The organism is Chryseobacterium sp. JK1, assembly GCF_050632815.1.
Classification (GTDB): Bacteria; Bacteroidota; Bacteroidia; order Flavobacteriales; family Weeksellaceae; genus Chryseobacterium.
The window spans coordinates 230686-346028 of sequence record NZ_JBODRU010000002.1 but is presented as its reverse complement, the minus strand read 5'-3'; the positions used below and the strand labels follow the sequence as shown (position 1 = coordinate 346028).

The window sequence follows — 115343 nt, the reverse complement described above, 5'->3', positions numbered from 1 at the left end:
TCGCAATCAGGTGATTGGGTAAATCTGATGTTAAAACTTCGCGCAACCTGACGGTCATTTCTTCGCTCCCATTTTGAAAACCGATACCTGCAGTATTCAGAACCAGTCGAAACTCCCCATCTCCAAATCTGCTTATATTCTTTTTATGAATTGTAATGTCATCAATAGTTTCCGCCAGCGAATCTACTTTATAGAATGGAAAATTCTTTCTCAACTTTCGAGTGCTGAAAAAAAAACGGTAGTAATGGTATCTTTTTTTTAAACTATTCATTAAAATTCAAAAAATTAAGGAAAACAAAAGACCTATTGGCCTGTTGTATACGTTATACGTAGATAAAAGTACAATATTTTTCTAATTAACTCAAGATGAAACAATGATCTCAGCCAGATTCTTAATAATTGCTTCATTAAAAAAATTAAAACCCACAAAAAGTCCTTCCTAAAGATTTGTAACAAAATAAAATTATAAAAGACTGATTGCTAAATGATCAGAATCTTTTTAAGTGAGGATATGAATAAGGACTTTTGCTATACCTTTTCTCGTCATTATATCAAATTCTGTTTTAACAATATCAATCTAAACAAAATACTGCTATGAAAAGAACGTATCTGCTATACCTTATATTCTGTCTGATTTCAATCTTCTCGAATGCACAGACCATTACTTTCGTTTCTGAAAAGACAAGTAAGCCACTACCAAAAGTTTCAGTGTTTGGCAAAGACGGAAATATACTTGCCTTCTCTGATATTGAGGGAAAAATTGAAAAAAAAGCACTATCACCTTCTCAGGAGAAATTCCAGATTGTGTACAATAATTTTCCTGTAGCCAGTCTTTCTTACTCGGATATAAATAAAGAGGTCGTTACCATCAATGATCAGTTCAAGGAAATAGAAACAGTAGTTATTAAAAACACAAAACCGGCAAAATATATTCATGTAAAAGGAAACTTTAATGCTTATGTCACCATGAATAACAGACTGAACAGCTATACCGATGGAGTAATCACCTATGTTTTTGACAATAAAACAAAAAAACTGAAGAGTACCAATATTGAGCAGTACAGGATTTTTTATCTCGCAGATGCGCAAAATGAGAAGAAAAAAGTATCATCATGGGACACCAGCAGCTCGCTAAAGCTTCCTGCCCTTAAGTATGTGGGCATCCCTGAGGAATATAAAACAAAAAGAAATATCATAAAGGAATTAAAAGGAGACCAGAAAGACCAGATTGAGGTAACAGACGCTGTTCTTCAGCAAAAAGAGCTTTCCTTATTTGGTTTCAGGCTTTTCGATATCAAAACAATTCTTAATATGTCTTTTGAAAAAAACTCAGAAAAAAGTCTGAAAAATTTTCTGGAATATAATGAAGTCATGTACGTAAAGCTTAAACATAAAAGTGAACCTGAGTACAATCAGATTATTTCATACAACAACTTTTATCCCACAGAACTTAGTTTCAACAACGATAAAGGAAATGAAAAAGTAAAATTTGACAGAGATTACAGTAATTACCAAAGTCAATTCTGGAAAGACCCTTCATTTCCCAATATGCAGACTATATTCAGCAGCTTTTTCAAGGATGATCTGAAAGAAAAACAAAACAAAAAATAAAATCTACTATTAATAAAGGTTTTACTAAATTTGCAACAAACCCAATAAAAATGAAAAAGTTTTCTTTTCTACTTGTTTTCAGTCTGTTGCTTTTTACAGCATGTAAGAAAGATCATGTAGATGCTACGAATACTAAAACGCTGCAGTCAAGTATCAATGATATGACTTCCAGCTTACCTACCATTAAACAAATTAAGTTTAATGAAGCTCTTTACATCCTTAAGACATTTGGGGTAGAAGCCGACGGTGATGTAAATGAGCTAAAAGCTTTGGGACAGCTGATCAACGGAAAAAAAGTTCCTGAAATCATGACTCTGGCTGATGAAGTGGCACAAAAGAACGGAATAGAATGGGCAAGTACTGCCCCACCTTCACTCGGAGAAATGAATATCTTTGGTGATGATAAGGCTAAAGAAAGTGATCCAAATGATGTAAAAGCAGGATCCCTAAGCATTGTAGCTACGCCAACCGGTGATGACGGAACGGGAGCGCCAACAGCCATCCAAATTGTTCCAAGACTTGTAGATACAGCAGGAAAGCCCGTAGCATTCACAGGTGCCGGTCTTGAAGCTACTCTAGAAGTTTTCAGCAATGGAGTTCGTCTTGCTACAGCAAAAAACCTAATGCAGGATAATAACTTTAAAGGATTCAACCTAAAGTTCTCATCTATTCCTGCCGCGAAAGTAGTTGATAACAAAATTGACATAACAGTTTCTGTAAAAACAACAGCAAAGACATTCAAAATGTCAAAAATTGGACTTGATGTTAATGCGGCCGCTCTGAAAGTTCCTGCAGTTCCTAAAACAGATACAATTGCAGTAGATCAGCAACCAAGTGCTGTTATTGATCCAAACAATCCTACAGCAACACCTACAACTACAGAACCTGGTACAGCTGCACCAACAACTCCAGCAGCTCCTAAACAACCTGTTGCAGATCCCAAGAATACAGTTAACAAGTTTTTGAACAGTGTAAGCTCTCAGAATCTAAAAGCAGCATACGAAGTATCCAACAACCCAAGCTGGGGAAGCTATGAATCTTTCTCCAATCCAACATCTGGGTTTGGATCTGTGAAGAATGTAAGCGTAAAAAATATTACCACCAATGCTACCAATCCTAACGGAGCAAGTGTAAATGCCACTTACGATGTCACTGATAAAACAGGAAAAACAACTTCTTTAAAAGTAACATTCGGGCTTAAAAATGTAAACGGAGACTGGAAAATTTCCAGCTATAAAATAAATCCATAAATGGCTTCAACAGAACTGATCAAAAGACTAGAAGAAACGATTGAAAATATTCCTGATTTTCCCATTCCCGGAATACAGTTTAAGGATATTTCGCCCATCTTTTTAAATCCAAAACTTTACGAAGATGTCATTGCAGATCTTGTCGCTTTCAGTAAAGGCAAAGTAGATGCAGTATGCGGAATAGAAAGCCGGGGTTATCTTTTCGGAATCGCTATTGCTGTAGCTTTGGAAGTTCCCTTTATCCTAATCAGAAAAGCAGGAAAACTTCCTCCACCAGTAGTTTCAGAAAGCTATGATCTTGAATACGGAAGCGCCATTATCGAAACCAGAGAAGGACAAATAAGACCGGGACAAAGAATTCTGATTCACGACGATCTTTTAGCAACAGGGGGAACTACAGAAGCAGCAGCAAAACTGGTGGAAAAACAAGGGGCAACAGTTTCTCAATTCAGTTTTCTGATCGGTTTAAAAGGATTGAACGGAGATGAAAAACTAAAAAAATACAACGCAGAAGTTTATCATATCCTGGAATATTAAAAAAATCAATACGATACACTTCGGCTCTGTTCAGTAAGACAATATCTGCAAAAATGCAGTTTTAAAAATGTCATATTGAACAGAGCCGAAGCTTTTTTACATCAAACAACAACAAATTCTCAACATTTACATAATAATACCGATAAAGTATTTTGTAAATCATTCAGAAACAATTAAATTTGCATTTCAATTTTTAAAAACTTATGGCAAAATTGGGAAAGAGTGCTCAGAACGAGCAAGAAGGTAAAGAAACGGTTGAGTTCTTTAAAGACCTTGACAGAGAGGCTTTAAACACTGAAAGATTCATTGAAAAATATTCAAAACCTCTAGGTCTTGTATTTGGTGTTTTACTTTTAGGAGTTTTAGGATTCTTTGCTTACAAGCAGTTTGTAATTGCACCTCAAAATACGGAAGCTGTGAAAAGTTTCCTTGCTGCTCAGAAAAACCTTGCTGAAGGTAAAGATAAAGAAGCATTAGGCGGAAAATCTGCAGCTAATCCTGGTTTCATTGGTACAGCCAACGAATATTCTTCTACTGAAGTGGGTAAACTTTCTGCTTACAATGCAGGTTTATTGAAGTTCAAAGAAGGAAAGTTTCAGGAAGCTTACGATTTATTAGATAAATTCTCCTCTAAAAACAAGACTTTAATGGCAATGAAATATGGTGCTATGGCTGATGCAAAGTCAGGACTTAACAAGAATGACGAAGCTTTATCTTTACTAGACCAGGCTTCTACAGCATCAGATGATCCTTATACAGCTTACTATTTCACAAGAAAAGCAGGTCTTGTTGCTTTAGGATTAAACAAAAAAGCAGAAGCTAAAAAGTACTTCTCTTCAATTGACGAGAAATATCAGGATTATGACAACGGAATGTCTGATTCTTACATTGAAATGACTAAATATTATTAAAAAATGGCAACAGTTAATCTTTCCGATTACAAGCCACTTCATATAACGAATGCCGAAGATTTTTCTATCGGCATTGTTTTTTCTGAGTGGAATGATTTTGTAACGTACAATCTTCGTGATGCAGCTTTGGAAATTCTTGAAAAAGAAGGAGTAAAGCCTGAAAACATTAAACTTTTTCCTGTTCCGGGAGCTTTTGAATTGAACTATGCTAGTATGCAGCTTTGCAAAGAGAGAAAATATGATGCAGTGATTGCTATCGGGTGCGTAATCCGTGGAGAAACACCACACTTCGACTATGTTTGTTCTGCTGTAGCACAGGGAATCAAAGACTGTAATATTATGACCGATACGCCAACGATCTTCTGTGTGTTAACAGATGATACGAAAGAGCAGTCTGTCGCAAGAAGCGGTGGAGACCTTGGAAACAAAGGGGTTGAAGCAGCTGTTACAGCTTTAAGAATGATTGATTTTAAAAAGAATTTATCTGATAAGAAAGGAAACATCGGATTCGGTCACTCCTAAACTTTTATCAATTTTAATCATACAAAAAGGTTGTCTCACTTCTGGGGCAGCCTTTTTTCTGATCAATGCCCAGATAATGTCATTACCCACATAAAGAAAACCAAAATTCAGAACTATGAACTTCTGATCACTCTTAAAGATTCATAAAATTTCATTATAACGCCTGATGTTTTTACTTTTTCCCACTAAAAGTTGTATACAACAACTATCTTTGTGAAAACCAATATAGACAGTAAATACATGTTTTTAAGAAAAATAAAACCGTTCCTATATTTAGGAGTTTTCTATCTTATTATATCATTGATAATAAGAACAGTATTCTTTTTTCATCCTATTACTACCGCTAGTTTTGGATTTTTCGAAGTGATAAAAGTCTTGCTGGTAGGCCTTGTGAATGATATTTTTGTTTTCATCCTGGCCAGTTCCATCCTTGCTCTTTATTTTCTGTTTCTTTCCAATTCAAAATATAAGAAACCCTACGGATATATCATTTTCGGAGCCCTAGTGCTGTTTTTTCTATATATCTGGTTGATTCCCAATAATATTTTCAAGCAGTACGGAGGTTCTGTTACAGAAGTTGCCTTAGTTTTTGTAGGAATGAAAACACTATTCTTCGGGTTGATGCTTTTTCTTCCTACCCAGAGAATCAAAATTCGAAACAGTCTCTATTTCATCACATTACTCATCTATGTTCTGGTTATTATTTTCAATGGAGTAAGTGAATATTTCTTTTATAATGAATTCGGAGTACGATATAATTTCATTGCCGTAGATTACCTGATCTATACCAATGAAGTAATCGGGAATATTATGGAAAGCTACCCGGTTATTCCTTTATTCTCCGGCATCATGATTGTAACGCTTACCATTACATGGTTTATTTATAAAAAAACAAAAGATGAGTTGCTGGAGTTACCGGACTTCAAACAAAAAATGGTATTACTCGCATCGTTTATTATTCTTTGTACAATCAGTACATTCACATTGCCCTCTTTAATGGAAATCAAGTCGGATAATGTTTTTGCGGACGAAATTGAAGCCAACGGACTTCCCAAGTTTTACTGGGCTTTCACTCACAATGAGCTTGATTATTTTCAATTTTACTCACAGCTTGACCAAAAGCAGGCAGAAAAGAACTTCCTAAGCCAGTATCCGCAACATACTTTATCAAGAAATATTGTAGCAGAACAGCCGGAGGTAAAGAAAAATGTTGTGCTGATTTCTATTGAAAGTCTTTCTGCAGATTTCATGGAACATTATGGAAATACCCAGAAAATAACACCATTCCTTGATAGCCTGGCAGACAAATCTCTTATGTTGACCAATCTTTATGCAACAGGAAACAGAACCGTAAGAGGTCTTGAAGCATTAACACTTTGTATTCCACCTACCGCAGGAGAAAGTATTATCAAAAGAAATGACAATAAAAATAAATTCACAACCGGAAGTGTTTTCAAATCCAAAGGATATGATGTGAAATTCTTATACGGTGGATATAGCTACTTCGACAATATGCAGGACTTCTTTGCAGGAAATGGCTATGGAATTGTAGACAGAAATAACTTTAAACCTGAAGAAATCACATTTGCCAATGTTTGGGGGGTTGCCGATGAAGATATGGCCAGAAAAGCCATTCAGGTGATGAATACAGAAGCAAAATCCGGAAAACCTTTCTTCAATCATTGGATGACGGTTTCCAACCACAGACCATTCACTTATCCTGATGGAAGAATAGATATCCCGGGAACCGCAAAATCGCGTGAAGGAGGGGTAAAATACACGGACTATTCTCTTAAGCTGTTCTTTGATATGGCTAAGAAGCAGGACTGGTATAAAAATACCGTTTTTGTGATCATTGCAGACCATTGCGCATCGAGTGCCGGAAAAACGGAACTTCCAATGGACAAATACAGAATCCCTGCCCTAATATTTTCTGAAGGATTTATTCAGCCGCAGAAGTTTGATGGGCTGATGTCACAAATTGATGTGATGCCTACCCTATTCGGACTATTGAATTTCAGTTATCAGTCAAAATTCTTAGGTCAGGATGTTCTTAAAAATGAATTCCAACCTAAGGCATATATTGCAACTTATCAGGATTTAGGTTTTGTAAAAGATAACCGCCTTACGATCATTTCTCCGGTAAAGAAGGTAAAACAATATTCTTTAGAACTGGAAAAAAGCACTTTAAGTCCAGAATTTAAGCTTTATTACAATGAAAAATTGCTGAAAAATACAGATCAAAAATTGGTAGACGATGCTATTTCAGCATATCAGTCAACCTCTTATTGGTTAAAAACAAAGCAACTTAACAGAAAATAGCATTTTCAGTCAATAAGCAAAAAGATAATACAAGTTTATACTTTCAAATATGAGGTATAAACTTTACTTACCAGGAGGATTATTTATGATCCTCCTTTTTTATTTATGTCTCAAATCACAAAAGCTTGCCATTATTATTAATACTCAAGTTTTCACTCCTTTCAGGAAAAGCATCATTACCTGAAACATATCAAAGGCAAAACAAACTTCTTCCTGTGATAACATTTTAACCGTTATAAACTTAAATTTTATAAATTTACGACACAAAAATATATTAGTATGAAATGGACAGACGACAGAGGCGGTAACGTTGATGATCGCCGTGGCTCCGGAGGCGGAGGTGGCGGTATGATCGTAGGCGGCGGACTCGGTACTTTAATTATAGCAGCAATCGTTTTCTTTTTGGGAGGAGATCCTTCAGGAATTCTGAACTCAGGCAGTATGCAATCTTCCGGAAACTCTGGTGAAAGAAGAGAACTTACCGCTAACGAAAAACAGATCGGAGAAATGATTGAAATGCTGGATGCCTGGAATTCTCAAACCTGGAATCAGGTGTTCGAAGAAAATAAGATGACTTACACAGATCCTAAAATTGTTCTTTTTGAAAATAATACAAACTCTGCATGCGGTCCCGCACAATCTGCAATGGGTCCATTTTATTGCCCTGCAGATCAAAAGGTTTACATGGATATGAGTTTCTTCAACGAATTACAGCAAAGATTCGGAGCTAAAGTTACAGAATTTACTGTAGCTTATGTCTTGGCTCATGAAGTTGGCCACCATGTACAGACGCTTTTAGGAACCACGCAAAAAGTAGATGCTTTACGAAGAAGTGGAAAATATTCTGAAGCAGAGATGAACCGTGTATCGGTTGCCACAGAACTTCAGGCAGATTTTTATGCAGGAGTTTGGGCTAAAAGAACGGATGAAAGTAAACACATTCTTGAACCGGGAGATATTCAGTCTGCGATAGATGCTGCACAGGCAGTAGGAGACGATAATATCCAGAAAAGGGCACAGGGATATGTTAATCAGGAAAGCTTTACCCATGGTTCATCAGCACAGCGTAAAGAATGGTTTATGAAAGGATACAATACCGGAGATATCAGACAAGGTGATACTTTCAATGAGCTTTTAAGATAATTCAACGGTAAAACCTAAACATAGGTAATATGACATAAAAAAACGGCTGTCTCAAATGAGACAGCCGTTTTTAATTTATTGCAATTCAATAGGATTAGAATTTTTCTTTGCTTCTTCTTTTACCCTTTCTTCCATTCTTTTTCTCATATCAGCAGGATCTTGGTTTCCACCGCCAGGGCCTCTTCCGCCACCACCTATTCTCATTGGAGCACTAATACCGCCCCCTTGAGTCATGAACGACATTGGATCAGCCTTAAACTTCTGCTGCTGTTTCAAATAATCGGTTCTTTTTACTTTTAAAGTATTTCCGAACTGATTCAAAGTAGGAAGTTCCGCAATCTTATAGTTTTTCATCAGATCAAAAGAATAGTCTCCTTTATCATCTTCCACTTTTACAATAAGCCCGGGAAGACCTCCAAATTTATATGGCCCATCCTGATAAGGAAGATCTGTAGTGAACCAAGCCGTCCATTTTCTTCCGGCAAAGTCCGTTTCTGCTTTCTGAACTTTATACTCTCCTATTTTTCTTGTTTCCGAAGAAATTTTCCAGTTGATGGGTCTATCTTCTTCATAAGAGTAAATGTCTCTTCCTATTCTGTCTTTAAAGTACGTTTTTTGATTGGTTTTATCTTTTTCTACAGAATAGTTGATGTTGGTTCTTAAACTCTCCATCTGATCTCTGTTGAAACTTCCTCTTCCGCCACCTCCTTGAAAAGCCTTCTGCATAATAGAGTCTCTCTTGATTCTGTTTTCGGAATAAAACAAAGATTTCTCAGAAGAAATATCCAGATAAGCATTTTCAGTCTTGATATCTGTTTTATTTTCGGCATCCGGTTTCATGGTAACCTGATACACAAACCGGTTTGTTTGTGCAGCAACGTTTTGTATAAAAATCGCAAGAGCGATAATTCCTAATTTTTTCATTTATATGGTCTTTATTTAATTCAACTCAATAGGATTCTGAACCCCTGTACTCTTAAAAGAAGCATTATCCATACCAGAACCGGAAGGTTGCATAGGAATACTATTGCCTTCACCGCCCATTCCTCTGTGCATTCCACCGCCTGAACGGCCACCCCCTCTCATTCCGCCACCGCCGTTCATACCTCCTTGATGTCTTCCTCCTCCAAAATTCATAGCTTCTCCTCCATTATTTCCTGCTATAGACTTTCGATTTTTACCAAATTCAAGTTCTAAAGCCGCTTTATCGCCATGAAAATTAATTCTTGTGCTTAATTTCGCATCCGAACTTATAGGTTCTTCAAAAGCGTTCTTAACTATGATTTTCTTTACAAGATCAAACTTATAATCCCCTTTGTCATCTTCCAGCTTAACAATCAGACCCGGCAAACCGGAAAATTTATAAGGCCCATCCGAAACGGGAATATCCTTTGTAAACCAAGCTGTCCATTCTCTTCCTCCAAAATTGGCAACTGCCTTTTGAGCAGTATAACCGTTCTGCTTTTCGATATTGTTTGAAATCTCCCAGTGCAGAGGTCTATCTTCCTGATAATAAATCTGCTTACCGGCTGCCCGGTCATGGTAATACACTTTCTGCTCCGGAATATTTTTGGTGATAAAGTACTCAAAAAAAGTAGGTTCCATATGTTTTCGCCCTTCTGATTTTGAGAATTCTTTTTCCTCTTTTTTTTGAGTTTCTTTCGCTTCAGGTTTGAAGGACGTGAAAAGAGAATCCCTTATCAATTTATTTTCACTGATGAATAAAGAACGGTCTTTGTTTATATCCAAAAAAGTCCGCTCGCTTTTCATACTTACCAGATTGATTGAATCCGGATTAACCATAGTTTCATAAATATATCTTGTAGTCTGTCCATAAGACGTTATTATGATAAACAATGCAAAAAAGCCAAGTAATTTTTGTGTCATTGCCAATTTTCTTTATAGATAAAAAAGATGATTTAAAGTTAAATCAAACTTAAAGATTCTCAGTGAGATCGGCAAAAAACAGTATAATTTTAATATTTGTTATATTTTTTAAATAATCTATTAAGATCAGAATCATTAAAATAGATATCTTCGATTTGAGATTGCGGAAATTAGTTTGTACTTTTGCATCATTAAATCATTCTAAATAAATACAATGATAAAAGTATCAGACTATGCAAAGGAAAAGGCCATTCAGTTGATGACTGAAGATGGTTTTAACCCTGCTGAAGATTATATAAGAGTGGGGGTGAAAAGCGGCGGATGCTCTGGTTTAGAGTACGTTTTAAAGTTTGACAACCAAAAAACAGACACAGATCAGATTTTTGAAGATAATAATATCAAAATTATTATCGACAAAAAATCCATCCTTTATTTAGCAGGAACAACTCTTGAGTATTCGGGAGGATTGAACGGAAAAGGGTTTGTTTTTAACAACCCGAATGCATCCAGAACTTGTGGATGCGGGGAATCATTTAGTCTTTAGAGAAAAGACATTAGATCCTAGATTTCAGACCTCAGAGCTACTCTGAATTCTGAAATCTACCATCTGAAATCTAAAAAATAATAATGAGTAAATATACAGAAGACGATTTAAGAGTCGATCTAGAAAATAAAAAATATGAATTCGGTTGGGAAACGAAGATTGATTATGAAGATTTTCCGATCGGTTTAAATGAGGATATCATCCGTGCTATCTCTGCTAAAAAAGAAGAGCCGGAATGGATGACTGAATGGCGTTTGGAATCTTTCAAAATCTGGCAGAAAATGGTGGAACCTGATTGGGCGAACATCAAATATGAAAAGCCGGATTTTCAGGCAATCCGTTACTACGCAGCTCCAAAAGTAAAACCGGAATTGGCAAGCCTTGATGAGGTGGACCCGGAATTATTGAAAACTTTCGCAAAGCTAGGGATTAACATCGAAGAGCAAAAAAGGCTTTCTGGAGTCGCTGTAGATATCGTAATGGACTCAATTTCTGTGAAAACTACTTTCCAGGATACGTTGGCAGAAAAAGGAATTATTTTCTGTTCAATTTCTGAGGCTATTAAAAACCACCCTGATTTAGTAAGAAAATATCTCGGAAAAGTAGTTCCAAGAGGAGATAATTTCTATGCAGCACTGAACTCCGCAGTATTTTCTGACGGAAGTTTCTGCTATATTCCTAAAGGAGTAAAATGTCCTATGGAACTTTCCACTTATTTCCGTATCAACCAGGCAGGAACAGGACAGTTTGAAAGAACTCTTCTTGTAGCTGATGAAGGAAGTTATGTTTCTTATCTTGAAGGTTGTACAGCTCCATCAAGAGACGAGAACCAGCTTCACGCAGCGGTTGTGGAACTTATTGCATTAGACAATGCAGAAATTAAATATTCTACGGTTCAGAACTGGTATCCTGGTAATGAAGAAGGTAAAGGAGGGGTATTCAACTTTGTAACGAAAAGAGGTCTTTGTGAAAGAAATGCAAAAATCTCCTGGACACAGGTTGAAACAGGTTCTGCAGTAACATGGAAATATCCGTCTTGTATTCTTAAAGGAGACAATTCTGTTGGAGAGTTCTACTCTATCGCAGTTACCAATAACCACCAGTATGCAGATACCGGAACAAAAATGATCCACATTGGAAAAAATACCAAATCAACGATCATTTCAAAAGGTATTTCTGCAGGAAAGTCTCAAAACTCATACAGAGGATTGGTAAAAGTAATGCCTTCTGCAAAAGGAGCGAGAAACTTCTCTCAGTGTGATTCTTTATTGATGGGTAATGAATGTGGAGCGCACACGTTCCCATATATTGAAATCAAAGATCCTACCGCACAGCTGGAGCACGAAGCAACCACTTCAAAAATTGGAGAAGATCAGATTTTCTATTGTAACCAAAGAGGTATTGATACAGAAAGAGCAATTGCCCTGATTGTAAACGGATTCAGTAAAGAGGTTCTGAATAAACTTCCAATGGAGTTTGCTATTGAAGCTCAAAAGCTACTGGAAATTTCGTTAGAAGGTTCAGTTGGATAATCCCAAAGATCTTTCAGATAAAAGCAAACTGATATAATGGCAAGGTTATCAGTGTTTTTATAAGATCAAAAACCCGTTATAAACGAAAATATAAGGATAATCTTAAGCAAAGATTACTACAAACATAACATATAAAAAAGCTTCTGCCGTCTATTGAGAATCTATTCCAAATATGACAATGTGCTTATACAGAAAGGGAAGCTTATACAATTATAAAAAGAAAAAGTTAGCAAGAATGTTACAAATTAAAGACCTTCACGCCAAAATTGAAGATGGCGCAGAAATATTAAAAGGTATTAATCTTGAAATAAAGCCAGGCGAAGTTCACGCTATCATGGGGCCAAACGGAGCTGGTAAATCTACCCTTTCTTCTGTAATCGCCGGAAAAGAAGATTACGAAGTAACTGGTGGGGAGATCCTTTTCCAGGGAGAAGATATCATTGAAGATGCTCCTGAAGACAGAGCGCACAAAGGAATCTTTCTTTCTTTCCAATATCCAGTGGAAATTCCGGGAGTTTCTGTAACGAACTTCATCAAAGCTGCTTTAAACGAAACAAGAAAAGCAAACGGATTAGAAGAAATGCCGGCAAAAGAAATGCTTGCGTTAATCCGTGAGAAGTCTGAGAAATTAGGAATTAAAAAAGATTTCCTTTCAAGATCATTGAACGAGGGATTCTCAGGAGGTGAGAAAAAAAGAAACGAGATCTTCCAGATGATGATGCTTAATCCTAAATTAGCTATCCTTGACGAAACGGATTCAGGACTAGATATTGATGCCTTAAGAATTGTTGCAGATGGGGTAAATCATTTTAAAAATGAAGGAAATGCAGTACTTCTGATCACTCACTATCAGAGATTGCTGAACTACATCCAGCCTGACTTTGTTCATGTTTTAGCGAATGGAAAAATCATCAAAACAGGTGATAAGTCTTTAGCATTAGAACTTGAAGAAAAAGGATACGACTGGTTGCTTAACTAAGAAGAAAATCGATTATTTCAGAGATTAAAAACTTCTGCTGCTCTTTCGTTGCAGAACCAAGAATCTCTCATATTAAAAATTGGATTCCCTGTTCCTCGGAATGACAATATTTTACTTCAAATAAAAAGAAAAAATGGTGCAAACCACAGATATACCAGTAATGGCATTAAAAGAACAAATTATAGAGAACCATAATGAATTTTTGGAGAGTCTTCGTCACAGATTTCTGGATGAGGACAGAAAAGCAGCTCTTCAAAAGTTTGCAGGTTTTGGTTTTCCGACTAAAAAAGACGAAGAATATAAATATACCAATCTAAAGGAGATCACGGAAAAAAGCTACAACTTCTTCCCGAAAGAGAACCATAACATCACTAAAGAACAGTTTGATGAACTGCATTTAGGAGAAGAAAATTTCGATTGGATTGTTTTTGTAAACGGTAAGCTTCACAAAGAGTTGTCAAAGGTTTCTATTGAAAATGTAGAGTTCCTTTCCTTCAACTATGCGTTGAATGATGATAAACATAAAGAAGTTTTTGAAAAATATTTCAACAGCATTGCTTCTCAGAACCAAGCGTTTACCCATCTTAACCTTGCATACTGCAAATATGGCTTCTTCCTGAAAGTTCCTAAAAATGTAGTGATTGAAAAACCAATCCACGTTTTCTATATTTCTCAGAACCAAGAGGAAAATACTTTTTACAATACAAGAAATCTTTTGATCGTAGAAGAAGGAGCCAAAGTAGAAATCATTGAAAGTCACCACAATTTTGACAGTACTTATGTATTGACCAATTCTGTGACTGAGATCTTTACTTATCCTAATGCAAAAGCAGATTGGCACAAACTTCAGAATGATAACAATACATCCTATCTTATCGACAATACTTTCGCCAAACAAGAGAAAGACAGCTTAACAACTGTTAATACATTCTCTTTCGGAGGTAAATTGATAAGAAATAACCTTGATTTTATTCATAATGGATCCAACATCAATTCATTCATGAACGGAATCACTATTATTGGGAAAGACCAGCTTGTAGATCACCATACAGCAGTTCATCACAACTTCCCGAACTGTGAAAGTTATCAGAATTACAAAGGAATCTTCGATGGTAATGCCCACGGAGTTTTTAATGGGAAGGTTTTTGTTGATAAAATTGCTCAAAAAACGAATGCTTATCAGCAAAACAACAATGTATTGTTAAGCGAAGGAGCAAGCATTGACACAAAGCCTCAGTTGGAAATTTTTGCAGATGATGTGAAATGTTCCCACGGATGTACAGTAGGTCAGCTAAATGAAGACGCCTTATTTTACCTGAGAGCAAGAGGAATCTCTAAAAAAGAAGCTCAGGCATTACTTTTATACGCTTTTGCCAATGATGCAATGCAGAATATTGACATTGAGCCTTTAAAAGAAAAAATTTCAAAGCTATTGGCTGAGAAACTAGAAGTAGATATAGAATTTTAAAATTTATATATATTGATACATAAAAGCACTTCGTTGAGAAGTGCTTTTTCTATTTTATATAACAGTAAGCGGTATTATTTCTTCAACCAGCTTTGATTGTCTTTATTATCAGATCGTTTTTTACCATTATCAATATTATAGGCAAAACCAACTCCTAAAGTCTGCTTCAGCTGAGTTTTCCATATCTGATTATGGTCATACAGAAGATCCAGTGTGATATTGGAAGAAATATATTTATTGATTTTCATATTTAAGATCGCTCCGTAAGCCAATACAAGCCTGTCCGGATGATCAAGATAATTTGAGAATACAGACGCCGTATTGGTTAGGTTAATATTCTCCATAATTTTGATCTTATACATTGCTGTTCCCAAAAAACCGAACTGGAATAGAGAAGAATCTCCATCATTCTTAAGACCGTACGTTCCTGCAGTCTGCAGGTCCTTATCTAAGACAAAGGTCCATCTTGCATTCGCAGGACGTAAAGTAACCGTTAAATTATCATTAGGACGGTAGGTTACCCCCGCTCCCAGGTTTAAATATCCCGGAGCAAAGAAATTGGAGAGTTTTTTGGCCTCAGGATTATTTCCATCTTCATAGCCGGGAGCAAATTGTGTCTGAAGACCGGCCCCTGCAGAAAAGTACCAGTTTTTCACAAATTCTCTTCCATAATTGGTGGAAAGATTGATGACATCCTGAGTTTTTCTTACTCCTGTTCCCTGAGTATTATTTTGGCCGTAGCCCAGAATAATAATATTTTCCCAAAGATCTTTACCTTTTTCGTAAGTAAGGTTGTAATTAACACCTGCAAGCCATCCTACGTTGTTGGCTCCCCCACCTACCCAATTCGAAAAGGCAGCCTGATTAAGCATTAAGGTATTTTGGCCCTGAATAGACCATGCTTTTACGGTGTCTGTTTTGGCTTCCTGAGCAGCAGCCAATGTTCCGATGGAAACGGAAGCGATTAATAAAAGTTTTTTCATATGTAAGGATTTGTTACAAATGTATAAATAATAATCTACGACATGATAAAACTCACCAAAAATTGAATTGATATCGCGATAAAAAACACTTATAACAAAATGGAAATAAAATACTTAACTCCTGAAAATTCATATACAAACTTAAAACAACTTAAAAAACAAGCTTTAAAAACAAAAAAAACACTTCAAAAATGAAGTGCCTTTTACTTAAATCCAAAATTTTGAATTATTTCTTTATCCACCATTGACTGTCTTTACGATCAGAACGTTTTACCCCATTTTTAACGGTATAAGCGAAGCCAATTCCCAATGTCTGCTTGAGCTGCGTTTTCTCAATCTGATTGTGATCATACAGCAGATCCAGGGTAATATTTGATGATATATATTTATTTACTTTAAGGTTTAAGATGGCACCATAAGCCAGTACCAGCCTATCCGGACGATCCAGATAATTGGAAAAGACAGATGCCGTATTTGTCAGGAAGATATCCTCCATAATTTTTAGCTTATAGGCCGCAGTTCCCAGGAAACCGAACTGAAGTAAAGAAGAATCTCCATCACTTTTCAAACCATAATTACCCGCCATTTGAAGTTCTTTATCCAGTACAAAGGTCCATCTGGCGTTGGTAGGACGTAACGTTACCGTAAGATCATCATTCGGTCTGTACGTGATACCCATCCCGACGTTCAGATACCCCGGAGCCATAAAACCTGAGATTTTCTTTGCTTCAGGATTGTTACCATCTTCATATCCCGGTGCAAATTGAGACTGCAAACCTGCTCCAACAGAAAGATACCAGCTTTTCAAAAACTTTCTTCCGTAATTGGTTGACACGTTGATGACATCCTGAGTTTTTCTTATTCCCAAACCCTTCGTATCATTTTGCCCATATCCTAGAACAATTATATTTTCCCAAAGATCCTTATCTTTTTCATAGGTGAGATTATAATTAATACCCGCTAGCCAGCCAACATTGTTAGCTCCACCACCAACCCAGTTTGAAAAGGCTGCCTGATTGATCATTAGGGTGTTTTTTCCCTGTATAGACCAATATTTGATCGTATCCACTACTGCGGAATCTTTTTTTAATTCTTCTTGTGCACTTGCATAAATCCCCGTAAAAAAGGAAAGAATCAATAAAAACTTCTTCATTACTCTAAATAATTTTCAATGCAAAAATATTAATATAATTTTTTTTTCAGGTAAATTCATCCCTAAAGAATTAATTTTCCTTCATTTTCATTGCTTAACAATATATACTACCTAATAAATTCAATGCCAAAATAAAGAAGACAAATGTTAAAATTGATACGTTTTGTCTTGAAATCAGACCGGTAAGTAAAATTCATCGACAAATTTTCCGAAATTTATCATTGGCTTTTGATTTGACGTACTCTCTTCATGTTTAAAAATGTAATTTCCAAAAGAGCGATTATATACCCGTTGCTGATGCTTTCTGCAATGTGGTTCGGGTATTTTTTACAAACACAGGGCTTTTTTGCAAGTTGCTTTGGAGCCATCATTCCCTTACTTCCTGAAGGGCTTTTAGGGATTATTACCTCTCCTCTCCTTCATGGAAATCTAGATCATATTATAGGCAATTCTATTCCGATTGCGGCATTGATGTTTCTGCTTTATCAGTTCTACCCTATAGTAGCCAATAAGGTGTTTATTATCGGCTGGCTGGCTACAGGGCTTTTGGTATGGCTTCTCCCTCCTATTGATATTCTTACCGGTGATTATATGTATACATGTACAATTGGTGCCAGTGGCGTAGTATATGTTCTTGCTTTTTTCCTTTTCTTTAGCGGTGTATTCAAGTGGAATACCAAGCTTCTTACCATTTCTATGATGGTGGTTCTTTATTATGGAAGTTTAGTTTGGGGAATGCTTCCTGAAGAATTGTTTTATAATATGCAGGAGCCCAGTAAAATTTCATGGCAGGCCCATCTTTCAGGCGCTGTAGTGGGAAGCATTATTGCCTTTGCCTTTAAAAATGTTGGAGAAAAAAAGAAAAAATACATATGGGAATTTCCTAATTATTATAGCGAAAAAGACGATAAACTTTGGCAGCAATATAAAGAAAATCATCCGGAAGACTTTCTGGAGCTGCCTTACAAAAAAAGAGATGATATCTGGGATCATTTGGATGAATTAAGAAAGAAATAAAAGCTTAATTTCACTATATTTGAAAAAAACACACATGATCTCCGAAGAATATTTATATGCAATTGCTCTCCGAGAATGCAATAAGATTGGCGATATTAATTTCAATAAACTTGTCCGTACTTTCGGAAGCGCTCAGAAAGCATGGAAAAATGCCAAAAAAGAGTATAAAAAAATCGATGGAATAGGACAAAAAACTGTTTTTGACATTGGTAATCTAACTCATTTGAAATTCGCAGAAGAAGAATTAAAATTTTGCGAAAAGAATAATATTCAAATAAAACTCAGACATCTTCAGGAAACCCCTGTACTTCTTAGTAAATGCCCTGATGCTCCTGCTATCCTTTACCAAAAAGGAGACCCGCATGAATCATTACAAAAAATAAGTATTGTAGGAACCCGGAATATGACTTCCTATGGCCAACAGTTCATCGAAGATTTTTTTAAAGCTTCCCGATCATCTCAATATGCCTCTGTAAGTGGTCTTGCACTTGGTGTTGACAAAGAGGTTCATGAACAGTCTATTCGCAGCCAGAAGCCAACCATAGTAGTTCTAGCACATGGTTTTCAGTATTTGTATCCGGCAAAAAACAGAAAGCTTTCCGAAAAAATTCTTCAGGAAGGCGGAGCGTTGATTACAGAGTTCAGTTCTTCCCGAAAACCTGACCGTGAAAATTTCATTCAAAGAAATCGAATTGTAGCCGGAATGTCATCTTCAACAATTGTAGTAGAAACTGGATTTGGTGGAGGCTCTGTAAGTACGGCAGCCTTTGCAAATGATTACAACCGGGATATTTTTGCTCTTCCCGGAAAAATTACGGATCATCAGAGCCAGGGTTGTAATCAATTGATTTTCCATAATAAAGCAGCGGCCATTTCTACGGTAAAAGATCTCATAGATATGCTTGGATTTCATAAACCTCCGGAAAAAATAGAAGAGCTTTTTCCTTATAGCGAAATGACTCTACAATTATCTGATAATCAAAAAGTAATATACCAAGCTATAAAAGAAAATCCACAGATTTCTTTGGACAATCTTACCCATGAAATAAAGATTTCTTCACACAAAATATTACCGATAATTCTAGAATTGGAACTTTTGGGGAAAGTAAAATCATTTTCCGGGAGACAATTTATTGTAATCTGACAATTAACGATTTCTTAATATTGCATTATTTCACACATAACATTTAATTTTTAATAAAATTTGGTCGTAAATTATCAATTTAACAATATTACAGGACATTATTATTAAATTTTCAACAATGTTGAAATAGAGTATTGTGAATCTTGAAAAAAAAATTAAATTTGTTGACAATAATATTCAACCTTAATATATGGAACAATATAATATTGACCAGAAAATCCAAGAGTTTATTGCAAAAATTGAAGCAAAAAATCCTAACGAACCGGAATTTTTACAGGCTGTAAAAGAAGTTGCCGTAACTGTAATTCCATTCATTGCTACTAAAAAAGAATATACCGGAATGAAGCTGCTTGAAAGAATGGCTGAAGCTGAAAGAATTATTATTTTCAGAGTTCCATGGGTTGACGATAAAGGAGAAATTCAGGTTAACAGAGGTTTCAGAATCCAAATGAACTCTGCTATTGGACCATACAAAGGAGGAATTCGTTTTCACCCTACTGTAAATTTATCTGTACTTAAGTTCTTAGCTTTCGAGCAGGTATTCAAAAACTCTCTTACAACTCTTCCAATGGGAGGTGGTAAAGGAGGTTCAGATTTTGATCCACAAGGAAAATCTGATATGGAAGTAATGCGTTTCTGCCAGGCTTTCATGACAGAATTATGCAAACACATCGGTCCTGAAACAGACGTACCTGCAGGAGATATCGGTGTTGGAGCTAGAGAAATCGGATATTTATTCGGACAGTACAAGAAAATCAGAAACGAGTTTACCGGAGTTCTTACAGGAAAAGGACTTGCTTATGGAGGTTCATTAATCCGTCCTGAAGCTACAGGATACGGTGTTGTATACTTCGCAGAGCAGATGCTTAAAACTATCGGACAGGATTTCCAGGGAAAAACAGTAACAGTATCAGGTTTCGGAAACGTAGCTTGGGGAGTTATCAAAAAAGCAACTGAGCTTGGTGCTAAAGTTGTAACAATCTCTGGTCCGGACGGATACATCTACGATAAAGAGGGTATCAGCGGAGATAAGATCGATTATTTATTAGAACTTAGATCTTCAGGAAACAACAGAGCTGAAGATTATGCTAAAAAATATCCTTCTGCTGAATTCCACGCTGGAAAACGTCCTTGGAATGTGAAGTGTGATGTAGCATTCCCTTCTGCAACTCAAAACGAATTAGATTTAGAAGATGCAAGAATCTTAGTTGAAAACGGATGTGTATGTGTAACTGAAGCTGCAAATATGCCTTCTACACTAGACGCTATCAACTATTTCTTAGACAATAAAGTATTATTCTCTCCTGGTAAAGCTTCCAATGCTGGAGGTGTTGCTACTTCAGGATTAGAGATGACACAAAACTCTATCCGTCTTAACTGGACTTCTGAAGAAGTTGATGCAAGATTGAAGGAAATCATGATCGGTATCCATAAAGCTTGTAGAGACTACGGAAAAGACGAAGATGGCTATGTAAACTACGTAAAAGGTGCAAATATTGCCGGCTTCGTAAAAGTAGCAGAAGCAATGTTAGCTCAAGGAGTTGTGTAACATAAAAAATAAAGGTTGGGATAAACTCCCGACCTTTTTTGATATAGCCTGTTCCCGGGATAATGGGAAAAAAGTAAAAAGTGAAAGGAGAAAGTGCTGCAATTTGCAGCACTTTTTTTATTTTTATAAGGATGAAAAATACGTTTAAAAATATAGATGAATATATCCTTTTGTTTCCTCAGGAGGTACAGAAAAAATTGACTGCGCTGAGACAGTTTATTCATTCATTAAGTCCGGATTTTGAGGAATATATAGGGTATCAGATGCCCGCTTTTCGGTATAAAGGAAAACCATTGATTTACTTTGCGGGATATAAAAACCATATTGGGTTTTATCCTGGCGCAGAAGGCATTAAGAATTTTGAAAATGACTTTAAGGAAAAAGAGTACAAGTTCTCTAAAGGCGCTGTACAATTTCCAATACTTGATAATCTTCCTCTAGAATTGGCGGGTAGAATAATCCGGTTCAGGATGAATGAAATAGAACTGAAAAAATCCTGAAATCCGAGATTTCAGGATTACAACTAGGGTTTCTAAAGTACGATCACTTTTTCTTTTTAGATTTTCTTTCTTCTTTTGTAACATCAGCAGGCTGAGTTGTTTCCATTACTGGCTTCTTTTCTGCAGCCGTATCCGCAGGCATTGTTGTCGTATTTCTCTGCGGGCTGTTAGGATCCGAAGTAGTATTAGGTTTTGAACTCGGTTTTTCTGTTTGAGTTGTTGATGGTGTATTGTTAGGATTCTCAGTAGGTTTCTTTTGCTCTGTTTGTGCTGATACTGCAATTACCCCAACTAATGTAAATGCTGCTGTTAAAAATAACTTTTTCATAATGTAATATTTTAAATGATTGTTTAATTTAAACGAAGCATCATTTATAAAATTATACGTAACCAGCTTATTTAACGTACTTTATAATTATTTAAGAGGAATTTGCAGAAAATTGACTAGGGTAAGTTAAGAGATAAAAAATGGAGTGTGATGACAAAAATATCTTACTATTTTTATGCAATAAGAGAGCTTCTCTGGTCTAGAAAACTTTAAGATGAGCTTCTAGTCAGTCACTCTTGTCAAAGGGTAGAATACTGACAAGAGTGATAGGGAAACATTATTTTCCTGCATTTTTCATCATCCTTTCCACAAACTCAAAAGCAGCAGGACAGATTACCGTATTTTTTAGCATTAAGTTATTGATCTGATAGATCTTTTTACGGTCTGTATGAGGATATTCGCGGCAGGCTTTCGGTCTTACTTCGTATATGGAACAGGTATTATCGCTGTTAAGGAAAAAACAGGGAAGATTCTGCAGAACTTTATCATTATCTTCATCCACTCTCAGGAATTTGGCTTCAAAGTCGGCAGATTTCATGCGAAGATGCTTGGCGATACGTTCAACATCTTTTTCGGTATATAGAGGACCTGTTGTTTTACAGCAGTTGGCGCACTGCAGGCAATCTATTTCTTCAAAAACTTCATCATGAGTTTCCTGTACGATATAATCAAGATTTTTGGGCGGTTTCTTTTTCAGTCCGTCCAGAAATTTCTTATGCTCTTTCTGTTTTTGTAAAGCCTGTTTTTTATAAAAATCTAAATTCATTTACTCTTCATTTCTTACCGAAGCCGGAAGTTCTGCGTTTTGATATTCATTTATTTTATCCAGATCCAGAACAGTGGTAAGGTTATCTTTATTAGGATAATACATCGGAACAAACTTTGCTCCATAAATAATCTCTCCCGTCACATAGGAAGACCTCTGAACTACAGTGTTGGAAAAGACTTCATCAAATGCACGCACCTGAACAATCAGTTCAATATCTGTACTTTTAAAATCATCCTTCGAGAAACCGTAGAACGGGGAATTTTCATCAATTTTATGAACAACAGTCCAGTTTAAGGCTAAAGTATTGATCTTACTCATCTGGATATCAAGCCTATAAAAATTACTTTTCGCAACCCCGTTTTCAATCACTTCAATAGCTGTAGATACAATAACATCAGCATCTGTAAGGGCATTATTTTTATAAGGAGCTAACCTGAACATCAACGCTGAAGACTCCTGGAAAGGAGCAATCACTGCAATATCCGAAAATCGGAGATACGCCCGAGGTCTTGAAAATCTTCCGTAAAAAAGTCCTGTTGCAATGGCAAAGGTAAGCAATCCTAAAAAAGCTTCAAAGGTAGCCACAAGACTTGCTAAAAAACCCACCGGGGCAATTCGTCCGTATCCAACAGTAGTAAATGTCTGGGAACTAAAAAAAAAGACATCAATAAACTCATTCAGCGGATCGCTTTTATCAATTCCTGTCAAATGCTCTACGCCAATCAGATAGTAAATCATCGCAAAAAGCAGATTCACCAGAATGTAGGCAATCACCAGATAAGAAATAAAGCGGAATGAAGACAGATTCAGCATGGTATGATACCAACTCAACCTATTGAAAACATTCACCCCTCTTCTCTGAACATTCGGAAGACCATCTTTATTGATAAACCTTCCGGATGCATTGCTTCCGAAACCACTGTTTTCCGCATTTTTCTGGCGGATTATCTTTCTGAACCCTCTTGTCATATCGATATCACTTGTTTTTTAATAGTAAAAGGTCAAAAGGATGAATTGGCAAAATGGCCTTTCTGCTTTTCTACTGCAAAGATAAAATATTGTTTTCATGAATTTTATCATTTTTTTTTGATAAATCTGGAAGAAAGGATAGATATAAGTTATTTAATGTTACCAATTCTTTCAAAAATAAAACTCCCGTATTTCTACAGGAGTTTTGTTGCAATCTATTAATTGATGATAGGAAACTATTTGCTTAATGATAGCACCACCGCATCAGAAATCGTCCTGTAATTTGGAGAAAACTGTTGAACATGCGCAATGATCTCATCATAATCTTTCTGTGATCCATTTCCATTAACTTCGAAATTGAATTCGATTTTTTCAAAACCAACCGATGCTTTTGGATCAATATTTAGGAATCCTAACAGATTGAGATTCCCTTTAATCGTAAGTTTTACACTTTCAAGGATAATATTTCTCTCGGAAGCTCCAACTACAAAGCCAACCATCATGCATCCTGCCAATCCTCCAAAAAGATAATCCTGTGGCGTAGGATAAGAATTGGAGCCTAATAACTCAACCGGTTCGTCAATATTAAAAATAAAATCTTTCTGAATTTCCGTTGATCCTACACATTGATTTTCAGCTGTTATTTTTGTCTTTACTCCGCCTTGCCATTCTGCCTGTATGCGGTAACTTGAGACAGCCTCGTTCGGTTCTTTTTTAATAAGATCAACATATGACTGAAGACCTTCAAGATTAATTCCGTTAACCATTCCTAATTATTTTAATATAAAACAGTAACAGATTAATTTCTACCTGCCATTACACCCCCATCAATATTCCAAACGGCTCCAGTAACCCATGAACTGGCATCAGACAATAGGAATTCAATGGTATTTGCAACATCTTCAGGACGTCCTACCCTTCCAATGGGATGAAAGTCGTTAAAGCCCTGCAGAGTTTCTTCAATTTTATCTTTTTTGATAAATGAACCATAAATAGGAGTTACCACAACTGCTGGAGCAACTGCGTTTACCCTGATATTATTTTCTGCAAGTTCCATTGCTAAATGTTGTGTCAAACTGTGAAGCCCTGCTTTCGCCATGGAATATGCAGAAGAAGGTGTTGCTTTGATTGCTTGGTGAGCCCACATCGAACCGATATTTACAATAGAGCCTCCTCCATTGGCAGCCATTACTTTTGCTGCTGATTGTGTAATTAGGAAAAATGCTTTGTTGAAATTGTGGTAAAGGTCATAGTCCTCTTCTGTATGCTCCAGAAAAGATTTTGGACTAAAATATCCTGCCGCATTAACCAGATATTTAAGATCTGGCATCTGAGTCGCAATTTCTGCGGCAAAATTTTTGATTTCACTTCCATTTAAAAGATTGACAGGAAAGGTTTTGACACTTCCCAGCACAGAAAGCTCATTTCTTACTGAATCTAAATTTTTATCAGCACGGCCGACAATAATCACTTCAATACCTTTTTTTAATAAAAGAGCTGCTGTTGATTTTCCCATCCCGGTAGTACCACCTATGATGAGAGCTTGTTCTTGTTTCATAGAATTTTTTTTTAAACTGATCCTATGACTGACAAGATGTAAAAAAGATGCAAAAAAAATTAATATCTTTTTTCCAGCTTCTGTTTTTCCGCCTGAAGTTCTTTACAATAAGGCTTTATATCGAAGCTTATCATTTCTCCATTTTCATCGAATGCAACAGCACAACATTCCAAAAATCTTTCTTTCAGTTTCACTCTTCCTCTTTGTATTCTTGATTTTGTATTGGACAGGCTTAAATTTAATTTTTCAGCAATATCCTTTTGTTCCATATCTTCAAGATCATACAATTGTAAAGGAAGAGCATATTTTTCAGGCAAAAGTTTCAGTAAAACCCTGATGTATTCTGAAGCTTCACCTATCAGCGAAGGATTATTTTCCTCATCAATCAGATCTAAATTTATAGATTCCAGTTTTCCTGCTTTTTTAAAATGATCTATCATCGTATTCTGTGCAATTTTGTACAGCCAGGATTTAAGGTAAAGCACTTCTTTTCCTTTTGTACAATACTGATAGCTTTTAAGCAAAACTTCCTGAAGAATATCCTTTGCGGTATCCTGATCCTCAACCCGTTTGAGAATAAAAAGATAAAGGGATGCTTTATAATCTTCCCAAATTTCAAAAATATTACATTCTGATTTTGACATTAACTGTACTCATTTTTCTCATACAAAGGTATTAAAAACATCTTTTTATTGAGATAAGACCGTATTTAGGGATCTGAACATAAAAGTTATCTGGAATTAAAAACTGGGATTTATTATATTTTTCAATAGTCTCCTATTATTACAATAGACTTTTGATTAAAAAAATTTTTGATAATGAATTTTATCAATGGGATCTTTTCTTTTATTGTTTGATTTTGAAGTACATTTAAGGTATGAAAAAACTAGAGTCAAGAGAAGATATTGAACACCTTGTCAATTCTTTTTATGCAAAAGTTGTGAAGGACGATACCATTGCTGCTTTTTTTAATGATATTGCCAAAGTAGACTGGGACAAACACCTTCCAAAGATGTATTCTTTCTGGGAAACGATTCTTTTTGGGCAGATGTCTTACAAAGGAAATCCCATGGGAGTACATTTTCCCATTAATGAAATAAAAGCGATGGAACAAAAGCACTTTGACCGTTGGCTTGAATTGTGGCGAACAACTATTGAAGAAAATTTTGTCGGGGAAAATGCAGATACGGCGATCTATAAATCTGAAAATATAGCAAAATTAATGGCTTTCAAAATGGACCTCGCCAGAAAATTGTAAAAAAACTGAGTATTTCTCTTAATAAGAATTCTTTAAGGCACAATTACGGTAAAGATATAAGCCGCCAGATTCACAAGAAGAACAGTCCCATAAAGGATATTTGTTTTCCCTCTGCTCAGTGAAAGCATTACGATAAATACGGATAAAGAGAGCAGAATAATATCTTTTTTGTCTAACCCCAATACTAATGGAATATCATACAGAATACATACTGTAGATACCGCGGGGATGGTAAGTCCTATACTTGCAAGAGCAGAGCCTAATGCCAGATTTAAGCTGGACTGAATCTGATTACTACGCGCCGCTCTAATAGCAGCCACTCCTTCAGGAAGCAGAACAACTGCAGCGATAATCACCCCTACTAAAGATTTCGGAGCTCCCACGCTTTGTACCATTCCTTCAATAGTATTGGATAGTCCCTTCGCCATAAGCACTACAATAACAAGGCAAATAAGCAGGAAAGCAAAACTGATAAGTGTTTTGGTAAGTGATGGAATATAATGTTCTTCAGGATGTTCTTCAGGAACAATAAAATAGCTTCTATGACGTACTGTCTGTACCATCAGGAAAACTCCATAAATAACAAGACAGGCAATGGATACAAAAATAAGCTGTGCTTCATTATAAAAAGGCCCATTAACGCTGGAAGTAAAGTTAGGCAGCACCAGTGTAAGGATCAGAATAGAAACAATACTTACCAGATAAGTAGTAGCGGATGTTCTTGCAAAAAACTGTTCGTGGTATTTAACACCTCCTACCAGAATACAAATTCCCAAAATTCCATTAAGAATAAGCATTACAGCAGCAAAAACCGTGTCTCTGGCCAGCGTGATCGCCTGATCTCCGCCGGCAACCATGAGCGAGATGATCAACGCGACTTCAATAATGGTGATACAGAGCGCCAGGATAATAGTTCCAAAAGGCTCCCCTACTTTATGAGCTACAACTTCTGCGTGGTGTACTGCTGATAAAACACTTCCTATAAGCAAAACCCCGGCAAGAATATCATAAAAAACACCCGTTCCCATCAATCCGGAAAAGTAATACCCTACCGCAAGGAGAGGAAAAATATACGTATAATGTAAAAATTCTTTAGGTCTCATAAAGTGACTACAAAATACAAAAAATCTATAACTTTTTCAATATTAAAAGAAAATATTAATATTATTTTAATGAGGCCAGAGGTTAAAATCCTGAAAATCTGTCAACATATGAAATAATAACCCAATTCCTATAATTCTGATATTGCCTTTGAAAAACAACATCAAAAAATACACCGCAATTGCATAATAAGAATGCAAAAAATGAAATCCGATACTTCCTCTTGAAGGATCAAAAATAGGGGTCGCAAAAAGATGGTCCAAATCTACCAGCATTGTTGCCAGCAAAATAAGGTATACCTTTTTCCAGTTTTGGGGATAAAAGACCAGCGCAATAAATACGGGAAAAACAAAATGCAAAAAATAGTGGGTAACTGTTTTAAGCAACATAACATCTGACAGAGCCATTAATACTGTTTATTTTTAATAATTAAAGAAATTACCACCTCAAAATTAAAGGAAACTCACCTTTTTTGGCTTTCACTTTCACAGAATATTCCATGCCTTTGTTTCGATAAAGGATATACTCTATATCTGAAATGACTCTTTTTTCTTTTTCATCTAAATTTTTCCGAGAAGCCAGCAGAAGAGCACTGTTTCTGATGAGAATATAATTTTCATTCAACCGCGGTGATAACGGAATTAAATTTGTGGCGGAACGAATGACAACTCCCTTTCCGATCCTGTTGATCATATTAGGCTGAAAAGGAATAAGCGTGAATTGATTCTGAGCATTGATCCATTTTCTGTTTTGAAAATATTCCCATACTCTTTCGGGATCTTTACTTTCTATACCAATAACATAACTCGGTTGTATAAGCTTTTGGATTGTCTTTTTCTCAACTTCATTAAAATTATCGTCATAGCTGTAACTGATGATCGTATCGTTTACATGTTCCAGATCTACCATTCCTACAATGTGATTGATCTGTGCGGAGTCTGAAATACTTTTATTAAAAAAGTGAGCACATTTTTTCACACTTTCAGCATCCAGTTCCATTTCAAGAAAATGATTTCTATGTTGAATCGGGAAATTTGTCCCGTTTAAGATCTGAGAATCTGAATCATTTTTAATCTCAATTTCATCGTCTTTTAAATCAATACTAAAATTTTGAAACCTCTGACCTGAAATAAAGGAAATGCTTCCCACGCTTCCCTTGATAAAATATTCTGCATCCCATGTTTTATTATCAGAAGAGTCCAAAAGCTGTTTTTTTATGGTGGCAAAAGCTTTATCCGAAGTCCCTATAATACAGCGATCTCCTTCAACAACAATAAAAAGCTGATCTTTCCGGAAATGGTTATTGCCTTTATTGACAAATTTTTGAGACTTTAAAAAGATTAAAAATTCCAACGGATCTTTCAGTTCCATTACAGAATACCATTCTGAATAACCTGAACTTTTGAGATGGAAAACCTGCAAAAAATCCGGAATTCTGATTCCGGAATCTTGTAGAGACATTGATTTTTTATTCTGAGTGCTGTCTCCCGACCAATTTGAGGGATGTGTTAGCATACTGTAGATATACTGTCCTGTTAATTTCTTTACATCAAGCAAAATCACTACATCGGCATTTTCAGGGATGTATTTAAGGGTTTTATCCTTATGAAAAAAAACAAGATAGAGCGCTGCCGCCGTGAGCAGCAGCAAAATAAACGGGACAATAATCTTCTTTTTCTTCATTTATAAAATCTGGGCTTTTTTCTCAGATTCTTTGTTTTTAAAAATCTGATCAAACAGTTCAAAGAAATACATCAAACTGTTTTCGGAAGAGCCTTTGATGTTGTAATTCATTTCGGTCTGAATACTTTCTCCTTTCACTTCTGTTTTATAATACATTTCGCCTATATTTTTTCTCAGAAAGTCCAGTGTTTTTCTTTCAGACGGGCTTTTAAATTCTTTATCCAAACCAATAAGCAGCTTTTGCAGATCCAATCTTCCCGACAGAGGATATTTTGAAGAATCTTTGGCCCACTTTCTGGAAACTTCAGACTGACTTGTAGGAAGAATGTTTTCCGTAGAGCTCATCAGATATACTACTCCATCTTTTACAGTAAAAAACAACTGATCCAGGTATCCTCCCGATTTTTCATCTTTGAATGTGTAGAAATTTCCTTTTTTAGAGAACTTCTTTGCCAATTTTTTATTGGTGGTCAGCAATTCGAAGATCCTTTTCCAGTAGCCTTCGTTTTCTGTTGCAAAAGCAAAAGTAAAGTTCGGAACAGCGATATCTTTGGTTTTCTTTACTTCTTTCTCATTGAAGTCGGCATCGTATTCATAATCTGTGTATTCAACTGTTTTAGATTTCAACTCGTTCAATACAAAAATTCCGTTTCCTGGGGCAATTTTGGCAATGGCTTCTTCATCCAGAACAATCTTCATGGTTTCCATGATCAGTTCCATTTCTTTTTTGTATTCTGTTTCACCAGAGTCCTGAAGAAGGCTGTACATCAGATCGAAACATTTACCTCCGTTTACATTCACAGCATAATATCCAACACTTTTATCATTAATGAGATCCAGAAGTTTTCTGTTTTTCTTGCCCTTGTAAATCGCGGATACATTTTTCTGGATTTCCGGATTTTTATGCTGATAATTATTGACTAACCTTACTTTATCTTTATCGAAATACAGGTTGTATGCCGTACTGGAGTTATACATATTCTGAAATACCTGCCCGAAGTCATACAGCTTCATTGTTTTACCATAGATCCCTTCTTTAACGATCCTTCCGTAATCTGTGTATACAAAAACGTCAGAATGATCATCCCGGAAGGCCAGCATATCTTTAGGAGCTTCAATAGTCAGATTTGAGCTGAAATATTGATCAAAATGATTCTCAGCCTGTTTTTTGACAATTTTATAGTTCTCTCTGCGAATAGAATCCTGTTCTTTTTGGAAGGCTTTATCGGTTTCGGTTTCGTCATAAGCCGGTTGCTCTTCTTCTTGCTCCGGGCTTTCCGGATATTCTTTTTCTTTTGGATATTGATGGTGCTTTTGAAGATATTTGATATCCTTTTGGATTCTTGCTATTTCAAGATTATTATCTTTTATACTTTCTTTTAGGTATTTGATATCGTCTTTTAGATTTCTTATTTCATCTTTATAATCAAAAGGTTTCTCCGGTTCTTCAATATAGGCACTATCGGCAGCATCTACAGCAACACTATCAACAGCCACTGCTACAGCACTATCAGCCACTGCTTCATCTTTCCAAATATCTTTATAAGGCTTCGTGTAACTTACGAAACTAAGGACAGCGCGACTTCCATTCCAGGCTACAAAAATATCATCGTCTATATCTACGTAAGAATAGTTGCTTTTTTTGGAAATCTCTAGTCCTTTTTTCTTTACAGAATTAACAAATTCCTGAAACTTTTCTTTATTATCAATAATAAAATGAGTATTATAGGTCTTTATAGAATCATTAAAACTCGCATAATGATATTGAGTTGCGTCGTACTTGATTCCCGTTTTAGAATAATCGGTCCAGGAAAGTTTTTCCTTCTTTTTGCTTAATTCATTCAGTAAGGGATTCAATTTATTCCAATTGATTTTATTGTTCAGCTGCTTTCCGTTAACTTCCATATAAAATACAGCATCACTCGGAATTTTCATACTGTTTTGGGCAAAAACCAATGTGAAGCTCAAAAGCAGAAAAAATATTTTTTGTGTTTTTAGTAAGATCGATTTCATGATTACAGGGTAGAAATTTATTGAAATAAAATGGTGTTTTGTATCTGTTTTTTCTGAAAGATCAAGTCCAGAATATCGGCTTCGAGCTTGAGTGCTTTTTTGTTCGGAGAAAGAAGATAGGCTGTATTGGTTTGCGACTTCACTGCGTTTTCAAACTGCATGATGGAAGTATATTTCGCATCATTAAAGACTTCTCTGTCTGCTTTACTCATCTTGTCGTAATCTGCTTTGAAGGTATTTACTTTGTTCCTTGTGAAGATCTTTTTTTCGATGTTTTGACTGTAGATTTGTGTAGGGACCATTTTTCCCAGAATGTTTTGAGCTTTCAATTTTTCCAGCCCTGCATTGATGTTTTCAATTTTTTTGAAACTACAGCTCAGTTTAATGATATAGTTATCAAAATCCATGGACGTTTTCACATTGCTGATTCCTGGAGTGCTTTTGAAAATTTTGGCAGCTTCATTAATTTTGTTCTCAATTTCAGGCTTTTTGGGAACTTTCTTCCCGTTTATGGTTTCCATTTTAGAAATTGAAGCCAGTCTTGTTTTACTTTTACTGGCATTGAGAATGATTGTATATTCACCGGTTCCGTCTGCCTTCAGATTCACTTTATCCAAAATATCGAAACAGCTTGTCAGGAAAAGTAAAGGAAAAAAAAGCAGAAATAATTTGAGAAAATTTTTCATGATTTGGGCTTAAAAACACAAAATTACTCAATTCTGGCTTTACATCCCTATAATCTTTGATTTTTTAGATATAAATGGCTGTTTTCAGCTACTTTTTACGGAAGCTGATACAGTGGTTATTTTATTTATTTTCAGATCCGTCCTTTCAGATAATCCTGACGCAGATCCTCATCCAGCTTCTCTATAGAATACCGAAGGCAGGTTCTCGGCATTTCTTTATAGTAGAGATTCAGATAGCTGATCAGCTCTCCTTCATTCTTATTTCCCATTTCCCGCAACAGCCATCCGTTGGCCTTGTGCATGAGATCATGAGGGTGCTTTAAGTTTCTGGTTACGAATTCTTTTGTAAGACCAAATGATCCTTTTTTGATGTAATGCATCGTTCCTACCACTGCAATTCTTTTATGCCACATCTCTTCCGAGTCTGAAAGCTCTCTTAAAAGGTGTTCTTTCTGATTTTCAAAAGCATATCTCCCCAATATTTTATAACAGCTTGAATCTACAATATCCCAATTATTGATATAAGGCAAATGGTTCAAATAGAACTGGACCACCTTCTCTTTTTCTTCGGGATCTTTCGCTTTTTCAAACTTAGAAACCAATATGAAAATTGCCGTTAAACGGTGCTCATGGTATTCAGAAGAAATGAGCGAGCTGAGATCCTTGAGATCTATTTTGGAATAATATTCTTTTGCTACAGAACGCTGATCTGGTACTTTTACACCCAAGAAAAGATCTCCTTCACCATATTCTCCTTTTCCAGTCTTGAAGAATCTTGGAAAGAAATCCGCTTTTTCCGGAATGGATAAAACGGCTAATGCTTCCTGTATTTCTTTAATTATATCTTTCATCGATCGCTATGCGTTTTCTTCAATAGTAATACTCTCACTTTCTTCCTCTTCTTCTTTGATCTGCTTAGGATTAGCCACCTTCGCAATGGTAAGTCCCTGTACAATAATTGAGAATACCACTACGCAATAGGTAATACTTAAAATAATTTCACTGTATTCACTTTTGGGAATGGACATCGCCAACGCTATGGAAACTCCACCACGAATTCCTCCCCAAACCAAAACTTTTACCGTTTGTGGACTGAAGCTTTTTCTTAGTGAGGAGACTTTTGAAGGTCCCCAGATCGAAATAAATCGGGCAAACAGAACAACAACAATAGCAAGCAACCCAGGAATCATAAAGTGCTTAAGATCTTTAATCATTAAAAGCTCGAATCCGATAAAAAGGAATAAAACGGCATTCAGAATTTCATCGATAAGCTCCCAGAATTTGATCAGATAATCCTGCGTTACAGATTTCATTTTGAAACTTCTGTTAAAATTCCCCATAAAAAGTCCTGCTGCAACCATCGTCAATGGTCCTGAAATATGCATCTGTCGGGCAATAAGATAACCTCCCATCACTACCGAAAGCGTTACCAATACAGAGATAATATAATCGTCTACTTCACGCATAAGCCTTGAGGTAACCCAACCCAGCAGAACTCCCAGTAAAATACCGCCACCTGCTTCTTTAATCAAAAGCAGCCCGATACTTTCAACGCCCAAATCCACTTCTTTTCCGATCGCAAGCTGTAAAACAACCGTAAAAACCACTACCGCCATACCGTCATTAAAAAGTGACTCTCCGGCTACTTTGGTTTCCAAGGATTTGGATACTTTGGCCTGTTTCAGAACACTCAGAACCGCTACAGGATCGGTAGGGGAAATTAAAGCTCCAAACACAAGACAGTAGATAAACGGAAGCTGAATGCCAACATAAGGCAGCAAATAAAACATTCCGAATCCTACTACAAAAGTGGAAATCACAACTCCCACCGTGGAAAATATCACTACAGGTCTAAACTGCTCTTTCAGATCATTAATATTAATATGAATTCCCCCTGCAAAGAGAAGAAAATTAAGCATTGCCCCCATCAGAACCTCCGTAAAATCTATGCTGCTCATCAGATTATGAAGGTGTCCGAAAGTTCTTGGAAGTACTGTTTCTCCGAACATTACAAGGAAAATAGAAACCACGATGGCAATCACCATGATTCCGATTGTACTCGGAAGTTTTAAGAATCTGTAATTAAGATAGGCAAATATGGATGCTAATACGATTAATGCTGAAAATGAATAATATAATTCCACTAAGTGTTTTTTAGAGATTAATTGGTTTAGTCTAAATAGAGTATTTTAATATAAGTCTGTTGGCCGCCTTTCTCCCAAATGTCGTACATTCCGTCTTTGGCGACTTTAGAATTTCTGGTATAATCCTGTCCGATGTTCAGAATATTCAGCAAAATATATTCATCTCCCACGGAGTTGACGAAATATGCTGTTTTCTCGGATTTTCCATCTCCTGAACTTTTGATCCCATCTGTAAGAGATCGGAACTGGTTCAGATGATGCATAAAATTGTTCCCGTCTTTTAACGCGTCATATGCTCTGAGAAGAATAAGCAGAATATCGAGGTTGGTAGGATCTTTATCATACAAGGCTTTTCCCTGTTTGATGCAGTCTGCGAAGTTTCCTCCTTTAAAAGCTTCCGCTAGGCTTTTGAAACTGTCACTCGTTGTGAGGACCTTATCATCTCTGAAGTTTCTTCCATAGTACAGATATTGTGCTTCTATACTATCTAAAGATTTTGGATAACCTTTATACTTAAAGATCAGTTTCTCGTAATTGTACGGAGAATCAGAACTTTTGAGACTTTTCTCAATCGCTTTTAGATCAACCTTCGGTTTCTGGCTGAACCCGAAAACCGAAAGCATCATGAATAAAAGGAAAAAATGATATTTCATTAATTGTTTTCTTCTTCGTCGTTATCAAAATATTCGAAAAGGAAATCGTTGTAAGGAAATCTTGAAATATGAATTTTCATGACTTCATCATAGATCATTTTCTTCATTTCAGGGAAGTTTTCCTTCGTTAACGCAGAAATGAAAACTGTTGGATATTTAGATTTTGCCATCCAGGTTTTTGTCCATTCTTCCAAAGAAACGTTTTTACGGGTTGAAGGAGTAAGATCGTCTTCCTCCTTTTTCTCATAGCTGAAATCATCAATCTTATTGAAAACCATAATCATCGGTTTCTGATGAGCATTGATTTCCATTAAAATATGGTTCACCGATTCTATATGATCTTCAAAACTCTCGTGCGAAATATCAACCACATGAATCAGAAGATCGGCCTCACGAACCTCATCCAAAGTAGATTTGAATGACTCTACCAGCTGTGTAGGTAGTTTCCTGATAAATCCTACCGTATCAGTAAGAAGGAACGGTAAATTTCCAATCACCACTTTTCTTACGGTTGTGTCAAGGGTCGCAAATAGTTTATTTTCTGCAAAAACCTCAGACTTCGAAATAGAATTCATAAGCGTAGACTTTCCTACGTTGGTATATCCTACCAACGCTGCACGCACCACTTTTCCACGGTTATTACGTTGCGTAGCCATCTGCTTGTCGATCGTTTTCAGCTTTTCCTTCAGTAAGGTAATTCTGTCACGGATAATACGACGGTCGGTTTCAATTTCCGTTTCTCCGGGACCTCTCATCCCAATTCCCCCTTTCTGACGTTCCAAGTGGGTCCACATTCTTGTCAGTCGTGGTAAAAGATATTGATATTGAGCCAATTCCACCTGTGTTCTTGCATAAGAAGTTTGCGCTCTTTGGGCAAAAATATCCAGAATAAGATTGGTTCTATCCAGAATTTTCACTTCCATCTCTCTTTCCAGATTTTTAAGCTGTGAAGGGGAAAGTTCATCATCGAAAATAACAGTTCCGATCTCGTTTTCTTTTACATATTCTTTGATCTCTATGGCTTTTCCGCTCCCGATAAAGGTTTTGGAATCCGGCTGAGTTAATTTTTGAGTAAAACGCTTTTCTACTGTTGCGCCTGCTGTGAAAGCTAAAAACTCCAGTTCATCTAAATACTCCGTCAGTTTTTCTTCATCCTGATTTTGGGTAATAACCCCCACAAGGACTGCTTTCTCATAATTATGTTCTTTCTTTTCTAACATTAAGTTCTATCTATGTTTATGATTTTTACAAGTTAATATTTTTCCGAAAAAAAACAAAATCAAATTGTATTTAATAACATTTTTTAATATAAATTTAAGTTTGGCTGTAGACTATTTGACAAAAAATCATTATTTTCATATAATTATTTTCTGATTTTCAACTATTTAAATTAAGAATTAATATCCAGAAAATCATGATGACCCATATTCGATGTATGATTATTGATGCTGATGAACTGGACAGGCTGGTTCTTCAGCATTATATCAAATCTTATGAAAGTATTGAGATTGTCGGCTCCTATGACTCGGCAGAAAAAGCAATTCCCTACCTTGATGCTCCTATCGATTTGCTTATAACGGAAACCCATCTGAAGGGTATAAGTGGTCTTGAGCTCCGAAAAAGGGCACACAAAATACCGGTCTGCATTTTTGTGAGCTCCCATCCTGAAGAAGCTGCGAAAACTTTCGAAATCAACACATTAGATTTCATCACCAAACCTTTAACTTCGGAGCGGTTTCATCATTCTATGGAGAAGCTTTTTGATTTTTTTGAAGTGAAAGAAAAGTGTAAATGCTATGATGCAATGGTAGGAGAAAACTGCATCAACATCAAAGAAGGTGGAAATATCCTGCAGATCAAAATGAAAGATATCCTGTATCTGGAAGCTTTAAAAGATTATACCCGTATTATTACTTTAGAAAAAAACTATTGTATTTTAAATTCTTTGGGAAATCTGCTACAAAAAAACTTCTTTGACTCTTTTGTAAGAATACATCGGAGTTATGCCGTTCCTCGTCATCTCATCCGGGGAAAAAACTATCATGAAATAGAATTGGCCCATCAGATAAGGCTTCCCATCGGAAGAGCTTATAAAAATAACCTGTCTTTCTTTCATTCCTAAAAGGGAATAAAATGCCGTTGGTCTATTATTTTTGTTGTTCGTCTATTATCTGCTCATCAGATTGGGATTGGAAGTAATTTAGTCTTCCCAAAGTTCCCTATAGTTGGGATCTACATCCAATAACCAATAAATTGCTATCTATGACGAAAAAATTACTTATTGTCCCCTGTTTTTCTCCTATTGGATAATAGCATTGTATATTCCATTACTTTTTTCTTACAACCATTAAGAAGATAGCTCTGCTCCTCTTCTTGATACAGCAGCGCAAAATCAATATAAACAGACAGGCATATTACAATATTATAAATTCTAGGAACACAAATACGACCATTACCAGGCAGCCGAATCCTGCACTCTGGAAGAAATAAAGAACGGCTTTTAAAACTGATAACCTCTTACAAAACTAGTAACCGCTAAAACTAATAACCACGCAAAAAAGCTGATAACCAAGCTAGATTTTTCAAACAAAAAAGAAGTCCGCAACACTGCGGACTTTTGTTGTATATAGCATTTTTCTTTACTAATCCCAATCTGCTGCCACAAACTTCATGGTATTTCCTTTGCCATCAGACAGGGTCAAAAAGTGTCCTTCTATGGAATACTTGGTCATTGTCTCAAATTTCTTTTGAAAGGCTGTTTCCAGCTTTACGTCCTCGCATGCTTTCATTGTACTTGCTCCCTGAGATATCTTCACTTTACCTCCTTTTTTAAATTTGGAAGTAAAAGTCATTCTGTTGCATCCCATGTAAGCACTTCCCTGAATTTCACCATTAACAACACTGGATGTCAGGTTGATCTCAGCTTTGTTGGCGATAAGCTGATCTTTGGAAAAGCCATCGAAAGAGACCATCATCCATTGTCTTTGAAGATGAGGATTTTTATCCGGCATTGAAGAACAGTTTAAAATAACTCCTAAAAATAAAACGGTTAAAAGTGATAATAGTATTTTCTTCATGTGAATTATCATCCCATTTTCATACCAACCCGGGACAGAATCTCGTAAAAATTAGTAAATTAGCGACACAAAAATTATTTTATAAATGAAAAGACTATTTCTACTATTCACTTTCTTGCTGGGCTTTGCTCAGATGAGGGCGGATGAGGGGATGTGGCTGCTTATGCTCATCAAGAGACTTAACGGTGTTGATATGCAAAAAGAGGGTCTACACCTTACGCCTGAGGAAATTTATTCAGTGAACAATTCAAGCTTAAAGGATGCTATCGTAAGTTTCGGTGGTTTCTGTACGGGAGAAATTGTTTCTGATAAAGGACTTATATTCACGAATCACCACTGTGGTTACGGTGCTGTTGCTGCTGCTTCAACTCCTGAAAAAGACTATTTGAAGAATGGTTTCTGGGCAATGAAACAGAAAGACGAGTTCAATGCAAAGGATCTTTATGTAAGATTTTTGGTTAGAATGGATGATGCTACACAAAGAATCAACGCCAAACTGAACAACAATATGACCGGAGCAGAGAGAAAAGCTGTCATTGATGCTGAAACAAAAGCGATTCAGACAGAAAACTCTGAAAACGGAAAATATACGGTAGTGGTAAGAGATTTCTTCAACGGAAATGAATTCTACTATTTCGTATACCAGGATTATAAAGACATCAGATTGGTAGGTGCTCCACCTTCATCATTAGGAAAATTCGGAGGAGATACTGATAACTGGGAATGGCCAAGACATACTGCTGACTTCACTGTATTCAGAGTATATGCCGATGCTGCAGGAAACCCTGCTGAATATTCTCCTAGCAACACTCCTTTGAAGCCTAAACACTTCCTTCCGGTTTCTCTTAAAGGAATTAAGCCAGGTGACTTCTCTATGATCTTAGGTTACCCAGGTAGAACAAACCGTTACCTGACTTCTTACGGAATCGAGCAAATGGTAAACAAAGATTACCCGGCTTGGGTTGAAGCTTCTAAATTAGCCATGGATGTAATGAAAAAATACATGGATAAAGATAAAGCTACTCAGCTTAACTATGCTTCTCAATATGCTTCTGTAGCGAACTACTGGAAAAACAGACAAGGAACGATTGACGCGGTAGAGAAGAACGGAACTATTGCTGACAAGCAAAAGACAGAAGATATCTTCAGAAAATGGTCTATGCTTGCTGGAAATGATTCCTATGACGGAATATTAGAAGATATTCAGGCTTACTACAAGCAGGTTTCTGACAGAAATGTTGAAAGAAATTATGCGTCTCAATTCTCAAGAAACGCTAAATATATATCTCTTGCAATACAAGTAGGATCTGTTCTTAAGGCATATGCAGCTCAGGATATGCAAGGCAGACTGGCTATGAAGGCTAAAACTGAAGCCGCTATTAAGGCAGCTTATGAAAACTTCAATCCAAATCTTGAAGGGGAAATGTTAACTGGTATGGTTAATCTTTACCAAACAAGAGTAAAAAACAAAGACATCGCTTCTGCTACTATTTTAGGATTAGATGTAAAAACGGTTTCTAACCTTGCTTACTCTTCTATTTTTGCGAACAAAACATCTGCTACCAACTTCTTGTTACATCCGGATGCATTAAAGCTAGATGCTGATCCACTTTTGAAAGCTGCTAACGGAATTGTTGCTGATCAAAAAATGAGCAACGAAAGATTTGTTAATGTAGACGATAATTTTGCTAAAAAGAACCGTATGTTCTTAGCAGGATTAATGAAAGCTATGCCTGAGAAAAAATTCTACCCGGATGCTAACTCTACCATGAGATTAACTTACGGTACTGTAGATAAATTACCTATCAGAAACGACAGAAACTACTTCGGTGTTACTGATAACTACTATACAGATATGACTGGTCTTGTTGGAAAATACAAGAAAGGTGACGAAGAATTTGATCTTCCTCAAAGAGTGATCGATCTTTATAACCTTAAAGATTTCGGACAATATGCTGATGCTGCAGGATATATGCCTGTAAACTTCCTTTCTAACAACGATATTACAGGTGGGAACTCTGGTTCTCCGGTAATTGACGGTGATGGAAACCTTATCGGTATTGCATTCGACGGAAACAGCGAAGCATTAAGCGGTGATATCGTATTCGAACCTGAATGGCAGAAAACGATCAACGTAGATGTTCGTTTTGTTCTTTGGACTATCGACAAATATGCTGGTGCAAGAAGAATCGTTGACGAATTGAAGCTTGTAAGAGATGAAAACACTCCAGCTGACACAAAAAGTAAAAATTCTGGGACTACAGTAACTCCTAAGAAAATAAAGAAAAAATAATCTTTTTTGATCTATTTTTGAAACCGTGAAATTTACTTTCACGGTTTTTTTATTTTTGAAAACTAAAACATTTTATCACATGAATCCTCCATTCATAGAATTTGTTGCCATTATACAGCAAAACGGACAGATGAATGCTGCTTTTGTAACATTCCCTTTCTCTACAGAGGAGCTGTTCAATAAAAAAGGATTGGTAAAAGTAAAAGCGATGTTCGACAATAAGATTGAATACCGCGGAAGTCTTGCCAAAATGAAATCGGACAGTCATATTTTAGGGTTAACACAGGAAGTCAGACAACAGCTTGGTAAAACCTTCGGAGATGAGGTTTCCGTTTCTTTAATAGAAGATAAAGAAGAAAGGATTGTAGAAATTGCTGAGGATATTGCGGTCGTAATTATTGAAAATCCTGAAGCTAAAGCTTTATTCGACAAAATGAGCTACACCCATAAAAAGGAATACATCCGCTGGATTGAAGAAGCTAAAAAGTCGGAGACCAGAGAAAACAGAAAGATCAAAATGATTCAGATGATTCTGGATGGGAAAAAAGGAATTTAATATTCTTCTGAACATTATCTTTACAGTCTGGACCTATAAAATAAATAAGCTAACTTTATTTTTGAATTTCACCTGTAATAGCATCCACCAAATCTTTTTTCTGAACCAAAGGCGGATTGCTTCTTTTTAAAGCGGTAACAGCAGCACAACGTATAGCATTTACAATCTGGCCGCCTGTCACAGCAAAATTTCCAGAGAGATCTGCTAAAAAATCAGCATCCTGTACATATTGCCCCAGTTGATTGAATTCCAGATATTCTTTCCAAAGCATTAATCTTTCCTGTGCGTTAGGCTTTGAAAAGACAATAGTTTTGTAATCTTTATTATAAAATGTATCGCCTTCCTGACTTTCTCCATTAATGATGAACAATAATATCCCTGGAAAATCTTTAATTTTTCCAATAAGAAATTCTGAGATTTCAGTCTCATGGTTTCTGAACAAGAGGTAAGGTTCATGAAGTACAATAATCCAGGCATTCTCTTTTGCCTTAATGAAAAAATCATTTAAATAATTCTTCATTTCAACCAGATTGTATAACGGTAATTTTGGCGCATTTATCCTATAAACATTCTGCTTCAAAATCTTGCCCAACAAAGAGCCTGTCGTCGTTTTCCCCGTACCTACAGGTCCATAGAACGTCGCTCTGTTGATCACCCGATTTAAGATATCATTTTTTATCTGTATGATATTTTCCTTGGTAACATCATTTAAGATGAGATCACCCCATAGTAAGTTGGTAAAAATCTTTTCAACAGGAAAATCATTTTCATCTGTGTGCTGTAAGTTTTTAGTCATGTTAGGATATTGAGTTTTTCAGAACAGCTGTACATTCTTGTTATCAGTTCTTTATATGGGTTTACAAAAAACAAATATAATAAGATATGCAGATACCTTAGCTGGACTTTTTATACTTTTAATTTTCCTTCCAGGTATTGGGCCCCCCCCCCATTGGTAACGGTAATAAATCCGTCATAATGATTGACTTTGATTCCCAAATCATTCATCATTTCTTTAAAATATCCAGCCTGTTCTCTATTGTCCGGAATGATGTCTCCCTGCCAGTGGAATTGAGCTACCTGTCCTGTATTATTCTGAAATTCCAATGTTCCCAAAGTATCTACACACTTTGTTGATTTTATATCGATAACAGCACTTTCATTAGGAACAAAGTCCTTAGCCAATACAATAAAATGATCCATCTATTATTTTTTGTTTTTTGAATTAATGAAAAAGGATATGATCTCTTTTTCTGACACAAATATGGCCTGTAACTGCGACAAAACTTGACGTATCATTTATTGTGCAAAAAAATATTTTAAAATTTTTGTCAGGATTTGAAAAAGCACCGACTACATTCTTAGAAACCAGTAATAATTATTAAAAATTTACTTTTATGAAAAAAACCTTTTTAAAAATCGCGGCTCCTGTAGCAGGTGTTCTTGCTGCATTGATGCTTTCATCTTGTGACAACTCAGACAATAACATGATGGAAGATCTACCTCTTCAAAGAACCATCACCTTTGAAAATGTGGTTACTCCCAAAGATTTTGTACAAAGCGGAAGTTTTCAGGGAACAGGAGCTTCTCCTCTTATTATGCCAGGACAGACGACTTCTATTACATTCAGTGCCGGGAAGACACAGGCTTTAATGTTTGCCACCATGTATGGAGCATCAAAAGACTGGTTTTTTGCCTCTCAACAACCTGGGATCAAACTTTTTGACGCAAATGGAAATGCGATCACCGGCGATGTCTCTTCAAGCGTATTATTATGGGACAACGGAACAAGAGACAATATTTCCGGAGCGGCAGAAAGCAAAACGATCGCGCAGGTTCCTAATGTAAATGCTTCTCAACTGATGAAGCTCAATCTCTCTTACAATGATGTAACTTCTCAGTTTACATTAACCATCACCAATACTTCTGGAGGAACAGCCAACGAAACTCCATTTTCACCCGGAGTATGGGCTGTTTCCAATTATAATGGATCTCAATTGCTCAACAGTGCTCCTTTCTTCACGCCCAACGCACTCTCAAATCCCGAAATTACAGATATAGCACAAATGGGAAATATTGATAAAATGAAAACAAAACTGAATGCCAATACAGGAATTATGACTGGGCTATCCCCTGTATTAGTAGTTGTTTACCAAGGGGATAAAAACCCGATCTACGAATTAGGGAAAGTAGACAACGGATTGGGATTAAAAGACATTGCTCAGTTTGGAAATGTAACGAAACTTCAAAACAGTCTGAAAGCTTTACCGAATGTAAAAAATGTTTACATTGCCGGAAGTGCGCCAGTAACGCCGGGAAATAAAGTGATGACAGGTTTCAGAGCAGATCCGGGAGATAAAATTGCTTATGCCACAATGTTTGGTTTTTCAAATGACTGGTTTTATGCTAACGAGCAAAGTATTGACGGCAATGCTACTGGAGATCTTACTTCAAAAACTTCATTATTTGATTCCGGAACAGGGATAGATCAATATCCAGGTGCGGGAAATCATCAGGCATTGTTTGGAGGAACTCCACAGTCAGAGAACACGGTGATTTCAAAGGTAGGAACATTGTATCCGGTTCCTGCGGTTCAAAACGTGATCAAGGTAACGGTAAATTAACTTATATATTACTGAATGATAACCCCTCGGACAGCAATTATCTGAGGGGTTATTTTTAATCATTAATTTCTACTCTACGGGAATTCCCAGATACTTCAAATAGGAATCCAGCAGTTTTTTGTCAAACACAGGTTCTTTAATTCCTGATCCTTCTAAAAACTGGATAACATTGGAACAATCCCAGATATATGTATTCTGATAAAGTTCTACCGTAGACAATCCTTCATGCATATTATCTTTAAAAAGACTCGTCAACGGATACAACCGGTTTTTGGTATCATCTTCCCATTGTTTTCTCCAGTCTTTATAGGAAATGCTTTTCAGGGTAAACGGATAATATTTTTTCATAAGACCAAAGAAATCTTCCAGGGTAAGATTGGTTTCCGGACTGGCAATTAAATTGAATTTTTTACCAATCGCTTTTTTATCTTTGGTGATATGGGCCATTGCTTGTGTCATATAATCTACTGTGATCAGTCCTTCTCTAAGTTCAGTTAATGCAGGATACGATTTAAACTCTACACAGTTTTTCACCAATCCCGACCACCATTGGTAAGAGGCACTCGCTCCTGTTTTGCTGTGACACATTGCGTATCCAAGGCGATAGGTAATGAGTGGTAATCCTTCTTTTGCCGCCAAATCAGCGATAGCCTCCATTACCCATTTACTTCTTACGTAGCCAATATCTTTACTTACGGACATTAGATTCTGTTCAATATCATCAGATTCAAGCATGACTTCTTTTCCTGTGAATATATGTCCCCAGCTGTATACAGAAATAGTAGATAACAAGGCAAGACATTTTATTTTTTCGGCACCGGCAAGCTTGATGATTTCCCTTAATCCTTCTACGTTGGGAGCTTTCATATAAGAATAAGGTTCAATAAAATTCACAGAACTTCCTGAATGATAAATTAAATCAGCCTGCTTTGCCAGTTGGGTGAATATTTCATCCGAAAGCCCTAGTGATGGTAGTGTAAGATCTCCTATTAAAGGTATAATTCTCGGTTTTTGTTCAGGTTTTTGAGGGATATTGTACTGTTGATAACATCTATCAATTTTTTCCATAGCCTGAAATTCATCCTGAGCTCTTACCAGACAATAAATATCTGCATGGGTAGTATCCAGAAGTTCCTGCAAAAGATGTATTCCAACAAAACCTGTAACTCCTGTTAAGAAGATAGCGGATGGGTTTTCCAGCACTTTTGGATCAAAATCTCCTTTGAAAGTAGTTCCCGGGGCGAGATATACATCCTGCTGCAATTCTACATAAGGTTCTACATCTTCTACAGGAATTGCCTTTGCCTCCGCTTTAGATCTGTTGATTAAAGCTTCTGAAAGTTTCTGTAATACAGGAAACTGATAAATATCCCGAAGATAAACTTTGGTATCCAATCTCTTCTGTAAAGCTACTGCTACCACCGCTACCAAAAGAGAATTTCCACCGATATCAAAAAAATTATCTGTTATATTAATGACCGGGCGTTCCAGTTCCGATGCCCAGATATCCGCAATTATTCTTTCTGTTTCGTTGGTTGGAGGATCGAATGAAACAAGTTCTCTTGCTTCCTGATCGGCGAGATCTCTTAAAACTTGAGTATCCGTTTTGCCATTCGCTGTGAGTGGAATTTTATCTATAAATATAATCTGAGCAGGGATCATATAGCCTGGCAGCTCTTCTTTAAGTTGATTTCTAATAGAAGTACTGTCTTTTTCTACCCCTGGTTCTGCTACAACAAAAGCAATGAGATATTTGTTGTTGCTTTCTGTATCTTTTCCTATTACAATGGCTTCTTTAATGGCTTCCTGCTGAACTATTGTACGTTCTATCTCGCCCAACTCAACCCGAAATCCTCGGATTTTCACCTGATTATCAATTCTTCCCAAAAACTCTATATTTCCATCTGCCTGCCATTTCGCCAAATCTCCGGTACGGTAGAGTTTTTCTGTTTTCCTGAAAGGGTTTTCTATGAACTTGGATTGGGTAAGTTCTTCATTATTAAGATAGCCTTTTGCCAAAAGGGTTCCTCCTATAAAAAGCTCTCCTACAGCTCCTAGCGGTAATAATTCTTTATTTCCTCCCAAAATATAGGCTTTTGCATTGGCAATAGGCTTTCCGATTGAAGATATGTACTTGCCATTGATATCTTTCACTTTTTTAAAGGTAGAATATACCGTACATTCGGTAGGTCCGTAATAATCTATTAGTTCATAATTTAATTCTGTTGTGAGTATCGGCTTGAGCTTTTCACCGGCTGTAAAAAGGTATTTAAGTTTTAAGTCATCATAATTTCTGGTACTGTTAACAACAGATGGAGCCAGAACAGTCGGAACAAAAGCATGGGTAATTTTATTTCTACGATAATAATCTACCAATGCCTCAGCTTCTGTTCTGTCTTCATTATCTGCAATAAAGACTGTAGCTCCCGAGGTAAGTGCCGACCAAGTTTCCCAAACGGATATATCAAAAGCCAATCCTGCGACTAAGGTAAGCCTTGAAGTATGATCCACATGGAAATGATGATTGTGCCAGGTAACTAAATGCTGTATTGCCTCGTGTGAAACCATTACTCCTTTCGGTTTTCCAGTTGATCCGGAAGTGTAGATCGTATATGCTAAAGCATCTTGAGGAATTTTGATATCTGGGCGCGCTTTGGAAAACCCATTTAGAATATCCGTACTGCTTAAGTTTATTATTTCAGTATTTTCTGTCTCAGACAAAAATGCTCTAAGGATAGTATTCGTAATCAAAACTTCGGCTGAGGTATCTGAAATGATATATTCTATCCTCTTGACAGGGTAACTCGGATCTATCGGAACATAGGCTGCTCCTGTTTTTATGACCGCAACAACTGCAATTACCCATTCCAAAGAACGGTCCAGCCATATGGGAACATATTTTCCTTCTTTCACCCCATGCTTCAATAAGAGATTGGCAAGCTGATTACTTTTTTCATCTAAGTCACAATAAGTAATAGTTTCATTCTGAAAAACCGCAGCAATATTATTAGGATAAAGATCTGCCTGTTTACGAAAAAGTGATTCTAATGTTTCTTCCTGGTGATAATCCCAGCCTGTTTTATTAAAGGCATTTAAAAGTTTTTCCCGATCTTCTGAAGACAGTAAAATAGGGGTACCTTGTGAATGTACCTGTAATGTTGGTGTTGTGTTTGACATTTTAATAGAATAAGTGGGTTCAAGTTTTTGTTTTCAATAGCTTTCTCATCCGTCCATCTTATTTCAAACTAAAACACGGTCATATTAACCCATCCTAAAAGATATAGAAAGTGGGTACACTTTAGCCTAAATGTGTTTGCTGAAATTGTTGTAAACTAACAGATTTTCAAGCGATCTGTTGAGAAACAGAACTATAAACAATACGTAATGAATTATTTATTACAGTCGGAAATGAATAAAGAATATCCGGAAAACGATGCTAGAGATATTGCCCATTCATTATGAAAAGGATTCTACCTTCATATACTATTATTTTTAATGATTCGGTTATCAAACTTAACATAATATTTTTAATAATGCATTACATAATTATCAATTAATCCCATTTTAGAGAATTAAAATTATGAAACAATTCATTTTTATCTAACTATTTTTCAACAAGATAATCAAAAAAAAAAAAAAAAAAACAATCAGATATTGTTTGGATGAACTCCACACGCCGAGAATAGAGTGATTTCAATGGTAAAAACACTGTATCTGGTTCCTGCTATTCAAAATGTGATCAAAGTAACGGTAAATTAGGCTAACATTTTTTAAATAAAAAAGAGCCCAGAAAGTACTGGGCTCTACTCTTACTATATTTATAATTATCATCATTACACAAAGGGAAAACGCAGTTATGCACAATCTCAATTTTCAGAAAATGAAATTTTACGTATATTTCGTTTTTATAATTATGACATGAAAAAGCTATTTTTTTATTTTTTACTTTGTCTTGTTTCTTTGGTACATGCACAAGAAGTAAGTCCTCCTTCTATTAAACCTTCAAACACCAATGCTGTTATTGTTGATGAAATTATAAAAATTACAGATTTTGAAAATTATTTTACTGAGTATTGTAAAAGGAAAATTAATCAAAAAGCAAAGGAAGGCGCATGGGAAAAAAATAAAACAAACAGAATCATTCAAAGTGTAAATTTTAAATATTATAAACCATCTATCTATAATGCTTTCGCATTTGATACTGAAGAAAATTTGAAAGAAACGCTTGAATTATTTAAAAGATTAAATGAAAACAGACAGCATTCAATGTCAAAAATATTCCCCTTTGATGCCTTATTGCAATATAATTTAGAAGGGTATGTTCAAATGGTTATTGATGGAAAATATATAGAAAAATAAATAACGCTATCTCTTATTGAGATAGCGTTATTTCTACTTTAAATATCTTAGAACATTATCATTCCTATTGGTGACAAATTCTTTTCCTTTATCATCAATCCTGTAAATCAGTACTCCTTGATTATAAGTATCCCAGATTTTAAATTTGTATACTTTTTCGTGGATGAATATACTGACAAAATATTCTTTCTTTTTTGTGGGATGATTAACCCAACTGAACTCATCATCCTTTAAACTTTCAAAAAGCATTTTGTACTTATCCTTATTCACTATTGTATTATCAATTGATATTCCTGTCACATCAGAAAAATTTTCCCGATTATAGGATTGATATTCATTGATATCTGAATATACTTTGCACGCATAAAACAAGAGTACAACGATATAAATTGATAAGGGAATATAAAATCTAATTTTTGTTTGCCTTAGTACTGCTATGAGTAAAAGGGTGAGACAAAAAAACACAAATAAAATTCCTATATAAATACTTCCCATATTTTTTATCTTATTCTCCACATTGCTTTATCCCAAGTATAGGTAGCACTTTGGGATGCACTTGGAATACCCATTTTCCCTCGGCCTATCCCGAAATAATTATATGTTGATCCGCTTCCCCAATTGGCATTGATGTTAGATTTTAATTGAGGTACCGGAATACTCACTGAGTTATTTTTTTGCCATCCTGCAAAATCTGAAAAATGTATATAATTATCATATGGATTTGTATTCTGGTAGATATTGAAGTTGAAAGATGAAGAAAATCCATCAGAATCACTTCCCAATCCCGGGCCTGCGGAAAAAAACAGTCCCTTTTCGCCACTGTCTGTCATAACAAAGCTACCGGAGAATGTTCCATATGTTTTGGGTAGATAAAGATTTTGTTCAATCGACAAAGAAAATTCAAATGCTCCCCAACGCAAATCTCCATCTCTAGGCATTAGAATTCCGGAAGTTGCGATATTGCTTCTGTCTCCCCATGTATCCTGATAACTTTCCTGCATCGCATTACTATAGTCATTGAAAGACTTTGCCTGTGCTTCCAGTGCGCTGGCATGATTGTAATCAACTCCAGAAGGAGCTTCGTCATGAGCCGTAAACTCTTGTCCATTTCTTACCCATGTTCTGTTTGAAGATAAAAGAACATATCCGTCTGTAGTAGGATATCCAAAAGAATTTGGAGCATGGTAAATAGCATTACTTCCATACAGAATACTGGTTTTATAAGGATTGGTAGCTCTACTATCCCAGAACACCTTCCCATTTAGCTCTACCCAGTCATAAGGGCTTCTTCCATCGGGGTCAATGAATCTGATAGGATTGTTAAAAGCATAATTGTATGGGCTGTTGCTTGTCATTTTTTCTGCTTGAGGATCTACAGAACCCCATTTTCCGAGTTCCGGCATATACATCCTTGCACCATAGTCATACATTCCGGTAAAAGCCTGATATTCTTTTCCATTGTAAGCATAGGCATATTCTGGTAAGATTGTTTGCTGAGTATTATGAAAAAATTTTGCATGATCTAAACCAAATGGATAAAAATTCTTTTGTTCAACAATCTCATTTCCTTTTACATTATCATGTCTAAAGGTCAGCCTAATATTATCAAGATGATCTTTGTAGTGATAAAAATAGGAATTTTTTTCGGGATTATAATATCCTTCTGAAGTATGGATAAACTTCAACACTGCATTTGTATTGGGGTTGGGACTACCTTCAGTAAGAGTTTCATATTGGAATCCATCCAAATAATCTGTAATTTTCTTATATTTTAGTATAAAAGGTATTTCTTCAATTTTTCGAACTTTATTACCATTTGACTGATACAAATATTGGGTAAGTACATATCCTCCATCCTGATCTATATAATTTAACTGATTTAAATAATTATAGGTCGCCTTGCCAATTCTTTTATCTATATTTTTAATGATATTCCCATTCATGTCATATTCATAAACATATCCCATAGCATTATATCCAGACACGTTATTAACTACATTTTGGGGTAATGTAATCTGAGAAAGTCTGTTACTTAAATTATTATCTTCATAATTGTATATTAAATCATCTATTTTTTCTGCAATCACACCAGAAGAAGGATTTGTAAATCTTTGTAAAGTTTTAATATTCCCATTTAAGTCATAAGTTAATTGTTCGTCAAAATAATGATTTTGCATCACGGAATTTTCAGGCTCAGAATATTCTCCTTTTAGCAGTCTGTTTAGCCCATCGTATTGATAATTATATCTTTTCAAAACTCCGTCATTTGAAGATTTCCAATCAACTTCTGTGATATTGCCATTATATTTACCTGGAGCAATCGTACTGAAAGCGGGATTATGATATTTAACCTTATAACCAAAAAGATTATTCCCTAAATTTCCAGGGTCATTTACTTGTGTCAGCCAACCTTGGATATTATACTTATAATCAATATTTTGAGAGCTATTACCTAACTTTTTATTTTTCAGTTGAGAAAGTTCATTATATTCATTTTGAGCTAAAATTTCTTCCTGATTGTTGTTTACTTTATGCTTATGAACAAGTAATCTATTTTGGCTGTCATACTCAAAGGTTTCTATAATAACATTTTCTGAATCTGAAGTAACTCTTTTATGTTTGGTAATTTTCTTTTTCAAAACGCCGGCAAAATCCAATTCAGATTCTACCCTGGTAAAACCTCCCAAAAAATTAACAGAGTGAGTTGCTACTACTCTTCCTTTAAGATCATAATATGTATAATTTCTGGTCCAGTTATCATCTTCAATATTTTTTACAAAAGTAGCTGTCAGAAGATTTTTTGTCTTAAACTGAGCTCCTTGTGCATCACTCAATAAAGTTTGCCCGATAACAGAAGATACAGGATCAGGCTTTACCTGCGGATAGGTATCATAATAGTTTACACTTACTATTTTTGATATGGAGGTAGGATATACCGTATTACCATATTCTACGGTCATTCCACTAAGCGAAAGACTCCCGCCTCTGGATTCAAAATCAACGGCTTGCGCATCTACATAACTTTGAATGTCTTTTCTGTTTGTTCCATCCGTTGAAATTCCCGTATAGGCAACTCTTCCAAATTTATCATATTTTGTAAAAGTCCACGCATCACTTGTGATAAAACCCGGAATTCCATTTTTTAGATTTGCATCTCTAAAAAGTATAATTTTGCCACTTTTATTATACACCATCTGTTCCCATCCTTTTCCGGGAAGTTTTTTCTCTACCAATCTGTTTCTTTCATCAAATTTATATTGGTAACATAAATTGTTAACTATCTGATCATTAATTGATGAGGCTTCGGAAGCCAAAGGAGGAATAATAAATGCTAACTGATCATAATTATTATAAACATAATAGGTATCCGCATTTGCAGAGGCACTTAAAACTTTCCTCACTAATAACGTTTTCCCTTGTGCGTTCGTAAATTCAATAATTTTGTTTCCGTCTTCATCGATAATGGTATTTTTATGAAGAAGATTTTCAGCGTATGTTCCTGTAAGAGTGATATTAGCCTGAAATGTTGAATAGTTAAAGGTTGCGGTATATCTTTTTACTTCCCCATTGATATTGGTATCATATTCATATTTTGTTGGCTTTGTGCTCCAATCATTTCCTACGCTTATTTTTTCTCTGATCCTGTCCAATGGAGAGTTTTCTAAAGTTTTTTCAGAATAGAATTTTTCACTCCCATAAATATTCGGGTCAGAGGCATTGGTTAACGGATCTGTAAAAAGACCTCCGTTTTGTGTTATTTTTTGTGGTATTGGAAGATAGTTCACTGCCTGTCTTCCAAAATCATCATATACTGCATAGTTTACAACGTCTTTTTGTGAAGGAGATCCTTTTACGTTGACCGACTGTTTTATTCTCCCTAGGCCATCATAATAATCTACGGCCTGTGTTTGCTTTGCTGTTGAACTGGTAGCAGTTACAGGTTCCAGATAGGTTCTAGTCTGCAGATAGTTCTCTGTATTTGTTTGTGCGTACAAGGGTCCTGTTGCAAATAGGATTCCAACAGGTATAATTAATTTTTTCATTTGGTATTAGTTTTTATTGTATTCAAAATAGAATGTTACAGGAGAACCAGGAGAACCACCGTTTACTGTTAATATAACATGTCCCGCAGGATATATCATTACATTTCCAGACACATTCCCGCTACTCACACTGATACTTTTAATACTTGCAGGAGTACATTTTGTTCCCAGATTACCAATCATTACGCCTTGAGACCAGCTTGGCGTACCACCACCTCCGCTTGAATTTGTTAATGGCAGACTAAGTGTTGCCTTTATAACATTGGTGGAAGTTTCCTGAAATGATGAATAGTATATATCTGCTAGATAAGACGGAGTAATAGTACATACATAAGGGGTGCAGACTCCGTTGGCATTAGCGTAGTTCTGACCATTAGCCAGTATATCATTCTCTGCTTGCTGATCAGCATCTTCCTGACTTATTAAAGAGGTGTATTTTCCTGCGACAACTTTATAAACAGCAGTTCCCGCTGTTGTACCAGGCCCGCAGTTTGTTCTGGTAAATGTTTGGCTCTTTTCTGCACTAGAGAATACAATTGGAATATAATTGTATTTAAACTCTTTAAGGATATTATTATTGATATCCACCACCTTTTCTAACCTGTTAGAACTATCATACAGATATTTTTCCCTTATACCCGATGGAGGCGTTATAGTAGAAATACCAACCGAAGGTTTATAGCTATATGTGGTTATCTGATAATCAGACAGCATTGAATTATTTCTGAGATTATTCAGCTCTGTAATAAGCGTGTTTTCATCGCCGTTATTTGAAGCTGTAATAGCAGGCAAAATACTTGGATTATCTTTTATATCATCATACTTTGCTCCTTTTATAACAGCTATTGCATAGGTATTGTTGTACCCATTAATATATGAAGTATATTGACCATTTTGATCCTGTGTTTCCGCAACGGTATTATAATAGTTAAATTTAGTTATTTTGTCACTGCTTGTTGGGAAGTTTGTTCCGTCAATACCTGTTAATGAATGGGTCTTAATGATAGGAAAAGTCACCACTTCTGAACAGCCGCCGGGCATTCCAAAGAAATCTCTATAGCATTCCAGTTTTTTAGACCATATGTTTTCATACACGTTTTTTTGTGAAGAAATGATAACTCCATTCTTTTTCTGGGTTGCTTTTGACAGAGAATTGATATCGTTATTTCCCAAAAGTGCCGTGCCTATAAAATCATTAATTTCATGAGCATATTCATAATTGGTTTCATATTCATTAATACCATCAGTATCTGTTTTTTTATTGAGAAGGTTTTTGTTATTGTAAAAAAGGTTGGTTGTCCTTTTAACCTCCTTTCCATTATACACAACCACATCAGTCTGTTTTTTCAGGGGCATATTGACTTGCCTTATGGTATAGATACCCCCTTCTCCCCTTTTTGCAAACAGAAATTTATCTTCATGTATATTAAGGTCATAATCATAAAAAGATTCGCTTACTTTTTGACCCGTATTGGTAAAGTTTCCTACGTAAAGTAATTTCCCGTTTATAAGATTGAAATTATCTCTCGAATTCAAATAAGGATAACTTCCGGTTTGTTTATTATAAAAAAAGGTATTTCCGCTATTATTACCGGATGATCCTGTTCTTGTCAGTCTGTAGCCTGTTAACAAGTCCGATGTATAAGTTGTATTTCCCAAAGGAATAGGCCCATTAGCAGGAATATCTTTAAATACATTATACTTATATACAGTGGAATCTTTTACCGTGTTATTTTTCGATTTTGTAATAGCTGTAACATATTCATAATGAACATCGGAAGCTAAAGGGTCAATTTTACGGCCATTTGATTCCGTATTGGTATTAAAATAAGCATGTCCTATTCCCTTATTTCCATACTTAAATTCTTTAAGATATTCCTGATCTCTTGTTTGTGTGACGATCTTTTGAATCCTTACACCAGCACCTACAGTACTTGCCAAAGGTCCCTGATTTAATTTTTGGTAATAATTGGGTTCATAGTAAAAACTTTGCAATGCATCATTGGTCTCTATACTTTTTAGATTTCCAATAACGGCATCATTAAAAAGAGGATCTCCAGCGGAAGCTCCCGACCCAGTAGTTAACTTTGTATATCCGTATCCGTCGTGAGAGGCACTTATTTTACTTGGCAGTTTATTTACATCTCCATAATATTTGAACCTGTAATACTTCTCATTTTTATTTTCTTTATTTCTAAACAAAACGTTATCAAGAAGCATTCTTCTATTAATTGCATCATCATAATTTGGATTAGCTCCTTCTGCCAATGAATAAAAATAATTTAATTTAATCGAATTTAACAGGCTAAAGTTACTTAGATCATTAACGGCAAGTGAAACGGGGATCGTCCATGAGATGTCTGTATTTTTCAGTTTGTTAACATCGTAAATTTCTATTGACTCAATTTCCGGAAGATTACTTACGTATCCGTTATTAAGAACATCTGCTCTTAATTTCTGCTTTTTAAATAATAATGCTGTACTGTTGGTATAAATTAAATTAAGCAGTGGCATACTATACTTAGTTAAAAATTGTCCACTCTTTGTTCTACTCCATCCCAAAACATTATAAACGGCATAATTAAAATTAATTTCTTCCCCAAACTGATTGCCAATTTTGCTGATATACCAAGCCGTAGATGCCTGTTCATTTAATAAATTTTGCTGGGTTGTCGTAAGTGGATCACAAGGAGAAAGCCTGTCTGGAGCAAATTTAAAAGGTTTGTTTTTTTCTATATTAGTATAGTTTTGATTGGATGTACCGTCTGTAGTGGTCTCATAATTATTAAAGTAAAACGTTATTCCGTCGGCATTCTTAATTGTGAATCCATTAATCTGATTTCCGACTTGAGTATAATTGATAATGTAATTGCTATAATCTCCAGATTTTATTTTTACTTTTTTATCCAAATCAAAATAGAACTCAAAAAATTCGCCATTGGGCAAACTTACTTTAAAGATATCAGGCTCAGTATCAATATCTAACATAGAATCATCGTATGGAGCAGGAAAGCCAATGGAAATCGTTCCTGAAGCATACCACCTCTGTAAAGGGAAAGTAAGTACATTATTGATAGCATTTTGTGTATTTGCTTTCAAAGCTGATAAATTATAAAACAATCCCTGATTATCTTTAACATCAACGTTATAGCACTTTTCATAGCAAATATAGTTTCCATCGCCGTCTGGTGGACAGTGTGTGAGAATAGAATAGCGACCTGTTGTTTTAACTTCATCTGCACCATCTCTTACCTCTCTTACAATCAATCCTAAACCAGCAAGATTCCAATTAAGACCTACAATACCCGCATCTGCGTTTACCAATACTCCTTTCGTATTATACGTTAATCCCAAACCTATCTTATACCCGTCAATGGATATATCCTTAATAGGAATCTGAACATTTGCAGTTCCTTCACTTAAATTTTCTGAGGTCACCTTTTGCATCAAATTTTCGCTGAAAGAACTTTGCGAAAATAAGATACATGATATGCATATTGAAAATAATAGTATTATTTTTCTCATGGTTATTTCTTAATTAGTTTTGCGTTAGCAGTTTTGTTTTCATCGGTTTTAATCACAATCAAATAAGCTCCCTGCACCAAAGCTTGGGTATTGATCTTGGTGATTTTGTTCTTTGTTTTTATATTCTGAAGCTGTCTTCCTCCCATGTCGTAGAGGATAATCTCAGTTTCTTTAAAATCAAACCCGATTTCTACATAAGCATAGTCTGAAGCAGGGTTCGGATAAATCTTAATGTCGTTTTTCTCGATCAGTTTATCTACCTGTTTGTCACCCAATTTTACAATCTTCCAGTTTTCCTTTCCCAATTCTTCAGCGCTGGTCCCGGCCAGAATAATGGAGCCGTCTCTATTTAACTTCAAGTCAGCCAGTCTTTCTTCCTTCTTTCTGGATTCGCCAGTGATGTACTTTCTCCACTTTTCATTACCACTCTCATCCAGATAAAGCATCCAGAAGGTTTCATCATCCTTTTCTATTCTTCCTTCAGCCTGAGTATAGCCGCCTAATAAAATCCCTTTGGACGATTGATCATCAGCAGAATGAATCACACTCATATTCATCAAAATATCCCTGTTTTTGAAATTGTAAGATTTCTGCCACTGCTCGTCACCTCTTTCGTTCAAAGAAATAATCCATAGATCCGTTCCTTCTTCAATTCCAACCGTTTTGTTTCCAGACCTTTCTGATCGCGATTCTCCTCCGATAATAAATCCATTAGAACTTAAAGCCAGTGTTCTCAAATGATCATCTCCTTTTCCTCCAAAGTTCTTTTCCCATTCTACTTTTCCGTCTTTATTCAGTTTGATAATCCAGTAATCCCCTTCCCCAAAGTTTTCTGTCTTTTTGACACCACCCAAACTGCTTCTTGAATAAATCCCCAATAAAGCGCCTCCATCTTTTGTAGGAATCATTTTCTCTACTTCATCTAAACCTTTTCCCCCTACAATAAGTTGGGAAATTTCTTTTCCATCTTTATCAATTCTACTGATCCAGACATCTTTGGAACCATAGCCTTTCTGGGAGTTCTGAACATTTCCGGCAACAAAAAACCCTAAGTCTGTCGTTTGAATCACTGCTTTAGCTTCTTCGTCAGAAGAGGTGCCGAGTGTTTTCTGCCATAATTCATCACCAAATTCATTGATTCTGATTAGCCAGATATCAGATCCTCCTTTGGAATCCTCTTTTTTATCCAGTCCTTTTCCGGAATAAGAAGTTCCCGCCAAAAGAAATCCTCCATCCTGAGTAGTAACCGTTGCCGACAGATAATCATGGTTAGAACCTGAAAAATATTTTTCCCAGACTTCCTGCCCCTGTTGGTTGAGCTTAATCAAATGAAAATCGTAACCGTTATTTTGTTTACTTCCTGATTGAAGTTGATCACTCTGAATAGAGCTTCCTGTAATCAAATACTGCTGATCAATCGTAGTGGCCACCTGGCTTAGAAAATCCTGCGTTGAGGATTTGATATCTTTCTGCCAGATAACCTCTTGAGCAGATATACACAGAACTGTACATAGAAAATACACTCCGGTATGGAGCTTTTTTGCACTCATATAAAGTTTTTAATGGTTATTAATTTTTACAAAAGTATTATTTTTACTTTATCTAAATAAAGATTATTAAACGTACTTAATGTGAATTTTATCATATTTATTTAATATAAACTGAAATACCAAACACTACTTTTACTGTCTTAAAAATCAATATAACAAATCATTACACGCTTTCAGCCTATAAAAAAATGGCCGTTTTTCTGAGATTATTAATTTTCCTTCTAGAGATCGTCACACAAATGATTTACTTTGAAACCTAATCAAAGTAAAAATATATTATTCCCGACTTGTTTTACTGTTATCGGTATCCTGAAGCAGAAAATGTGAATGACACCTTCAAAAAACTCAAAAAACAACCTGATAAAAAGTTTTATGATGAAATAATCTATCAGAATATTCTTTAAATTTGTGAGAAACAAAGCATACTTCATTCTAATATGGATCATACATTGAAGAGAGACTACGGATTTATACATATTCCGTGTAATGACCTGGATATTTTCATACTTTCTGACGGATATTTTGGTATTGGCTATCATCAGCCGATTTTAGCACCTGATATTCCTCAAAACCTTGTTAAAAACGAACTCAGAAATCTTTATTTATCAGAATCCAACTATGAAGCTCCTATTAATGTAATGCTGATTCAAAAAGGGGAACGTATCATTTTGGTAGATACCGGAGAGGGATTTTATGATGAAGATAATGCAGGCCAACTATTATATAGTCTTGAGGCTGCAGGATTTTCCCCCGAATCTATAACAGACATTCTGATTACCCACGCTCATAGGGACCATATAGGAGGCATACTTTCTAAGAGTGGTGATTTTGTATTCCCTAATGCACATTACTATATCTCTCGTCAGGAATTTGAATTCTGGATGACTGGCGAACCGGATTTTGGAAAAAGTAAAAACCCCGAAGGAGGAAAACCTAGCGTTCCTTTGGTCAGAAAAATCCTTTCTTCTATTGATAATCTACTGACAAAATTTGAAATGGGAGATGAACTTTTCTCATGTATTCAGACACAGGCTGCTCCGGGGCATACTCCAGGACATATTATGTATACGGTTTATAATGGAAATCTGTCGCTCACCAATGTAGTAGATATTTTTCATTCTCCTTTACTTATTGCGAAGCCGGAGTGGGGAACGCAATGGGATATCGACTTTGAAATAGGAGTTGAAACCCGTAAAAAAGTTCTGGAAACCTGTTACAAAAACAAAACACTTATCTGCTCCGCCCACCTTCCATGGCCAGGTATAGGGTACATAAATAAGGTGAATAATGAATTTCAATGGGTTCCTAAAGCCTATAATAATCCTTTTTTTATAAATCTTAAATTAGATCTATAAAAAAGAGGTATAAAATACATACAATATATTGGCTATAAAAAGAAGTCTGAATCACCCATTCCAAAATTCCCGATCCAGACTTCTGTATTGTATGGCTTCAGAAATATGATGAGAAAGAATTTTTTCAGATCCTTCAAGGTCTGCAATGGTTCTGGAAACTTTCAGAATTCTGTCATAGGCTCTTGCTGAAAGATTTAATTTCTCCATAGCCATCTTTATAAGACTGAAAGAAGTTTCATCCAGTTCACAAAAAGCTTCAATCTCTTTGGGACCTCTGGGAATTACTGCTGATAGCAAGATCCTTATATCGTTCATTCTGAATATCCCTCGCCTTTAAAACCCGTTCTCTGATCTCTTTACTTTTTTCTCCTTTTCTTTTTTCAGAAAGCTGCTCAAATTCTACTTTCTGTACTTCAATATGAATATCTATCCGGTCAAGCAGAGGTCCGGAAAGTTTGTTCATATACCGCTGCATTTCATACACAGAAGAGGTATTATTGGGGTCATCAGGGAAAAAGCCGCTCGGGCTTGGGTTCATGGAAGCTACCAACATAAAACTGGCAGGATAATTTACCGTAAATCTTGCTCTGGAAATCGTCACTTCCCTATCTTCTAAAGGTTGTCTCATCACTTCCAAAACTGTTCGTTTAAATTCAGGCATTTCATCCAGAAATAAAACGCCGTTATGAGCCAGGGAAATCTCTCCAGGTTGTGGATAGCTACCTCCCCCAACGAGCGCAACGTCTGAAATGGTATGGTGAGGAGAGCGAAAAGGACGTACGGTCATGAGAGAAGCTTCAGTTCCTATTTTTCCTGCCACAGAATGTATTTTTGTAGTTTCCAGTGCTTCTTTCAATGTTAAAGGAGGTAAAATACTGGGCACTCTTTTGGCCAACATGGTCTTTCCACTTCCGGGAGGCCCAATCAGAATGATATTATGTCCTCCTGCTGCAGCAACTTCCATGGCTCTTTTGGCGGTTTCCTGACCTTTAACTTCAGAAAAATCGAAGGGGAAATCATTGATCTTTTCCTGAAATTCCTTTCTGGTATCCAGTACTATTTTCTTAATTTCTTTTCCTTCGTTAAAAAAATCTATAACTTCCTTGATATTTTCCACACCATATACATCCAGATCATTTACAATAGCAGCCTCTCTGGCATTTTGAATGGGTAAAATGATTCCTTTAAAACCTTCTTCTCTAGCCTGAACAGCAATCGGTAAAACCCCTTTGATGGGTAGCAGGCTTCCGTCCAGAGAAAGTTCTCCCATAATAATATAGTCCTGAACTTTTTCTGCAAGAATCTGATCGGATGCAGCCAAAATACCAATCGCTATACTAAGATCGTAAGCAGAGCCTTCTTTTCTGAGATCTGCCGGAGCCATATTGATGGTGATTTTCTTTCCGGGAATTTTATACCCTACATTTTTCAAGGCAGCAGAAATTCTGTAACTGCTTTCTTTGATGGCGTTATCAGGAAGTCCAACTAAGTGGTACCCTACTCCTCCACTATCGACATTCACTTCAATAATTATCGTCTGAGCAGAAACTCCGTGAATGGCGCTTCCATAAATTTTGATCAGCATAGATGTGTTTTTGAAGTAAATATAACTAATATGCTGTTTTATAAAGATGGGGTTTTTATGGATGGAATTCTTTGAAAACAGATAAATGATAAATGACATCAATCAAATCATTGTAAAACACCAACAGCTACCTCTTGGGATAAGTTATTATTTTGACCTTTATTTCTGAGCTTTCTCTGTAGTGAGTTTTAATGCATTTGATTCTATTACGCCAACAAACAGATTCTTATATTTTTTTTTCTGTTCTGGATCTAATAGTTTGTACAAATTTTCATTACAGATAATTTTAAAAGTAAGAGTATAGGGCAAATTCGGATTAAGCTGATCATAATAATCACGGGAGCTATACCAGTAAGGCATTTTTAAATAGGGGTTAAAAAAAAGTGTATACTTAAATTCTTTGCCAGGAGCAAGAGTTATAATATTTTTTGACAAATACCAATTCATTGTGATATCTCTTACATCTTTTATCTGGTTTATTTGATTCCATTTTTTTATTTCCTTATTTCTTTGCTTTTCTATTTTAGCTATATCTTCAAATCCTTTATAATCATAAAAAGGATCATCTGCTCTTTCGGGTTCTATTAATTTTCCAGATTGGTACACAAAGCCATACACACCTAACAAATGATTTAAATCAGGCACAGATAATAGTCCATCCCCAATAAAATACTCTTGAAGATTTTCGGAAAAACCCAGTCCAAAACTCAGGCTATCCAATGGAAGACTCACTGACTGATCTGAATCATTCCAAACACTTATTTCCAATAGATGACCTTTATACTCATTTTCAGCTTCTTTCGCAAGATAATGATCAGGAATGAATTTAGACGTCCGGTCATAGTCCAGTTTCTTAACATTTAGCTTCAGTTGCGCACTTCCTACAACCGAGGTCAATAATAAAAGTATGATCAGTTTCATTGCCAAGGATTTAGAACAGTAAAGGTATTATATCTTCTTTGTAAAACAGCACTATTATCAACCTTAAAAACATTTAAAGAAAAGGAAACCACAATTTCATTACCTTTATTTTCGGAAATATAATTTTATGAAAACCTACTTTCTCCCAGACGATTTACTTACCGAGCCCATTATCTGTGAAGAAGAAATCATCATACGACTGTATCAATCCAATCATAAAACACTGAAAAACAAGATCATTTTAAACCGAAATATGATCAATTTGCTAATAAGCGGAAACAAAACGGTAGATTATCCAGAATCTTCTGTTGAAGTGAAAGCCGGAGAACTGATATTACTTTCCACAGGAAATATTCTGACTTCGGAAGTTACATCCGACCAGAACGAGTTTACCAGTATTCTGATTTATTTCAGTAATGAAACCTACAATCGCTTCCTGATTAAATATGAACATCTTTGCTCTCAGACCAAGCAGAATAAACCGTATTTGATTTATCAACAAGACGATTTTATTCAACAGTATGTCAATTCTTTACTTATATTATTAAAACATCCGGATTTGCTTACTGCAGAAATAAGACAATTGAAAATGGATGAACTTATGCTCTATCTTCTACAAAGTGATCCGGAGAAACTACAGTCATTCCGGATGGTTACCCAGGACCGGGAAAGTTTACAACTGAAAAGGGTTGTAGAACGATATATTGGAAAACCAACAACGATTGATGAACTCGCTTTTCTCTGTAATATGAGTCCTTCTACTTTTAAAAGAAGATTTGAACATTTGTACAATACATCTCCTCAGAAATGGCTGCTCAGCAAAAGGATGGAACTATCAGCAGACTTGCTTCGTTCATCAGATATCATCCCTTCCCAGGTATTTTATCGGGTGGGATATCAAAACCATTCCAGTTTTTCAGAAGCGTTCAGGAAACATTTTGGAATTACACCAAGCCAATATCATACTCAATATTTGACCGCCCAAGAATAGCCAATGACCTTCCAGCCCTAACCTCTCTTCTCGTAACCTCTCTACCTTTGTCTTGTAATTAAAAAAGAAATACTATGAATTCATTAACAGACACTAACAAAAGTATTGTACGCCGTTTCAACAAAGAAGTTATCGAACAGGGAAACATCCAAAGCTTTCAGGAACTTATGGATGATCATTTTATCAATCACTCTGCTCCATCCGGTGCAGATAGTGGTCCGAACGGAATGATCTATACCTTTAATCATATTCTTCGTCCGGCAATGCCTGACTTGCAGGTAAGTATTTATGAGCAGATTGCCGAAGGTGATCTTGTGACCACACGAAAAAATATCAGCGGCACACACACTGGCGAATTGATGGGTATTCCGGCAACCGGACAGAAAATCAGCATTGATGTAATTGATATTGTCAAAGTAAAAGACGGGAAATATATTGAGCATTGGGGAATCAATACACTTCCAGTAGTTCTGGCTCAGCTTAAAGGATGATCCATTACTAAAACCGATCGATCTTATCGAAAAAAAGCGTTTTACCGATTTTGAAATGCGGGGTAACTTTGCTAAAAAATTGAGATGCAGTCATTAATCGCATTAAAATCCACAAATTTCAGATTATTTTTCACGGGTCAGTCTATATCATTATTGGGAACCTGGATTCAAAAAACAGCCGTTGCATGGGTCGTTTACAAAATCACAGGTTCTCCTTTTGTTCTTGGTATAATTGGTTTTGTAGGTTTAATCCCCACATTGCTATTATCTCCTTATGTAGGAAGTTTCGTAGAGCATAGCCACAAATATAAGGTGATGAAAAACACCCAGTTCTTAGCGGCAATCCAGGCTTTTTTGCTGGCCTTATTATTTTATTTTAAGGTATACAATATCAGTATTATTATTCTGCTAACGCTGATGCAGGGCATTATCAATGCATTCGAGGTCACCTGTAGACAGGCTATGATGATTGACCTTGTAGATGATAAGGAAGCTTTGCCGAATGCCATTGCACTTAATTCAGCAATGAGTAATCTTGCGCGGGTTGTAGGGCCGGCATTAGCGGGAATTCTGTTATCTGTATTTGGTGATGATTTTTGTTTTATCAGTAATTTCGTCAGCTTCATTCCTGTCATCTATTGTCTGTATATGATGAAATTGCCTTTATATGAAAGTAAACCTCATCTTTCTAATGTATGGAGTGAATTAAAAGAAGGGTTCAGATATGTAAAAAACGAAAAGACCATTTTTTCTCAGCTGTTGCTGCTTTCTTTTTTCAGTCTGATGCTTATCCCGTTTACTACTTTGCTTCCTGTAATTGCTAAAGAGGTTTTTCAGGGGAACTCCAAAACATTTACTTTATTTGAAAGTGCAGTAGGAATAGGCTCTTTGCTGAGCGCTGTGTATATGACAAAACTGAAACAAATGGGCAAACTTCATAAAATTGTCATTTTTTCAAGCTGTATTATGTCTGCGGGGCTTTTTACTGTTTCGGTAAGTCCCGGAATTCATCTTGCATTTTGGGGACTGGTTTTAAGTGGCTTGGGAATGATCTCTCAGTCTGCAGCCGTTAACACCTATATTCAGTTGAATACTGATCCCAAAATGAGAGCCCGGGTTATCAGCTACTATATTATGGCTTTTATTGGGATGACGCCTATCGGAAGTTTATTGATTGGATGTATGGCAGAATTTCTCAGTACAAGAAGTGTACTTTTTATAGAAGGAGTATTGGGTATATTAGCTGTCACCGTTTTTGTGATATATTCCGGAAAGTCAAAACACGCTGACGTTTCCACTGAATTATAATTTTTTTCTACAGAAAAAGGTTGAAGGTTTTGCTTACATTTGTTGAGTCTTTGAAAATATAAATTAATGGAACTTCGTCAACTAAAATATTTTCTCAAAGCGAAAGAGCTATTGAACTTCACAGCAGCAGCAGAAGCACTCAATATTAGCCAAAGCACGCTTTCTCAGCAAATAAAACAGCTGGAAGATGAAATTAATATTCCTCTGTTCAATAGAATTGGCAAGCGTATTATGCTGACTGAAGCCGGAAACCTGTTTTCGGAATATGCTGCACAAAGTGTAAATAGAGCCAACGATGGATTGGTGCTGATGAAAGATCTCAGCCTTCTTCAGACGGGAAGATTGTTTATAGGAGTTACTTACGCTTTAAGAAATCTTCTTACCAAAGCATTAATTATATTTTCGGAACGATATCCCAATATCAAAATCAACGTTATTTTTGGAACAACAAGAGAATTGATTGATAAACTGGATCATACAGATCTGGATTGTATTCTCACCTTCAGAAACGAATCTGAAAGTTCTTCCTTCAACTATCAGACTTTATTTTCATCTCCTATGACGCTGGTTGTTTCCAAAAACTCTATGTTGGCAAAGAAAAAGTCGATCACCATCAATGAGATTTTGAAGGTTCCTCTTGCACTACCCGACAGCGGATACAGTACGACTTACTTTATCAAAAAAATCCTGGAAAGTAAAAATATTGAACCCAATATCTCTGTTGAAATCAACGATATTCCAACCTTGCTGGAATTGGTAAAAACCAACAACTGGAATACAATTCTAACGGCCATTAGTGTGAATGATCCTGAATTGGTAACCATTCCCATTACAGGTAAAAATATGCTTCGGGAAGCTACGGTTATTTCCCTGAAAGAGGCTTATCAAAAGAGAAGTATGCAGGAGTTTTTAGCGATCCTTGCCAATATTTTACCTCCGCAAGAGTCTTAAAACTTCACAAAATCAGTAAAGTCCCAGTACAGCATAGCCAAAAAACAGAATAAATATTCCTCCCATAATTCCGGAAACTAAAAAGGAAAGGAGGTAATAGGAGCCCTTTTTCTCTCTCTTCTTCAACTTATGGTAAATAAAAACCGGTAGTGTATATAATATTGCGGGAATCAGAAATATTAAAAAAAGCAGAACAATGAGTCCCTCTTCTGTAAATATCGTGGCTGAGCTTATCATGGTTTCTTATGTTTTCAGACAATACTGCAAATATAATACCTTATGTCTTTGATGAAAATTGGGTTATTCCACAGATTTTAAGGGAGCTAGACTTAGTTTTTTATATTCTACTATTTTATTCAAAAAAAATCGGCACAAAATATATTTGTACCGATCCCAACCATTATTAAAAACTAACGAAAAGATGATTTCGCCAAGATTTTACATGAAGAAATAAGATGTTTAATAAAGAAGCCAGATGCTCAAAAGAAAGGTTTTATGATGATTTTCATTGAACAAGGATTAATAAAATGTATCATGTGCTGAACTTAAAGTATTAAAATGCATTCAGCTCTTCTGCATATAAGGATACGTTCTTTCGGCATCTGGGCTTCTTACCCACAATCAAATCTTTAAACAAGTCTGAATTTCAAGTATTTAATCTTATTTCTTTATAAATTTATTTCTATACTCTACTCCGGAGGTACTTTGGGAAATAATAATATAGTTCCCCGGTACCAAATGACTCACATCAATGGACTGATTATATTGATGATTGCTTTTTGTCATAATAAGTTTTCCGGACATATCGATGATTTTTATTTCTTTGTACTTTTCAGATTCTTTCCCGATATAAAGAAGCTGGGCTGTTGGATTAGGATAAACCTTCAGTTGATTGTCTTTCGCTTTTACTTCTCCGGTTCCCAGATTGTTACAGAATGGCCAGTCTCCAAAGTTCAGCTCCAAAAAGGCAAATGAATCCAGCATTTGACATTGATCCGGACAGTATTGCGTACAGGCATAAAATCCGTATGTTCCACTATCCACCGCATTATAAGTAGGGCCAGCAACACCAGGAATGATGCAAGGGTCATTTCCTGCCGGAGGATTGCTTGACGGAAGGCATCTGAACCAGGTATGCTTACCATACAACACTGGAAATATATTCTCAAGTTTTACGGAAGCTCCGTTGCATACATTAACGGCTCCGGTATCAGTTTGCTCATAAGTACCTGGTGTAAATGTGGAGATCATTGCCGGAAGTCCATACGCAAATCCGTCTGCTAAAACTGCTGGACTTTCTGCTGTACAGTCTCCGTTGGTAACCACTACTTTGAAATAATGCAGCTGATCGCTCCCATTCACCGTTAATTGTTGTGAAGTAGCTCCAGGAATAGCCACCCAAGGATTGGTATTGGGAGACTGCCAGGTCCATTCCTGCTTATACCACTGGTAAGTTCCGTATGTCTGTGTAGTAGAAAGTATTTCGTCTTCCGTATCACAGAACAGAATTGATCCCGGGGATTTTATTCCAAGCCTTGGGCTGGTAATTGTAGGAGTACATTGCGCCTTGATATTCAGAAAGCTGAATAGTACAAACGCTAAAAAAATTAGTTTTGTTTTCATATATAAATATTTAGGATTGATTGATTTACCTTTTCTTCCGTTTAATCCAGCAACAGCCTTACCCCGAATCTCACATTGAAATAGAATGGCTTTTCTCTATAAATGGTATTGGGAGAGTGGTCTGCTTTGAAATGATATCCTATCCCCGGTTCTGCATAAATTCCGAATCTGTCAACGAGTTTCAGCTGAAGTCCAACGGCTGTGTTTACCGAAAACTGCAGCGCTTTACTTTCCAGATCTTCTTTAGAGGTTTCCTTTATTTCATCGTTTACGACATACGTTGTAGTAATACTTCCTGCCACGGGTTTCTCCAGCAATGCCCCACCTGTTACATATCCCGTGAATCTACCTTTCTGAATCACATTGTAATTGATCTGAACAGGAATTCCTATATAATGTACAGTCTGATCTCCTTTGATGTAGTTGGCATCAGTTCCAGAGTGAAGTTCAGAAGCCAGTTTTGTATAGTTTACACCGGTTCCGATCCCCCATCTTTTCCCTAAATTATAATAAAGAGACAGTCCAAATGTGACAGGAACCTTATGTCTGATCCGTGCTACCACAGGCTGACTCTGATTGGCAAGAAGGATCTGCGTTAAAGCATCTTCTGTGTACTCTGCAGCGCTCCATACCTGTTCAGTATTCATTGCTCTTCCGTCTATAGAAGCATATCCGGGGAATTGTTGTTCTGCGGAATTGGAAGAAGCACTCCCTGTAAGCATACTCAACATCCATGATTTCTTTTGGGAGGGTTCCGAAATCTTTTTATTTACATTTTCAGCATATAATTCTTCCGGCAGTTGCTTTTTGGAAAGAGATTCATCTGCTTGATGTTCGTTATCATTTCCATTGTCAGCCATCTTTTCATTTCCGGGAACAATTTTCATGGATTGAGCATTTTCATTAGAAAACACTTCTGTTGTTCCATCCGGTATTTTTCCTGTTTTTTGCAGATTATCATTGATTTCAGCTTTATTTTGGCTAAAATTTTGATAATTTTCAACCTTACGGGCTTCTTTTGTCGGTAAAGCATTTTGAACCACAGAAGAATTGAAATTTGAACTTATATGCTTATTTTCGTTTAAAACACTTTCCATTTTCTGAGTTTCCAATCCTGAATTTTTCGCTTTTTTCTTCTGAATATCTTGTTGGTTTTGAGAAAGTACTTTAGTTGTATTATTCTCAGGCAGCAATTGTATAATCCAGATAAGCAAGGCGACGGCCGCTGCCATTCCTCCAATACGATAAAACAAAGATCGATTTCCTTTCATACTCTTCGCTGGCGGCAATTCAGAACCCATATTATTCTGATTTTCAATAAATAAACCTACAATTGGCACATTGTTTTTTTCTTCATCAAATAATTCATCTCTGATGTCATCCCACAATCCTTCAGGAATATCCTCTTCATGGTCTTCCATTCTGCTACGCAGGTTATTTAACCATTCATTATTCATATTGTGCTTTTTTTGACATTTTAAACTCTTTTATTTTCTGACTGAGCAATGCTTTTCCTCTGTGAAACTGGGAAGCTGAAGAGTTCTCTGCTATTCCCAGGATGGCTGCAATTTCTTTGTGACTTTTTTTCTCAAAAACATACAGATTGAAAACCGTTCGGTACCCATCTGGTAAGGATCTGATCATATTCATAATATCTTCCTTAGGAATTTCCTCAAAATCCGGCTCTTCTTCATTGGGAATATCCGGGATTTCTTCTACCTCAACGGCAGATTTAAAATCTCCTTTCTGCCTGATATGTTTCAGAGATTCGTTGACTACGATGCGGGTTAACCATGCTTTTAACGATCCATTTCCTCTATATTCAAAAGATTCTATAGAGCGGAACATTTTGATAAAGCTGTTTTGAAGAACATCATGAACATCTTCTCTTTCGGCAATGTAACGGGAGCACACATAAGTCAGATTTCGGGAATAAGCTCCGAAAAACTCCTTCCAGGCAGCTTCTTCTTTATTGAGAAGGTGCTTTATCAAAATCTGTTCTTTAGTTTCTTCCATAGACTGCTGCCGTGGCTCTTTCGATAGGTATTAAAATTTTCAGCAAAAATAGATTGCATCTTTATAAAACGCAATCCATTGATGATGAGATCTGTTAATTAATTTTTTATACAGAATGGAAAGTTATAATTAATGACTTCATAAGGGGTAAGAACTGTTCCGTCTACTGTAATTTTCTGTGCCGTAAAAGCATACCTCAGCGATCGGTCCATTCCTACATAAAATCCTTTCTGTTTAGCCTCCAGCGTCACCACTGTTTTTTTGTTCACTCCATTCACCGGGATCTGAAATTCAAGGGTTTTGGGAGCGAAGGCTAATTCTACAACATTGTTGCCTGTATTTACAGATGCGGTGTAGTTCAAGTTATATTTCACTTTTCCTATTGCTTTTAAGGCGGTTTTTACTTTTCCTGTATCTTTTACTACTGTTTTTACAATCTCATTGATGGGAAATTCGGCAAAGCTAATGGTATCTTTTTTTACTTTAAAATCTTTGATACTTTCTGTTTTGGTGGTTCCCTGTACGATGATCAGTTTTCCTTTATAATTTCCGGGCATTTCTTCGAGCTTCACCAGTGGAATATCTGGTCCGTCATCATTGCACGAGTATAAAGTGAATCCTGTAAATATCAGTAATACGGCTATAAAAAATTGGGGTACTGTAAATTTTTTCATTGCATTATTTTTTCATTAAACATTAATTATTTTAGAGTACTCAATGATATAAACCTCGTTTTCCGGAAATCTTGCACGATTTTAAAAAAAAAAGATCAAATTTCCCATAAAGCACTGATTTACTGATAGTAAAATTTAAACATTTTCTGGTATTTTTTATTAAAATCAAAAAAAGGAAGCCACCAATGTAACTTCCTTTTGCATTCATCTATTATTTTACCTTTTATTGTACTCCTCCTCCAAGAGCTCTGTAGAGGTCCACCTCAGCATTGAGTCTTTCAAGGGTAACATTTACTGTTTCCAGATCGTTCTGGAGTTTATTGTTCTGCGCTGTGATCACTTCCAGATAAGTGGCCATACCGCTTTTGTAAAGCTTCAGAGCATCATTGATCCCTTTATCCAGAATCGCCGTTTTTTGTTCCAGAAGTTCTAATCTTTCGGTAGAACCTTTAGACTTAGCCATTGCATCGGATACCTCTCCCACTGCGGTCATAACGGACTGCTTAAAGTTGACAGTGGCTTTTTCCTGTTCAATAAGAGCGGTTTCATAAGCTGTTCTCAACTCTTTTTTCTGAAAAATAGGTGCTGCGAGGTTAGCGGCAACCGCCTTTGTAATAGATCCGGGGATATCAAACCATGAACTGAATTTATTAGAATTCACTCCAATCTGAGGACTCAGACTGATACTTGGATACATGGCTGCTTTTGCCAACCCTGTTTTTGAGTTTAAGCTGATCACGTTCAGTTCTGCAACTTTCAAATCTGGTCTTCTACTCAGCAGCTGTGCAGGAAGACCTTCTGAAAGTTTATTTTCCGGGACCATTGTTTTTAGAGTTCCTTCTCTTTCTATCTTATTCGGATATTCACCACAAAGGATGCTTAATGCGTTTTCCTGAATGGAAATATTCTGTTTTGCTAGTGGAATCAGTAATTCTGCGGTCTTCTTCTGTGCCTCTGACTGTTGAACCGCTAGCGAATTGATTTGTCCGGCTTTAAACTGAAGATTCATCATCTTAAGAGTACTGTCGCTCAACTCAATGTTTTGCTCTGCTATTTTCACCTGCTCATCGAGACTTATTAAGTTATAATAGGCCTGAGCTACCTGAACAACAATCCTGCTTTTTATGGCATTTAGGTTTTCTTTTTGTGCAAAATATTCTGCGGCGGCAGATTCTTTCTGCATTTTAGCTTTTCCCCAGATATCTACTTCCCACGAAAGTCTGAGAGCTGCACTGAAGTCGTCTATGTACTTCGTTCCAACAAACTGCTCGTTGAGAGAGCCGTTAAGCGTATTGATGGAAGCCCAACTTCTGTTAGCCCCCGCAGTGAAATCTAATGTCGGCATCAGCGACATTTTTGCTTTTTTGTAAGCGAGATCCAACTGCTCTATGCTTTTTAAAGCAACGCTCACTTCATTATTTTTGGTAAGGGCTTTATCGATCAATCCAATCAGTTTAGGATCTTTGAAAAATGTCTTCCAGGGAAGAACTACCGTATCTCCTGTTACCTGTAGTGATTCCCGATAGGTCTCAGGAACATGAAGTTCTGTTCTTGTATAGGGTTTTCCTACAGCGCACGACATCAGAAGTGATGCCAATGCGCCTGAAATAAGGAAATTCTTTATATTAAATATTCTCATTGGTCAATTGATTTTGTATTACCGGATACTTCTTTTTAGATGAAAATTTCTCATCCAGATACTGGAAAAACATATACAGTACAGGAATTACAAATACTCCCAGAACGACTCCGCTCAGCATTCCGATGGCAGCACTTACACTGATTGATTTATTTCCTGAAGCCATACCTCCTGTAGAAATCATTAGTGGGATCATTCCTACAATGAACGCTAAGGACGTCATGATGATGGGACGTAATCTCGCTTTGGCTCCTTCCAGCGCTGAATCCAGAATAGAAAGACCTGCTTTTCTACGTTGTATGGCAAATTCCACAATAAGGATAGCATTCTTGGCTAATAAACCGATAAGCATGATTAATCCTACCTGTACATAAATATTATTATCCAGTCCGATCGCTTTTATTCCTAAAAACGCTCCTACAATCCCCGTCGGAATGGAAAGCATTACGGCTAAAGGAAGGATGTAACTTTCATACTGAGCAGCCAAAAGCAGATATACGAATAGTAAACACAATCCAAGAATGACAACAGTTTGGTTTCCTGCAGATTTTTCTTCCAAGCTTAGCCCTGTCCATTCATAGCTATAATCGGAAGGAAGTTTGTTTAAAGTAGGTTCAATCTTATCCATTAAGGCTCCGTTGCTTATACCAGGCTTTGGCACTACATTGATATTTAATGAATTATACAAATTATATCTTTGTACAGATTCTGGTCCGTATACTTTTTTCAAAGTAATCAGGGTATTGGCAGGTACCATTTCTCCTTTATTATTCTTCACAAAAATATCGTTGAAGGCCTGCTCATCCATTCTGAAAACACCATCCGCTTTTATATTCACTCTATAGAATTTTCCAAATCTTGAGAAATTCTGAGACTGATCTCCTGAGAAATAAGTCTGTACAGTCCCTAATAAATTAGCGATACTTACACCGAGTTGTTTTGCCTTATCCTCATTCACTTCAAGTTCCAACTGAGGATAATCTGCTCTGAACATAGTATAAGCATAAGCCACTTCCGGAACCTGCATCAGCTGACCGATAACATCATCTGCTTTGGCTTTAAGAGATTGTGGATCCCTTGCCATACGGTCCTGAAGTACGATTTCTGCATCATTGGTTACCCCATATCCTTCTACAGGAGGCATTCTGAAGCTCATTACACTTCCTTCTTTTATTACTGAAAGCTTTTCGTTCACAATGGTCATAATCTCATCAATATTCTGGACTGCTCCTCTTTCCTTTTTAGGCTTTAGTTTCACAAACCCCATGGCATAAGCTGGCCCAGCACTGTTACTCAACAGGTTAAATCCTGTGATAGACGTATTTTCCTGAACAGCATCTACTGTTTTCAAAATTGCATTGATCTTGTTGGAAACCTCTGTTGTTTTCGTTAATCCAGTCCCCGGAGGCATACTTAAGGAATAGATGAAGAAACCATCATCTTCCATAGGAACAAAACTTTTGGTGGTACTTGTCATCAGCCATGCGGATAATCCTATAATTCCGGCTACCAAACCTGCTGCAATCCATTTTTTTCCAATTAAAAAACGAACTCCTTTTGCATAACGGTTGGTCATATTATTGAATCCTGCATTGAAAGCTACGGCAAATCTTTGTCCGAATCCTTTAGGCTTGTTGCCTTCTTCTGTGTGGTGGTTTTTCAAAAATACCGCACATAATGCCGGAGTTAAAGTAAGAGCATTTACGGCAGAAATAATAATTGCAATAGCTAATGTATAAGCAAATTGTTTATAGAAAAGCCCTGCCGAACCTGACATAAAACCAATCGGAATAAATACAGCAGACATAACCAATGTGATTGAGATTACCGCGCCTGTAATTTCACTCATCGCTTTATGCGTAGCTTCTCTTCCGGAAAGATCTGTTCCTTCCATATTACTGTGAACAGCTTCTACCACAACAATGGCATCATCTACTACAATACCGATTGCCAGTACCAGGGCAAAGAGTGTTAAAACATTGATGGTAAATCCTAATACCAAAAGGAAAAAGAATGTTCCAATGATGGCTACCGGAACTGCAATAGCCGGAATAATAGTAGATCTGAAATCCTGTAAAAAGATAAATACCACGATAAATACAAGAATAAAGGCTTCTATCAGAGTAGATTTTACCTGACCTGTTGCTTCATCCAATCTTTCTTTAGTACTCATTACTTTGGTATATTTTATACCGGGAGGAAATGATTTTGAAAGTTGATCGATGGCTTTATTGACCCCTATTTCAATTTCGTTGGCATTGGAACCAGTTGTCTGCATGATGGCTACCGTAACCGCATTTTTACCATTGGAAAGGTTATCTCCACTGTTGTTGATAGATCCGAATTCTACACGGGCCACATCTTTAAGCCTGATCACATTGGTACCATCATTTTTAACGACGATATTTTCATATTGTTCAGGTTTATTCTTTTTTCCTTTGTATCGGATTACATACTCCAGAGCGGCTTTAGATTCTTCCCCTAATTTTCCCGGTGCAGATTCTAAACTGTGGTCTGCAATAGCATTGGACACATCTGAAGGTTCAAGCCCGTAAGAGGACATCTTCTGAGGATTCAGCCAGATTCTCATAGAATAATCTTTCACCCCGAAGATCTGGGCCTGCCCTACTCCTTTTACTCTTTTTATCTGAGGGATAAGGTTGATATTGGCATAGTTCTGCAGAAAGGTTTCATCATACTGTTTATTGTCTTCAGTATAGATATTGAAGATCAGTACCATACTGTTCTGCTGCTTGGAGGTGGTGAGCCCCATCCTGATTACTTCCTGGGGAAGTATCGGGGTAGCCTGCTGTACACGGTTCTGTACATTTACAGCGGCCTGGTCCGCATTCACTCCCTGTTTGAATATCACTGATATTGTGAATGTTCCGTCGTTACTTGCGGTGGATTTCATGTAACTCATATCTTCCACTCCATTGATCTGCTCTTCTAAAGGCGTAACCACAGAACGAATCACCGTCTCACTGTTACCTCCCGGATAAGATCCTGAAACAGTAATGGTAGGCGGAGAGATGTCCGGGAACCTTGTCACCGCCAGCTGGTTTAATCCTATGATCCCTAAAATGACAATGATAAGGGATATTACCGTCGCCAATACTGGGCGGTCTATTATCTTTTTTAACATTTTTGAATTTTGTAAGAATGTTTATACAACTATTTAGAAGGCATCACTTTAGCAACAACCAATGCTCCGTCTGTAAGAGCATCAATTCTGTTGGCCGCAATTTTGTCTCCTGTGTTCACGCCTTCTTTTACAAAGTAATCTTCAGAGGTACTTCCTGAGATTTTAATCTGAGTCATTTTCACTTTGTCTTTTCCGTCCAGTTTATATACAAAGAATTTATCCTGGATATCTTTTACTGAAGTCTTTGGAAGTTTAATCACTCCGTTCAGTTCATTATGAATCATTACTCTTGCAGTACCTCCTGCTCTCAGTAATTTGTCCGGATTTTGGAAGACGGCTTTCATTTGAATACTTCCTGTATTTCTGTCGAAATTTCCACTGGCATTCTCCAGTTTTCCAGGTAGAGAATAAGTAGATCCGTCTGCCAGTATCAATTCTACATTTTCTGAACCATTACCTGCGGCTGCGACTTTACTGTGTGCAATAAAATCGGCCTCACTCATAGAGAAGTAAACGTTTACCGTATGTATATTGGAAAGGGTTGTAAGCGGAGAAGCATCAGAAGGGCTGATGAGGTTTCCTATTCTATTGGGAATTCTTCCAATGTACCCGCTAACGGGTGCTTTGATATAAGTAAAGTTAGCATTGATTTTGGAAGAACCTAATGAAGACTGAGCCTGCGCAACCTGTGCAGAAGCAGCTTTATAACTTGCCTGTGCCGTTTTCAACTGCATATCAGAAACTACTTTTCCTTCCACAAGAGGTTTTAGCTTTTCAACTTCTAGTCTTGCTGTTTCCTGAGCAGCCAGAGCCGCTTTCAGCCCTGCTTCATTGGTATTCACCTGTTCATTATAAACAGAAGGATTAATTCTGAATAATGTCTGTCCTTTATTGACGTATTGCCCCTCTTTAATGTATACTGCTTCCAGATATCCTGTCACCTGTGCTTTGATATCCACATTATCCTGTCCTTCTATGCTTCCGGGGTATCCCATTGCTACATCTGCATCTCCTGATTTCATCTGGATAAAGTCTGTAGGAAGCGCCTGCATTTGTTGGGTATTTTCCTGTGCGTTTCCAGAGCCGCAGGAATAAAGTATTGCCGCTGCGGTGAGTGAAAGAACCCAATATCCTTTTCTGTAGTTCATAACATTTGCTTTTAAATTTTACAGTGGCAAAATAAGCTCATATAGTAAGGACATTCATCTGAAAATATGGTGAAGCGTAATTAATCGCAGGTGAAGCGTATGATAGGAAAAATGAAAGGAAAAGAGGGTTTTAGTCTGGATTTTTATTGATTTTGATGTTTTGGAACCTGAGGAAGTAGAGAATTTGGAGGTTGCTAGAAAATCGCGAAGACGCAAGATATTTCATGGGTATCATGTTTTAGGGCGCAAGAAGATAAGAGGCTTTCAGCAAGTCTCTTTTTGGGTATGAATATATAAATAATTAAGGATTGGTATATTCCTGACAATTATAATTTTACTTTCTGTTTTTATTCTCTATTGTATTAATAATCCATCCAGGATTTAAAAATGGAAGCTTTCTCTCTACTTACAATCACTTCCATTTCAGGATGCTTTCGAAGCTCCAATTTCAGTTTCCCATTAAAGTGGTTGGAAATCTGTCTTACAGAGTCTATATGAATAATAAACTGCCTGTTGGCTCTGAAAAAGAACTTAGGATCAAGTTGTTTTTCCAGTTCTTCCAATGTTTGGGGAACATTTTCAACGATACCGGTGTTCAGCATCGCCTTACTGATCCCCAGTTCTGTATAAAAATAGAGGATATCTTCCGCCAAAACTGTTTTATAACCATCACGGTGAGCAATAAGAAAACGTTTTCTATAATCTTTGGGTTGAATATAGTTTAAAAGACCTTCAATTGCCGTTCCTACAAACGGAACTGTTTCTATAAAGGTTTCGTAGCGTCTCAGCGCCATATCAAGTTCTTCTTCTTCAATGGGTTTCAGAAGATAATCTATGCTGTTGTATTTAAATGCCTGAACAGCGTATTCATCATAAGCAGTTGTAAAAATCACAGGACTTCTGATTTCAAACTTGTTAAATATTTCGAAGCTTAATCCGTCTGCAAGGCGTACATCCATCATGATCATGTCCGGGGCAGCATTATTTTCCAGCCATTGAACAGATGAAATAATAGAATCTTCTACCGCTACAACTTCTGCATTGGGTCTTAGTTTCAGCAAAAGTCTTTTCAATCTGTCTGCATTAGGTTTTTCGTCTTCGATAATTAAAATTTTGTTCAGCTTCATATCAGGGGAAGTTTTACGGTAAATTGATTTTCAGTTTTTTCTATAATGGGTTTTGTATATCCCAGAATATCATATCTCGCAATAATATTGGTAAGCCCAACTCCTGAGGAATCCGGTTTATTAATGAGCGGTAAAACGGTATTGGAAACAACCAGTTCTTTGGTAGGAAGTGTATAAACTTCTATTCTTAACGGATTAGATTTTGAGGTTTGGTTATGTTTAATTGCATTTTCAACCAATAGTTGCAATGATAAAGGCAGCGTATACATCGATTTATACTCTTCCTCAATATCTATTTTAAATACAACACCTTCTCCGATTCTTTTTTCAATCAGAAAGATATAGGACTCTAAAAACTTCAATTCCTCTTCTAAGGCAATAATATCTTTTTTGGAATTAACGAGCAGATAGCGGTATACTCTGGCAAATTTCTCCGAATATTCATATCCTAATTGTTGATCTTCGAGAATAAGTTCAGAGAGCACGCTCAGGTTGTTAAAGATAAAATGGGGGTCAATCTGTAATTTAAGGGCCTGAAGTTCTGCGGCCATTGCGGCCTGTTTATGTTTTGAAGCCCTCAGTTTATGTTGAGCAGCCTCTACAGCTGTTTTTTTCCAGTTTGCCAAAAGATAATCCACGGTATTAAATGCACTGATAATAAGAGAGATAATAATATTTGTTGCCACCCACTGTCCCAGCAAAGTATATTCTTTTCGGGAATCCATTTCCGGGAGACTTTCCGAGGTACTTTCAATAATAAAGTTGATGACAATTACCATCAGAATACTTCCTATGATCTGAAGACCTCCTTGAATCAAAAGTCTTTTCACGGTCCTGTTTCTCCATGGAAGCAGTCTGTTGAGAATTCCATCAATAGAAATACTTACCTCAGAAATGATAGCTGAAAAGAAAAATACCCACAATAAATCTTCCACAATGGTTTGCCATGGAGAGTCAAAATATCCCTCCCAAAGGGGATCAAAAGGATTGATCAAGTAGGAAAACAGACAGAATGTGATGATCGCTACCGTCCAGATCACCAGCCTTCTCTTCATGGTAGAGAGTATTTTTTTATTCCGTACAATTTTTTTCCTGATTTTAGAAATCCTGTTCATATGCGGGAATTTATGATTGTAAATATATAAATAGATTTTCTATGGGATATCCATCATTTAAACGAGACCGCCAAAACAATCGATGAAACGTTAAATAGAAGACTTAAAATGAATCGCAACGCTTCATCACCTCAAAAGTACATTTCATCACCATTTTATGCAATGTCACTTTATTTTTAAAGAAAGGATATCTCTTTGTATGATAGTTTTGCAGGATCAAATCCGGTACAATGAAAACAATAATTGTCTGCACAGATTTTTCCCAGGAAGCTGAAAACGCCACCCATTACGCAGCTTCTCTGGCTAAAGAAAACAACTATAAAATCGTTCTTTTCAACCTTCAAACAGTGTCTATTCATGCATTGAATGCCCAGGCATCAGCAGATTTCTTCTATGAACAGACCTTTAAAAATCAAAAGAAACTGGCTGGAAAAGCTTCTGAAATCAATACATTATACACTATTGAAACTGAATATTATCTGGCCTCAGGAAGTTTTATAGAAGAGCTGGAAAAATGTATTTCAACCATTATGTGTGATTTTATTGTATTGGGAATGGCTGAAAAAACGCTCGAACAAAGATTGTTGGGAAATACGGTCAGCAAAGCTATACACAGGATTAAAAAGCCTGTCCTTATAATTCCTTCCCATATTGAATATACGGGAATCCGAAAAATTCTCTTTGCTTATGATACCCACAAAAGCATGACCTGGTCTGCTATGAATGACATCTATTATTTTATCAATGCATTCAATTCTGAAATTGAGATCTTCAACGTAAGTGAAAGTCTGGAAGATTTCACAGAGGTCATTCATGACCATGATCTGAACTCCGGATACGATCTGAATGATATTAAATACAGTTTTAAAATGATCCAAGCCATAGAAGTGATCAAGGCTATCGAAGAAGAAGTAAGACTTACGAATCCTGATCTTCTGACAATGGTTCCTTATAAATACAATCTTGTAGAATCTATTTTCCACCGTAGCAAAACGGCGATTATGGCTTACAAAAATAAAGTTCCGTTATTATCAATTCCTTTAAACATAGATTAAGCATCAATAAAAATCTTTAATCATTTGAATTATCCTTTTTGCCCTTAAAGGCTAAATTTTACACTTAATCTTGTTAATCAGCCCGGAATAAATTCCGGGCTGATTTTATGTTGTGCTTGATCTTGAAAAGAAAACTCCCTTTAAGAATAGATTGAATTTATTTTGTTAATCTAAAATATTTTCCAGCTTCATCTTTTGCTATTTCCATTATTCTGCAGTTAAAATTTTGATAATACAATGGTTCTCCGGTTTCGTCACAAAGGGTTAAAAAATCAAGATTGTCAAATATGGCCTTTATAGAAACTGTCCATGCCGCTATTATTTTACGCTCAGGTCTTGATACTTCTTTCTCTTTATTGAAAGAAATTTTATTGATACATGAATCTGTATAATTTTTTCCTTTCAAATCTTTTAAAACCTGCTGAGTTTTTCCCAAAATTTCGGTTTCTGTATGTATCATTATCCTTTTTACTCTTATATAAAAAGTGGAAAAGTTGCATTTATTTAGTGTTTTACAGGTGTTTCTTTACAACTTTCCTGTTTCCAAAATTAATATTTAAAATGTAATTTAATACATTTGTTATCAAACATATTCAAAATGAATTTCGAACAGGTTAATCTCCATCTTGAAGCCTACAAAGAACACAACCAGATTTTGGATGCGGCTAAATACCTGATCCATTCTTTTAATCTGGAACATGAAAACTTTGCAGGGTTTGGTTTCAGGGAAGAACTTTCACCTACCTCAATGCTTCTGACAGCAGAAGGAGAATTAGGTGGTCCGCAAACGGTGATGATTCCAAGAAATTTATTTGATTTCGATCTAAACCTGGTTTTGAATATGGTAGCCCACGAAATGCTTCATGTAAGGCAAAAAGCTCCCGGACAGGTTATTGAAGACAAAAATGAACGAGAATTCCAGGCCTATTATGAAATGCTTTTTCATAAAGTATTTCCTCAGGTTCCGGAAGTTTCAGATTTTCATAAAAAATTCTTCGGCGGCAAAGCTTTGGAGTATTATAAAAGAATGGGTGAAGGTTCAGTATTACAACAGAAATATGCAGAACAGAAAACAGAAGTAGAACATTTAATCAACCAATTATCATGACAGTAAAACCAGACATTACCTGGGCAGATTTTGAAAAAATAGATATCCGATGTGGAACCATCATCGCCGTAAACGATTTTGAAAAAGCAAGAAACCCCTCTTACCAGCTTGAAATTGACTTTGGTGACTTAGGAATTCGAAAATCATCAGCTCAGATTACCACTCTTTATGAAAAAGAAGAACTTGTAGGAAAGCAGATTTTAGCGGTAGTCAATTTCCCTAAAAAGCAGATTGCCAATTTCTTCAGCGAATGCCTTGTGCTGGGAGTATATGGTGAAGACAAAAAAGATGTCACCCTTATTAGCCCTTCATTGCCTACCAAAAACGGAATGCAACTAGGATAAAAGTAAAAAACACATATGATACAGAACATACCTTTAGAAAGGGTCTTATTTCTTGATATTGAAACCGTTCCTCAAGCCGGATCCTGGGATGAACTCCCGGAAACCGAACAACACCTTTGGGATAAGAAAACGAAATTTCAGAGAAAGGATGATATTTCTGCAGAAGATTTCTATGAAAGAGCCGGTATTATGGCTGAGTTTGGAAAAATCATCTGCATTACCATCGGAATGGTAGAAAAAAATGAAACCCTGAAAATAAAAAGTTTCTCCGGACACGATGAAAAGAAAATGCTGAAAGAATTTGGTGAAATTTTCAACAGTCCCAGGCTTTATAATGTTATTCTCTGCGCTCACAACGGAAAAGAATTCGATTTTCCTTGGATTGCCAGAAGATATCTCATTAATGGCATGCAGCCTCCGGCTCCGTTTCAGATGTTTGGAAAAAAGCCATGGGAAATTCCACATATAGATACAATGGAGCTGTGGAAATTCGGAGATTATAAAAGTTTTGTATCCCTTGAACTGCTGGCTCATGTCTTTGGTATTCCTACTCCAAAGGATGATATTGACGGCTCAATGGTTTCATCAATTTACTACATAGAGAAAGACTTGCAGAGAATTGTTGATTATTGTGAAAAAGATGTCTTAACTTTGGCAAATGTTTTCCGGCGTATGCGTCAGGAAGATTTGTTGAAAAGGAATATCAATCTAGATTAAAAAATGAAATTTACAGACGATCAAATTGCTGACATTGGTGAGGAAATCATTGGTGTACTGAAAACCGTATATGACCCCGAAATTCCGGTAGATATTTACGAACTAGGGCTGATTTATGATGTCCAGATCTCCGATGATGCTGACGTAAAAATTATAATGACACTTACTACTCCGAACTGCCCTGTTGCAGAAACTCTTCCGCAAGAGGTAAAAGATAAAGTGGGCGAAGTAGAGAATGTAAAAAGCGTTGATTTAGAACTTACTTTCGAACCGAGCTGGAACAAGGATATGATGAGCGAAGAAGCAAAGTTTGAATTGGGAATGCTTTAATCAATTTTAACAATATAAAACCCCAGAACGATTTCCGGGGTTTTACTTTTATATTTCTGTTGCTATTTCTTTGCCTTCTCTTCGGCTCCACTCACTCCACGAACCTACATACAGATCTGGAATTGGAAAACCTGCATAATCTAATGCCAAAATAGTATGGCACGCAGTAACTCCTGATCCACAGTGAATAATCAGATGCTCAGGTTTATTTTCCAATAACTTTTTATATTTTTCTTTTAAAATCTCAGGTTGTAAAAAAATTCCGTTTTCATCAAGGTTTTCAGAAAAAGGAATATTGATTGCTCCTGGAATATGTCCTGCAACCAGATCAATCGGTTCAGATTCCCCGTTATAACGATAAGCATCTCTTACATCAATAACGGTCGAAGAATCTTCTTTCAAGTCATTTTCAACAATTTCAAGACTTGAGATGGGTAATTTCCATTGATTCTTTTGGATTACAGAAGCTTTATCAAATGTCTCTTCTCCTGAAGAAAATTCTACACCAGCTTTTTCCGCAGCCTGCATTCCACCATCAAGAACCTGAACATTTTCAAAACCGAAAGACTTTAACATCCACCATGCTCTAGCAGCTGCATTCGAAGCATTCTTATCATCATAAACAACAATATGAGCGCCCTCTGGAATTCCAAGGTCTGAAAGTGTTTCAGCAAACTTTTCTACAGAAGGAAGTGGATGCCTCCCTCCAAAAGCAGCATTTTCACCTATTTCAGCCAGATCTGTATCCAAATCTATAAATCGGGCACCTTTGATATGTTTGTCAAGATAGTTTTGCTTTACGTCTTTTCCGGTTCTTGCATCAAGAATGATGAGATTTTCAGCAAGGATATTTTTGAGTTCAGATGATGAAATTATTGGAGTCATTTTGTTGATTTTGGAGTTGAAATTTAATTATGTTTTGGCTAAAGCCATTTGTATCTCTATATAGTAAAGCGGGCTAAAGCCCGCTCCTATTGATTTTTCTCGCTGATTCTACTGATTGAGCAGATCTCTTTTCTATCTATGAGATTGATTCATTTTAAAAATGAAAAATATCCTTCGCTTTGTTATAAGAACTTTCAAAATTCAGAAGGTTTAGCTTATGATCTGCTTTTTCAACACTCATAAAGTTGATGACCTGCTCTGTAGGCATATTTCCCACAAGATCATCTTTCGCCATAGGACATCCTCCGATTCCTTTGATGGCACTGTCGAATCTTCTGCAACCTTTATCGTAAGCCGCTTTCAATTTTGAATAGGAATCTTCATAACGGTTATGAAAATGTCCTCCAAAGTTAATTTCCGGATATTTTGAAGGTATTTTTTCAAATAAAAGAGCAATGGTTTCCGGTGTTGCTACACCGGTTGTATCCGACAGTAAAATGTCCGTTACCCCAATATCTGAAAACTTTTGTGCCCATTGGTCTACATCTTCCCATTTCCACATTTCTCCGTAAGGATTTCCGAAAGCCATGGAAAAATAAATATTGAGCTGCTTTCCTTCACCTTTTACAAGTTCTAGCATTTTGATAACTTCATCAAAAGCTTCTTCCTGACTTTTGTTGGTATTTCTGTGTTGGAAAGTTTCAGAAATAGAAAAAGGAAAGCCCAGAATATCCACCGATTGATGTTTCAATGCTTTTTCCGCTCCTCTGTAATTTCCAATAATGGCAGAAACTTTTGTATTGGAACGGGATTTATCTATATTTTCTGCTACCTCATCAGAGTCAGCCATTTGCGGAATTGCTTTTGGAGAAACGAAACTCAGGCAATCCAATACATCAAACCCAACATCCATTAAGGAGTTGATATAATCTATTTTTTTATCGGTAGGGATAAACTCTCCCCATCCCTGCATGGCATCTCTAGGACATTCTGTAAGAAACATTTTTACTTTTTGATTTTCTCAAATATAATAAAACTAAACTACTTCGTATACTGTACATACAAATCTAACACTATTTTGATTTTCAAAGTTTTATATCTGATTTATAATTTCAATAATTGATATTCGGTCGCAAATAACGTATTCTGAGCATCAAATTTGCTAACTTTGTTAAAATTTATGATAAATCTGATGAGTACAATAGAATTCAACCCATTGTGGAAAGAAAAGTTACTGAACCGTTTTCTTAGTTATGTAAAAATATATTCTACCAGCGACGCTGAAAGTGAGGCAACTCCTTCTACAGCCCGCCAGTGGGACATTGCCAACTACATCACTGAGGAACTGAAGACAATCGGTTTGGAAGATGTTTCAATTGATGAGCACGGTTATATTATGGGATATATTCCTTCTAACCTTGAAAATGATGACAGACCTACAATTGGGTTTATTTCACACTATGATACTTCACCTGATTTCAGTGGAGAGAATGTAAAACCTCAGGTTTGGGAAAACTACGACGGAAGTGATCTTTTATTGAATGAAGCAACAGGATTCACTCTATCTCCTTCAAGATTTGAAAGTTTAAAAAAATATGTAGGCCAGACTGTCATTACCACTGACGGAACCACTCTTCTTGGTGCCGATGATAAAGCAGGTTGTGCAGAAATTGTAACAGCTGCAGAATACCTTATCGCACATCCGGAGATCAAACACGGAAGAATTGCTGTAGGATTTACTCCTGACGAGGAAATCGGAAGAGGAGCTCACAAATTTGATGTGGCAAAATTTGGTGCAGAATGGGCATATACAATGGATGGTGGAGAAGTTGGAGAATTGGAGTATGAAAACTTCAACGCTGCCGGAGCGGTAGTTAAAATCCACGGATTGAGCGTACACCCAGGATATGCCTATGGAAAAATGATCAATGCTGCTCTACTTGCTGCGGAATTTATCCAAACCCTTCCTGCCAATGAAACACCGGCAACAACAAAAGGTTTTGACGGGTTCTATCATTTAATGGATATCACTGCGGATATTTCAGAAGCTAAACTTCAATATATTATCCGTGATCATGATGCTGATAAATTTGAAACTAGAAAGAAATTCCTTCAGGAAAAAGTAGCGGAATTCAACCAAAAACATGGAGAAGGAACTGCTGAAGTAGAAATAAAGGAACAGTACAGAAATATGAAGCAGCAGTTTGAAGGTAAGATGCACATCATAGATCTTGCTGCAAAAGCAATGACAGAAGCGGGTATTGAACCTAAGATTAAAGCGATCAGAGGAGGAACAGACGGAGCTCAGTTATCTTACATGGGACTTCCTTGCCCAAATATCTTTGCTGGTGGAATCAACTTCCACGGTCCTTATGAATATGTTGCTTTGGAAAGTATGGAAAAAGCAACTGAAGTAATTATTAATATCGTAAAAGCTTAAAAAATGAAAAAGCTCCTGGCATTAGCATTTATTTTATCTTTTGTTTTCGGAAGCGCACAAATCTCTGATTTTCAGAGAGCAGATTCTAAATACGAAAGAAAGAAAACGGCTCTGTATAAAAAGTATCCTAAGCCTAATGATTTAAGAACTAAGCTGGAGTGGCTTCTTACCGAGGATAAAATCAAGACCTACCAAGAGGCTCTTGATAAAGTTTCCGAAGAAGAGAAAAAAGTGATTGCCAAAGATCCGCCTGTAAAAACGAAAGTGACAAAAGAAGCAGAATATGATAAAGGTAAAGCCGCTTTCCAAAAGCAATTATCTGAAGCAATTAATCTGGATTTCTTAGGTTTTTATTCCGATGCTTATAAAGTGACGATGACTTTTGTGGTGGATTCTAAAGGAAATGCTCTGGATGCCAATGTAAAAGGAAGTAACGAGGATGTAAACTCATTCATTGAAGCTGCTTTTTACCGAATCAGAGAAAATGGAAAATGGAAACCTGCTGAAGACAAAGGAAAGCCAGTGTCATCTACTGTTTCTCTCCCCTTAGTATTCACTTTTAAAAAATAATATTACAACCCGCTCTTATTGCAGCGGGTTTTTCTTTCTTTATAAAGTATAGATTTCATCATAATTAGAAAGGAATAAAATATAAATCTCACTGAAAATCATTATGTTATTGACAGTAATTTAATATATTTCTTTTGTAAGCTTTAAATAATTCTTCTAAATTAGAAAGAAACTTAAAATCACAGCTTATGAAAATGAAATCTAATGACTTCAAAATCAACAGAAAATTTTATTTTTCTTTTCTTCTTTCTATTTTCTGTTTGCTTCTCTTAACGTCTTGTTCTCAGGATGATCCGACGGAAGCTCCTGTTGAAAAACCCACAGAGTCTGTTCAAATGAAAACTTTGGGGAGCCTGACTTTACAAAAAAATGTTATTATTCTGAATGACGAATCGGTGAATGCTATTTCTGCTCATAATGAAGGGCAAATTACATTTAGCCAAACGACACCACAAACAGACAGTATTTCTGTAGGAACTGTTATTGTGGGTACAAAAGTAGAAGGAGATCAGGTGAGTACCATCCTTTCAAAAGTAAGTTCTGTTTCTAAAACTAACAACCAGTTCACAGTACAGACCTCGAGTGCCAAGCTTGAAGAATTTATTTATAGTGGAACATTAAGCGGTGTGTATGATCCTTCAGATAAAGCTCCTGTCAGCATCAATGGGAAAATGGTGAATTATGTTCCCGTAGAAGGGATGGTTTCCCGGGAGATCAATAATAAAATCCTTTCTATTGAAGCAAAAAATCTGCAACAACAAAAAGCAGTGGCTTTCAACCGTTTTAATTTTGATAAAACCTTTTCATTTCCTCTATCTTCAGCTGGAGCTTCAAGTGTGAATGTGAAAGGTGGTTTTACTCCAAAAATTGATTACAGTATTACATTTTCGTGGGGACAATTATCCAATTTTTACGTCAACTTCATCATGGATGATATCCAACTTCAAAGCACGGCAACTATTGTCGGAAGTCTTGGCTACACTGCCAATACTACAGACTACCTGAATATTCCTATTGTGCCTGTTGTTTTAGGACCTACCGGACTTATCTTAAGCCCTACCATTTCTGCAGGTCCATTTCTTGGAGTGCAGGCAACGGGAAAGGTACAGGGACAACTTTTGGATCTTGAAGGAAATGCCAACTTTTTAGTAAGTAAAACACCAGCGATTAATATTAATCTGCAGAAGAGATCAGATCCTGCTGTTACGGGCGTAGAAGGTACCTTATCTGCTGAAGCTGGCTTAGAGGCTAAAGGAGCTGTCGGGCTGATGTTTATTTCTATTCCTATTGCTAATTCCGGCTTACGGGGAAGAGCTTCTGCTCTGTCGTCATTAGGACTCACTTTTATTCCTGAAAGAAAAGGAGTATTTTCTGTAAAAGGTAAGATTCAGGCAGATATGTTTTATGGTTTTGGAATTGCCCCTTTAAGATATGAAGGAACCATTCCTCTTTTCCAAAAAGAATATATGCTGTATCAGAAGGATTTCAATTTCTAAGATCACTATCTATCAATCGTAAGAAAGCCACTCCTGTAGTGGTTTTTCTTTGCATAATATATCTGCATATAATTCATTTACAATTATCTAAGTCAATTTTATTATATTTACAAGGACGTACAATTTTAAACAATAACATTTAACATCAAATTATCATGAAAACAATGAAAAAACTTTTAAGAAAAGACTTATCTGAAATTTTAGGAAGCGGAATCGGAGGATGCCATATGGGTGGCAACTCTTATAATTGTCAGGACGACTGCCAGTGCGCCTGGGGATATGCGTGTGAAATGTATGAAGACGGAAATCCCGGCCAATGCATCGCTGTAGGCGGTGGTGGAAATCCTGGCGGCGGCGGATGCAATCCTCCTTCTATCTGTGAAGAACAACCTTTTTAGTAATAGAAAATCGGAAGTATTCTTACTTCCGATTTTTATTTTTAACCTCAAATATGGGTAAGAAACTGCTGGCGCAAATAAGCCAATTAATATAAACTTTCCATAATCCACTTCCCGTCTTTCTTTTTGAAAGGCAAAATTACGTACGGAGGTTTCTTATGTTGGGGAGTCTCTATCTGAACTATGGCCCTGTCATATCTCTTATCAAACAATACCCTATGCAGTTTGTAATGCCCAATATAATTGCTGTCATCAGAGGGTTGGGAAATCCTCTTCATATTACTTTTGAATTTTAACTGACTAAAATCAATCACGAGCGGTTTATCTGATCTATCTTTAACTTCATAAAAGAAGAGTCTGTTGTGCAGATCGTCCCAAATACCTTTATTTTCAGAAAAATCTGCGGGATATAAGGTATCTGATATGGTAAAGGAATGCTCACTCTTGGCAATCCTTCTTTCAGCAAGATCAACAGCCTTGCTGAAGTTTACATTCTTTTCTTTTAAAATTTTAAGCGCTAATGAGTCTATGGAAGGATAAACATATTCATCCACGGCTTTGCTCAGTATTTTATACTCCTCTTTATCATAAGAAACACAGGAAGATAGCGTAAGTACAATGGAGAAACACGATAAATACAGAATTCTTTTTATGATCACGATTATTATATTATTCCCTAAATATAATGCTTTTATATCTTTTTCTTTATAGGTTCACAATGGAAATATACAACTTGTCAACGTTCTGTTGCCGTTCATCAAATAAAATTTTTCCTACACACTAAGAATTGTTGTTTTGTATCAAATTTCTAACAATAATAAAATTATGAAACAACAATTTTTAGCATTCTCTGCTCTTTTATTGTGTATCACTTGCTCTGTGGATACTCAGGCTCAACAAAAAACAGCTTTTCACATTGGAGTAAAAGGAGGAGCCAATTTTACCAAAACGTCAACGGAGTCTTCTTCCTTGGAAGGAAAATACGGTTTCGGATACCAGGCAGGGATCATGACGAGATTCGATGTCGGAAGCCTTTATGTACAAGGCGAAGCGCTATTCAACAAAAGAAAAGCGTCCTACGACATAAAGGAAGGAGGTTCTGCAAAACTGACATGGAATGCCATTGATATTCCTGTAGTGGTAGGATATAAAATCATAAAAAATGATGACATGAATCTAAGAGTGTTTGCCGGCGGGGTGTATAGCTATGCTTTCAACAACAGTTTATCTGCTTCTCAGAATTTTCAGGATGGTTTCAAAAAGTTCGACAAATCCAATATTGGAATTACAGGAGGTCTTGGGATGGATTATAAAAACTTCACGGTTGATCTCAGGTATGAAACGGGGCTTTCAAATATCAGTAAAGATTTCAAATCCAAACCTCATGGTTTCAGTCTTGGGATAGGTTATTTTCTATTCTAAAAACTTCATTTATCTTTACCTGTTAGAAACTGTTGTCCATACAGTTTCTAATTTTTTTATCAAATCATTGTAAACCCTTATGACCAAATCTTTTGTTTTAAAAGAATATATATTTACCTTTATTTTCTGGCTTGTTCTGGGTATTGTATTATGGTGCAATTTTCAGATTACCACAGAAAAATATCTTGCAATGATTCAGGCTGTTATCATTGTGGTTTCTTCTTTTGCATTCACCCATTTTTTAACTAATAAACTTCTTCCAAAAGCTTTGCGGGAGAAAAAGATGAATCGCTTTCTGATACAGGCAGTCCTGGTTATTTTCATATTGAGCATCTTCTTTGCTATAATTTTCACTTATCTGGAGGTAGCTCCAAAAAATCAACTTCCTAGAAATTTTTCAGATCAGTTTCCTTTTTTATGGAAGGGTTTTTATATGTCTTTACCAGCTTCTTTTCTGATTAATGGAGCAGCATGTGGCATCAAATTTTATAAGGAACACGGAAGAATAGAACGAGATCATATTCTTCTTCAGCAGGCACATCTGGAAAATCAGCTTAAACTTTTGCAGGAACAGATCAATCCGCATGTTGTTTTTAATATTCTGAATCATATTCATATCCTTATGAAAACCAATACGGAGCTTGCCGATTTTTTGCTGATGAGATTCTCAGACATTCTCCGGTACCAATTGTATCATTGCAATCAAAATCTGGTTCCGCTGGATAAAGAAATCGATTATCTTAAAAATCTGATTGAGGTCGAAAAGCTGCGTTGGGGAAATGAACTGAATGTAGATGCTACCATGGAGTTTCAAACTAAAAAAGCTTTTATAGCTCCTCTCCTTCTGGTTCCTTTCATTGAAAATGCGTTCAAATATGTGTGTAGACTTCCCGGTCAGACAGGGTATATTAAAATTATTTGTAAAGAAGAAAGCAGTACTCTTTTCCTGTATGTTGAAAATTCATATTCCGATATTCCTCTTCAAAAAAGTAAAGACGGAGCTGGCGGAATAGGTCTCCAAAATGTAAAAAAACGTTTAAAACTACAATATCCTGATGCTCACGACCTTATCATTGAAACAGATCATCTAATTTATAAAGTAACGCTAACCCTAAAATTGTCTGAAGAAAATGAGTAGTATTCCCAAAATGAAATGCCTGATTATAGATGATGAACCTTTAGCCAGATTTCATCTTAAAGAAATGGCTGCACAGATTGATTTTTTATCTGTAGAAGATACCTTTGCTACCGCGTTGGAAGCCAATAACAAGGTAAAGGAAAGTGATATTGATCTTCTTTTCCTCGATATCAATATGCCTTACCTGAATGGTATCGATTTTTTGGAACAGCTTGAGCATCCTCCCTTATGCATCTTTACTACCGCACACTCTGAGTATGCTTTAGAAGGATTTCGTCTGCAGGTCGTGGATTATCTTTTGAAGCCGATTGCTTTCAACCGTTTCTATCAGGCTGTTAATAAAGCTCAGCAACAGTTCATTACCAGCGAAAAATTAAAGAGAAACACGTTGTTGGATGATCCTTTTCTGTATGTAAGACAGTCTGACAGTTTCATTAAGGTTTCCTGGGTAGATATTTTGTACATTGAAAGTATGCAGAACTACACCAAGCTTCATTTTAAAGATAAATCCCTGATTATTCATCAGACGATGAAGGCTATCGAAGAATCTCTTCCTTCCGATCATTTTTTCAGGATTCACAAGTCTTTCCTCATCAATATTACCCACATTGATATGATCTCCGGAGGTCGTTTATTCATTAATAAGACGGAGCTTCCTATTTCGCGTACAAGAAAAGAAGAACTTCTGAACCAGGTGGTTTACAAAAAACTCATCAGCAAATAGAAATTGAAAGGGAAGGCGTTTGTCCTTCCCTTTTATAATTATTTTATGGCAGGTTCCAACGTAGGGATACTGCAGCATAAAATGTGCTTGAAAACCTTGGATCGGCTATTTTTTTGTCTCTGAAAATACTTTTGATTTTCCGGTCATTTTCACTGAAGCTCCTTAACAAAGCTGTTCCTCCCGTAAGGCGCAAAGTAAGTTTATCATTGAGCTTTAGTTCCGGCCTGATTCCGGCAGTGATTTGCTGGTAACCCATTAAGACCGATTTCCCGTCTTTATTTCTCTCCACCGTCATTCCATTGAGATTAACGACAGCTTTTAAAGCAAATTTATCCGAGAATAAATAGCCAGCTTCCATTCCTTCCGGGAAATTGATATTGAATTTAATTTTTCCGTTGGTTTTCCAGTCAAAATAAATCCATGGCAACACCATAGGCACTCCGAATGCTGTGGTAAGTACAGGTCCTCCTCCTAGCGCAAGATTCGGATTAAAATGTCTGATAAACAAAATTCCTCCCTGTCCCAGCACATCATCAAAGTTCACTTTTTCCATATCGGTGTACACTCCTACTGAAGCAGTCATCATCATGCTCCACTTTTTTCCCAGAGGCCTTATGTGCTGTATTCCAACTTGTGCATTCAGCATTTGATCCGGAAATAAAGACGTTTCATAATTTTTATGAGTCATCTTTGCGTAAGATCCTCCAACAAGCATAGACCAGGCTTTTACTTTTCCATTCTCATCTTTTTTTACCGATAATGGAATACTCAGGTTCAGGTCTACCCTTTTAAAGTCGCTTTTAGAGTTTGTCTTCAGGCTGTCTTCCGGACGGATGTAGTTTGAAAAAGGAATATATTCAGTTTTAAATTCCGCTGAAATTCCGGTTTGTGCTTTAAGCCAGGTTCCTAAAGGCAATAAACAGCAGAAAGCTGTGAAAAGACTTCTTTTCATATTTTAAATTTTATGCAAAGAGAGCCTTTTGACTATTTTTCACAAAAATTACTTGATTAAGTGTCCGGATGGTATGACAACATGATCAAATAATAGGATTTAACTTTCCGGTAGGAGCCAATAGCTAAACTGTTGCTTTCTGAGCCTTAAAAATACGATATCCGAACCCTACAGCGATTAATGCCATGACAGAACGTGTTACTACCATCGGAATGATAGAATCTGCTTCTAAGAATCCTATTAACCCTGAGATTAAGAAAGTAACCATCAGCTGCATGAATCCCAGTAATGCCGCCGCAGTTCCTCTTCCTTCTTTAAATGGAGATAAAGCATGAGCCGATGTAATAGGAAACAAAATACCGATTGCCAGTAATGACAGATAAAGCATGGCAATTTCGAGCGCAATCGAAAGGTTTTCAGCAGCAATCAGGATGTGAAGTGTACATACAACCAACAACACAATGGTAGCAGTAAATAAAAGTGCTGAATTGCTTATTCTTTTAATCAGTTTTGGAGTAATATACGCAGCCGTTATCAACGCCAATGAGTTAAAAGCAAAAATAAAACTAAATGTACTGCTTGAGAACCCATGGATCTCCATGAATAAAAACGGAGCATTTGAAATATAAATAATCAGAGAAGCAAACGCAATACTTCCCACCATGGTACTGTTGATAAAGTCTTTATTGGAAATGATCATTTTCAGTTGGTCTTTCAAACCTTTCTCATTCAACACCTCATCATCCGAAAGAGTAATTCTGGCATTGGTTTCCGGCACATATTTATACACCATAAAAAAAGTAATCAGTCCCATGATGCATAAAAAGGCAAAAGAACTGTTCCAGCCCCAGAATTTAAGAAATACACTTCCCAGTAACGGAGCCACAATAGGAGCAATACCACTGATCTGTGATTGCTGGGAAAAGATAGTAACGGCTTTATGTTTATCATAGAGATCAATAATGATCGCTCTACCAATCACAATTCCGGCACTTCCCCCGAACGCCTGCAGAAAACGCATCGCCCATAAAACATAAATATCTGAGGTAAAATAAATAGCCGTAGCCCCAATAATAAAAAGCAACAATCCACAATATAACATGGGTTTACGTCCTTTTTTGTCGGATAGCGGCCCCCATAAAAGTTGCCCAAAAGCAAATCCTGCAAAGAAAACAGAAATGGAAACCTGGATATGTCCGATGTCTGTATTAAAAATCTTAGCCATACTTGGGAAAGCAGGAAGGTAAAGATCTATACTCAGCGACTCTAATGTGTTGAGTAGTGCAAGAATAAACACTACAATATTCAAATTCTTCTTCATAAATAACGATAAGCCTTCACAGGCGATTTTTCCAGCTGCAAAATTGCTGTAAAAAGCATCATTTTTCAATAAAAGAACTGAAGGAAGGATAGCACAAACTGAGGATTGAATAATCCATTTAGGTCAAAATTATTTATTTACGATAAAAATAATGGAACATTCTGAGGATTAACCTTTTCCAGAATTGAATCCGTCAGGATTCTGCCCAGTATGCTTTTTAAAAAACCTGGAAAAGTAAGAAGCATCACTGAAACCCAGCTTAAAAGCAATTTCCTTTACCGTTAATGCTCCAAAACTAAGCTCTCTTTTAGCCTCCAGAAGGATTCTCTGGGCGATCATTTTTTTCACGGTTGTTCCTCTGGAAAGTCTGACAATATCATTCAGATGATGAGCGCTTATTTTGATCTGTTCGGCATAGAAATCTGTATTTTTCTGAGTAACGTAATGCTCTTCTATCAATGAAACTAACTTTTGAATTCTTGGTTTGTCATCTTCGGAGGTATTCTGTACCTGAATCTGGTCTGTGATGATAAGGCAAAAAGCTCTCAGATAAGCTTTTAGAATTTCAACCCTTCCACCTCCAAGATATTCTTGTTTGATCATTGAAATAAGTGTATTTCCGGTCTCACTGCTCTCTTCATCTAAGAAGAAAGGTTTTGCTCCGTTTGCCAAAATAACTTCGGTATCGCATGCTTCTTTGAAAATTTCTTTGCTTATGGCCAATACATATCCTTTTTCATCGCGTAGTTTCATATTAAAGACCTGCCCGGGAACAATTATACAGATCTGATTGTTTTGAATAGTATAGCTTTCAAAATCCAACTCAAGCCGGCTATTACCATGAACTTCTTTGAACCAGATAATTTCAAAAAAATTGTGACGGTGTACATCCTCAAAGTTTTCAGGATGACCGTTTTCCAAAGTATTCACCTGGAATTCTTCAGAGACCAGATTATGAACAGGAATTTTTTTCTCAGATAAGCTCATCTATCAATATATGAAGTTCAACAATGCACTTACCTAATAACAAAAACCACAGCAAAAAAGTGCTGCGGTTTTCTACAATATTCAAAATTAAATATAATTTATCCATTCTGATTACCCAAAAAAGCATCCCAACCTTGTGCTGTAAGAGCTACTAATTGGTTTGAACCTCTTGCTACCATAAAGTTTCCGTCTTCTTTTTCAACAGCATGTCCTATAATGGTAAAATCAGGATGGTTTTTAATTTTATCAAAATCATTGGATGAAATCGTGAACAATAGTTCGTAATCCTCACCACCACTTAAAGCAGTCATAACAGGATTTAAATTCATTTCATCAGCAGTAGCGATGGTAAGGCTATCCATCGGTACTTTTTCTTCATACAGTCTGAACCCAACGTTAGACTGATCTGAAAGGTGAAGAATTTCAGAAGCCAAACCGTCCGAAATATCAATCATCGAAGTAGGTTTGATGTCTAGTTCTTCTAAAATTGTTTTAATATCTGTTCTTGCCTCAGGTTTTAATTGTCTTTCAAGGATATAATCATACCCTTCCATTTCCGGCTGCATGTTTGGATCTGCAAGGTAAACAGCGTGTTCTCTTTCCAGAATCTGCAGTCCCATATAGGCTCCTCCTAAGTCTCCTGTTACTACAAGAAGATCGTTAGGTTTTGCCCCGCTTCTTTTTACGATATTGTCTTCGTTTTCAATTCCTACTGCTGTAATACTCATGACCAGCCCGGAGTTGGAACTTGTTGTATCTCCTCCAATCAGATCCACCTTGTATCTTGTACATGCCGCCTGAATTCCGGAATAGATTTCTTCCAAAGCTTCTACAGGAAAACGATTGGATACTGCAAGAGAAACCAAAATCTGTGTAGGTGTAGCATTCATAGCAGCAATATCGCTAAGGTTAACTACTACAGCCTTATATCCAAGGTGTTTTAAAGGTACATATCCCAGGTTAAAGTGTACTCCTTCCGCCAGAACATCTGTTGTAAGAACTACTTTTTTATTTTCAGGGTTAATCACTGCCGCATCATCTCCTACTCCAAGTACTGAAGATTCGTTAGACAGAGGAAAATGTTCTGTCAGATGTTTAATGAGACCAAATTCTCCTAGTTTCGAAATGGGCGTGAGCTCCTGTGATTTATCTTCAAACATACATTTTTATTTATAAGTGATCATTGATAAATGATAGATCAAGGATACTACTTTTTATCGTGTATCGCTGACGAATCATCATTCATCATTTATATATTTATTTCTGCCGGATCAATATTGTGTGGTTGGAAAGGAAGCTTTTTGAAGTCTTCTTTTGACAATACCACGGTTTCCGGGCTCTTATATTTATTCATCGCTTCCACAACATCATCTGGTGGTGTGGTCATTTTTCTAAGCATCATATCAATCCAAACTCCTGTAGCTTCAGCGGTAGCACAGTGCATACCGTCTGGTGTATAGAATTTGTGTAAGAAACGGTAGATAGAAGAATCTTCTGAGCATCCGTCTATTTCTACACTTACGATCACGGTTTGATCTGCATAGATTTCCTTAAAGAAAGAATATCTTTCGTGCAGGATCACTGGGCCTATTCCCCATCTGCTCAGCTGGGTAACTCCCATTTTTTCTTTGGTCATAAAAGCCATTCTGGCTTGTGCACAATATTGTACATAGGATGAGTTGGCTAAATGCTTGTTGGCATCAAGATCGCTCCAACGCACTTCAAATTTATGGTAGAAAATCATGTGAAAATCGTTTTTTGTCTCAATAAAATTATAATCTTCAAAAATACTCAAATAAGATGGTTTATAAAAATTGTACTTTTGAAAAAATAATCTTCAGCATAAGATTACCTACACATGAAACAGATCATCATTATCGGAGGCGGTGCTGCAGGCTTTTTCTGCGCATCGAACCTTGACGAAAAGAAATATAAGATTACCATTTTAGAACAGAACTCAGATGTCCTTCAGAAAGTTAAAATTTCAGGAGGAGGACGTTGTAATGTCACTCATGCCTGCTTTGATCCACGCGAGCTGGTACAGTTTTACCCACGCGGAAACAAAGAGCTCTTGAGTGTTTTCACCAAATTTCAGCCAGGTGATACGATGGAATGGTTCGACCAGCGAAACGTTCCTTTAAAAATAGAAAATGATAACAGGACTTTTCCTGAAAGTAATTCTTCTCAAACCATTATTAATACTTTTTTAACCGAATCCCAAAAGAAAAACGTCTTGATAAAGACAAAATCTGTGGTTAAAGAAATTGAAAAACACGGCGAAAAATATATTGTAAAAACCAATTCAGAGGATATTGAAGCAGATTATATAGTGTATGCAACGGGAAGTTCGCCAAAATCATTGAAAATTGTTGAAAATCTGGGGCATAAAATTGTAGATCTTGTTCCTTCTCTTTTCACATTTAATATTAAAGATGATTTGTTGAAAGACCTTCCGGGAACAAGTTTTGAAAACGCAGGGATTTCAATTCCAAAGCTGAAAACTGAAGAAAGCGGACCTTTACTGATTACGCATTGGGGACTTTCCGGACCTGCTGTTCTAAAAATCTCCGCATGGGAAGCCATCAGTCTGGCAAAACTTAAATATAATTTTGAAATTGAAGTTAATTTCGTGTCCATAGAAATGGATGATGCAGAAGAAATTTTCCATCATTTCAAACAGAGCAATCCTAAAAAAACGATCGGACAGTCTAAGATTTTTGATATTACGAATAGATTCTGGCAAAAGATTTTAGATATCTCAAAAGTAGACCTCAACAAACAGGTTGCTAATATTTCTGGGAAAGAGATGCAGAAAATCCTTGAAAACCTGTGTAAGAAAAAGTTTCAGGTCACTGGCAAATCAACATTTAAAGATGAGTTTGTAACGGCAGGAGGAGTTGATTTAAAGGAAATTAACTTTAAAAACATGTCTTCTAAACTACTTCCCAATTTCTATATTGCCGGAGAAGTTCTCAATATAGATGCAGTAACAGGCGGTTTTAATTTCCAGGCTTGCTGGAGTGAGGGATGGCTGATTGCACAGGACCTTAATAGTTTGTAAATACTTTTATTAAAACACAGATATGAAAACAATATCACTAATTATTTTTTTCTTAGGGACACCATTTGTTTTTTCTCAAACGGTACAGCAAGAAGAACCGCAGAAGCCAGCTCAATTATTATCCGAATCTAAAGTAAATGATACGATATATACTCCTCCTGAATTTCCTGGCGGAATACCTGCAATCAGAAAACATATAGGCCAAGAAATGAATACTTCTAAATTCACGGAATCAGGACTATTCAAATCAGTAACAACCTTTGATGTGAATCCTGATGGAAGCATAAGTTCAGTTTCTACAACAGGAAATAGCCCTATCCTTAATCAGGAAATGGATCGTATAATGAAAAAGTTAAAGAAAAAATGGAAACCGGCTACCATAAATGGGCGGCCGGTTAAAACCCAATATACAATGCCTATGGGGTTAAATATTTAAAATACTAATCCGACCAGCTTATAAATTACATCTATGAAAAAAACATTAATATTCATTTTATGTATCGGATTTGGTCTCTTTTTCTCTCAAGCAAAGGAAACAGTAGTAAATCCTTCTACAGGCACCACCACTGAGGAGCGCAAACAAGCAGAATATCCCGGAGGGATCAATGCATTTATGAGGGAAGTGTCTCAAAAAATAGATATCAAACGAATCAAAGGAGGTTCTGGACAAGTACGAGCCAGCGCAAAGTTCTCTGTCAATACTCAGGGTATAATAGAAAAGATTTCTATTACAGGAAGCAATGAAAAGGTGAATAAAGAGATCGAAAGAGTAATGAAGTCTATGACAACCAAATGGACTTCTGGAGAATACAAAGGAAGCCCTGCAGAGATTTTTTATACCCTTCCTTTCATTGTTAATTTTGAATAATTAAAATGCTTTCTGCCAAAAGAAATATATCTACCCTTTTTAAAATCCTATTGATTTTAGGATTTGTATATTTCTTTTGGCTGATGCTGAAAATCACATTAGAATATATCCCTTTTGATCCTGAAGTCAGTTTTTTGATGATCAAACAGACGGAAGCGGTAGAAAGACCGGAGTATCTCATATTTTTCTATACTCATGTTTATACCAGTATTTTTGTTCTTCTTTTCGGGTTTCTTTCGATACTTCGGAGAGATTTTGGTTTCAGAAACTTTCACCGTAATGTAGGTAAGTTTTATATTTTTCTTATTCTTATTGTAGCGGCTCCTTCGGGAATTTATATGGGAATATTTGCTAACGGAGGAATTATGTCGAAGATTTCCTTTGTTATTTTGGGCGTTCTGTGGTGGTTTTCAACCTTTAAAGCCTATCAATTGGCAAGGCAGAAAAAATTTAAAGAGCATCAAAAATGGATGTGGCGGAGTTTTGCTTTTACATTATCCGCTATTACCCTGAGAATGTGGAAGGTTATTATTGTATATTTATTTCATCCCAACCCCATGGATGTTTATCAGATCATTGCATGGCTGGGCTGGATTCCCAATATCCTTATTATTGAATATTTAATCACAAAAAAACAGATATGAAAATTGTAAATTACACATTGATCTCTTTACTGACAGTTTCTCTGATAAGCTGCAAAAAAGAGGAAAAAACTAATGAATCTGGGAAAGATTCCCTGACAGCCAAAAAGGACTCTGTTGTTATTCCGGAAGTTCACAAAGAATATTATGGGATTTATACGGGTGAGTTTATCGGCCTGGAAAAAGTCGTTGACCCAACAGACGGCTCTGAATATGATGTTGATAATTATAAAAAGATCTCTTTAAAGATCAACAGAATGACCAAAGACAGCGTGTATGGGCAAAGCATTGTGAACGGCAATCAGAGACCATTCAGAGGGGTTTTCAATGAAGCTACGGCATCTTTTGTGCTTGATGAACCGGGAAATGATAAGACAGATGGAAGGTTTGAGGTAAAACTGAAAGGAGACAGCTTAACCGGAAAGTGGAATGCTTTCAGCAAAGCATCGGTAAAAGCACCTTCAAAAACACTGAAACTGACAAAAAAAGAGTTTGTATACAACCCCAACTTCATGCTGGATAAAGATTCTGATCTTGTAGACTGGTCGAATCCTAAAGAGTTCACAGAAAAATATACCGACGAGCAAACCGGAAAAACAGAAAGCTACAAAACTTCAAAAAACCGTATTGCCTCGGATGCCATATTCAAGCTGAATGCATCCAAACAGAAACTGACAGAAAAGGATCTTAAAAATTTAAGAAAACTGGATCTTGAGATCATCAAAAATTCTGTATTTGCAAGACATGGCTATTCTTTCAAAAAAGAAACCTATAGAAATTTCTTTGAACAGACAGATTGGTATATTCCCGTTTCCAACAATGTAGATAACGATCTTTCCCCGATGGAAAAAGAGAATGTCGCTTTACTGAGCCGCTTTACTAAATATGCAGAAGATAAATATGATAGCTTTGGCAGGTAGGTAGGAGGTTGTGATTATCAGATTATAGGGTTAGAAATTAGAGGTTGAGGTTTCTTTCGTGATTCTTACAAAAAGATAGAGGATCAGACAGCCTACTGCATAGCAGAGATTATCGATCCATGAGAAAGAATTTCCAATGATAATATACATCAGGCTTCCTGCTCGGAAGCCTAGTTTTTCTGCAATATTGAAATACTGTGCAAATTCTACAAGAAAGGAAAAGATTAAAATTCCTAGAATCAGTTTTTCATTATTTACCCTGAAAAAGCTCTTTACAAAAGTATACAAAAGCATCACTACAATAACGTCTCCCAGATAAGCTCTTACAAAGAAAATATCTTTCCATGTTGTGGCAATCAAAACTTCTATGAGAAAAATAAGGAGGGTAACCAGAAAGTATTTAAGACTGAATTTTAATTGTATTTCCATTGTATTTTTTAAGTCATAAAAAATCGGCATTCAGGGAACACCGATCTTATTATTTTAAGTAAGCAAATATATTATTTCTTCACTTTGATTGTACATCCGATAGCTACCGTTTTTGTCATTTTTACCGGCTCTCCCTTTATCAATGCGTTTACGGCATCCTGAGCATAGTATTCTGAAACATCATTCGGGTTGTCATAATTGTTGTCGATGGCACCAATATATTTTACGATATTTTTTCCGTTTTCTTTTTGCAGTACAAAAACATGGGGTGTTTTCGTTGCGCCATATTGCGGGTAGATCTTCTGCCCTTCATCTACCAGATAGGGAAAAGTGAACCCTTTCTGTTTTGCTCGGTCAATCATCTGTTTATAGCCGTCTTCGGGTTGTGCATTTGGATCGTTTGGATTGATGGCAATAACAGGATATCCCTGACTTTTATATTTTTTGTCGAGCTCAATAATACGGTCTTCGTATTTCTTTGCGTACGGACAATGGTTACAGGTAAAGATTACGATGAATCCTTTGGCACTTTTAAAATCACTCAGAGACACCATTTTTCCGTCAATGTTTTTAAGCTTAAAATCTGAAGCTTCATCTCCTACTTCATATCCTTTTGCAGAAGAAACTTTTTCCTTCTTAGGATTATTTTTGTCATGATCTGTTGTTGTAAAGCTCAGAAGAGCCGCTCCAACAATCAATGCTGTCATTACAATTTTCAGTTTTTTCATATTATTATTTGTTATAAATTTTTGGTTACTGTATTTTCAAGATCATCTTTACTCATTTCTCCGTCGTTGAAATGTATTTTCTCCCCATTCTTATAAAAAAGTGTTACCGGAATATTTCCGTCCCAATCTTTTTCAAATTTGGGAATCCAGGTGTTCATTCTTTTGATATCGTCCAGCAGAACAACTTCTGCGGTAAGATTTTTACTTTTGATGAATTTTAATACTCTTTCTTGATCTGCAAGCCTGTCTAAGGACACCAGTAGCATTTTAAACTTTGGATTACCCGCATTTTTGTGATTAACTTCCATAAAATGTGGCATCTCCTTTACACAAGGCCCACAAGTGGTTGACCAGAAATTCACGACAAGAAGTTTGTTTTTCTCCTGTTGAATTCGCTTTTCAAGTTCTTCATATTTCATCACAGAAACCTGAGTCTGCTGAGCGTTAAAAACCGTACAAAATATGAATAATGCTGCTATTTGTATTAAGTTCTTCATATTCAAATGTAATAAATTAATGTAAATCAAATCCCTGTAAGACAAAATTATGGCCTCAAAAAATATAAACAAGTCATTTTTTTCAAATATTTATTACAGAATTCTTTTATTTTCCAATACAAATCATTTTTTTTGATATTTTTACACTCGTTTAAGAATAAAACCATGAAAAAAATATATTTGCTTCTGCCAATATTCTTTTTGGTATCCTGCTCAAGCAGTAATGATGATAACGAATCATCTAACACCGACACCGATCCTAATGCTCCGGTTCTCGTTACTAAAATGGTAGCAGATGGAGAGGTATCAACCTATACGTACAAAGGCTCAAAAATTTCTCAAATAAATAATAGTACGACTGGAGAAATCACCACCTTTATTTATTCAGGGAATTTAATTACCCAACAGATCACTTCCGGAGCATCAACACTCTATAAGACTAATTATACTTATGATGCCAACAGCAGACTGAGTAAAAAAGTGTACGTTGAAAACTATCTTATAGCAGGAGGATCTTCTTCCGTAGAAACAGAGTATACCTATCTTAGTGGTAATAACGTAAAGATAACCTACGTCACCAACAAAACAGGGGCTTCAGCTTCAAAAACAGGGGCTAAAACGGCGGTATTAAATGCAGACGGATCTTTAAGCAGTTGGACAGAAACAGCAGCCGTGCCTAAAAACACAGGAGGATTCTATGCAGCAACCGGCACTCTAAAACCGATAGAATACGATACGAAGAATACGCCTTTTAAAAATATAACAGGATTTTTAAAAATTATTGATGCCGAAGATGAAAACGGATCTACCCACAATATATTAAGCTACAGCAATATATTGGAATACAATAATGGAACAGGAAATGCTGAATGGGGAATTTTCAAGTCCGTTTACGAATATAACAAAAGCGGTTATCCTACACGAAACTCCAGAACGTATTACAATAAGACAAGCACGAATGTCACCAACAGTGCATTCACAACCTACGAGTATAATCATTTATAACACAAAGAGAGCCCAAAGCTCTCTTTTTTATTCCCAATTAACGCTTTATTTATCACAATGTTTAGAATTATATAAATGATTTTGTATATTTGAAAAGATTCAAACTAAAATTACTATGAAAAAATTAAACATTGCAAAAAGAAAATTAAACAAATCTGAATTGAAAGAAATCAACGGAGGAAATGCTCCTATTTGTGTAAGAGGATTCTGTATGGTACCCGGATCAGATGACCTGTTCAGAGGTTATGTTGGACAGGATGGATATTGCTGTTAATACATAATTTTTTGTTAGATAAAAAGAAGATTGAGTTTACCTCGATCTTTTTTCATTCCTATATATATATACGAATATCAGCGAAGGAGTACTCTTTATGTAAAACAAAAAAAATATCAACCAATAATTTGAAAATCAGAGAAATAAAATGTAATTTAGTTTTTACCAAATTAACATTATTATGAAAAATTCAAAAAATCAGAAAAAAAAGCTTAGCAAAAAAGAAATGAAAGAAATCAGTGGTGCAAGACCTTTCTGCCCATTGGTAGTAAGCTGTTTTGATCCTCGCACCGGAGACGAGATGTTCGGTGTTCAGGGCATCCAGGATGGAGCCTGCTGCTAATAGCTGCTTATTAAAAAAATGATTGGATTAACCTCCAATCATTTTTTTTATTGCGTTAAGCTTCATTAAAGCTTCAATAGGTGTAAGTGTGTTGATATCTATTTTTGTCAGCTCTTCACGAATATTCTCCAGAACCGGATCATCTAACTGAAAGAAAGAAAGCTGCATATTTTCTTCAGTTACTCTTTTAATGCTTTCTGAAGTGCTTCCGCTTCCCTGCGTTCTACTTGCTTCAAGTGTTTTCAGAATTTCATTGGCTCTGCTTACTACTTTTGCAGGCATTCCCGCCAGTTTGGCGACATGAATACCAAAACTGTGTTCACTTCCTCCAGGAACCAACTTTCTAAGGAAGATAATATTCCCTTTATTCTCCTGAATAGAGACATGAAAGTTCTTCACCCTTTCGAAGTTAACGGTCATTTCATTCAGTTCATGATAATGGGTGGCAAACAGCGTTTTAGCCTGAGTAGGATGCTGGTGCAAATATTCTGCAATTGCCCATGCAATAGAAACCCCGTCATACGTGGAAGTTCCACGCCCGATTTCATCCAGTAAAATAAGGCTTCGTTCCGAAATATTGTTCAGAATATTGGCTGCTTCATTCATTTCTACCATGAAAGTAGATTCTCCCGCTGAAATATTATCCGTTGCCCCTACTCTTGTAAAAATCTTATCCAACATTCCAATTTCAGCATGTTTTGCGGGAACAAAACTTCCAATCTGAGCCAACAGGCATACAATAGCCGTTTGACGAAGAATTGCAGACTTACCAGCCATATTGGGCCCTGTCACCATGATGATCTGTTGTGAATCTTTATCCAAAAAGATATCATTTGGGATGTATTTTTCTCCTAATGGAAGGGCGTTTTCAATAATCGGGTGCCTTGCTTCTTTCAGATCGATGGCATAGCCGTCATTCAGAATAGGTTTTGTATAGCTTTCCGAAACAGCAAGCTCAGATAAACCGGCTGCTACATCAAGTTGAGCAATAATATTGGAATTCCCCTGAATCTGATCAATATAAACCATTGTTTCTGCACATACATTCCTGTACAGAGAAGTTTCCAGAACGCCGATTTTTTCTTCAGCACCCAAAATTTGGTTTTCGTATTCTTTTAATTCCTCGGTAATATATCTTTCAGCATTCACTAAAGTCTGTTTTCTTACCCAGTCATCAGGAACTTTGTCTTTATGAGTGTTTCTTACCTCAATATAATATCCAAAAACATTATTGAAGTCTATTTTAAGGCTTGTAATTCCGGTTCTTTCAATTTCTCTCTGGCACATTTCATCCAGAAATCCACGGCCTTTGCTTTGTAGATTTCGCAGCCTGTCAAGTTCTTCCGAAACTCCTTCTTTGATGATGTTTCCTTTTGCAATGCTTACCGGAAGTTCTTCATTCAGATGATTCTGCAGGAATTTGATCAGCTCTTCCAAATCAAATAAGGGTTCCAGCCAAGCCAGCACATCAGCGTGAGGATGCAATAACGCTTTGATTGTATGGATATTAATTAAACTTTGGCGCAGATATCCCAATTCTTTAGGTGAAATTTTCTCTGCAGCCAGTTTTCCCATCAATCGGTCAAGATCGGAGATTGATTTCAAAAGTTGGCAGATCTCATATTTCAGAGGATCATTTTCGTTTAAAAAATCGATCAGGGAAAGTCTTCTCATGATCTCATCTACCGATTTCAGAGGAAGAATAATTCTTCGTCTCAGCAACCTTCCACCCATTGGAGTAGAAGTTTTGTCGATAATATCCAGTAAAGATTTTCCCTGAGGATTACTTGGATAAACGATTTCAAGATTTCTCAAGGTAAAATTATCCATCATCAGATAATCTTCCTGTGGAATGATCTGAAGTTTTGTAATATGGGAAAGCAGATTATGATGAGTATCTTCCACCAGATACGCAAAAATGGCTCCTGCTGCAGTAATGGCTAATGGAAAATTTTCTACACCAAAACCTTTTAAGGAATTGGTTTTAAAGTGATTGGTTAATTTTTCGTAGGCAAAATTATATTGGAAAGCCCAGTCTTCAAGTTTAAAAGCATTTTTATTTTTAAACTGTTCCGGAATCTGTGCGCTTCTTTGGAAAATGATTTCGCTGGGATCAAAAGTATTGACAATATGTAACAGCTTTTCAAGGTTCCCTTCACTTACCAAAAATTCTCCCGTAGAGATATCTACTAAAGCAATTCCGTATTTTTCTTTCTCCTTGTGTAAAGAAAGAAGAAAATTATTCTTTTTAGAATTTAAAACCTGATCATTGAATGTTACTCCAGGGGTAACCAACTCGGTAACACCTCTTTTTACAATTCCTTTTACCATTTTCGGGTCTTCCAACTGATCACAGATTGCGACTCTCATTCCTGCTCTTACCAATTTTGGAAGATAAGAATCAATGGAATGATGCGGGAATCCGGCAAGCTCTACACTTCCTTCACCGTTATTTCTTTTGGTAAGCACAATGCCCAGAATTTGGGATGTTCTCACCGCATCCTGCCCAAAAGTTTCATAAAAGTCCCCTACTCTGAAAAGTAAAAGCGCATCAGGGTATTTACCTTTGATGGTATTGTACTGCGTCATTAGTGGGGTTTCCTTCTTCGATTTTGCCATAGTAAAAAATGAGCCCCAAATTTAAAAAAATAAATTCACGGTGAGAGTATTGTTTTCCGGTTAATATTCTTCACTTTTTCCTATCATTAATAAGTTGTATTTTCACCATAAAATCACATCTTATTATGGAATTTCCTGTTTTAGAGACCGAAAGGCTTATTTTACGACAACTTACCTTTAATGATACTGATGATCTTTTTGAATATTTTTCCCTGGATGACGTCATGGAATACTATGATTTGGATACATTCAAGACCTTGGAAGATTCACAGCGTATTATTAAGCACTTCAATGGTGAGTTTGAAAAAGGAAAAGGCTTCAGATGGGCTCTGGAGCTAAAATCGGAGAATAAAGTTATTGGTACCTGTGGCTATCACAACTGGTACCGGGAGCATTTCCGAGCTGAAATCGGCTATGAACTCAATCCTAAATTCTGGCGCCAGTCTTATATGAAAGAAGCCATTCTTCCCATTCTCACATTCGGTTTTGAAACAATGAGGCTTCACCGGGTAGATGCATTCATTGATCCTTCCAATATTTCCTCAGAAAGACTGTTATCATCTTTAAACTTCAGCAAAGAAGGGACTTTAAAAGATTTCTTTTTTGAAAAAGGGAAATTTGTAGACGCAACAATTTTTGGTCTTATCAATAAATAAATTGATCCTAAATTCAACGTAAAGAGACAAAGAAAACTGAGATCGATTCTTCTTATTTTCGTTCGTAAAGGCATTTCATTTAACAAATGAAGTGTTTTCCTCGCTGAGTGAAACGCATTTGCGAACCTTTATAAACAGACAAGCTCTAAACTTGTGTTCAATGCGTTAAAATTATCTAAACTCTACTTCTTATCTTTCAGAAAGATGTTTTTCCAAAGCCTCGGAGCTTTTCTTGTAGGCCCATTTCTGCTTATAATTGATCCATTTGGCTTTGAAAAGTTTACGCATAAGTTTATCCGTATATCGCATAATGAAAACATGATATAGCATATTGGCGAAAACATTCGGTTTATTAGGAAGAGCTCTTAGAGAAAAAGAAAAGCCTGGTTCAAGGTATCTGTTAAAATGCCAGAATGCCCCTGGAATGAAAAGTGCATCTCCATGTTCCATAAAGATTTCATAGCCTTTTGCATATTGCAATGCCGGGAATTTTTCATAGTCAGGATTTTCATAATCTACATCATAGATAGTGTGGACAGATAGAGGAACTTTATATAAAAAAGGAGACTGTTTCTGATCAAACAGCAGAATACGTTTTTTACCTTCAAAATGAATATGCATAAAATCTCCCAGATCCACATCATAATGCATTAATACATGAGCCTCACTTCCACCGAAGAATAAAGTCGGTAGTCTTTTGAAAAACTTCATTCCTAAATCCGGATAAATAAAATTTTTCAGAAGCTCCGGAAGCCGGTCGGTGATAATATAGAAGAAGATTCGCAGATCAGAAGGGTTACTTTTTATCGTATCAATATACTCCTTCATCTTCATATACATGACCGGAGCATCAGAACTTTTGGCGGCATCAGCGGGTTTATTGTCATACAGAGGTACTTCCTGGTCTCCTGCTTTTTCACGGATATAAGCCAGATTCCATTGATCAAATGCGTCCCAACGGCTGGCGAAATTCCTGATTAAAAGAGGTTTCTGTTTTTTAAAATAATTTTTCTGAAAATCTTCTTTACTGATATCATTAACAACATCTACGTTTTCGAGGATCATGTATTTTGTATTTTGGCGAAATAAAAATAGTATTTTTTTGAAAAACGAAGAAGTTTAAAAATAGAAAGACCTTAATACAACTAATTAATTCCCGTAGATGCTAAGGTTTGTACAGATCTACAGAATGCTTTAATTTTTGTTAATATACTTTTGTTATTATAAGAGGTAAAAAATCAGCGAGATAATTCCTCCCCAAAAGATAACGGAACAGCCTTTTGAACTGTTGCGTCTTTTATTTCTTCCATACGTATTCACGTAATGGCCACTGACCCAGGTTCCATTTCTCCTGAAATGTCCTTTTCTGTAATATCCCATCTTTATTTTTGCGACAAAATAAACAGGTTTCTGGAATCTTTTTTTACGGATTCCCATAATCCGATGCTAACCGAAAAAAAATTATATTTGCCTTATTAAGCGAATTTATGAGAGTCTATAATACCAAACATTTCCTTAAAATACTTTTTAGTTTACACAAAAGTGATACTTTAAAAATTCTTTTTCCTAGTATGATCCTTGTAGGATTGTATTCTTGGGGGATTCAATATGTAGAGGTTGAATATCTGCATCTTACTTCAAAATCCGGGGTAAGCAATGTGGGAATGATCCATTCTTTGTTGGGTTTTGTACTTTCTCTTCTATTGGTTTTCAGAACCAATACAGCCTACGACAGATGGTGGGAAGGTAGAAAACTTTGGGGGAAACTGGTCAATGATACCCGTAATTTTTCAATAAAAATCAATACAATCCTTGGTAACAATCGCCAGGATGCGGAACAGATTGCAAGATATCTGAAGTATTTTCCTCATTTTCTAGCCAAGCATCTTTCTAAAGAATCTACAAGATTAGCCTTGGATGAGGATTATTCGGAGATCGAAAAAACACTGACCAATCACGGTCCAAGTGAAATGATCATTCTATTAACCCATAAACTGAATCAGCTAAAAAAAGAAGGAAAAATTTCCGAAATTGAAATGCTCTACCTGGATTCTCAACTTTCGGGTTTTCTTGATGTTTGCGGAGGATGTGAAAGAATTAAAAACACCCCTATTCCTTATTCTTATTCATCTTTTATTAAGAAGTTTATTATTCTCTACGTTTTTGCTTTACCAATAGCCTACGTCATCAACATTGGACTTTTTATGATTCCGCTTACTGTTTTTGTATATTATGTACTGATGAGTCTTGAACTTATTGCAGAAGAAATTGAAGATCCGTTCAATAATGATGAAAATGATATTCCAATGGAGACTTTAGCTCAGAATATTGAGAAGAATGTACATCAGATTATGAACAGAAAATAAAAATCAAGCTGTTAAAGCTTGATTTCTTTGAGTTCTCCGTCCTGTTTTATTTCTACAAATTTGCTTTCCCTATTGGCAGCAGAATATCCGTAGAAAAATGTACTGTATATAGGTGTTGAATACAGATAAGCTCCGTATCCGTTATAAGCACTTGATGTGCCGGTCTGCTGCTGATAGCTTGCCGTTGCTGTAAAATTGACGATCGTTTCAAGGTAATATTTCCCGGGTTTCAGCTTTTCAAATTTAAATCTGCCATGATCATCCGTTAAAGCTTCCACCCTGTATTTAAAAGCCTCTTCAGACATATATACTGTTGTTTTTTTGTTTTCATACTTTTTTCTCATATTATAAAATTCCTCAAAATAAGCAGTTACAGGAAAAAGCATCACAACCGTTCCTTTAGGTGCATAATGCTTTTCACCCAGCAATGGCTTGATGCCCCAGTTATTTTTTTGTTTGGTAGAAGCTACCCCTTCAATCGTAGAATTTCCAAATCCCAGCATATCACGGGCTAATTTTTTATCAAAAAAAACTTGAGGATAGTATGTATTCTGAGCTTTTGACAAAGCAAAAACAATCAGCAGTATGAATAAAGTAAATAATTTTTTCACAGCTATTTTTGAGTCAAATATAAGTATTTTACTATTTTTGAAATAAAAATAGCGATGAAATACATTTTCCTTTTATTTTTTTCCACTTCAGTCATAATATCTGCACAGAAACCTTGCGGTTATAAAGACGGATTGCAGGAAGGAACCTGTAAAGAGTTCTATGAAAACGGACAGGTAAAAAATTCCGTTGAATGGAAGAAAGGGAAATTTGAAGGTGATGCCATTTTCTACTACGAAGACGGAAAAATACAGTCCAAAGGAGAATATAAAAAAGGATTCAAAGTTAAAAAATGGACTTATTATGATAAAAATGGGGTGATGACTTCGGAAGAGGTTTTCAGAAATGGTGAAAAAAATATTTATGACAATAGTCTTACTGCCACTTTTTACTCTCCCACAGGCAAAATAACTGAAATATCCAACTATAAATTCAATAAATTACAGGGAGAAAGCAGAACCTTCCATGAGGATGGAAAATCGGTAAAAGAAATTGGGCAGTATGACAACGGCCTGGCTACAGGAAAATGGAAAGTCCTTTACTCATCAGGAAAAATTCAACGCGAAACAGAATTCGCCAACGATAAAAGAAACGGAACGAGAGTTCACTACCGCGAAGACGGAAGCATTGAAAAAACAGAGGTCTATAGAGACGGAAAATTAATCTCAACAAAATAATACAATTGGTACAGAAACTAAAACTGGAAGAACTGAACAGAATAGATGTAGAAACATTTAAGAAGGTTGAAAAAATTCCATTAGTTATCATTTTAGATAATATCAGAAGCATGCACAACGTAGGTGCGGCATTCAGAACGGCCGATGCTTTTCTGATTGAAAAAATAATCCTTTGCGGAATTACCCCGCAACCGCCCCACCGCGAGATTCATAAAGCAGCATTGGGGGCTACAGAAAGTGTAGACTGGTCACATGACGGAGACACCAATAATGCGATTGCAGATCTTAAGAGCAAAGGCTATGAAATTATAGGAATTGAACAGACAACCGACAGTCAGCTTATCACTGATTTTACGATCGACAGATCAAAAAAATATGCTTTGGTTTTAGGTAATGAAGTAGAAGGAATCAGTGATGAAGTATTACCCAATATTGATGTATTTTTAGAAATTCCTCAGCTTGGAACCAAGCATTCTCTTAATGTAAGTGTGTGTGCCGGAATTGTGATGTGGGAATTTGCAAAAGCTCTAAAATAAAAAAACTGCATATGTCGTTAGTAGACAGTGCAGTTTGAAATAAATCTAATAAAAAGTAAAAATGAAAGGCGACAAAGGTACCTTTTTTTTCTTTACAAACAAATTTTAACGTCATTTTTTTTCTTTTTATCGAAAAAAAAGCGTAGTTTCAGAAAAAGTTTCATTTAATTTTTTATAAATTAGCACAATGTTTATCAAGGACTATATCTCAAAAGATTTCCCGTGTTTTAGCCTGTCTGATTCTATAGAGTCGGCCAGAAATATGTTGGAAGATTTCGGATATTCCCATGTTTTCATCAAAAAATCCCAGCACTTTTATGGGGCTATTGCCAAGGATTTTCTGTATGAAGAAGACAGAGGAACACTTAAGGATCTGGAACATCAGATTGAGCGCTTTGCCATTCTGGAAGACAATAATATTATGGACAGCATTCGTCTGTTTTATACTTTCAGTTCCAATGTGATCCCGGTGATCAACAAAAATGAAAAGTATCTGGGGTACATTACCTGTGAAGATATCTTTCAGGATTTGTCTCGTTACCCGCTGTTTTCAGAATCAGGAGCCATCCTTACAGTAGAAACCCCTGCAAGAAAGTACTCTATGACGGAGATTGCCAATATTATTGAGAGCAACAACTCAAAATTTTATGGGGGATTTATAAGCTTTATGTCTGATGAAGTGATTCATATCACCATTAAGATCAGCAATGAAAATCTGGCCTCGATAGACTCAACTTTTGACCGGTACGACTACAGAATTGTTGAAAAATATTATTCTGATGAGAAATCCGATCTGTTTAAAGACCGGTTCGGTTTTTTCCAAAAATTCATAGAAATATAACATGAAGGCAGCCATATATTCTCAGAAAAAAGATCTTGATACTTTTTTATATTTAAGCAAGTTTATCTCTGAACTTGAAACCAGAGGTGTAAAATCTGTTCTGTACGATGAAATGGCTGAAGCTCTTCAGTTTTCAAAAATATTCGAAACGTTCAATTCCAAACAGGACCTTCTGGATAAAGAGGTTGATCTGTTCTTTACTTTCGGTGGAGATGGAACCATTGTAAACTCACTTACCTTTATCGAAGATCTTGAAATTCCTGTAGTAGGCGTAAATACAGGGAGACTTGGGTTTTTAGCATTTTTCACCAAAGAAGAGGCTTTTAAAGAGCTGGACTCTATTTTAAAAGGAGACGTAAAAACAAGCCGACGTTCAGTTATTGAAGTTGTTTCGCCCAATCTGGAAGGATTTTTTCCTTACGCTCTGAATGACGTTACCGTCTCCAGAAAAGAAACCACCTCCATGATTACCGTAGATTCATATATCAATGATGAGTTTCTGAATGTATTTTGGGGGGACGGGGTAATCATCTCAACACCAACCGGTTCTACCGCCTACTCACTGAGTTGTGGCGGGCCAATCATTTCTCCCAACAACGAAAATTTTGTCATCACTCCTATTGCTCCTCATAATCTGAATGTGAGACCTTTAGTAGTAAATGATAAAGTAGAAATAAAATTCCGGGTGGAAAGCCGTGTACCTCAATATTCCCTTTCTCTGGATTCCCGACTGATACATATAGAAACCGATAAGGAAATTATCATTAAGAAGGCAAAATTTCAACTTCTTCTGGTACAGCCCAACAGCTTAAGTTTCTATGAAACCATCCGTCAGAAGCTTCTTTGGGGAAGAGACAAAAGAAATTAGTCATTTCTTAAAAATGATTACCTTTACACGAAATTAAACACCTAATAAATTTATAATAAAACGTAAAACATGAGCAGAATTTTTCCGGCAGGAGTTGCCACAGGTCAGTTAGTTACTGATATCTTTCAGTATGCTAAAGAAAACAAATTTGCATTACCTGCAGTCAACGTAATTGGATCAAGCAACATTAACGCTGTAATGGAAACAGCAGCGAAATTAAACTCTCCTGTAATTATTCAGTTTTCAAATGGTGGAGCTTCTTTCAATGCAGGGAAAGGACTAAGTAACGATGGGCAAAAGTCTGCAATCTTAGGAGCTATCGCAGGTGCTAAACACATTCATACTCTTGCTGAGGCTTACGGAGCAACAGTAATTCTACATACAGACCACTGTGCAAAGAAATTACTTCCTTGGATTGATGGTTTAATGGATGCTAACGAAGAACACTTCAAGCAAACAGGAAAATCTCTTTATTCTTCTCACATGTTAGACCTTTCTGAAGAGTCTTTAGAAGAAAACCTTGAGATTTCAGCTCAATATTTCGAAAGAATGGCAAAACTTCAGATGACTCTTGAAGTAGAAATCGGAGTTACCGGAGGAGAAGAAGACGGTGTTGACAACTCAGACGTTGACAACTCAAAATTATATACTCAGCCTGAAGACATCGCTTATACTTACGAAAAACTAAAAGCTATTTCTGATAACTTCACTATCGCTGCCGCTTTCGGTAACGTACACGGAGTTTACAAACCAGGAAACGTAGTTCTTACTCCAAAAATCCTTGACAATTCTCAGAAATATGTTCAGGAGAAATTCGGAACAGCAGCTAAGCCTGTTAATTTCGTATTCCACGGAGGTTCTGGATCTACTTTGGAAGAGATCAGAGAAGCAATTGACTACGGAGTAATCAAAATGAACATCGATACTGACCTTCAGTTTGCTTATACAGAAGGAATCAGAGATTATATGGTAAACAATATTGATTACTTAAGATCTCAGATCGGAAACCCTGAAGGAGAAGAAAAACCTAACAAAAAATTCTATGACCCAAGAACATGGGTAAGAAAAGGTGAAGAAACTTTCTCTACAAGATTGGTACAAGCATTTGAAGATTTAAATAACGTAAATACTTTAAAATAAGAACTGTAGATTTGTATTAATGTAAGCAGTATTCGTATAGAATGCATTTACATTAATACATTTTACATTTATACATTAATACTCATAAAAAATGGCATTCGACTGGTTTAAAAGAAAAGCAAAAAACATTACCACCTCTACTGATGAAAAAAAAGACGTTCCCAAAGGTCTTTGGCATCAGACTCCATCCGGAAAAGTTGTGGAACATGATGAACTAAAGAGAAATAACTATGTTTCTCCTGAAGATGGATTTCATGTAAGAATAGGAAGTGCGGAATTTTTTGACATCCTTTTTGACGGCGGTAAATTCACCGAACTGGATGCCAACGTTGAAAGTATTGATATCCTGAACTTCAAAGATACAAAACCTTACAAAGACCGTTTAAAAGAAGTAAAAGCAAAAACAAAACTTACAGACTCTATCAGAAATGCTGTAGGAACCGTAAAAGGAACTGAAATGGTAGTTTCTTGTATGGATTTTGCTTTCATTGGTGGTTCTTTAGGTTCTGTAATGGGAGAAAAGATCAGAAGAGCAATAGATTACTGTATTGCAAACAAACTTCCTTATATGATCATCTGTCAGTCTGGAGGAGCAAGAATGCAGGAAGCTACTTACTCTTTGATGCAGTTGGCAAAGGTTCAGGCTAAATTGGCACAGCTTTCAGAGGCAGGATTGTTGTATATCGCTTACCTTTGCGACCCAACTTTTGGAGGAATTACAGCTTCTTTTGCAATGACTGCTGATATCATTATGGCAGAACCGGGAGCTCTTATCGGTTTTGCGGGACCAAGAGTTATCCGCGAAACAATCGGTAGAGATTTACCAGAAGGATTCCAGACTTCAGAATTCTTACAGGAAAAAGGATTTGTAGATTTCATCGTAAAAAGAACTGAAATCCAGGATACTGTTGCCAAAACAGTTAATTTATTAGCTGTAAAAGCGTAATATCTGTAACAAAAACAATACAATCTCTCTCTAATTGGGGAGAGATTTTTTATTTATGAGGACTTTTAAGATATTTTTCAATACCATCAGGAGCATGAGCTTTAAAAAGATTATCCGTCTTTTATCGCTGGTTCTCCCCCATCCTCTTTTTGCCATTCTGAGTTTTCATGCTACCCTGAAAGCTTACACCATTGCTCAGAAAAAATTTCCTGCCACTGCCTCCAATAACGGTATTGGAAATGCTTTCAGACACGCACTGTGGTGCTGTTTTATTATGATGTACTGCTGCAAGGTGTCATCTCCTAAAAAAGCATTGGAATTCTGTAAAAGAATGACCGATATGCATGAAGAGCTTTTCCCCAACAAACCTTTGGAAACCAAAATGGACCTCCATAACAACAAATTCGGCATGGATTATTTCATGGATCTTCTCCCTGGAGTTCACCGTCAGTTTTTCGAAAAAAGCTTTTTTGTGGATGGATTAGCCAAAAAAATGGATGATGCCAAAGTTCTGAAAAATATGGACGACGACTTTGAAGGTTATCTTGTTTACCTGGAAGAGTAATTTTATTATTTAACGCAACGAATACGCAAAGGAAATATAAAGCTTTATGCATATTTTCGTTCGCAAAGGCATTTCATTCAGCAATCTTCTATAATTCTAATTATTTGCTTAGTGCGAACGCCTTTGCGAACGAAAAAATCACGCATAACTATTAGAATCTTTTGCGGACATCGCGCCAAAACACATCTAAAACCAACAATCAGTCATTAGTTCTCTTTCACAACAGAATAACAAAAGACTCTAGTTATTTTTGTGGTCTAAAGTATTTTTGATAAGTTTAAACAATTAAATCAATCAGATGGTTCTCAGCAGAATTTGGTCGGCTTTCATTATCATTGCCATTGCCATTGCCAGTATAAAATACATTTCATCAACCCACTACAAAACCATCTTCAATGATATGGTGGTAGGAAAAGGCGGCGATACCGTGAAAATTGTGTCTCAGCCAATGAGCACCCTTTCTCCTGTTATAAAAGACAGCCTGATGAAGAAAAATGATTTTGCAGACAGCAGAATTCACTATAAAACAGATTCCTTAAAACAAAATGTAGCAGTTTACCGTGTTCAGGAAGCAGATGGTGTTATCGGAACTTCAGAAACTGCGGTAAAAATATGTCTTGGACTAATTGGAATCATGACTTTATTCATGGGATTCATGAGTATTGCTGAAAAAGCAGGCGGAATCAACCTTTTGAGTCGTTTGATTCAACCTTTTTTCTCAAAATTATTTCCAGACATTCCAAAAAATCATCCGGCTTTCGGACACATGTTGATGAATTTCAGCGCCAATCTTCTTGGTCTCGATAATGCAGCAACACCTTTTGGATTAAAAGCAATGGAGAGTCTTCAGACTTTAAACCCTAATAAAGATACAGCCAGCAATTCACAAATCATGTTTCTGTGTTTACATGCTGGTGGAATGACATTAATTCCCGTTTCTATTATTGCCATTCGTGCCTCTATGGGTTCCAAAACACCTACTGACATTTTCCTGCCTTGCATGATTGCTACTTTTACCGCAACATTAGCGGCTATGATTATTGTGTCTTTATACCAAAAGATCAACCTTCTTCGTCCTGTTGTGATTGCTTATGTAGGAGGTATTTCAGCAATTATCGGATTATTGGTTGTTTATCTGGTAAAGTTAAGCAAAGACGAACTGGATGATTTCAGCAAAGTAGTAAGCAACGGTCTCATTCTCTTCATCTTTCTTGCCATTGTACTTGGTGCGGCTTATAAGAAGATCAATGTTTTTGATGCTTTTATTGAAGGAGCGAAAGAAGGATTCACCACATGTGTAAAAATTATCCCTTATCTGGTTGGAATGTTGATTGCAATTTCTCTATTAAGAACTTCCGGTGTTTTTGATGTGATTATTGACGGTATGAAATGGGTAGCCAACGTTGCCAATATGGATCCAAGATTTGTAGACGGGCTTCCAACAGCTTTAATTAAACCTTTATCCGGCTCTGGAGCCAGGGGAATGATGGTTGATACGATGGCTACTTTCGGAGCAGACAGCTTCCAGGGAAAATTGGCAGCAGTACTTCAGGGAAGTTCAGATACTACGTTTTACGTGATTGCAGTATATTTTGGCGCAGTAGCCATTAAGAATACGAGATATACGGTAATTGCCATGCTTCTGGCCGATTTGGTAGGGGTTATTACATCAATTGCACTAGCTTATCTATTTTTTGCTTAATTGAAAAAGTTACAGGTTAGATCGTTGCTGGTTCTTACCGTTAAAAATATATTAATGAATAGACTATTAGAAGGAAAAATCGATAACTTTATAAAATACGCCCAAATAAAGTGGCACACATAACCACGCAATCTAGCAATTTAGCATTTAGTAACAAAATACCTCATTATGATTACAGATAAAGAATTCACATTAAGACTTATACGTCAACTGACCCAGGCATTGGAAAAACTTATTTTAGAAAAACCTGAAGAAAGTTTGATGCAGAAAGAACTTGATTTTGATACTTTAATGAGAGATATCTTCAAGATGAACTTCACAGAAGTAGCATCTATGACAAAAGAAGAAATGATCACCCTCGTTAATGAAAGACAGGAAAGAGACCGTAAAGACTATTACGAAATGCTTGGAAACCTTTTCTATTTTAAGAGCAGAGAAGATCAGAATAAAGACTTTCAGGACAAAGCAAAGACATTCTATGAGATGTATCTCCAGACCAGCGGAATCTTTGCACTTCCAGTCATTAACAGAATAAATGAATTAAAAAAAGCACTTGAATAAAGTGCTTTTGTATTTTTAGAATGTAATTTTATAACTTCCGGTAGATGATGTACTGGCCTTTTCCGCCTTTACATATTTCTTCACCCAGGCAACTGATGTAGAAGATACACAAGGATCTGAAATACCTCCCGTTCTTCTTGCTGAAACTACGTTTCCTGCTTTATCTACTGTATAGGCAATGGTAATAGATCCGCTGGCTGTACAGCTGTGAGAAGGCTGTGCTCCTCCTCTTCCCATTGTTCCGGGAATATATCCGATCAGCTTTCTGTCTATTCCT

General features: G+C 36.3%; 112 protein-coding genes and 1 pseudogene (2 of these 113 only partly in view). 57 read left to right on the top strand and 56 right to left on the bottom strand.

The window, feature by feature from the left end:
- Nucleotides 1–214: the beginning of a GT-D fold domain-containing glycosyltransferase gene (locus tag ACQ76T_RS14610; protein WP_431344034.1), read on the bottom strand. 614 nt of this gene lie to the left of the window's left edge; only the first 214 of its 828 coding nucleotides appear in the window; the start codon lies at nucleotides 212–214; its stop codon lies beyond the left edge, outside the window.
- Nucleotides 215–594: 380 nt separating this feature from the next.
- On the opposite strand from ACQ76T_RS14610, the gene ACQ76T_RS14605 reads away from it, so the two are divergent.
- From ACQ76T_RS14605 to ypfJ, 7 genes are all read left to right on the top strand, one after another.
- Nucleotides 595–1611 (top strand): hypothetical protein, encoded by a 1017-nt coding sequence (locus ACQ76T_RS14605; protein WP_431344033.1) that lies wholly within the window; start codon nucleotides 595–597, stop codon nucleotides 1609–1611.
- Between the two features lie 50 nt (nucleotides 1612–1661).
- Nucleotides 1662–2861 (top strand): hypothetical protein, encoded by a 1200-nt coding sequence (locus ACQ76T_RS14600; protein WP_431344032.1) that lies wholly within the window; start codon nucleotides 1662–1664, stop codon nucleotides 2859–2861.
- Complete coding sequence (locus ACQ76T_RS14595) at nucleotides 2862–3398, top strand: adenine phosphoribosyltransferase (protein WP_431344031.1); 537 nt, start codon at nucleotides 2862–2864, stop codon at nucleotides 3396–3398.
- A gap of 203 nt (nucleotides 3399–3601) precedes the next feature.
- Nucleotides 3602–4309 (top strand): tetratricopeptide repeat protein, encoded by a 708-nt coding sequence (locus ACQ76T_RS14590; protein ID WP_431344030.1) that lies wholly within the window; start codon nucleotides 3602–3604, stop codon nucleotides 4307–4309.
- A gap of 3 nt (nucleotides 4310–4312) precedes the next feature.
- A complete protein-coding gene (ribH, locus tag ACQ76T_RS14585) occupies nucleotides 4313–4831 on the top strand; it encodes a 6,7-dimethyl-8-ribityllumazine synthase (protein ID WP_431344029.1) in 519 nt (172 codons plus the stop codon).
- A 240-nt stretch (nucleotides 4832–5071) separates the two neighbouring features.
- Nucleotides 5072–7153 carry an LTA synthase family protein gene (locus ACQ76T_RS14580; protein WP_431344389.1) on the top strand — a complete coding sequence of 694 codons (2082 nt, stop codon included), beginning with the start codon at nucleotides 5072–5074 and terminating at the stop codon, nucleotides 7151–7153.
- Between the two features lie 279 nt (nucleotides 7154–7432).
- Nucleotides 7433–8296, top strand: a complete 864-nt coding sequence (ypfJ, locus tag ACQ76T_RS14575; protein WP_431344028.1) for a KPN_02809 family neutral zinc metallopeptidase — start codon at nucleotides 7433–7435, stop codon at nucleotides 8294–8296.
- 75 nt (nucleotides 8297–8371) lie between these two features.
- Here the strand turns inward: ypfJ and ACQ76T_RS14570 are convergent, their stop codons facing one another.
- Both ACQ76T_RS14570 and ACQ76T_RS14565 read right to left on the bottom strand, forming a co-directional pair.
- Nucleotides 8372–9220 carry a GLPGLI family protein gene (locus ACQ76T_RS14570; RefSeq protein WP_431344027.1) on the bottom strand — a complete coding sequence of 283 codons (849 nt, stop codon included), beginning with the start codon at nucleotides 9218–9220 and terminating at the stop codon, nucleotides 8372–8374.
- A 15-nt stretch (nucleotides 9221–9235) separates the two neighbouring features.
- Nucleotides 9236–10183, bottom strand: a complete 948-nt coding sequence (locus ACQ76T_RS14565) for a GLPGLI family protein (RefSeq protein WP_431344026.1) — start codon at nucleotides 10181–10183, stop codon at nucleotides 9236–9238.
- A 214-nt stretch (nucleotides 10184–10397) separates the two neighbouring features.
- Here ACQ76T_RS14565 and ACQ76T_RS14560 point away from each other — a divergent pair, with 214 nt between their 5' ends.
- The 4 genes from ACQ76T_RS14560 to sufD all read left to right on the top strand — a co-directional run bounded on the left by ACQ76T_RS14560 (nucleotide 10398) and on the right by sufD (nucleotide 14706).
- Nucleotides 10398–10727: a HesB/IscA family protein gene (locus tag ACQ76T_RS14560; protein WP_027372006.1), complete on the top strand. Its 330-nt coding sequence runs from the start codon at nucleotides 10398–10400 to the stop codon at nucleotides 10725–10727.
- An 83-nt stretch (nucleotides 10728–10810) separates the two neighbouring features.
- Complete coding sequence (sufB, locus tag ACQ76T_RS14555; protein WP_431344025.1) at nucleotides 10811–12259, top strand: Fe-S cluster assembly protein SufB; 1449 nt, start codon at nucleotides 10811–10813, stop codon at nucleotides 12257–12259.
- 235 nt (nucleotides 12260–12494) lie between these two features.
- On the top strand, nucleotides 12495–13238 hold the full coding sequence (gene sufC, locus ACQ76T_RS14550) for a Fe-S cluster assembly ATPase SufC (protein WP_123858551.1): 744 nt from the start codon (nucleotides 12495–12497) through the stop codon (nucleotides 13236–13238).
- A gap of 160 nt (nucleotides 13239–13398) precedes the next feature.
- Nucleotides 13399–14706 (top strand): Fe-S cluster assembly protein SufD, encoded by a 1308-nt coding sequence (gene sufD, locus ACQ76T_RS14545; RefSeq protein ID WP_431344388.1) that lies wholly within the window; start codon nucleotides 13399–13401, stop codon nucleotides 14704–14706.
- Nucleotides 14707–14780: 74 nt separating this feature from the next.
- Here the strand turns inward: sufD and ACQ76T_RS14540 are convergent, their stop codons facing one another.
- Both ACQ76T_RS14540 and ACQ76T_RS14535 read right to left on the bottom strand, forming a co-directional pair.
- Nucleotides 14781–15689, bottom strand: a complete 909-nt coding sequence (locus tag ACQ76T_RS14540) for a DUF3078 domain-containing protein (RefSeq protein ID WP_431344024.1) — start codon at nucleotides 15687–15689, stop codon at nucleotides 14781–14783.
- A 226-nt stretch (nucleotides 15690–15915) separates the two neighbouring features.
- Nucleotides 15916–16842, bottom strand: coding sequence for a DUF3078 domain-containing protein (locus tag ACQ76T_RS14535; protein ID WP_431344023.1), 927 nt, complete (start codon nucleotides 16840–16842; stop codon nucleotides 15916–15918).
- Nucleotides 16843–17091: 249 nt separating this feature from the next.
- On the opposite strand from ACQ76T_RS14535, the gene ACQ76T_RS14530 reads away from it, so the two are divergent.
- From ACQ76T_RS14530 to ACQ76T_RS14515, 4 genes are all read left to right on the top strand, one after another.
- The gene (locus tag ACQ76T_RS14530; protein WP_431344022.1) at nucleotides 17092–17859 is read left to right on the top strand and encodes a rhomboid family intramembrane serine protease; all 768 of its coding nucleotides are present in this window, start codon (nucleotides 17092–17094) and stop codon (nucleotides 17857–17859) included.
- 19 nt (nucleotides 17860–17878) lie between these two features.
- The gene (dprA, locus tag ACQ76T_RS14525; protein ID WP_431344021.1) at nucleotides 17879–19003 is read left to right on the top strand and encodes a DNA-processing protein DprA; all 1125 of its coding nucleotides are present in this window, start codon (nucleotides 17879–17881) and stop codon (nucleotides 19001–19003) included.
- 190 nt (nucleotides 19004–19193) lie between these two features.
- Nucleotides 19194–20552 carry an NADP-specific glutamate dehydrogenase gene (gene gdhA, locus ACQ76T_RS14520; protein ID WP_431344020.1) on the top strand — a complete coding sequence of 453 codons (1359 nt, stop codon included), beginning with the start codon at nucleotides 19194–19196 and terminating at the stop codon, nucleotides 20550–20552.
- Between the two features lie 131 nt (nucleotides 20553–20683).
- The gene (locus tag ACQ76T_RS14515; protein ID WP_431344019.1) at nucleotides 20684–21052 is read left to right on the top strand and encodes an iron chaperone; all 369 of its coding nucleotides are present in this window, start codon (nucleotides 20684–20686) and stop codon (nucleotides 21050–21052) included.
- Between the two features lie 43 nt (nucleotides 21053–21095).
- Here ACQ76T_RS14515 and ACQ76T_RS14510 read toward each other — a convergent pair whose 3' ends face one another.
- From ACQ76T_RS14510 to ACQ76T_RS14485, 6 genes are all read right to left on the bottom strand, one after another.
- Nucleotides 21096–21380, bottom strand: coding sequence for a hypothetical protein (locus ACQ76T_RS14510; RefSeq protein ID WP_431344018.1), 285 nt, complete (start codon nucleotides 21378–21380; stop codon nucleotides 21096–21098).
- Between the two features lie 277 nt (nucleotides 21381–21657).
- Entirely contained in the window at nucleotides 21658–22146 is a 489-nt protein-coding gene (locus ACQ76T_RS14505; RefSeq protein WP_431344017.1) for a YkgJ family cysteine cluster protein, read from the bottom strand.
- The gene (locus ACQ76T_RS14500) at nucleotides 22147–23118 is read right to left on the bottom strand and encodes an ion channel (RefSeq protein ID WP_431344016.1); all 972 of its coding nucleotides are present in this window, start codon (nucleotides 23116–23118) and stop codon (nucleotides 22147–22149) included.
- Nucleotides 23119–23354: 236 nt separating this feature from the next.
- Nucleotides 23355–23885, bottom strand: a complete 531-nt coding sequence (locus tag ACQ76T_RS14495) for an OsmC family protein (RefSeq protein WP_431344015.1) — start codon at nucleotides 23883–23885, stop codon at nucleotides 23355–23357.
- Nucleotides 23886–23917: 32 nt separating this feature from the next.
- Nucleotides 23918–24676, bottom strand: a complete 759-nt coding sequence (locus ACQ76T_RS14490; RefSeq protein WP_431344014.1) for an SDR family NAD(P)-dependent oxidoreductase — start codon at nucleotides 24674–24676, stop codon at nucleotides 23918–23920.
- Between the two features lie 59 nt (nucleotides 24677–24735).
- Nucleotides 24736–25320, bottom strand: a complete 585-nt coding sequence (locus ACQ76T_RS14485) for a sigma-70 family RNA polymerase sigma factor (protein WP_431344013.1) — start codon at nucleotides 25318–25320, stop codon at nucleotides 24736–24738.
- Between the two features lie 233 nt (nucleotides 25321–25553).
- On the opposite strand from ACQ76T_RS14485, the gene ACQ76T_RS14480 reads away from it, so the two are divergent.
- Nucleotides 25554–25934: a group III truncated hemoglobin gene (locus ACQ76T_RS14480; RefSeq protein WP_431344012.1), complete on the top strand. Its 381-nt coding sequence runs from the start codon at nucleotides 25554–25556 to the stop codon at nucleotides 25932–25934.
- Nucleotides 25935–25966: 32 nt separating this feature from the next.
- Here the strand turns inward: ACQ76T_RS14480 and ACQ76T_RS14475 are convergent, their stop codons facing one another.
- From ACQ76T_RS14475 to hflX, 9 genes are all read right to left on the bottom strand, one after another.
- Nucleotides 25967–27037 (bottom strand): calcium:proton antiporter, encoded by a 1071-nt coding sequence (locus tag ACQ76T_RS14475; RefSeq protein WP_431344011.1) that lies wholly within the window; start codon nucleotides 27035–27037, stop codon nucleotides 25967–25969.
- A gap of 66 nt (nucleotides 27038–27103) precedes the next feature.
- The gene (locus tag ACQ76T_RS14470) at nucleotides 27104–27442 is read right to left on the bottom strand and encodes a DUF6122 family protein (RefSeq protein ID WP_431344010.1); all 339 of its coding nucleotides are present in this window, start codon (nucleotides 27440–27442) and stop codon (nucleotides 27104–27106) included.
- Between the two features lie 31 nt (nucleotides 27443–27473).
- Entirely contained in the window at nucleotides 27474–28718 is a 1245-nt protein-coding gene (locus tag ACQ76T_RS14465) for a hypothetical protein (RefSeq protein WP_431344009.1), read from the bottom strand.
- The gene (locus ACQ76T_RS14460) at nucleotides 28719–30653 is read right to left on the bottom strand and encodes a hypothetical protein (RefSeq protein ID WP_431344008.1); all 1935 of its coding nucleotides are present in this window, start codon (nucleotides 30651–30653) and stop codon (nucleotides 28719–28721) included.
- 95 nt (nucleotides 30654–30748) lie between these two features.
- Nucleotides 30749–31417 carry a hypothetical protein gene (locus ACQ76T_RS14455; protein ID WP_431344007.1) on the bottom strand — a complete coding sequence of 223 codons (669 nt, stop codon included), beginning with the start codon at nucleotides 31415–31417 and terminating at the stop codon, nucleotides 30749–30751.
- Nucleotides 31418–31548: 131 nt separating this feature from the next.
- On the bottom strand, nucleotides 31549–32268 hold the full coding sequence (locus ACQ76T_RS14450) for a DNA alkylation repair protein (RefSeq protein ID WP_431344006.1): 720 nt from the start codon (nucleotides 32266–32268) through the stop codon (nucleotides 31549–31551).
- A gap of 6 nt (nucleotides 32269–32274) precedes the next feature.
- The gene (locus tag ACQ76T_RS14445; protein WP_431344005.1) at nucleotides 32275–33561 is read right to left on the bottom strand and encodes a cation:proton antiporter; all 1287 of its coding nucleotides are present in this window, start codon (nucleotides 33559–33561) and stop codon (nucleotides 32275–32277) included.
- Nucleotides 33562–33587: 26 nt separating this feature from the next.
- Entirely contained in the window at nucleotides 33588–34214 is a 627-nt protein-coding gene (locus ACQ76T_RS14440; protein ID WP_431344004.1) for a DUF4919 domain-containing protein, read from the bottom strand.
- A complete protein-coding gene (hflX, locus tag ACQ76T_RS14435) occupies nucleotides 34214–35434 on the bottom strand; it encodes a GTPase HflX (RefSeq protein WP_431344003.1) in 1221 nt (406 codons plus the stop codon). Before hflX ends, ACQ76T_RS14440 begins: the two co-directional genes overlap by 1 nt.
- Before the next feature lie 194 nt (nucleotides 35435–35628).
- Here hflX and ACQ76T_RS14430 point away from each other — a divergent pair, with 194 nt between their 5' ends.
- Nucleotides 35629–36336, top strand: a complete 708-nt coding sequence (locus tag ACQ76T_RS14430) for a LytR/AlgR family response regulator transcription factor (RefSeq protein ID WP_431344002.1) — start codon at nucleotides 35629–35631, stop codon at nucleotides 36334–36336.
- 520 nt (nucleotides 36337–36856) lie between these two features.
- Here ACQ76T_RS14430 and ACQ76T_RS14425 read toward each other — a convergent pair.
- Nucleotides 36857–37291, bottom strand: coding sequence for an META domain-containing protein (locus ACQ76T_RS14425; protein ID WP_431344001.1), 435 nt, complete (start codon nucleotides 37289–37291; stop codon nucleotides 36857–36859).
- 85 nt (nucleotides 37292–37376) lie between these two features.
- Between ACQ76T_RS14425 and ACQ76T_RS14420 the strand changes: the two genes are divergently transcribed.
- On the top strand, nucleotides 37377–39584 hold the full coding sequence (locus tag ACQ76T_RS14420; protein WP_431344000.1) for a S46 family peptidase: 2208 nt from the start codon (nucleotides 37377–37379) through the stop codon (nucleotides 39582–39584).
- Nucleotides 39585–39663: 79 nt separating this feature from the next.
- On the top strand, nucleotides 39664–40140 hold the full coding sequence (locus ACQ76T_RS14415; RefSeq protein WP_431343999.1) for a DUF1905 domain-containing protein: 477 nt from the start codon (nucleotides 39664–39666) through the stop codon (nucleotides 40138–40140).
- A gap of 55 nt (nucleotides 40141–40195) precedes the next feature.
- Here the strand turns inward: ACQ76T_RS14415 and ACQ76T_RS14410 are convergent, their stop codons facing one another.
- Both ACQ76T_RS14410 and ACQ76T_RS14405 read right to left on the bottom strand, forming a co-directional pair.
- Entirely contained in the window at nucleotides 40196–40936 is a 741-nt protein-coding gene (locus ACQ76T_RS14410; RefSeq protein WP_431343998.1) for an AAA family ATPase, read from the bottom strand.
- 110 nt (nucleotides 40937–41046) lie between these two features.
- Nucleotides 41047–41340 carry a hypothetical protein gene (locus tag ACQ76T_RS14405; protein WP_431343997.1) on the bottom strand — a complete coding sequence of 98 codons (294 nt, stop codon included), beginning with the start codon at nucleotides 41338–41340 and terminating at the stop codon, nucleotides 41047–41049.
- Nucleotides 41341–41534: 194 nt separating this feature from the next.
- Here ACQ76T_RS14405 and ACQ76T_RS14400 point away from each other — a divergent pair, with 194 nt between their 5' ends.
- The gene (locus ACQ76T_RS14400; RefSeq protein ID WP_431343996.1) at nucleotides 41535–42761 is read left to right on the top strand and encodes a spondin domain-containing protein; all 1227 of its coding nucleotides are present in this window, start codon (nucleotides 41535–41537) and stop codon (nucleotides 42759–42761) included.
- 69 nt (nucleotides 42762–42830) lie between these two features.
- Here the strand turns inward: ACQ76T_RS14400 and ACQ76T_RS14395 are convergent, their stop codons facing one another.
- On the bottom strand, nucleotides 42831–45938 hold the full coding sequence (locus tag ACQ76T_RS14395) for an amino acid adenylation domain-containing protein (RefSeq protein ID WP_431343995.1): 3108 nt from the start codon (nucleotides 45936–45938) through the stop codon (nucleotides 42831–42833).
- Between the two features lie 741 nt (nucleotides 45939–46679).
- Between ACQ76T_RS14395 and ACQ76T_RS14390 the strand changes: the two genes are divergently transcribed.
- The gene (locus ACQ76T_RS14390) at nucleotides 46680–47120 is read left to right on the top strand and encodes a hypothetical protein (RefSeq protein ID WP_431343994.1); all 441 of its coding nucleotides are present in this window, start codon (nucleotides 46680–46682) and stop codon (nucleotides 47118–47120) included.
- Nucleotides 47121–47153: 33 nt separating this feature from the next.
- On the opposite strand, the gene ACQ76T_RS14385 is transcribed toward ACQ76T_RS14390, so the two are convergent.
- The 4 genes from ACQ76T_RS14385 to ACQ76T_RS14370 form a co-directional block, all read right to left on the bottom strand.
- Nucleotides 47154–47420: a hypothetical protein gene (locus ACQ76T_RS14385; protein WP_431343993.1), complete on the bottom strand. Its 267-nt coding sequence runs from the start codon at nucleotides 47418–47420 to the stop codon at nucleotides 47154–47156.
- A gap of 200 nt (nucleotides 47421–47620) precedes the next feature.
- Nucleotides 47621–51163: a DUF6443 domain-containing protein gene (locus tag ACQ76T_RS14380; protein WP_431343992.1), complete on the bottom strand. Its 3543-nt coding sequence runs from the start codon at nucleotides 51161–51163 to the stop codon at nucleotides 47621–47623.
- 6 nt (nucleotides 51164–51169) lie between these two features.
- Entirely contained in the window at nucleotides 51170–54610 is a 3441-nt protein-coding gene (locus tag ACQ76T_RS14375; protein ID WP_431343991.1) for a DUF5977 domain-containing protein, read from the bottom strand.
- A gap of 80 nt (nucleotides 54611–54690) precedes the next feature.
- The gene (locus ACQ76T_RS14370; protein ID WP_431343990.1) at nucleotides 54691–56238 is read right to left on the bottom strand and encodes a T9SS type A sorting domain-containing protein; all 1548 of its coding nucleotides are present in this window, start codon (nucleotides 56236–56238) and stop codon (nucleotides 54691–54693) included.
- A gap of 437 nt (nucleotides 56239–56675) precedes the next feature.
- Here ACQ76T_RS14370 and ACQ76T_RS14365 point away from each other — a divergent pair, with 437 nt between their 5' ends.
- Nucleotides 56676–57593 (top strand): MBL fold metallo-hydrolase, encoded by a 918-nt coding sequence (locus ACQ76T_RS14365; protein WP_431343989.1) that lies wholly within the window; start codon nucleotides 56676–56678, stop codon nucleotides 57591–57593.
- A gap of 51 nt (nucleotides 57594–57644) precedes the next feature.
- Here ACQ76T_RS14365 and ACQ76T_RS14360 read toward each other — a convergent pair.
- Nucleotides 57645–59178: pseudogene (locus tag ACQ76T_RS14360) on the bottom strand (YifB family Mg chelatase-like AAA ATPase).
- 159 nt (nucleotides 59179–59337) lie between these two features.
- A complete protein-coding gene (locus ACQ76T_RS14355; RefSeq protein WP_431343988.1) occupies nucleotides 59338–60099 on the bottom strand; it encodes a hypothetical protein in 762 nt (253 codons plus the stop codon).
- Nucleotides 60100–60226: 127 nt separating this feature from the next.
- Between ACQ76T_RS14355 and ACQ76T_RS14350 the strand changes: the two genes are divergently transcribed.
- The 4 genes from ACQ76T_RS14350 (at nucleotide 60227) to ACQ76T_RS14335 (ending at nucleotide 63840) form a co-directional block, all read left to right on the top strand.
- Nucleotides 60227–61090 carry a helix-turn-helix domain-containing protein gene (locus ACQ76T_RS14350; RefSeq protein WP_431343987.1) on the top strand — a complete coding sequence of 288 codons (864 nt, stop codon included), beginning with the start codon at nucleotides 60227–60229 and terminating at the stop codon, nucleotides 61088–61090.
- A gap of 74 nt (nucleotides 61091–61164) precedes the next feature.
- Nucleotides 61165–61581 (top strand): ester cyclase, encoded by a 417-nt coding sequence (locus ACQ76T_RS14345; RefSeq protein ID WP_431343986.1) that lies wholly within the window; start codon nucleotides 61165–61167, stop codon nucleotides 61579–61581.
- An 84-nt stretch (nucleotides 61582–61665) separates the two neighbouring features.
- Nucleotides 61666–62889, top strand: coding sequence for an MFS transporter (locus ACQ76T_RS14340; protein WP_431343985.1), 1224 nt, complete (start codon nucleotides 61666–61668; stop codon nucleotides 62887–62889).
- A 66-nt stretch (nucleotides 62890–62955) separates the two neighbouring features.
- Nucleotides 62956–63840: a LysR family transcriptional regulator gene (locus ACQ76T_RS14335; protein WP_431343984.1), complete on the top strand. Its 885-nt coding sequence runs from the start codon at nucleotides 62956–62958 to the stop codon at nucleotides 63838–63840.
- Nucleotides 63841–64500: 660 nt separating this feature from the next.
- On the opposite strand, the gene ACQ76T_RS14330 is transcribed toward ACQ76T_RS14335, so the two are convergent.
- The 9 genes from ACQ76T_RS14330 to ACQ76T_RS14290 all read right to left on the bottom strand — a co-directional run bounded on the left by ACQ76T_RS14330 (nucleotide 64501) and on the right by ACQ76T_RS14290 (nucleotide 76267).
- A complete protein-coding gene (locus ACQ76T_RS14330) occupies nucleotides 64501–65463 on the bottom strand; it encodes a T9SS type A sorting domain-containing protein (protein WP_431343983.1) in 963 nt (320 codons plus the stop codon).
- 41 nt (nucleotides 65464–65504) lie between these two features.
- Complete coding sequence (locus tag ACQ76T_RS14325; protein ID WP_431343982.1) at nucleotides 65505–66920, bottom strand: outer membrane beta-barrel protein; 1416 nt, start codon at nucleotides 66918–66920, stop codon at nucleotides 65505–65507.
- Entirely contained in the window at nucleotides 66913–67479 is a 567-nt protein-coding gene (locus ACQ76T_RS14320) for an RNA polymerase sigma factor (protein WP_431343981.1), read from the bottom strand. Before ACQ76T_RS14320 ends, ACQ76T_RS14325 begins: the two co-directional genes overlap by 8 nt.
- Nucleotides 67480–67577: 98 nt before the next feature.
- A complete protein-coding gene (locus ACQ76T_RS14315) occupies nucleotides 67578–68153 on the bottom strand; it encodes a DUF4840 domain-containing protein (RefSeq protein WP_431343980.1) in 576 nt (191 codons plus the stop codon).
- Nucleotides 68154–68376: 223 nt separating this feature from the next.
- Complete coding sequence (locus ACQ76T_RS14310; protein ID WP_431343979.1) at nucleotides 68377–69792, bottom strand: efflux transporter outer membrane subunit; 1416 nt, start codon at nucleotides 69790–69792, stop codon at nucleotides 68377–68379.
- Complete coding sequence (locus ACQ76T_RS14305) at nucleotides 69779–72937, bottom strand: efflux RND transporter permease subunit (protein WP_431343978.1); 3159 nt, start codon at nucleotides 72935–72937, stop codon at nucleotides 69779–69781. The genes ACQ76T_RS14310 and ACQ76T_RS14305 overlap by 14 nt, the downstream gene beginning before the upstream one ends.
- 29 nt (nucleotides 72938–72966) lie before the next feature.
- Complete coding sequence (locus ACQ76T_RS14300) at nucleotides 72967–74085, bottom strand: efflux RND transporter periplasmic adaptor subunit (RefSeq protein WP_431343977.1); 1119 nt, start codon at nucleotides 74083–74085, stop codon at nucleotides 72967–72969.
- 362 nt (nucleotides 74086–74447) lie between these two features.
- The gene (locus ACQ76T_RS14295) at nucleotides 74448–75212 is read right to left on the bottom strand and encodes a LytR/AlgR family response regulator transcription factor (RefSeq protein WP_431343976.1); all 765 of its coding nucleotides are present in this window, start codon (nucleotides 75210–75212) and stop codon (nucleotides 74448–74450) included.
- Nucleotides 75209–76267 (bottom strand): sensor histidine kinase, encoded by a 1059-nt coding sequence (locus tag ACQ76T_RS14290; protein WP_431343975.1) that lies wholly within the window; start codon nucleotides 76265–76267, stop codon nucleotides 75209–75211. The genes ACQ76T_RS14295 and ACQ76T_RS14290 overlap by 4 nt, the downstream gene beginning before the upstream one ends.
- Nucleotides 76268–76557: 290 nt before the next feature.
- Here ACQ76T_RS14290 and ACQ76T_RS14285 point away from each other — a divergent pair, with 290 nt between their 5' ends.
- Nucleotides 76558–77382: a universal stress protein gene (locus ACQ76T_RS14285; RefSeq protein ID WP_431343974.1), complete on the top strand. Its 825-nt coding sequence runs from the start codon at nucleotides 76558–76560 to the stop codon at nucleotides 77380–77382.
- Between the two features lie 157 nt (nucleotides 77383–77539).
- Here the strand turns inward: ACQ76T_RS14285 and ACQ76T_RS14280 are convergent, their stop codons facing one another.
- Nucleotides 77540–77842, bottom strand: coding sequence for a hypothetical protein (locus ACQ76T_RS14280; protein ID WP_431343973.1), 303 nt, complete (start codon nucleotides 77840–77842; stop codon nucleotides 77540–77542).
- Nucleotides 77843–77980: 138 nt separating this feature from the next.
- Between ACQ76T_RS14280 and ACQ76T_RS14275 the strand changes: the two genes are divergently transcribed.
- From ACQ76T_RS14275 to ACQ76T_RS14260, 4 genes are read left to right on the top strand one after another with little or no spacing between them, the layout of a single operon-like run.
- A complete protein-coding gene (locus ACQ76T_RS14275; RefSeq protein WP_431343972.1) occupies nucleotides 77981–78490 on the top strand; it encodes a hypothetical protein in 510 nt (169 codons plus the stop codon).
- Nucleotides 78487–78834 (top strand): tRNA-binding protein, encoded by a 348-nt coding sequence (locus ACQ76T_RS14270; RefSeq protein ID WP_431343971.1) that lies wholly within the window; start codon nucleotides 78487–78489, stop codon nucleotides 78832–78834. The genes ACQ76T_RS14275 and ACQ76T_RS14270 overlap by 4 nt, the downstream gene beginning before the upstream one ends.
- Nucleotides 78835–78849: 15 nt before the next feature.
- Nucleotides 78850–79551: a 3'-5' exonuclease gene (locus tag ACQ76T_RS14265; RefSeq protein ID WP_431343970.1), complete on the top strand. Its 702-nt coding sequence runs from the start codon at nucleotides 78850–78852 to the stop codon at nucleotides 79549–79551.
- A gap of 3 nt (nucleotides 79552–79554) precedes the next feature.
- Nucleotides 79555–79881, top strand: coding sequence for an SUF system Fe-S cluster assembly protein (locus tag ACQ76T_RS14260; protein ID WP_089693143.1), 327 nt, complete (start codon nucleotides 79555–79557; stop codon nucleotides 79879–79881).
- A gap of 48 nt (nucleotides 79882–79929) precedes the next feature.
- Here ACQ76T_RS14260 and ACQ76T_RS14255 read toward each other — a convergent pair whose 3' ends face one another.
- Nucleotides 79930–80766 carry a sulfurtransferase gene (locus tag ACQ76T_RS14255; protein WP_431343969.1) on the bottom strand — a complete coding sequence of 279 codons (837 nt, stop codon included), beginning with the start codon at nucleotides 80764–80766 and terminating at the stop codon, nucleotides 79930–79932.
- A gap of 154 nt (nucleotides 80767–80920) precedes the next feature.
- A complete protein-coding gene (locus tag ACQ76T_RS14250) occupies nucleotides 80921–81769 on the bottom strand; it encodes a hydroxymethylglutaryl-CoA lyase (protein WP_431343968.1) in 849 nt (282 codons plus the stop codon).
- A 189-nt stretch (nucleotides 81770–81958) separates the two neighbouring features.
- Between ACQ76T_RS14250 and pepT the strand changes: the two genes are divergently transcribed.
- The 4 genes from pepT (at nucleotide 81959) to ACQ76T_RS14230 (ending at nucleotide 85670) form a co-directional block, all read left to right on the top strand.
- Complete coding sequence (pepT, locus tag ACQ76T_RS14245) at nucleotides 81959–83206, top strand: peptidase T (protein WP_431343967.1); 1248 nt, start codon at nucleotides 81959–81961, stop codon at nucleotides 83204–83206.
- Between the two features lie 3 nt (nucleotides 83207–83209).
- A complete protein-coding gene (locus ACQ76T_RS14240; protein ID WP_431343966.1) occupies nucleotides 83210–83776 on the top strand; it encodes an energy transducer TonB in 567 nt (188 codons plus the stop codon).
- 188 nt (nucleotides 83777–83964) lie between these two features.
- Entirely contained in the window at nucleotides 83965–85272 is a 1308-nt protein-coding gene (locus ACQ76T_RS14235; protein WP_431343965.1) for a hypothetical protein, read from the top strand.
- 164 nt (nucleotides 85273–85436) lie between these two features.
- Nucleotides 85437–85670 carry a hypothetical protein gene (locus ACQ76T_RS14230; RefSeq protein ID WP_431343964.1) on the top strand — a complete coding sequence of 78 codons (234 nt, stop codon included), beginning with the start codon at nucleotides 85437–85439 and terminating at the stop codon, nucleotides 85668–85670.
- 86 nt (nucleotides 85671–85756) lie between these two features.
- Here ACQ76T_RS14230 and ACQ76T_RS14225 read toward each other — a convergent pair whose 3' ends face one another.
- Nucleotides 85757–86329, bottom strand: coding sequence for a hypothetical protein (locus ACQ76T_RS14225; RefSeq protein WP_431343963.1), 573 nt, complete (start codon nucleotides 86327–86329; stop codon nucleotides 85757–85759).
- Between the two features lie 166 nt (nucleotides 86330–86495).
- On the opposite strand from ACQ76T_RS14225, the gene ACQ76T_RS14220 reads away from it, so the two are divergent.
- The 3 genes from ACQ76T_RS14220 (at nucleotide 86496) to ACQ76T_RS14210 (ending at nucleotide 88954) form a co-directional block, all read left to right on the top strand.
- Nucleotides 86496–87092, top strand: coding sequence for a porin family protein (locus ACQ76T_RS14220; protein WP_431343962.1), 597 nt, complete (start codon nucleotides 86496–86498; stop codon nucleotides 87090–87092).
- 79 nt (nucleotides 87093–87171) lie between these two features.
- Complete coding sequence (locus ACQ76T_RS14215) at nucleotides 87172–88230, top strand: sensor histidine kinase (RefSeq protein WP_431343961.1); 1059 nt, start codon at nucleotides 87172–87174, stop codon at nucleotides 88228–88230.
- Entirely contained in the window at nucleotides 88223–88954 is a 732-nt protein-coding gene (locus ACQ76T_RS14210) for a LytR/AlgR family response regulator transcription factor (protein ID WP_431343960.1), read from the top strand. The genes ACQ76T_RS14215 and ACQ76T_RS14210 overlap by 8 nt, the downstream gene beginning before the upstream one ends.
- Before the next feature lie 43 nt (nucleotides 88955–88997).
- On the opposite strand, the gene ACQ76T_RS14205 is transcribed toward ACQ76T_RS14210, so the two are convergent.
- The 5 genes from ACQ76T_RS14205 to ACQ76T_RS14185 form a co-directional block, all read right to left on the bottom strand.
- Nucleotides 88998–89906 (bottom strand): DUF6268 family outer membrane beta-barrel protein, encoded by a 909-nt coding sequence (locus ACQ76T_RS14205; protein WP_431343959.1) that lies wholly within the window; start codon nucleotides 89904–89906, stop codon nucleotides 88998–89000.
- Between the two features lie 124 nt (nucleotides 89907–90030).
- Nucleotides 90031–91227 (bottom strand): multidrug effflux MFS transporter, encoded by a 1197-nt coding sequence (locus tag ACQ76T_RS14200; protein ID WP_431343958.1) that lies wholly within the window; start codon nucleotides 91225–91227, stop codon nucleotides 90031–90033.
- Nucleotides 91228–91395: 168 nt separating this feature from the next.
- Nucleotides 91396–92214 (bottom strand): helix-turn-helix domain-containing protein, encoded by an 819-nt coding sequence (locus tag ACQ76T_RS14195; protein WP_431343957.1) that lies wholly within the window; start codon nucleotides 92212–92214, stop codon nucleotides 91396–91398.
- 98 nt (nucleotides 92215–92312) lie between these two features.
- Nucleotides 92313–93374, bottom strand: coding sequence for a thiamine-phosphate kinase (gene thiL, locus ACQ76T_RS14190; protein ID WP_431343956.1), 1062 nt, complete (start codon nucleotides 93372–93374; stop codon nucleotides 92313–92315).
- 89 nt (nucleotides 93375–93463) lie between these two features.
- Nucleotides 93464–93958 carry an acyl-CoA thioesterase gene (locus ACQ76T_RS14185; RefSeq protein WP_431343955.1) on the bottom strand — a complete coding sequence of 165 codons (495 nt, stop codon included), beginning with the start codon at nucleotides 93956–93958 and terminating at the stop codon, nucleotides 93464–93466.
- A 114-nt stretch (nucleotides 93959–94072) separates the two neighbouring features.
- On the opposite strand from ACQ76T_RS14185, the gene ACQ76T_RS14180 reads away from it, so the two are divergent.
- From ACQ76T_RS14180 to ACQ76T_RS14160, 5 genes are read left to right on the top strand one after another with little or no spacing between them, the layout of a single operon-like run.
- The gene (locus tag ACQ76T_RS14180; protein WP_431343954.1) at nucleotides 94073–95275 is read left to right on the top strand and encodes an NAD(P)/FAD-dependent oxidoreductase; all 1203 of its coding nucleotides are present in this window, start codon (nucleotides 94073–94075) and stop codon (nucleotides 95273–95275) included.
- Nucleotides 95276–95297: 22 nt separating this feature from the next.
- Nucleotides 95298–95711 (top strand): energy transducer TonB, encoded by a 414-nt coding sequence (locus ACQ76T_RS14175; RefSeq protein ID WP_431343953.1) that lies wholly within the window; start codon nucleotides 95298–95300, stop codon nucleotides 95709–95711.
- Between the two features lie 33 nt (nucleotides 95712–95744).
- Nucleotides 95745–96143: a hypothetical protein gene (locus tag ACQ76T_RS14170; protein WP_431343952.1), complete on the top strand. Its 399-nt coding sequence runs from the start codon at nucleotides 95745–95747 to the stop codon at nucleotides 96141–96143.
- A 5-nt stretch (nucleotides 96144–96148) separates the two neighbouring features.
- Nucleotides 96149–96787, top strand: a complete 639-nt coding sequence (locus ACQ76T_RS14165; RefSeq protein ID WP_431343951.1) for a DUF2306 domain-containing protein — start codon at nucleotides 96149–96151, stop codon at nucleotides 96785–96787.
- Nucleotides 96784–97704 (top strand): YARHG domain-containing protein, encoded by a 921-nt coding sequence (locus ACQ76T_RS14160; RefSeq protein ID WP_431343950.1) that lies wholly within the window; start codon nucleotides 96784–96786, stop codon nucleotides 97702–97704. Before ACQ76T_RS14165 ends, ACQ76T_RS14160 begins: the two co-directional genes overlap by 4 nt.
- Nucleotides 97705–97734: 30 nt before the next feature.
- Here the strand turns inward: ACQ76T_RS14160 and ACQ76T_RS14155 are convergent, their stop codons facing one another.
- The 3 genes from ACQ76T_RS14155 to ACQ76T_RS14145 form a co-directional block, all read right to left on the bottom strand.
- Nucleotides 97735–98133 (bottom strand): DUF2809 domain-containing protein, encoded by a 399-nt coding sequence (locus ACQ76T_RS14155; RefSeq protein WP_431343949.1) that lies wholly within the window; start codon nucleotides 98131–98133, stop codon nucleotides 97735–97737.
- Between the two features lie 71 nt (nucleotides 98134–98204).
- A complete protein-coding gene (locus tag ACQ76T_RS14150) occupies nucleotides 98205–98861 on the bottom strand; it encodes a thioredoxin family protein (protein WP_431343948.1) in 657 nt (218 codons plus the stop codon).
- Between the two features lie 11 nt (nucleotides 98862–98872).
- Entirely contained in the window at nucleotides 98873–99358 is a 486-nt protein-coding gene (locus tag ACQ76T_RS14145; protein ID WP_431343947.1) for a thioredoxin domain-containing protein, read from the bottom strand.
- A gap of 165 nt (nucleotides 99359–99523) precedes the next feature.
- On the opposite strand from ACQ76T_RS14145, the gene ACQ76T_RS14140 reads away from it, so the two are divergent.
- The 3 genes from ACQ76T_RS14140 to ACQ76T_RS14130 all read left to right on the top strand — a co-directional run bounded on the left by ACQ76T_RS14140 (nucleotide 99524) and on the right by ACQ76T_RS14130 (nucleotide 100980).
- Nucleotides 99524–100363, top strand: coding sequence for a hypothetical protein (locus ACQ76T_RS14140; RefSeq protein ID WP_431343946.1), 840 nt, complete (start codon nucleotides 99524–99526; stop codon nucleotides 100361–100363).
- 115 nt (nucleotides 100364–100478) lie between these two features.
- Nucleotides 100479–100637, top strand: coding sequence for a hypothetical protein (locus ACQ76T_RS14135; RefSeq protein WP_431343945.1), 159 nt, complete (start codon nucleotides 100479–100481; stop codon nucleotides 100635–100637).
- A gap of 181 nt (nucleotides 100638–100818) precedes the next feature.
- A complete protein-coding gene (locus ACQ76T_RS14130) occupies nucleotides 100819–100980 on the top strand; it encodes a hypothetical protein (protein ID WP_431343944.1) in 162 nt (53 codons plus the stop codon).
- Nucleotides 100981–101007: 27 nt separating this feature from the next.
- On the opposite strand, the gene mutS is transcribed toward ACQ76T_RS14130, so the two are convergent.
- Nucleotides 101008–103599, bottom strand: a complete 2592-nt coding sequence (gene mutS, locus ACQ76T_RS14125; protein WP_431343943.1) for a DNA mismatch repair protein MutS — start codon at nucleotides 103597–103599, stop codon at nucleotides 101008–101010.
- A 125-nt stretch (nucleotides 103600–103724) separates the two neighbouring features.
- Between mutS and ACQ76T_RS14120 the strand changes: the two genes are divergently transcribed.
- Nucleotides 103725–104255, top strand: coding sequence for a GNAT family N-acetyltransferase (locus tag ACQ76T_RS14120; RefSeq protein WP_431343942.1), 531 nt, complete (start codon nucleotides 103725–103727; stop codon nucleotides 104253–104255).
- 189 nt (nucleotides 104256–104444) lie between these two features.
- Here the strand turns inward: ACQ76T_RS14120 and ACQ76T_RS14115 are convergent, their stop codons facing one another.
- Nucleotides 104445–105320 carry a cupin-like domain-containing protein gene (locus tag ACQ76T_RS14115; RefSeq protein ID WP_431343941.1) on the bottom strand — a complete coding sequence of 292 codons (876 nt, stop codon included), beginning with the start codon at nucleotides 105318–105320 and terminating at the stop codon, nucleotides 104445–104447.
- 156 nt (nucleotides 105321–105476) lie between these two features.
- Nucleotides 105477–105692, bottom strand: a complete 216-nt coding sequence (locus ACQ76T_RS14110) for a hypothetical protein (RefSeq protein WP_431343940.1) — start codon at nucleotides 105690–105692, stop codon at nucleotides 105477–105479.
- A 50-nt stretch (nucleotides 105693–105742) separates the two neighbouring features.
- On the opposite strand from ACQ76T_RS14110, the gene ACQ76T_RS14105 reads away from it, so the two are divergent.
- Nucleotides 105743–106621, top strand: coding sequence for a bestrophin family protein (locus ACQ76T_RS14105; RefSeq protein ID WP_431343939.1), 879 nt, complete (start codon nucleotides 105743–105745; stop codon nucleotides 106619–106621).
- An 11-nt stretch (nucleotides 106622–106632) separates the two neighbouring features.
- Here ACQ76T_RS14105 and ACQ76T_RS14100 read toward each other — a convergent pair whose 3' ends face one another.
- The gene (locus ACQ76T_RS14100; protein WP_431343938.1) at nucleotides 106633–107232 is read right to left on the bottom strand and encodes a hypothetical protein; all 600 of its coding nucleotides are present in this window, start codon (nucleotides 107230–107232) and stop codon (nucleotides 106633–106635) included.
- Nucleotides 107233–107286: 54 nt separating this feature from the next.
- Between ACQ76T_RS14100 and ACQ76T_RS14095 the strand changes: the two genes are divergently transcribed.
- The 9 genes from ACQ76T_RS14095 to ACQ76T_RS14055 all read left to right on the top strand — a co-directional run bounded on the left by ACQ76T_RS14095 (nucleotide 107287) and on the right by ACQ76T_RS14055 (nucleotide 115066).
- On the top strand, nucleotides 107287–107907 hold the full coding sequence (locus ACQ76T_RS14095; protein WP_431343937.1) for a toxin-antitoxin system YwqK family antitoxin: 621 nt from the start codon (nucleotides 107287–107289) through the stop codon (nucleotides 107905–107907).
- 5 nt (nucleotides 107908–107912) lie between these two features.
- On the top strand, nucleotides 107913–108443 hold the full coding sequence (locus ACQ76T_RS14090) for an RNA methyltransferase (RefSeq protein ID WP_431343936.1): 531 nt from the start codon (nucleotides 107913–107915) through the stop codon (nucleotides 108441–108443).
- 187 nt (nucleotides 108444–108630) lie between these two features.
- The gene (locus ACQ76T_RS14085; protein ID WP_431343935.1) at nucleotides 108631–109284 is read left to right on the top strand and encodes a CBS domain-containing protein; all 654 of its coding nucleotides are present in this window, start codon (nucleotides 108631–108633) and stop codon (nucleotides 109282–109284) included.
- A gap of 1 nt (nucleotide 109285) precedes the next feature.
- Nucleotides 109286–110152, top strand: coding sequence for an NAD kinase (locus tag ACQ76T_RS14080; RefSeq protein WP_422695459.1), 867 nt, complete (start codon nucleotides 109286–109288; stop codon nucleotides 110150–110152).
- A gap of 69 nt (nucleotides 110153–110221) precedes the next feature.
- The gene (gene fbaA / locus ACQ76T_RS14075) at nucleotides 110222–111292 is read left to right on the top strand and encodes a class II fructose-bisphosphate aldolase (protein WP_431343934.1); all 1071 of its coding nucleotides are present in this window, start codon (nucleotides 110222–110224) and stop codon (nucleotides 111290–111292) included.
- A gap of 91 nt (nucleotides 111293–111383) precedes the next feature.
- Nucleotides 111384–112238: an acetyl-CoA carboxylase, carboxyltransferase subunit beta gene (accD, locus tag ACQ76T_RS14070; RefSeq protein WP_431343933.1), complete on the top strand. Its 855-nt coding sequence runs from the start codon at nucleotides 111384–111386 to the stop codon at nucleotides 112236–112238.
- 55 nt (nucleotides 112239–112293) lie between these two features.
- On the top strand, nucleotides 112294–112803 hold the full coding sequence (locus ACQ76T_RS14065; RefSeq protein ID WP_431343932.1) for a DUF6973 domain-containing protein: 510 nt from the start codon (nucleotides 112294–112296) through the stop codon (nucleotides 112801–112803).
- A gap of 298 nt (nucleotides 112804–113101) precedes the next feature.
- A complete protein-coding gene (locus ACQ76T_RS14060) occupies nucleotides 113102–114505 on the top strand; it encodes a nucleoside recognition domain-containing protein (protein WP_431343931.1) in 1404 nt (467 codons plus the stop codon).
- Nucleotides 114506–114673: 168 nt separating this feature from the next.
- Nucleotides 114674–115066, top strand: coding sequence for a hypothetical protein (locus ACQ76T_RS14055; RefSeq protein ID WP_431343930.1), 393 nt, complete (start codon nucleotides 114674–114676; stop codon nucleotides 115064–115066).
- A gap of 15 nt (nucleotides 115067–115081) precedes the next feature.
- Here ACQ76T_RS14055 and ACQ76T_RS14050 read toward each other — a convergent pair whose 3' ends face one another.
- Nucleotides 115082–115343, bottom strand: partial view of a ferric siderophore ABC transporter substrate-binding protein gene (locus ACQ76T_RS14050; RefSeq protein WP_431343929.1) — the 3' end only. The gene runs 623 nt beyond the window's last position; 262 of the gene's 885 nt are visible here — the last part of the coding sequence; its start codon lies beyond the right edge, outside the window; its stop codon occupies nucleotides 115082–115084.

Excerpts from the sequence above, each read along its gene's own strand:
- ACQ76T_RS14150 (WP_431343948.1), bottom strand. The coding sequence starts at position 98,861 with ATGAAAAAACTGAAAATTGTAATGACAGCATTGATTGTTGGAGCGGCT.
- ACQ76T_RS14330 (WP_431343983.1), bottom strand. The coding sequence starts at position 65,463 with ATGAAAACAAAACTAATTTTTTTAGCGTTTGTACTATTCAGCTTTCTG.
- ACQ76T_RS14295 (WP_431343976.1), bottom strand. The coding sequence starts at position 75,212 with ATGAAGCTGAACAAAATTTTAATTATCGAAGACGAAAAACCTAATGCA.
- ACQ76T_RS14200 (WP_431343958.1), bottom strand. The coding sequence starts at position 91,227 with ATGAAGAAGAATTTGAATATTGTAGTGTTTATTCTTGCACTACTCAAC.
- ACQ76T_RS14180 (WP_431343954.1), top strand. The coding sequence starts at position 94,073 with ATGAAACAGATCATCATTATCGGAGGCGGTGCTGCAGGCTTTTTCTGC.
- ACQ76T_RS14480 (WP_431344012.1), top strand. The coding sequence starts at position 25,554 with ATGAAAAAACTAGAGTCAAGAGAAGATATTGAACACCTTGTCAATTCT.
- ACQ76T_RS14595 (WP_431344031.1), top strand. The coding sequence starts at position 2,862 with ATGGCTTCAACAGAACTGATCAAAAGACTAGAAGAAACGATTGAAAAT.
- ACQ76T_RS14230 (WP_431343964.1), top strand. The coding sequence starts at position 85,437 with ATGAAAAAACTTTTAAGAAAAGACTTATCTGAAATTTTAGGAAGCGGA.
- ACQ76T_RS14155 (WP_431343949.1), bottom strand. The coding sequence starts at position 98,133 with ATGGAAATACAATTAAAATTCAGTCTTAAATACTTTCTGGTTACCCTC.
- ACQ76T_RS14310 (WP_431343979.1), bottom strand. The coding sequence starts at position 69,792 with ATGAGAATATTTAATATAAAGAATTTCCTTATTTCAGGCGCATTGGCA.
- ACQ76T_RS14275 (WP_431343972.1), top strand. The coding sequence starts at position 77,981 with ATGAATTTCGAACAGGTTAATCTCCATCTTGAAGCCTACAAAGAACAC.
- thiL (WP_431343956.1), bottom strand. The coding sequence starts at position 93,374 with ATGTTTGAAGATAAATCACAGGAGCTCACGCCCATTTCGAAACTAGGA.
- ACQ76T_RS14195 (WP_431343957.1), bottom strand. The coding sequence starts at position 92,214 with ATGAGCTTATCTGAGAAAAAAATTCCTGTTCATAATCTGGTCTCTGAA.
- ACQ76T_RS14400 (WP_431343996.1), top strand. The coding sequence starts at position 41,535 with ATGAAAAAAACCTTTTTAAAAATCGCGGCTCCTGTAGCAGGTGTTCTT.
- ACQ76T_RS14095 (WP_431343937.1), top strand. The coding sequence starts at position 107,287 with ATGAAATACATTTTCCTTTTATTTTTTTCCACTTCAGTCATAATATCT.
- ACQ76T_RS14085 (WP_431343935.1), top strand. The coding sequence starts at position 108,631 with ATGTTTATCAAGGACTATATCTCAAAAGATTTCCCGTGTTTTAGCCTG.
- ACQ76T_RS14335 (WP_431343984.1), top strand. The coding sequence starts at position 62,956 with ATGGAACTTCGTCAACTAAAATATTTTCTCAAAGCGAAAGAGCTATTG.
- ACQ76T_RS14270 (WP_431343971.1), top strand. The coding sequence starts at position 78,487 with ATGACAGTAAAACCAGACATTACCTGGGCAGATTTTGAAAAAATAGAT.
- ACQ76T_RS14515 (WP_431344019.1), top strand. The coding sequence starts at position 20,684 with ATGAAAAATACGTTTAAAAATATAGATGAATATATCCTTTTGTTTCCT.
- ACQ76T_RS14355 (WP_431343988.1), bottom strand. The coding sequence starts at position 60,099 with ATGAAACTGATCATACTTTTATTATTGACCTCGGTTGTAGGAAGTGCG.
- ACQ76T_RS14560 (WP_027372006.1), top strand. The coding sequence starts at position 10,398 with ATGATAAAAGTATCAGACTATGCAAAGGAAAAGGCCATTCAGTTGATG.
- pepT (WP_431343967.1), top strand. The coding sequence starts at position 81,959 with ATGAGTACAATAGAATTCAACCCATTGTGGAAAGAAAAGTTACTGAAC.
- sufD (WP_431344388.1), top strand. The coding sequence starts at position 13,399 with ATGGCATTAAAAGAACAAATTATAGAGAACCATAATGAATTTTTGGAG.
- ACQ76T_RS14165 (WP_431343951.1), top strand. The coding sequence starts at position 96,149 with ATGCTTTCTGCCAAAAGAAATATATCTACCCTTTTTAAAATCCTATTG.
- ACQ76T_RS14265 (WP_431343970.1), top strand. The coding sequence starts at position 78,850 with ATGATACAGAACATACCTTTAGAAAGGGTCTTATTTCTTGATATTGAA.
- ACQ76T_RS14440 (WP_431344004.1), bottom strand. The coding sequence starts at position 34,214 with ATGAAATATCATTTTTTCCTTTTATTCATGATGCTTTCGGTTTTCGGG.
- ACQ76T_RS14235 (WP_431343965.1), top strand. The coding sequence starts at position 83,965 with ATGAAAATGAAATCTAATGACTTCAAAATCAACAGAAAATTTTATTTT.
- ACQ76T_RS14500 (WP_431344016.1), bottom strand. The coding sequence starts at position 23,118 with ATGACAAGAGGGTTCAGAAAGATAATCCGCCAGAAAAATGCGGAAAAC.
- gdhA (WP_431344020.1), top strand. The coding sequence starts at position 19,194 with ATGGAACAATATAATATTGACCAGAAAATCCAAGAGTTTATTGCAAAA.
- ACQ76T_RS14495 (WP_431344015.1), bottom strand. The coding sequence starts at position 23,885 with ATGGTTAACGGAATTAATCTTGAAGGTCTTCAGTCATATGTTGATCTT.
- ACQ76T_RS14065 (WP_431343932.1), top strand. The coding sequence starts at position 112,294 with ATGAGGACTTTTAAGATATTTTTCAATACCATCAGGAGCATGAGCTTT.
- ACQ76T_RS14215 (WP_431343961.1), top strand. The coding sequence starts at position 87,172 with ATGACCAAATCTTTTGTTTTAAAAGAATATATATTTACCTTTATTTTC.
- ACQ76T_RS14340 (WP_431343985.1), top strand. The coding sequence starts at position 61,666 with ATGCAGTCATTAATCGCATTAAAATCCACAAATTTCAGATTATTTTTC.
- ACQ76T_RS14315 (WP_431343980.1), bottom strand. The coding sequence starts at position 68,153 with ATGAAAAAATTTACAGTACCCCAATTTTTTATAGCCGTATTACTGATA.
- mutS (WP_431343943.1), bottom strand. The coding sequence starts at position 103,599 with ATGGCAAAATCGAAGAAGGAAACCCCACTAATGACGCAGTACAATACC.
- ACQ76T_RS14405 (WP_431343997.1), bottom strand. The coding sequence starts at position 41,340 with ATGGATCATTTTATTGTATTGGCTAAGGACTTTGTTCCTAATGAAAGT.
- ACQ76T_RS14590 (WP_431344030.1), top strand. The coding sequence starts at position 3,602 with ATGGCAAAATTGGGAAAGAGTGCTCAGAACGAGCAAGAAGGTAAAGAA.
- ACQ76T_RS14210 (WP_431343960.1), top strand. The coding sequence starts at position 88,223 with ATGAGTAGTATTCCCAAAATGAAATGCCTGATTATAGATGATGAACCT.
- ACQ76T_RS14530 (WP_431344022.1), top strand. The coding sequence starts at position 17,092 with ATGTTTAAAAATGTAATTTCCAAAAGAGCGATTATATACCCGTTGCTG.
- ACQ76T_RS14055 (WP_431343930.1), top strand. The coding sequence starts at position 114,674 with ATGATTACAGATAAAGAATTCACATTAAGACTTATACGTCAACTGACC.
- sufB (WP_431344025.1), top strand. The coding sequence starts at position 10,811 with ATGAGTAAATATACAGAAGACGATTTAAGAGTCGATCTAGAAAATAAA.
- ACQ76T_RS14220 (WP_431343962.1), top strand. The coding sequence starts at position 86,496 with ATGAAACAACAATTTTTAGCATTCTCTGCTCTTTTATTGTGTATCACT.
- ACQ76T_RS14145 (WP_431343947.1), bottom strand. The coding sequence starts at position 99,358 with ATGAAGAACTTAATACAAATAGCAGCATTATTCATATTTTGTACGGTT.
- ACQ76T_RS14605 (WP_431344033.1), top strand. The coding sequence starts at position 595 with ATGAAAAGAACGTATCTGCTATACCTTATATTCTGTCTGATTTCAATC.
- ribH (WP_431344029.1), top strand. The coding sequence starts at position 4,313 with ATGGCAACAGTTAATCTTTCCGATTACAAGCCACTTCATATAACGAAT.
- ACQ76T_RS14365 (WP_431343989.1), top strand. The coding sequence starts at position 56,676 with ATGGATCATACATTGAAGAGAGACTACGGATTTATACATATTCCGTGT.
- ACQ76T_RS14460 (WP_431344008.1), bottom strand. The coding sequence starts at position 30,653 with ATGAAAATTCCGAGTGATGCTGTATTTTATATGGAAGTTAACGGAAAG.
- ACQ76T_RS14120 (WP_431343942.1), top strand. The coding sequence starts at position 103,725 with ATGGAATTTCCTGTTTTAGAGACCGAAAGGCTTATTTTACGACAACTT.
- ACQ76T_RS14465 (WP_431344009.1), bottom strand. The coding sequence starts at position 28,718 with ATGAAGAAAAAGAAGATTATTGTCCCGTTTATTTTGCTGCTGCTCACG.
- ACQ76T_RS14580 (WP_431344389.1), top strand. The coding sequence starts at position 5,072 with ATGTTTTTAAGAAAAATAAAACCGTTCCTATATTTAGGAGTTTTCTAT.
- ACQ76T_RS14080 (WP_422695459.1), top strand. The coding sequence starts at position 109,286 with ATGAAGGCAGCCATATATTCTCAGAAAAAAGATCTTGATACTTTTTTA.
- ACQ76T_RS14105 (WP_431343939.1), top strand. The coding sequence starts at position 105,743 with ATGAGAGTCTATAATACCAAACATTTCCTTAAAATACTTTTTAGTTTA.
- ACQ76T_RS14510 (WP_431344018.1), bottom strand. The coding sequence starts at position 21,380 with ATGAAAAAGTTATTTTTAACAGCAGCATTTACATTAGTTGGGGTAATT.
- ACQ76T_RS14420 (WP_431344000.1), top strand. The coding sequence starts at position 37,377 with ATGAAAAGACTATTTCTACTATTCACTTTCTTGCTGGGCTTTGCTCAG.
- ACQ76T_RS14390 (WP_431343994.1), top strand. The coding sequence starts at position 46,680 with ATGAAAAAGCTATTTTTTTATTTTTTACTTTGTCTTGTTTCTTTGGTA.
- ACQ76T_RS14280 (WP_431343973.1), bottom strand. The coding sequence starts at position 77,842 with ATGATACATACAGAAACCGAAATTTTGGGAAAAACTCAGCAGGTTTTA.
- ACQ76T_RS14430 (WP_431344002.1), top strand. The coding sequence starts at position 35,629 with ATGATGACCCATATTCGATGTATGATTATTGATGCTGATGAACTGGAC.
- ACQ76T_RS14160 (WP_431343950.1), top strand. The coding sequence starts at position 96,784 with ATGAAAATTGTAAATTACACATTGATCTCTTTACTGACAGTTTCTCTG.
- ACQ76T_RS14475 (WP_431344011.1), bottom strand. The coding sequence starts at position 27,037 with ATGAGACCTAAAGAATTTTTACATTATACGTATATTTTTCCTCTCCTT.
- ACQ76T_RS14255 (WP_431343969.1), bottom strand. The coding sequence starts at position 80,766 with ATGACTCCAATAATTTCATCATCTGAACTCAAAAATATCCTTGCTGAA.
- ACQ76T_RS14490 (WP_431344014.1), bottom strand. The coding sequence starts at position 24,676 with ATGAAACAAGAACAAGCTCTCATCATAGGTGGTACTACCGGGATGGGA.
- ACQ76T_RS14395 (WP_431343995.1), bottom strand. The coding sequence starts at position 45,938 with ATGTCAAACACAACACCAACATTACAGGTACATTCACAAGGTACCCCT.
- ACQ76T_RS14470 (WP_431344010.1), bottom strand. The coding sequence starts at position 27,442 with ATGGCTCTGTCAGATGTTATGTTGCTTAAAACAGTTACCCACTATTTT.
- ACQ76T_RS14250 (WP_431343968.1), bottom strand. The coding sequence starts at position 81,769 with ATGTTTCTTACAGAATGTCCTAGAGATGCCATGCAGGGATGGGGAGAG.
- ACQ76T_RS14285 (WP_431343974.1), top strand. The coding sequence starts at position 76,558 with ATGAAAACAATAATTGTCTGCACAGATTTTTCCCAGGAAGCTGAAAAC.
- ACQ76T_RS14375 (WP_431343991.1), bottom strand. The coding sequence starts at position 54,610 with ATGCAAAAGGTGACCTCAGAAAATTTAAGTGAAGGAACTGCAAATGTT.
- ACQ76T_RS14115 (WP_431343941.1), bottom strand. The coding sequence starts at position 105,320 with ATGATCCTCGAAAACGTAGATGTTGTTAATGATATCAGTAAAGAAGAT.
- ACQ76T_RS14135 (WP_431343945.1), top strand. The coding sequence starts at position 100,479 with ATGAAAAAATTAAACATTGCAAAAAGAAAATTAAACAAATCTGAATTG.
- ACQ76T_RS14485 (WP_431344013.1), bottom strand. The coding sequence starts at position 25,320 with ATGTCAAAATCAGAATGTAATATTTTTGAAATTTGGGAAGATTATAAA.
- accD (WP_431343933.1), top strand. The coding sequence starts at position 111,384 with ATGGCATTCGACTGGTTTAAAAGAAAAGCAAAAAACATTACCACCTCT.
- ACQ76T_RS14110 (WP_431343940.1), bottom strand. The coding sequence starts at position 105,692 with ATGGGAATCCGTAAAAAAAGATTCCAGAAACCTGTTTATTTTGTCGCA.
- ACQ76T_RS14130 (WP_431343944.1), top strand. The coding sequence starts at position 100,819 with ATGAAAAATTCAAAAAATCAGAAAAAAAAGCTTAGCAAAAAAGAAATG.
- ACQ76T_RS14350 (WP_431343987.1), top strand. The coding sequence starts at position 60,227 with ATGAAAACCTACTTTCTCCCAGACGATTTACTTACCGAGCCCATTATC.
- ACQ76T_RS14325 (WP_431343982.1), bottom strand. The coding sequence starts at position 66,920 with ATGAATAATGAATGGTTAAATAACCTGCGTAGCAGAATGGAAGACCAT.
- ACQ76T_RS14380 (WP_431343992.1), bottom strand. The coding sequence starts at position 51,163 with ATGAAAAAATTAATTATACCTGTTGGAATCCTATTTGCAACAGGACCC.
- ACQ76T_RS14410 (WP_431343998.1), bottom strand. The coding sequence starts at position 40,936 with ATGACTAAAAACTTACAGCACACAGATGAAAATGATTTTCCTGTTGAA.
- ACQ76T_RS14570 (WP_431344027.1), bottom strand. The coding sequence starts at position 9,220 with ATGAAAAAATTAGGAATTATCGCTCTTGCGATTTTTATACAAAACGTT.
- ACQ76T_RS14175 (WP_431343953.1), top strand. The coding sequence starts at position 95,298 with ATGAAAACAATATCACTAATTATTTTTTTCTTAGGGACACCATTTGTT.
- ACQ76T_RS14305 (WP_431343978.1), bottom strand. The coding sequence starts at position 72,937 with ATGTTAAAAAAGATAATAGACCGCCCAGTATTGGCGACGGTAATATCC.
- fbaA (WP_431343934.1), top strand. The coding sequence starts at position 110,222 with ATGAGCAGAATTTTTCCGGCAGGAGTTGCCACAGGTCAGTTAGTTACT.
- ACQ76T_RS14140 (WP_431343946.1), top strand. The coding sequence starts at position 99,524 with ATGAAAAAAATATATTTGCTTCTGCCAATATTCTTTTTGGTATCCTGC.
- ypfJ (WP_431344028.1), top strand. The coding sequence starts at position 7,433 with ATGAAATGGACAGACGACAGAGGCGGTAACGTTGATGATCGCCGTGGC.
- ACQ76T_RS14455 (WP_431344007.1), bottom strand. The coding sequence starts at position 31,417 with ATGAAAAATTTTCTCAAATTATTTCTGCTTTTTTTTCCTTTACTTTTC.
- ACQ76T_RS14565 (WP_431344026.1), bottom strand. The coding sequence starts at position 10,183 with ATGACACAAAAATTACTTGGCTTTTTTGCATTGTTTATCATAATAACG.
- ACQ76T_RS14425 (WP_431344001.1), bottom strand. The coding sequence starts at position 37,291 with ATGAAGAAAATACTATTATCACTTTTAACCGTTTTATTTTTAGGAGTT.
- hflX (WP_431344003.1), bottom strand. The coding sequence starts at position 35,434 with ATGTTAGAAAAGAAAGAACATAATTATGAGAAAGCAGTCCTTGTGGGG.
- ACQ76T_RS14535 (WP_431344023.1), bottom strand. The coding sequence starts at position 16,842 with ATGAAGAAGTTTTTATTGATTCTTTCCTTTTTTACGGGGATTTATGCA.
- ACQ76T_RS14185 (WP_431343955.1), bottom strand. The coding sequence starts at position 93,958 with ATGATTTTCTACCATAAATTTGAAGTGCGTTGGAGCGATCTTGATGCC.
- ACQ76T_RS14205 (WP_431343959.1), bottom strand. The coding sequence starts at position 89,906 with ATGAAAAGAAGTCTTTTCACAGCTTTCTGCTGTTTATTGCCTTTAGGA.
- ACQ76T_RS14320 (WP_431343981.1), bottom strand. The coding sequence starts at position 67,479 with ATGGAAGAAACTAAAGAACAGATTTTGATAAAGCACCTTCTCAATAAA.
- ACQ76T_RS14415 (WP_431343999.1), top strand. The coding sequence starts at position 39,664 with ATGAATCCTCCATTCATAGAATTTGTTGCCATTATACAGCAAAACGGA.
- sufC (WP_123858551.1), top strand. The coding sequence starts at position 12,495 with ATGTTACAAATTAAAGACCTTCACGCCAAAATTGAAGATGGCGCAGAA.
- ACQ76T_RS14505 (WP_431344017.1), bottom strand. The coding sequence starts at position 22,146 with ATGAATTTAGATTTTTATAAAAAACAGGCTTTACAAAAACAGAAAGAG.
- ACQ76T_RS14600 (WP_431344032.1), top strand. The coding sequence starts at position 1,662 with ATGAAAAAGTTTTCTTTTCTACTTGTTTTCAGTCTGTTGCTTTTTACA.
- ACQ76T_RS14300 (WP_431343977.1), bottom strand. The coding sequence starts at position 74,085 with ATGAACTACAGAAAAGGATATTGGGTTCTTTCACTCACCGCAGCGGCA.
- ACQ76T_RS14060 (WP_431343931.1), top strand. The coding sequence starts at position 113,102 with ATGGTTCTCAGCAGAATTTGGTCGGCTTTCATTATCATTGCCATTGCC.
- ACQ76T_RS14290 (WP_431343975.1), bottom strand. The coding sequence starts at position 76,267 with ATGAAGAGAAGGCTGGTGATCTGGACGGTAGCGATCATCACATTCTGT.
- ACQ76T_RS14370 (WP_431343990.1), bottom strand. The coding sequence starts at position 56,238 with ATGAGTGCAAAAAAGCTCCATACCGGAGTGTATTTTCTATGTACAGTT.
- ACQ76T_RS14540 (WP_431344024.1), bottom strand. The coding sequence starts at position 15,689 with ATGAAAAAACTTTTATTAATCGCTTCCGTTTCCATCGGAACATTGGCT.
- ACQ76T_RS14240 (WP_431343966.1), top strand. The coding sequence starts at position 83,210 with ATGAAAAAGCTCCTGGCATTAGCATTTATTTTATCTTTTGTTTTCGGA.
- ACQ76T_RS14170 (WP_431343952.1), top strand. The coding sequence starts at position 95,745 with ATGAAAAAAACATTAATATTCATTTTATGTATCGGATTTGGTCTCTTT.
- ACQ76T_RS14260 (WP_089693143.1), top strand. The coding sequence starts at position 79,555 with ATGAAATTTACAGACGATCAAATTGCTGACATTGGTGAGGAAATCATT.
- ACQ76T_RS14345 (WP_431343986.1), top strand. The coding sequence starts at position 61,165 with ATGAATTCATTAACAGACACTAACAAAAGTATTGTACGCCGTTTCAAC.
- ACQ76T_RS14450 (WP_431344006.1), bottom strand. The coding sequence starts at position 32,268 with ATGAAAGATATAATTAAAGAAATACAGGAAGCATTAGCCGTTTTATCC.